Raw genomic sequence first — 109,400 nt, forward strand, 5'->3', positions numbered from 1 at the left:
AAGAGGAGTTCCGGCAGATGGCCGCGGCCTGCCAGGAGGCCTATGCGGCCTTCTTGCAGGCCCGCGGGGTAGCCCGAATCCACCCCTGATACGACATCTTTTCGAGGCCTAACTCCCCGGCCCGGCACACCAAAAGGCCCCCACCGCCGAAGCGGTGGGGGCAAGCTTAGGGCGCCGGCAGGACGACTGGCGGAGGCGCTTCGGGTTCGGGCTGGGGATCGAGCACGCCCAGTTCCACGAGCGTCTCCGTATCGGCCGCGAGCATGTCGACGATCGGCTGCACGCGACGCTCGGTCGGTGGTTCGGTCATAGCAATCCAGTTCACACGTCGTGGTGGATGAACTCGCGGGCCCGCTCAGGGACGGGCGGGGCGGCCGGCGGTTCCAGTCCGATGGACCGTGCCCACGCGGTGAGGCTGCGGACCCGGTCGATGAGGTGGCTGATGGCAACACCTGCACCCTCGAGTCGCTGGTCCTGCCGGTCAGAAGTCTGCTCCAACTCACCGATCCGCTTGCCTTGCCGATCGATCTCCTTCTCCATGCGGTCGGTGACGACGCTGAAGTCGTCGCGCCGGTGGTCCCGTGCGGTTCGGCGAGCTGCCCGGCCGCTCCATACGGCCGCGCCTGCCGAGGCCACCCCCACCACGCCGCTGGACACCGCGGTCCACATCTCGACGCTCATGGGCTCACTCCAGTTCCTTGGGGCGCGGGGGTTCTCTCCACCCGGCCACCACGATCACCGGCACTGTGGCTACCGCCCAGATCAGCGCCGTTACCCACCCCCTAGTTGTGTCTCCGAGAGGCCACCACGACACGAAGTACGCGAGCATCCAAGGGACGACGATGGCCAGCAGAGCGGGAAAGCCGATCCAGTCCCGCCCTTCCGGCAGCACAGACGACGCCACAGCGAGCAGACCGGACACGATCCAGCAGCAGGCCCAGGCGTCGAGAGGCATCAAGTTGAGCAGCAGCCGGATGCCGCGGGTGTCCGGCAGAGGCTCGACGAGCTGCCCGAATCCGTACAGCGCCCACAGGCCGCCGAAGGAGGCCAGGAACGCGCCGCGGCGGCCGAGGATCCGGGACAGCCGCCGAGCTACGCGGCGCGGCACCTACACCCCAGACAGCGGACGGCTGTTGGCCACGGCCGGGCTGACCTGGCCGCGCGTTACGAGCGCCAGCACGGCCAGGACGACCGCGTTCAGGGCGCCGACCGTCTCCGGGGCCACGTTGAAGCCGTAGGCGGCGAGCAGGGCAACCCCTGCTGCGACGAGGCCGGTGAATGCCGAGGGCGCGATCGGCCGGGTCATGGCTGCGGTCACGGCGGCCAGCACGCCGGAGATGACGGCGACGATCGCGCCGGCCTGCTCCCCCGAGAGGCCGACGTTGAAGGTGACGAGGAGGGACAGGCTGGCCGAGAGGGCGGCGATGATGAGCGCAGGCTCGCGTCCGAAGATTCTCATAATGGATCCGTTCAGTCGGTGAGGCGGGCGGCGAGCTTGTCGGCGACGAGCTCGGCGATGCGTTCCGCGAGAGCAGGGTGGGCGGCGACCTTGTCGGCGATCATTGCGACCTGGGCATCGGTGAGAGCAGCGGTCTTGAGGCCGTCGACCTTGGAGCCGACCGCGCTGATCGCCTTGACCGCAGCCGTCGACTGGTTCGCCGCGATGCCCACCTGGGCCCAGGCGTCGACCTTGCCATTGCCCTTGTACTGCCAGCCCATGTAGGGCACGAGTGCCTTGTGCAGCTCGGCGAGCTGCTTGGCCTGTGTGGCGTCCAAGTCGGGAGCCTCCTCGGTAGCGAACCCAGGCCAGCTGCCCGGGTCTTGGTGGTGGTTCTCGGGGACGTGGGCGTGCGCGTACCAGCCGGCCTCTTCCTCCCAGATCTCCTCGTTCCGCCGGGACGTGAAATCGGTGGGCCGTCCCATCGGCCAGCGGTCTGGGACGCCCCAGGAGCGGATCCACGCCAGCAGCGCCGGCCAGCCCTTGCAGGGGGTGTCGACGAGCCGCGCGTACACCACGCCGTTAACCCGGCAGTAGGGGAAGAAGAGGGCCTCGACCTGGATCACGACGGCGCCAGCACGGTTGGTGCGGGTGCCGCCGGCCTTGTCGGCGAGCGACTTCGAGCGCGACGAGGCGGGCAGGAACTGGGTGAAGCGGCCGGTAAACGGGTCCCACAAAATGTGCGGCGCGGACGGAATTCCGCTGGGGTTCCGGCCGAACCAGGACTGCAGGTTCTCGTAGGGGACCAGGTCGAGCGGCCGGGCAGGCGTGGTGTTCTCGTCCCACGTGATGTGCCCGATGGCCTTGGGTGGCCCACCGTCGGTCGGGGCGTGGCCGCCGACATCGAGCCGGGTCGCACCCGGCATCCACTCTGCTGGCACGGCGCCTCCAGGGATGACGAAAGCCCCGGCCGTCGGCTCGGGGCGGTGGTGGGCGGGCAACGTCACGTGACGGCGATGTTGGCCCATCGGGTCTTGGTGTCGCGGACGCCAAGGCTGGGGTACATGCCGCCCCGGTAGGTGTTGTTGGTGACCGTCACGCTGTTCGGGGCCGTGATGTTCGTGCGGGTCACGATGATCTGCGTCGAGGTCACCTGCACCCGCAGATGCTGCGTGGTGCCCGCCACGATCGCGGCCGTCGCCACGGTGCCGATGTTGGTCGGCGTGCCGCCGGTGACCCGGTACACGTCGATCGTCCCGTTCGAGCGGACCAGGATGTTGTAGCCGTTCGGGTTCGCCGCGCCGCCAGCCTGGTCGTCGAACGGCAGGTCACCGATGCCGAGGGTCACATGCAGGGAAGCGGTGGCGTAGTCGGAGACGTCGATGACGTAGTCGAAGTCCAGCGTGAATGCGGACGCGAGAGGCCCGAGGTATCCGTGCAGGAGGCCACCGAACCCGGAGTTGGTGTTGATCTCGGGGATGACGGTGCCGGAGGCGTCGAGGCCCCACCAGTTCGGCGAGCCGAGCGTGAAGAAGCCCCTGTAGTCCGCGAGGTCAGGGATGGCGGCCATGCCGTGGTAGTGGGTGCCCGCGCCGAAGATGTCGCTGGCCCGTAGCGCCGAGGTGCCACGGACGTACCAGGGGTCGTCGGAGATAACGGCCCAGACCGAGCCATCGGTCGGCAGCGCCGCATAGGTGGTGCGCCGGTTCACGGTGTAGACCATGACGCGCAGGCCGGCGGCATGCGCGGCCTGAATGGTGGCGTTGCTGGCCTGGGAAGAGTCGACGCCGAGGTAAGCCGTGCCGGCGGCGAGGAGCCCAGCGTAGGTCTGTCCGGAGAGGACGCCGTCGGCGTCGAGGAGGACTGTGGGGATTCCGGCCGTGCGGGCGGCGGCGAGTTCGGCCTCGGTCCAGGCCATGATGCAGACGGACTGTTCCAGCTCCTGGCGGAGGATCTCCGCGACTGCGGCGGCGCCGCTGCCGGAGTTGTTGCAGTGGACGATGATCGGGATCGTGTTCCCGATGTCGGCAAGTGCGTCGGCGAAGAGGGGGATCCGTAGATCGCTGGGCCAGGTGTTGGCGAACCAGGCGCCCGCGTCGATCCGTCCCCGGAGCGCGGCCGGGGTGGTGAGCTGCGCGGTCGTGCCGGAAATGTTCGAGGTGCGGTCGACGGTGGTGTCGTGCATGACGAACAGGCCGCCATCGGCGACCTTGTACACGTCGAGCTCAATCGCGTCGGCGTTGAGCTCAGACGACATACGGAAGGCTTCGCGGGTGTTCTCCGGGGCCAGCATGGCGCCGCCTCGGTGCGCGACCCAGCGCGGGCCGGTCAAGTCTTCCAGACCATCCCAGGGGGCGATCGTGCCTGCGGTCAGCCGGCCCCAGGAGACGCTGCTGCCCGAGCCGCGGATGAGGGTGTCGCCGGCCTGCCCGCCTGCCGGGTAGGGCACGTAGGACGCCGAGAGGTCCGGCAGCTGGGCGGACGGGACTTGGCCGCTTCCGTCGAGCTCGGCAACGCCACCCGGCTCACCCACCGTGGAGGCGAGGACGCCGTAAGTCTCGACCTGCAGGCGGGCGATGCGGTCCGTCTCGGTCGGCAGGACAGCCCACCGGGTGCCGCCACCGGAGTCCCACCACATGGTGGCGGTGACGCCGTCCGGGCCCTGGAAGGCGAGGCGGCCGAGGCTGTCGGTGACGACGTTGCCGCCGGTGGGGGTGCCGGCCAGGGTGAGGATGTCGGTGATCTGGCTGCCGCCGGCCTTCGCCGTCCACACCGTGCCGGAGCGGCCGGTCTGGATGTCACCGTCGGCGTCGGTGACCACGCTGCCGCCGTCGGAGCCGTACTGGTAGCGCATGCAGGAGCTCCTTAGGCGAGGGGGATGCGGACGCCGTTGAGGCTGACCCAGCCGGTGTTCTGGCCGACGTAGGAGATCTCACGGTTCGGCGCGACGTACAGGCGGCCGGTGGCGATGTCCCCGAGCCACTGGGCGGCGATCGGATAGTCGCCGGACAGTGGCGATCCGAGCGAGGAGGGGATCGTGCCGAGGACCGAGCTGCCCGCGATCTGTGTCGCCGGGGTGGAGCGCTGTACACCGCCTCGCAGGACGATGAAGTTGCCTCCGTCGAGGGCGGCCTGGGGGGTGGTGCCGTAGGTGGTGTAGGCGCTCTCGAGGGTGATGTCGGTCCAGGAGAGAGCGGACCACAGAGTGCGCCAGGCCGATGCGGTCCGGACCGTCACCGAGCCGGGGGTGTCGAGCCAGGCGACCATCCCGGCGGCGGGCGAAGTAATGGCGGCGTCCCGGGCGGCGGCGTCAGCGAAGCGCATCGTGGTGCGGGTCGACGCCCAGACGGCGAGGGCTTGCACGTCGGCGGGGACGTTGTCGGCGTCGGATCCGGCCGGGTAGGGGGCGCTGCCGATCGGGGTGGTGGGCACGAGGCCTCCTCCTAGGCGGTGGTGAAGCGGTTGATGACGACGTAGCCGCCGCGGACGGGGACGACGAAAACGACGTCGCCGACGGCGCGGTCGGTGTAGCCCTCCAGGCAGGAGGCGGTCACGGCCGCCCCGGCGACGGTGATGTCGACGGTGCCGTCGCCGTTGACCGCGGCCACGACGGCGCTGCCCGCTGTCGGGTTCGATGCGAGTGGCATGATGGCGTCGATCAGGGACATCACGAGCTCCCGTCGTCAGCTCTCGTGGAGCGGGTGTCGCAAGACATGGGGCCGCTCGAGGAGAGGGTGATCCTGTCGATGATATGCAGGGACGACGCCTCGTCCTCGGGGTCAACGAGGACGACGTCGCCGGGCTCCAGGGCAGGATTCGGCACAGCGGAGAATGCGAAGCCCTGCGTCAGGCCCAGGGAGTTGGCGAGCAGGGAGCGGGCAGCCGCATCCGCTTGGCCCGCAGTGCGGAGCAGGGGGCTGGAGTAGTGCCGCACCCGGCGTCCGAATGGTCCGCCGACCCGGGTCGGGGACGTGGCCCCTAGGTCCTGCACGACCACCGGCCCTACCGGCACTGTGCCGTTGGAGGCATCTCCGACGGCCACGACGACGTTGTAGGCGCCAGCTGTGGATGTGGAGCTTCTGGCGGTGACAAGCACGCCGCCCGAGCCGGAATTGACGGTCCACACGGGGGCATCGGAAAGCGTTGGTACGTCGGAGATCACGAACCGGCCCCGGCCGTCCGCCCACACCTCCACGCCCAGGGCGCGCGCGATGGATGCGTCGTCGCCGTCGATGGCGCCCCAGCGGTCCGTCTCCCACGTGGTGCGACCTACTGGGGCGTCGCGGGAAGCGCGGCGCACAACGACCGCGTCCGGGACCGATTCGAGGAGGAGCTGCTCGATGAGGTCCTGGCCCGAGCTGTTCGAGTCCGTGCGGGGGCGCAGGAAGTGATCGTCGGCGACGACCTTCTCCCGGCCGTAACCCTGCAGAGAGATGCCCCCTCCGGGGCGCTCGGTGTCCTCGGTATCCAGTCGGAAAAGCCCCTGCGGGATGAGTTCCTGGGTGCCGTCGAGGTAGTCGAGGCCTACGTCAAGCTGCAGGTAGCCGCCCTGCACGGTCACGCCGGTCAGCCCGCGCAAGGTATCCGGAGCGAGCGTCACAGCGCAGGCGCGGCGTACCTGCGCGGTCCGGTCGGCCGTGACCGACCAGGAGATCAGTCGCGCGGAAAACGGGTCCCCCTGCGGCGGGTAGACCGTCGCGCGGGCGGCCGGCCGGGCGGCGCCGCGCAGCGCAGGGTCCCAGCGGGGAGATACTGGCCACACAGGCTCACCCCCCTGTGGTCACATCGTGGTAGCTCTGACCGGTCGCGGTCCGGTCCGCGTAGGTCGGCCACATGGCAGCCGAGTCGTCGTAGGAGCGGCCCGGAATCCGCAGCCGGGAGTCCACAGTGCTCGGCCTGTCTACAGCCGTCACCGGCACCTCCCACGTGCGGTGCGGGTCGTAGGACGGCCCCGACATCGACTCGCTGATCTTCCCGGGCACCCAGTAGGCGTCCGGTCGGCCGTAGTCGAGCCGGGTCTGGGCCAGCAGGGTCGTGCCCGACTGGAGGAGCGCCAGGAGCTGTTCGCGCTCCTCCAGGGTCGCCGTCTCGATGGTTACCGTCGACGTCGCCAGCGACCAGGCATCCACGCGCATCACCGGCGACGGCGCACCGAGCACGTCCATGCGGTCTTGCCGCTCGCCGTACTCCAGCGTTGGCCACGCCATGACGATCACCCGCATCGACAGGGCAGGGTTCGTCAGGCTCTTCAGCCATACGTCCTGCGGGGTCGTCGGCTCCGGCGGTGTGACCGCAGCACCGTCCGACCGGGCGCCCACCGTCCCGTCCCAGTAGATCGGGTAGGCGTACCAGGTCGACGACACCCCGAGCGGGGCTTCGTGATCGTAGGCGACGGCCACGCCCCCTGGAGCCCATGCCGCATTCCCGCCGCGGACCGGCTCCTCATCGCCGTTCTCGCTGACCCGGACGAAGCGGACCTGGGCCACGTCCGGGTCTGAGGAGTAGTCGGCGATCAGATAGACCCCGGCCCAGGTGTCGTCCCGCCGGACGGTGAGGATGCCGTCCAGCGAGACCGACTCCACCGGCGGGTCGGGCGGGATGTCGTCCGGATCGATGATGATCGGCACTACGACCTCCTTCCTGCTGTCGCCTGCATGACGAGGGTCTGGTCGTGCTGGGCGACGACTGCTCCGGCCTCGGTCTGGACATAGGCGCGGAGGGTCGGGCCGTCCTGGACGACGAGCGTGAGCGCGTCTCCGGCCCGCAGGCCCCCCATCGGCGGCTGGGCCGCCATGCGGCCCAGGGCGTTGGCCTGGGAGGTCGTAAAGACCGGCTCCGGCCGACCGGTGCCGTTGTAGGCCAGATTGAGGCCGGGCTGGAGATAGCCGGCGGGCGCCCTTCCCGATGACTACACCATCGCCTCCGCGGCTTTCGACGTTGACGCCGTTGATGGTTCCTGCCGTGTGTCCCACCCCGGCGTTGGTGATGCCGATGCGATAGGGACTGCGGCCGTTGAGGACCCATCCGGGCGGCGCCGTCTTGCCGGAGAACGCGCCAGTGGCCCACCGGCGGTGGGGGCTTTCGCCACGGATGACGGACTCGATCGCCGATACGAGACCGGAGCAGTCCCAGCTGGGGTTGCCGTTGCCGCCCCACTGGTAGGGCAGGCCTGCTTGAGTGCGGGCCCAGGACAGAGCGCGCGCATACCCGCCTCCGCCTATGCCAGCCTCGCCGAGCCGTTTGTCAGCCTCCCCAGAGAATCCCAGGATGGTCTTGACGATCTTCTGGGGAATGCCGGTGACCATGTCCCGGTACAGCGATGCCGAACCCGAGATCTTGTCCAGCAGGGGATCCACGACGCTGTTCAGTCCTGCGGTCGCGGATGCCTTCACGCCGTCCTTCAGCCAGGACACCCCAGTCGACGCCAGGTCGACTGTCTTGGAAGCGGCCTTGCCGACCCAGTCGAAGATGCCGCCCTTGGCGAACCCCTGGTACTGGTCGAGTGGCTTGCCGGCCATGGCCGCGCGGTTCACGGCATGCAGCCGGGCCCGCTCGTAGGGGTCCCGCATCGCTTCCGACACGTAGACGCCTTCGCCGCGGCGCATCGGGACGAGCTGGTCGTCGCCCTGCCGGAACGAGGACTGGCCCGGCAGGATGCCGCCGCGGGCCCAGCCCTCGGTCTTCATCGGCTGGATCTCGGGAGCACCGAACACTTTCGCGATCATGTTCCAGGTCGGCACGATGCCCGCGTTGTAGACCTTGTCGATGATGAAGCGGACCGGCTTCTTCGCGATGTCCGCGATCTTGCTCCATGCCTTGTCGATGAAGCCTGTCGCGGAGTCGAAGCTGTCGGCTACGGACTTGATACCGGTCTTGATGTTGCTGAAGGCCGGCTTGATGGCCTTTTCCCAAAGCCAGCCGGCCTTGTCGCCGATCCAGCCGAAGACAGGGCGCAGCACGTTCTCCCATGCCCACATGGCTGCTGCGCCGAGGTCCTGGAACCCCCGCTTGAACTCGGCGACCATGGGTTTGATCGCGTTCTGCCACAGCCACTTCGCCTTGTCCGCGATGAACGTGAACACAGGCGACAGGACGTTCTGCCACAGCCACGTGGCATCCGCCGCGATGCCCTCAAATGCAGGCTTCAGGACGTTCTGCCAGAGCCATTCGCCCACCTTGGCGAGGGCCTTGAAGCCCAGGACCAGCGGCGTGATGAGGACCGTGAGGATGATCGTTGCAAGCAGACTGGCTGCCTCGCCGATAGCAGTGAAGACTGGCGACAGGACGTTCTGCCACAGCCATACGGCGACCTCGCCGATGAACTTGAATGCGGCTACGAGGGCGTCAAAGACGGGCTTGAGGACGTTGTCCCACGCCCATTTGGCGGCGATCTGGATCGCCTTCCACACCGCCTGGACCGTGTCCCGGAACCAGCCGAAGTTCTTGTAGGCGTAGACGACCGCAGCAACCAGGGCCAGGATCCCAAGGATGATCAGCGTGATCGGGTTCGCCGCCATGACAAGGTTGAACGCGATCATCGCCAGAGTCCACAGCTTCGTCACGACCCACGCCGCGTACATGAGCTGGATCAGCCACGGCAGCGTCTCGGCGATGCTCGCGAGAGCCGAGGCCACAGCGCCCAAAGCCTTCAGGATCGGACCGGAGAGCGGAGACGCCGCACGCGCGACCTCGAACAGGGCGCTGCCGATGTCACCGAAAGCACTCGCGATGACCGGGGCCTGCTCTGCCGAGTAGGCCAGGAAGCGCTCGAACTTCCCGCTGCCCTTCAGGCTCGTGCCCCAGGCCGCAAAGCGTCCCGTGATGGCCTGCATGCGAGCGGAGATGGAGTCCATGTGCGGAAGGAAGGCCTGGACGATGCTGGCCATGCCCTTGAAGATCCGCCCGAACGAGACGCCCATGCCCTCGATGGCAGGGCCGACGGAAGTAGCGAAGTCGGCCTTGAACTCCTTCCACCAGGGCGACTTGAACCCGCGCGACACCCGATCCTGCAGAGCACCGACTGCCTCAGCCGCGGCCAGGACGATCGGGGTCAGGCCGGGCAGACTGTTCCTGATGCCTTCCAGCGCGCGCGTGAAGATCGGCATGACGGCCGGCTGGAGGGACTCCGACCAGGCCTTGAATGCCGAACGCAGCGCGATGAACGCGTTGAACGTTGCTCGCGCAGTGGGCGTCAACTTAGCGAGTGCCGCCTGGTACTTGGCCTGAGCGACGGCAGCCTGATCCATGCCCCCGGCCGCAGCTGACGCTGCCGACTGCTGGGCGGAGGCGATCTGACGCTGGGCGGAGGAGATGGAGTCGGCCGCGGACTGCTGGGCGGCAGCCAGACTCTCCTGCGCACGAGCGACCGACCGCGCACCGTCCTCCTGTACGCGGGTGACGTTGCGCTGCGACGCGGCGACCTTCTCCTGCGCCTCGGCGATGTCACGCTGCGACTGGACCTGCTGGCGCGCGGCCTCGACTCGGGCCTTCCCCAGCGCCTTCTGCTGCTCGGCTACAGACTTCTCCGCGTCCGCGAGCTGCTCCTGGGCTTCCTTGACCGTCTCCGAGCCTTCGACGCCGGCCTTGTCGGCCGCTGCCTTCTCGGCCGCCAGCCGCTGCGTCTCTTCCTTCTGCTCCTTGAGTCGCTGTACTGCCTGGTCGTAGGCGAGCTGGGCACGCTGCTGCTCGAGAAGAGTCGCCTTGGAGCCCTTCGCCTGCGATGCACGCAGCCGCTCCTGGGCCTCCGCAACGGACAGCGTGGCGTCCTTCTCGGACAGCTGTGCGTTCGTAAGGCGGTCGCCGAGCTCAGCCAGCTCCAGCGCCGCATCCCTGCGGGCTTGCGTAAGGTCCTGCTGCGCCTGGCGGGCGCTGCGCTGCGCATCTGCCAGAGACTGCTCTGCTCCTTCCACCCGCTCCGCAGCGTTCAGCTGCCGTTCGGCAGCCTGCTGGATTGTGTCCGCGAGCCCCTGCCGGGCTGCCTTCACTTCCTGCGCGGCCCGAGTGTTGGCCTCGGCCGCAGACCGGACCGCATCAGCAATGGACTGCTCTGCCTGCTGGATCTGGCGGGCTGCATTGCGGTGTGCCGTAGCCAGGGCCTGCTGCGCGCCAGCCATCTGCAAGGCGGACGACGCCCCCCTCGACACCGCCTGCGTACCGCGCAGAGCAGACGTCGCGGCGGCATCCTGCGCCGCCTTCTGGGCCTGCAGCGCGCCGGTGATGTTGATGAACGCGGGCACAGCCACCGCTGCAAGCGCACCCACACCGACAGACGCAGCTACAGCCGCGGAGCCGATCGCCCCGATGCCCGCGGCCAGGACCGGAATCGCGGGCAGCGCAGCGAGGCCGCCAATGGCCACAGCAAGATGAAGCACCGCGCCCACGGCGCCGGCAGTGTCGACATCGATCCGTGCGCGCTTGCCGTCCACAGCGTCGATGGCCGCATGCACAGCACCGAGCTCGGCCAGAGCCCGGGCGGTGTCCGCACGGACCTGCACGTTCGGGTGACTGGCGCCGAGCCGCGTCAGCTCCGCCTCGATGAGGCGGATCTCCGCACGGGCATCAGTCGCCTCGAGGTCGATGCCAATGCGCTGCCCCGCCAGCGTCTCCATGCGGAACCGCAGAGCCTGCAGGTCAGAGTCCGCTTCCGAAGTGTCGGCGTCGATGGTCAGGCGAGGCAGCGCACGGAACGCCGCCTCCAGGCGAGTCCGCAAGGCCCGAGAGAAGGCGCCTGCGGTGTCATCCCCCTGGCGGGCGGCGGCCGGGCGAGCGGCACGACCCGCCTGGTTCACACCGTCACGTACCGAATCCCTCAGGGATGCGGTGAGCCGGGTCGCGATCTGCTGCCCGATCTCCTCGCCGATCCGCAGGCCCACACCGTCGACCTGACGCTGCATGGCCGGCCCGAAACTGCGCCCTGCAGCGTTCCCTGCGTCCTCGCCCGCCCGGGTCGCCGCGGGCACAAGACCGGCCCGCAGCTGGGCGTAGATGCCGCGGGTGTTCGGAATGACATCGACCTCGACGGAACCGACCTGGATCGCCATCGGAAGGACTCCCCTCCGCGCGTCAGGCCGCGCCTCCGTTGATGAGCGAGAACAAGCGGACGGCGCCGGACTCTGTGAGAGTTGGCCTCTTGGCCTTCTTCGGAGCGGCCCCGGGACGCCGCATCGGCTCCGGGCGGGCCGGCCACGCCGCCTTCTTCTCTGTGTTCACGCAGATCAGAACGTGCTCGATCCGGCGCAGAACGTCGTGGCAGGCGGCCAGCAGCTGCTGATCCTGGGACCAGCGGCCCTTCTCCGGTTCGCCCTCGTCCGCCTGCGCGGCCAGCTCCTCATCCGAGAGGCTGTTTCGCAGGGCCGTCATCGTGGACGACTCCGGCGGGAGGTTCTGGATCAGCACCCGCAGGCGGCGAGACGTCATCTCCCCCCGCCACCACGCGTCGATCTGGTCGGCGTCGCGCGGGTAGTAGCGGGCCAGATCGGCCTCTACTTCCTCCGCGTGCGCCTCGACGACGCCGACGGTCCACTGGACTTTCCCATCTGCTCGCCGGACGCCTCACCGGCCGCGTTGGCGAACTCGCCGATCTCGTCGTTGGTGGGGTCGAGCTCGAGGTAGACCTCGTAGGAGTCGGGGCTGAGCACGTCTTCCATGAAGCCGTCGATGTCGCCCGCGCGCAGCTTGCGCATCGTGGACTGGCGCCAGGCGCCGCCCGGGACGACCTCGACGTCCTTGCTGGCGAGTCCGGCGGTAATGAAGTGGCCCGTGGCTTCGACTTCCTGGGCCTCGGCGGGAGTGGTCTTCTCTTCGGTCATGGCGCGGACCTCCTAGGTCGATGGCGCGGGCAGAAATGCAGGTGGGCGGGCCGGGCCCGCGCCGACGGTTGACGACCCGCCCACCCGATCAGGACCCCGTGTAGGCGGGGGTCGCCGGGACGCGGTCAGCGTGGTAAACGGTGTTGCCGGACTCGTCCGGGTAGGACGTGATCGTCCACTGGAAGCCGGCCACCTCGTCCTGCTTGTGCGTGACGTCCGACCGCTCGGTGATCTCGCCCTGGGGGACGTAGAAGCCCCGCTGCAGTTCGCCGTCCAGGACGACGAACCAGAACGCCCGCCGGTCCGGAACCGGCGACGCGGTCTCCGCGAACGTCGTCAGCCCCGACGCGGGCTCCAGGTCGTCGACCGGAATGCGGTACTGCAGGGACTGCACCGTAGTCCGGCCTGTCTCCCACGCGGTGACGGAGAACGTCCGCAGCGAGCTGGTGATCGTGGTTCGGATCGGTGCCGTGTAGCCCCACGGCGTGAACGACTGGGAGTCCTCCTCGAAGCCCTGGACGAGGCCGTCGTCGGACAGGGCGCCGAGCGGGAGCCACGGGGCGAGCGGCTGTACCGCCGGGTCGCCGGGCGAGGCGGTGCCGAGCGGCGCGACCCAGCCGCCGCCGTTTGCGCCGACCTCGAGCAGATCCGCGGCGCGGGTGATGTTGACCATGACGTCTCCAGACGTGAAGAAGCCCGCGCACGGGCGGGAGCTGACGGGTCCGGCGCGGGCCCAAGCCGGTCAGGAGACCGGGTGACTGTAGATCTGGTAGGTGGCACCGACTCGACGGAGAGCGGTGTTCTCGTAGGGTCGTGCAACTGGGCGCGACACCGTGCCCACCAGGCCGAAGACGGCGTTGGTGGTCCGGGAGCCGCGAAGTTCGGTCTGGAACAGCCCGTGGATCTGAGCCGCCAGGGCGACAGCTTCAGCCCGAGTGGCTGCGTAGACGTTGACGTCTACCAGGGCCCGGTCGAGCCGAATGCCATCGTCGTCTCCACCCACAACCTCGATCTGCACCGTGGGCAGTTCGTCGGCGAGTTTGTTGTCGAGTTCGTCCCGGACGATGACTTCGGTCCCGAGCCTGCTCTGTGTCCAGCCGATGAGTTCGGGCTCAATGTCGACAGAGCCGACGGCGGCCATCAGTTGCCGCCCCCCGCTTGAGCGGCGCGCAGAAGGATGTGATGGGCTGGAACACGCTCTGTTCCGTACTCGACCCAGCGCGCATAGTGCGACGAGTTTCCCACCACGGCGACGAGGCGCTTCTTCTGCGACCTGCCGATCGGCTTGCGCTCCAGTCTCGCGTACCAGGACAACTTGTATCGTCCCGGGTGAGGGTCGCCTCGTCCGCCTACCGGCGAGGCGGCCTCAGCGATGGCTTTGATGGCTTGTGCCCGCCGAAGAACCTCGCCGGAGACCTCCGGCGAGTTCAGCAGCTGACCGACGCCTCGCTTGGACATCTTGAACTTCGCGGGCATCATGACCACCTCTACTCACTAGGGGGCGACATGGACGTCAAGGGCGTGCAAGGCGACGTCAGGTTCGACGGGGAATGGGTCACGATCACCAAAAGGGCGATCGGGCAGCCTGCACGGGAGTTCCGCATCCGGGCCGCCGATGTCACCGGGACGCGACTCAAGGAAGCCACCAGGCTCTTCCATGGGTACGTGCAGTTCCTCGTCCCGGGCTCCGCGCCCGCTGAGGAGAGCAAGAGCCTGCTCAGCGGAGGCCGGCCCCCGCAGGACGACCCTCACTCGCTGTCGATCCCGCGCAAGAGCAACGACGCGGCACAGAAGCTCCTCGCCGCCGTAGAGCAAGCCCGCAGCTAGCCCGTCACCCGGTCCGCCGCGAACTGCACGGGGCCGGGGGTGCCGGTGAACACCGAGCGGCCCCAGTCGCCTGGCTCGCCCGTGATCTCACACACCTCGCCGCGTATACGGACCTGGTCCGTGGTGAGCCATTGCGATCCCGGCGGCGCGTACACCGTCCAGCCGACGATCACCGTGTCCCGGGCCTGCTGCTCGTCCCCTCCGACCTGAGGCGTTGACTGCCGTGGGGTGACCACACATCCAGGGAACGTGGTCTCGATCAGCGGGCCTGGAATGGGCTGCCCGCGGGGGTCGCGGCCGGGCGAGGCGCCGCGCCGTAGGCGCACCACATCCTCGCCGAACGGGTAGGGGCCGGGCATCAGTATCCCCACCCGGGCTCGTAGGGGGCACCTGGGTAGAAGTCATCGGCCATGGGCCAGGTCGGCGAAGGATCGGCCTCTGCAGGCGTCGGGTCGACCGTGAACGCCCCACCACGCCCCGCCAGAGACTTCAGGGCCGCCTTGTCCGCCTTCGTCAGGTACAAGCCGCCTGACCCGGCCGGGCGCTGCACAGACTGCGGGCCGATCGTCTCGTAGGTGACCTGCTGAGGGTTGACGTAGGCGCGGCCAGCCACGGACAGCACCACTGCGGTGGCCTGGTCAGGTAGCGGCTTTACCGCCGACTCGGCCAGGGCGACAGCCTGGCGGATCAGCAGGTCCGCCCGCTCGCCGTCGATCTCACCCAGACCCAGATAGAGGCCGAGCTGCTCAGCCGTAGGAGGTTCGAAGGTCACCGCCGCCTCCTATCAGGCCAGGGCCTCTACGGCATCGCACCAGGCAGCCAGATCGGGTGTCGGATCGAGCTCGGCCGACCGGGCCTTCGCCCGCTTTGCCACCAGCCGGTACTCGGCCGGGGTGGACAGGAGCTTGCGCAGGACTGCCTCGTATCCGTCGACGTCGTGCAGGTCGACGAACACGCCGGCCTCGCCCAGCGACTCGCACAGCCCCGGCGTGGGGTGCGCGACGACTGGGATGCCCGAGGCCAAAGCCTCAACTCCAGCCCGGCCCCACGACTCATACGAGGAAGGCATCAGCAGCACCTTCGTGCGGCTGTACACCTGCTCCCGCATGTCATGGCCGCACATGTGGCTCAGCACCTCGACGTTCGGCAGATCAGGAACGATCTGCTCGCCGTAGGCGCCAGTCACCGCAAGGAACTCGACGTCCGGCATGCGGCGGGCGAGCTTCTCGAAGAGCCGGCCGCCCTTCTCCACGTTGAGGTTGATCAGCGTCACCTTGGAGCCCGGCTTCGTCCGGTACTCCTCGGCGAACACCGGCGGACGGACGATGATCTCGCTGGACGGGCGGATGCCCTTGGGGTACTCGGAGAAGAACAGCTCGGCCTCACGCGCCATCCACTGGGAGTTGTAGACCGCGAGGGCTGTGTCGCCGCCAGCCATCTGACGGAAGCTCGGCAGGTGCGTGTTGTGCACGACGACAGCAAGCGGCTTGCCGTATCCCCGGGCCAGCGCCCCGGCGGACGGAACGTTCTCCAGGTGGGAGACGACCACGTCCGCCCTTCGGATTGCCGTGCCGGCGTCGAGGCGCGTCTCCAGGGGAACGACATGTACGCCGTTGAGGTCGTAAGCCTCGCGGTCGCTGGTGTAGCGAGACAGCCACACGGACACATCGTGGCCGCGCTCCACCAGCGCCCGCAGCATGGAATGCGCCATCCACTCGGCTCCGGCATTGTGCCGCGGCGGGTAGCCGTGCAGCCGGGCCACGATCTGCATCGGCGCCCGGCCGCCGGACCCGCCGGAGGTCACGAAGCTCCGCCCGCTGCCAGGTACTTGACGAAGGCCTCTTCGTCGCCGAGGACGAACCCGTAGTACGCCTCGGCGAGGAGGAGCACCAGGTTCTCCTGGAACGCGGAGTGGACGCCGCCGTCCTCGTCGATGTACGTCGCCTCGCGGGAGATCTTGACGGTGATGTCCATGCCGACGCCGTAGGCGGTCTGAGACCAGTCGCCGCCGATGCCACGCAGGCCGGTGTCGATGGTGCCGGACTGGCGGCGGAGCTTGCCAGACACGCTGCGAGAGTAGGCGACCGGCTCGCCGATCAGAGTGCCAGCGAGGGCGGCGCCCGTGCCCGGGACGGTCGTGTCGACGAAGATGGGCCGTCCGGTGGTGTCCGTACCGCCGAGAAGCGTGGGCTTCATGCGGTTGTCCAGAACGGTTCCGGTGTAGTCCCAGTCGTCGTCGATGACCTCCTTCATGCCCTTGACCAGGTCACCGTAGATGCCGCCGTTGCCCTGCGTAGTGCCGCCGAGGGTGACCGACTTGGTCGTCATCGCCAGGTAGTCAGCGAAGGGGCCGGTGGCGCCCTTCATGGTCTTGCCGTGGATCGTGGCACGGTCGAAGGCGCGGGCGAAGGCGGTCGGCAGGTCGCGCTGCAGCTGGGTCCACAGGCCCGCCGCGTTGCTGTCCGCGACCTCCATGGCGACCGGGATGAGGACCGCGATCTTCTTGCCGGTCATCTGCTTGATGTCGACGCCGCCGGTGCTGATCGGCTTGCGGCCGGCCTGCTCGACCCAGTCCGCGGTGGGGACGTCCAGCGGGACCGGAACTGCCGTGTTCGCGGTCATCGCCAGCGGGACGCGCTTGGCGAGCGACATGACCGCCGACTGCTCGACGGACTTCTCGAAGATGGGCCCGACGAGGGTCTCGGGCAGGAACGTGCTGTCGATGTCCGACAGCTTGATGGGCGGCGTAGCAGCCATGGTCTACCTCTCTCAGCGGCCCCCGTTGAGGGCCCTCTTCATGAAGCCCGCGAACTCGTCCGCCGGGCTGTTGGGGGTTCGGTTGCCGTTGCCTGAGGAGCCCTGCGTGCGGTCCGGGGCCGGGCGGCGAGGGCCGTCTGGGGCCTTGGCCCAGTGCGGCTTGCGCTTGAGGAGATCCGCCAGGTCCGCCTTGATAGCGTCCACGTCGATGACGCCGTCGTCGTCGACGTAGCCGGACAGATCCAGCGCGCCGGCGGCATCTTCCGGGTCGGCGAACTCCTTCGCAGCGAGCGCCTCAACCTTCGAAGTCACCGCTGCACGGATGGCCTTGGCCGCCTTCTCCTGCTGGGCAGCGAGCTGCTCGGTGAGCCGCTCCTGCTCGGACTTCTGGGCGTCCTCGAGCTCCTGGGCCTTCTTAGCCAGAGGCTCGAGTTCCTTCAGCCGCTTGCGCAGGTTCTCCGCCTCGGAGTTCTTCTTCTTCAGAGCAGCCTCGGCACGCTTCCGGTCGAAGGGCTCCTCGTCGGCGCCCTCCGCCTCCAGGGCGGTCGCGGACTCCTGCGGCTCTTCGACGGACTGGCCAGTCTCCGTAGTCTCTTCAGGCATGGTGAATCGGCCCTCCAGGGGCTGAGAAAGGCCACCTCCAGGGCAGCCGGGGTTACCGAGCGGGCAGGTGCCCGTGTTCGGCGAGAGCCAGGCGGAAGCGCCTCAGCTGATCGCCCGAGTGGGGCGCCGCGAACTCGCGGTACAGCCGCTCCCACTCACGTGCGTGGTCGGACAGCTCGAACCGCTGCCCTTTGAACACCGGCACGACGCCGCAGTGGCAGCCGTCGTGGGCCTGGAAGTCGGCCGTGTCCTGCTTGTAGACGGCTCCACGGGTCGCCAGAAGCTTGCAGAAGCTGCACGCCCCCAGCGCCGCCGAGCGCGCCCAGGCGGTCGCCTGACGATCGCGCCGCACCGCCTCCTGGACGGTGTCACGCCCCTGGTCGACGACCAGCTTCTGGGCGACCGCCTCAGCCTTCTTCTCCGCCTGCTCGAGACGGACGCCCATCGGCTGACGCTGGGCCTCGGTCGTAGCCGGGTCCTCTGGGTCCCGCGGCCACAGATCCTTCGTCGCCCACCGGAGACTGTTCTCGACCTTCTCGTCCGGTGGCGGTTCGGCCACAGGAACGCTGAAGGCGCCGGGGGCCTGTGCAGCAATTCGCTCGGCTTCGTAGTAGTCCGCAGACAGAGCGGACGAAGCGCCCCCGTACTGCTCGACCAATGCGTGGACAGCGTCGATCCAGACAGGCACCGTCGCTTCAAGCCGGGACGGAATGATGACGCGCCGGAGGCCCCGCATATCCCGTATCAGGAGACGCGTCAGGCCGCGCTGCGCTTGACGCTGCCGGACGGCCGCAGGGTTGGCGTCAGAGGTCCTCGTCGCCATCCGCAGCCTCCGGATCCTCGCCGCCGCGCGTAGTCAGCGATGCCAGAAGCTTGCGTCCTTGCGCGCGTCGACGGTCAGCGGCCACCCGCTGCCGCTGGTCTTCGGTGAGACCGGCCATCTCCAGCAGCACGTCCGAATCTGGCGGGATGATGCCAGCCTGCGACAGCTTTACCGCAGCGTCCGTCTGCGCTGCGATGGTCGGCGTTGCGGGGTTCCGCCACACCGTCTCCAGCCGACGGGACTTCTCCGGCGGCTCGCCGTCACGCACCCACAGCGCCAGGCGCATCGCCTCGCGGTGCGTGGCGCCAAAGCGGCGAATCCTCCGCTCGGCCTTCTTCACCAGCATCGCCTCGGAGGACCGGATCGCGTCCGCTGAGGCAGGGTTGTCGCTGGTGTAGCCGAGCATGTGCGGCGGCAGCCCAAGCTGCGTGGCCATGATCCGCGCGTACAGATCGATGATCTTCGTCTGGCCGGACGGATCGTGCGCGGTGAAGGCCCCCACAGTCGGGACGTTGCCGTCCTCGTCCCGCTCCAGAGCCAGCACCCGGCCGATGTACGTTTCCCAAGCCGACTTGGCGTTACCCTCCGCGTCCTGGAAGGCCGACTCCGAGGCGCCCAAGATGTAACGCTGCGGAGCGCCGAAGAACTCCGCCGCTACCTCGATGCCCATGAGCCGCCGGCACGCGGCGTCCGTGATGGACATGACTTCAGGCGTGATCTCCGACTTCCCAACCCGGTCGGCCGTTCGCTGGCGGTTCGCCATCCGCAAGACCGGCACCATGCCCAGCTGGTGCTCGTCTCGGTCCAGCACCACCCACTCGCCGTTCGCCTGCACGACGTAGACCGTCTGGTCCGGCAGGTACAGCGTGATCAGGCGCTCCTCGGGGGCCAGACCGTAGTCGTACTGATCGCCCTGGCATTCCCGCAGAGCGGCAGTGCCGATCCTCAGACGGGCATCCCACGCGAGCGTCATGTCCAGCGGTGACTCGAACGTCACCAGCGGCATGTCGTCCTCGCCGGAGCCGGCCGCCACGTACTCGCGGCCGTAGGTCAGCGCGTCCAGGTGAGCCAGAGACGCCTCATCGAACCAGTCGTTCGCCTCGGCGATCTCCTCGAGCTCCGATGAATCCGAACCGTCAGCCCAGCGGAAAGCTTCCAGGTCGAGTCGCTGCTCGAGGGCTTCCACGCCGATCCTCGGCCAGCCGATGACCGTGTGCAGGGTCCGCAGCTGGGGCGGGATGCTGATGCCGAGGTCGCGGATTACCTGCTCGCCGTTGAAGTAGGCATCAAGGACGCCCAACTTTGTTCGCTGGGCCAGCAGATCGGTGCGCAGCAGCATCAAGACCTGCTGCTCAGGCTCGGAGAGCCCCAGCAGGGGAAGGGTCGGGATCGTCATCGGAGCACCACCACCCTTCCCTTGCCGCGCGCGGTCGAACGCTTCTGGTTCTTCGGACTGTTCAGGACCATGCGGCGCAGCATCCGGGCTCCGACGACACAGACAGCCAGGTCGATCTTCTTGGCGCTTTCCCGGTGCTCCTTGCCGATCGTGATGCCCCACTCGTTCGTCCGTCGTCGGGCGTTGATGACGTGCGTGCGCATCACCTTGTGGCCGTTGTGCAGCAGCGTTCGCTGCAGAACGTCCTCGTGAGTGCGCTTCACCGCGTCCGTGAAGGTCTCCTGGTTGCGGCGATTACGCATGTCCCATCGGACGGCGTGCGCCTTCGGCCCAGCCGTGACCGCGCGCAGCAGGAGCTTCTTTCCATGAGCCTGACCCCACCGGTCGAGGTAGGTGTCCCAGTACATCTCGCCGTCGTCGTCCTTGCCCGAACCAGGGTCGGCGAAGAAGGCGAGCACCCGGAAGCGGCGGAAGGTGTTGGCCACAACGCCGTCCACCTCCCCGCGGGGAACCTGGTACGGGACGTACCCAGGGCTGCTAGGCGACGGCCAGTTCGCTGGCTTCTGCCACACGCCCAAGGCCGCCACCAGACCATCGGACAGGCGGCAGGCCGCCAGGGCAGTCGCGTCGTCCGTCTTGGAGCCGTCGAAGAAGATGACGATCTCGTCGCCGTCCGCCAGTTGCAGCTCTTCGTGCTTACACGCGTCCCATTCGTACCGGGCGAGCCAGGCGTCCTCTGCGGCGTCGATCTGGTTGTACCAAAATCGGCGGGAGCGGCTGGGCGGGTTACGGATGTCGAGGATGGACGCCTTGAGCCGCGGGATATCCAGCCATGTCGAGTCTCCCCGGACCGCCTGAAGAGTCGGTTCGATCCACGCCTCGGTCAGCTGTGCCTCGGGAGGAGCCTCCAGCGAGTCGTAGAAGAGGCCCGTGTCGGCGGCGCGGCCGGCCTCGGACGCTTCATAGGCGTCCCTGGTGCGCTCGGCTACTGAGTCCTCGCCCGGCTCGAACGCGTTCGTGATCGCCATCGTCCGCGACTGGCCATCAGCCGACTTCGTGGCGTTGCGCTCGATCACGGCAGCCATCTCGTGGCCCGAGTTCGCCTCCAGCCAGTGGTGCGTCTCGTTGGGGTAGGTAGCCGTCGGCCGCCCGCCCTCCAGCGCTCTCGGCGAGGAGGTGACCGCCTCGATGCGAGCCCTGCCCTTGTCGGCGTAGATGATCTCCTTGCCGAGGTCGATCCGGAACTCCTCGAGCGCGCGCTTCGTGAAGATGCTCGGGAAGATGGTCATGGTGTTGCGGGTCTGGTCCTGCGAGACCGCCGCCATCTGCACCCACGCGGCCGGGTGCTGCTTGCCCAGCGGCTGACCGGGCTGCAGACCCCACTCGTTGCCCTCGTCGGCGACCATGTCGAACCGGCAGGGGCCGACGAACTCGAAGGCCCCCCACGACGCCACGACCGGGTCCTTGCCCCAGCCCTTCAGCCTCTGGATGACGCCGTCGCGCCACAGGAACCGATTCGTCTCCGGATCCATCGCGTACCACCACAGCGTCAGACGGGCCTGCTCCGGGGTGTACTGCCATGGCTTGCCGGCGTAGTGCTGGAGGTACGTCTTGGTCCACGCCAGGCACTGCCAGCCCAGCGTGTACTCGGGCAAGACGAACCGGCCATCCGGACCGCGCTTCCACGTCGGGCCGAGAGTGAAGGGCGTGACGACGTCGGGGACCTGCTCATCAGCCGCCAGCGATGTCACGGTAGGAGTCCAGCGGGCTCACCACAGCGAGCTTCGGTCCGGTCGGCTGCCGCTCGAGTTCGATGCGGGCCCGGCGCCGGTCGCCCTCAGTCGTGAGCAGGCTGCCCATCACGCTATTGAGTGCGGCCACGAGCTGTCCGTTGGGGGAACGGTCGGTGCTCAGGAGCCGGGACATGAGTTCGGCCGCGTACCGGGCCGTCGCCCAGTCTGACGCCTGGTAAAACGCGGCCTGTCCGGACTCCTGCAGCGACATGTACCAGTCCTTGGCGATGTCGTGCCAGCTGGGATCGGGCTCCGGCAGGTCCGGCACCTCGACCGGGCCGGAGGCGGCCTGCACGATGGCCGGCCCGTCGTCCTTGTTGCGGCGGCGGCGCTCTGCGCTGCGCTTGGGGATGGGTCCGCGATCACCCATGTCGACCTCCAGGGTCAGCAGGCACGCCACCAGGGCGCGCGGGCGGGCTTGCGGCCGGCGGGACCGCCTCCAGGGCGGCCATAACGGCGTGTAGTCGGCCGGGCCCCCGGCCTAGGGAACCCGTACAGAGGGTCAGGTGCTATACGGCCCCGATAGGAACAGGGGCCGGGGAGGGGGTATCCCCCCACCCCTGGCGGCTGCCGAGCCGGCCAGCCGGCCGCTGTCGATCACGAGTAGTCATGGGTCCAGCTGTGGGCCCAGAGGTCGGTGTAGTCGGGCTCGACGACGAGCTGGAGCACGTTGCCCTGGCTGGTCGTGCCCTTGGCGTGCAGGGCCATCGGGACTGGCGTGCCGCAGTCCGGGCAGTGGACGTGCACTGTGCCTACCTCCGCCACCGTTCCCCCTCACGCTGCCTCGCCAGCCGGCCCTGCTCTCCAAGCCGTGCCGTCCTTCTCTCCTTGCGCTTCGGGCTGCTCGCTTGCGTCGATGTCCACGCGTTGGATCTGAGCTCCCTGGCCGGCTGGGATGGCGAGGCTACGCCTCGGTCGTCCGTGAAGACGGCCCATCCGCCGGCGAACGTGACGGTGAGAGTGTCGTCCTCGATGAGGATGTCCTCGCGCCGCTGCTCTGCTGGGTGCTGGATGAGGTATGCAGGCATCACTTCATCCCTGGGTGTGGTTCAGGTGGCCGGGTTCGTCCTGGTCGAGGGTTGGCCTTCTGGGCAGCGTTTCCTTCGGCGCTGCTCTTCTGGTCGTGACATGGACCGCAGACGCCTTGGAGTCCAGTGTCTGTGTGGTCGTCGACCTTGGCCTCGATGTGGTCGCAGAACTGGCTGGTCCGTACACCGCAGATCTTGCAGATCGGGTCGCGGGCCAGGATTCGGGCGCGGATGCGTGTCCAGTTCGGCGGGAGGCGCCGGACGCGGTTCGAATCCTTCCACCCGCCGCTCATGCCGCGAGGGCCCGCGCGATGCCCTCTTCGAGGGTGACGCGGGGCAGGTGGAAGTCGAGCATGCGGCTGGGATCGCACACCCGGTGGTGGACGCCCTGTGGTGCGGCTGGCAGGTGCTTCAGCTCGGGCTGGTATCCGGCGGCTTCGGTGACGAGGCTGGCGAGCCGGTCGAAGCTGGTGGCTCGTCCGGTGCCGAGGTTGACCGGCCCCAGGACACCTTCGTCGACGGCCTTGAGGGTGGCGTCCACGATGTCGTCGATGTGGATCCAGTCGCGGGTGCTGCTGCCGTCGCCCCAGATCTCGAACGGGTCTTGCCGCTCCTTGGCCCGCCGGATGAACGCGGGGAAGGGGTAGCAGTCGTCCTGGTCTTCGCCGTAGCCGGAGAAGGGCCGCAGGATCGCCATGCGGGTACCGCTAGCTTCGGCGTACTGGCAGAGCTGTTCGCCAGTGAGCTTGGCGAGGCCGTAGGTGGCATCGGGCCGGCCCGGCTGCTGGTAGTCGATGTCGGTCTCGACGAGGCGCCGGACTGGTCCAGGCTGCTGGAGCGCGACTGGGTAGGCCGCGGATGAGCTGAAGTAGACGGCCCGCGGGGTCTTGGTGCGGGCCAGCCATCGCATGAACCAGGCGTCGAGGCCCAGGTTCGTGGCGACGCCGAGGGGGCTGCCGTCGATGCTGGCGCGACCGCCCACGATGGCAGCGCAATGGATTGCCAGGTCGAAGCGCTCCTCGTCGCGGCGGAAGAAGTCGAGAGCGTCGATGCTGTGGACGAGCGGGGTGGCGTTGAGGTCGATGCCGAGTACCTGGTCTCCGCGGTCCAGGAGCGCTTGGTGAAGGTGTCGGCCGACGAACCCGGCGGCGCCTGTGAGGAGTACGCGCATCAGCCGCCTGCCTTCACGGCCCGGAAGACGCCCCAGGGCAGCTCGCTGTCGAGGCGCTTGAGGCCGACTCGCTTGCAGATGGCGTCCTGCTGTTCGCGGGACCAGGTGGTGACGCTGATCCAGCTGCTGCCTTCGGCCGGTTCTTCGGAGACGGGCCAGTCGAGGACGAGGAGGCCGTTGACGCGGACTGCGGCCCGGAGCCCTTCGACGATGGCCTCGCCGGCCTCGTAGCTGTGGTGGATCAGGACGGCGAGGGAAACGACTGCGTCAGTCTTCTTGCTGATGACCGCGGCCAGGTCGAGCCCATCGCTGAGGACCCACGGCATACCGGGGTCTCGTTCGGCGAGCCGATCGAGCATGGCCTGGGAGCCGTCGGCGCCGGTGACGTCGTAGCCGGCCTGCCGCAGCGGGATGGCAACGCGCCCGTCGCCGCAGCCGAAGTCGATAACCCGGCAACCTGCGGGGAGAACCTTGGCGAGGAGTTCCGCCTGCACCTCGCCGGAGATCTGGTAGGCCTCCTCAGACACCACGCGGGTGGGGTGAATGGCGGCCGGGTCGGCCTCGTCCCACGCCTCGATGACGTCGTTGATGCTGCTCATGCCGCCTCCTCCACGAGTGCCCGTAGCTTCTGCAGGTCGGCTTCGAGGCCGCCCTCGTCGCGGTAGGCGTAGTAGGCGGTCGCGTCGGCGGTGGCCTGCTCAGAGCTGTTGCACTCCTGGTAGCCCGCATCCAGGGCGGCCTTCCCGTTGGCGGGATGCATGTGCTCCAGGACAACGTCGCCGAGGTAGGTGATGCGCTCCATGCCACGGCCCCAGTCAAGCCAGACGAGGTCGAGACACAGGTGGACGAGTGAGGGCGGGGCCATGTAGCCGAGCGTCTGCACGATGTCGCTGGTCATGGCGACTGCGGTCGGCATCCGTTCGCCCATGAGGAGGTCGTTGCCGTAGACGACACCGGGGCCGCCTGACAGGCAGATGCGGAAGCGTTCGTCCCAGCCGACGGTCCGGGGCCGGTGGTCGTCGCCCATGAATGCGAGGAAGCGGTAGCGGCCCGCCATGTCGACGGCCGCCTTGTTGAGAGTGCCGCAAAGCCGGAGCCGCGGCCCCGTCACCCAGTGGATCCGCGGGTCGTTGATGTTCTCCATGTGCTCGCGGTATCCGGCGAGCATGGGGTCGTCGTCGTCGACGGCAAACAGTAGGTCGGCGGTGGCGCCAGTCTGCCGCCAGCAGTCGAGGATGGCCGGGACACTGTCCGGCCGGCCGCGGGTCGGCACGATCATGAGGAGGTCATCCACGTGCACCTCCTAGGTGATCTGGAAGCGTGGGGAGGCAACGACCGGCTTCTCGGGTGGGGCGGTGATCTCGATCCATGTGCGGTAGACGCCTGGGCCGAGCTGTACGGCGCCGCCTGGGCCGATGAGGAGGCTGGCGTGCGGGGTGCCGTCGATGGTGCGCCACTCGGCGGTATGCCAGTCGCTGGCCTCTGGGCGTTCACCGTCGAGCAGGACGGCGACGCGGACGCTGTACGACGTGGGGTCGTCGGCGGAGGTGATGGGCGTGAGGAGCTCTTCGAGACTGCTGCGGTCCACCGGGCCCCCTTACATCCGTGGCGTGCCTGCCGTCCAGGCGGGTGCGCGCGAGCGGCCAGCTGCCCACAGGCTGTGGGGTGTTCCGGCCGCGACCGTGTCGATGCCGTCACCGCCTGCTGTGGTGAGTGGCCGCGCGGTGCTGGTCTCGACCGCGACGCCGAGCGTGGCAGTCTTGGTGCCAGCCAGCGGCTGGGCTGTCTCGCTGGTCGCGGCTACCGAGAGGCCGCGGCTCGTCGAGGCGGTGAGAGCCTGCGCGGTCTCGACGGCGGTAACGGTCGGCAGGGCCGCCGCCTTGGCGCCGACGAGGGGCTGTGCGGCCCCGGCTTCCAGTGAGGCGCCGAGCACGGCCGCCTTGCTGCTGGCAAGAGACTGGGGTGCGCCGACCTCTGCCGCGACGCCGAGGGCCACACCCGCGGTCACGTCTCCGGCGGCAAAGTCGTCGAACCGAATTGCCGCGGACGAGGTCGACCGGAGCCCGACGCTAGTGCCCGATACAACCGCCGAGTTGACGACTGAGACGCGCTCGACGCCGTTGACGAAGCCCTTGATGGTCGAGCCGACGGCCTGGACCTTGGCGACGTCGCCGGGGGCTGCTGCTGCCGCGTAGCTGCCGATGGAGGTGAACGTGCCGCTAACGACGCTGAAGAGCGTCCACTCGGACCCGTCGTTCCGCCACAGGTACCCGGAGCTGATGTTCGAGTTCCCGCGGCACCACACGCCGTGACTCGCGGCCGTAGTGGCGGCGATCGTGACCTGCGCCGAGTGGTCGCTGCTGTCCATGGGGCCGGCCGCACGCAGGATGATCGTGCCGCCGTCCGAGCCCGGGGACAGCTGGTTGGAGGCGATCGACCAGAAGCCGGAGACCTGCACCCATCCGGCGCCGAGGTCGGTGGAGTCGGGGCGGTTGAAGTCGTCAGTGAAGCTGGCCACGGCGACCTCCCGCCCCCATCGGTAAGCCGGCCGTCACGCGGTGGAAGACGCGCGGTAGAAGTCGGCGACGCTCAGGGTGAAGGAGTTGCCGTCTGGGGTCAGGGCCACGTCGTGCTTCGTCAGCGGGATCAGGTCCGCGTCGGTGCCGGTGGTTGTGTCGGGGTCGTAGCAGATGACGACGGCAGCGATGGCGTTCCCGGTGGCGGCAGTCCAGGTGATGTCCGCGCAGTCAACGGCGACCCTGTCGTTCGTGTCGTCGACGGTCACGGTGACCGAGGCGAGGGTCTTGCGGCCCATCGTCATCTGCTCGTTGGACGCGCCAGCGAGGAGGGCTCCGAGGTCGTCGTAGTCGCGCATGGTGGCGTCGGAGACGAGGCCGGTCGCCTCCAGCGGTACGGCGATCAGCGCGTCGCTGGCGGCCGGGAGGGCAGCGAGCGACGCTACCCGTCCCAGCGAAGTGTTGAAGACGAGATTGGCCACCGTCGGCTCCTCTCAGGAGAGTCAGGCGGCTTGTGCGCCTGTGGGCATCGGCGGCGTCTCGCCGGGGCTGATGAGCTCGCGGGTCCATTCGTCACGCTCGGCCTTGGGGAGCTCGTGCACGTTGTACCGGACCTTCCCGCGGCCCTTTCCGTATCGCTGGATACGGCCTTCATGGGCCCAGCGGCGAATCGTGACGCCGGGTCGGCCTGCCCAATAGGCGGCGGCTTCTTCGTCGACGAGAGCGAGGGAGGGCATGGCCACCTCCAGGTACGCGAAAGGCCACCCGTTGTGGGGTGGCCTCAGCAGGCGCAAAGCACCGATTGAGAAGACCTTAGGTTCGCCCAGGTCATTGAGTCAAGCTATTGATGAATTGGGGCCCATAGCCTGTGGCGACTCAGGCGCCTCTCGCAGGGGTCGGGCGCGTCGTCGGTGCCGTGCGGCGCGGTAGTGCTTGTTGACGATCCGCGGCAGCGGCAGGAGAGCGAGGGGATTCTCTCGGCAGCAGCGGCAGGGGGTTTCGTCGATGCAGTCAGGTTCATAGGCGATGTAGCCGCCGCCGTCGCAGTGTGGGCAGCGTGGGTTGGGCCGCTGGTGGATGGCGAGGGCGGGTCGGACGCGTCCGAGCGTATGGCGGGCTGGCCAGTAGGTGAGGGTGATGCGCGGGTTCACTGCTGGTTCCTTTCTGTGATGGCTTCGCGGATGAGGTGGAGTGCGTCCGTGAGGGTGCGTTCGGGCCGGTCGTTCCACCGGTGGTAGGGCTCGTCGATCCCCCGCCCCCTGAGCACGTTCTGCATGGCCTTCCCGGCGGCGATGGCGGTGCTCTCGTCCCCGTACCCGAGGCGGTACAGCACGGCCTGCGCGCCAAGGATGCAGCGGGCTCCTCCGCGGGATCGGAGTCCGCCGCGGTGGTGGCCGTACTGCTGCAGGACGAGGGCGGTGAGCTCGAGGTGCTGGGTGACGGTGATGGTGCGGCCGGCGCCGTGGAGGTGACGGGCGGGCGTGAGGGCGAGGGCCCAGTCGGGGATGATGCGCCACCAGCGCGCGGGGGCGGCAAGGGTGGGCGCCGTGGTCTCGACGGCGGGCGTCTGTAGGGCTTCGGCGACGAGTTCGGCGGTGGTCTTGGTGACGAGCGGGTGGGCGGTCCGCGGGGCCTGTTGGGCGAGGTAGGCCTCGATGTCGGCGATGAGCGCGGCCGCGTCGATGGCCAGCGTGTCGGGCGCGGTTGCTGCGAGGGTGGCGGTCGCGGTCATCTCAGGTCCTTTCTGCTGGTCGGTGTGTGGTCCGGGTCTGTTCCCGGTCCGTGGTGGCTACGGGGGTGGACAGGCAGCCGTCAGGCTCAGCGGCGTCCGGCGAGGGACCATTCGCGGGACATTGCGAGGGCGGCTTCTTGTGCGTGGAGGTCGGCGACGAGGGTGGCGGTGCGCTGGGCGTCCTCGGTGTAGGCGGAGTGGTTGTCGCGGGCGCCGAGGTTGGGTAGGGCGGGGCGCTGGGTGTAGATCTCGCGCTCCCTGCTGAGCAGCGACTCCAGGCTGGACTTGCCGCGGGTGACCGGGGACTGGACGACGGGCGTCCGAGTGAACGGCATCTTCTCGGTGGTGACGATGTACTCGGAGTAGGTCTTGGACGGTCCGGAGTTGCCGACGTGCTCGTTGATGACGAAGAGGCTCATACCGGGCTTGATGTCGTTGAGGAGGGCCTTCTTGTCGCCTCGGGTGGCGCGGTAGACGGTCTTCATGGCGGTGGTCCTTTCGGTGGTGTGGGTCAGGCCTGGGTGGGGGGCTGGGTGAAGATGCCGCCGCAGCGGGCGAGGAGTTGAGTGAGGGTGATGGATCCGGGACCGGGTGCGGCGTCGGCGGGGCGGACCATGCGGCTGCCGAATGCGGGACTGGTGTCGTCGGTGACGATGAACTCGCCGCCGAGGGTGTAGAGCAGGTCGCCGGGCTGTACGTCGTGAGCGAGGTCTGCGGCGTCGGCTCGGGTGGGCTGGTAGTGGGGCTTGAGGGGCATGTCCGGGTCTCCTTCCAGATCGGGATCTTCTTCGCATATAGGGCGTGACAGGGATGGTGACAGCCCATGACAGTGCAGGTCAGAGAACTGTGGGGGGCGTTGACGGGCCAGTGACATGTCACGGGCTAGAGGTCGGTGTCAGCGGCTTGTCACGGGGTCTGTCAACGCCGTGACCTGCGGTGTCACTGGCCTGTCAGGGGCGAATCAGGCGTCTTCGTCCGTAAGTTGGAGCAGCGTGGCCAGCAGGTAGCCCTTGTGTCGGTCGGAGCCGTCCCGCCACTGCTTAGTCTTCATGTCGACCGCGGGGTCGATCTGTGCGGCCTGCTTGCGGAGGGCCTCTTGGAAGCGGGCCATGGCCTTCGCCTGGTCCTCGTCCTCGCGCGGCGCCCACGTCTCGGACGCGGAGGAGACGTAGTCGTAGATCTCCTCGCTGGTCATGCGCTCGGGATCGTCGTTGGCGGTGAATGCGAGCCGGGCGAGCTCGAGGACCTCGGGGAGGGCGGTACGGGGCTTGACGGTGTGGAGGTCGTCGAAGGTGACTCCGGCAGCCTTGAGGGAGTCCTCGTCGATCCAGGGGCGGCCGGCCGCAGCGCGGGCGGCAGCCCGCACCTTGGCCTCGTCGATGTCGAGAGCGATGAACTTGTGGATGAGCGGGTCGCGCTGGCCGCCGCCCATGATGTAGGCCTTGCCTGCGTCGGCGGGGTCCTCGCCCTGCGCCGGGTGGAGCTTGTCGGGCCGGTAGCCGTTGGCGCTGGCTCCGGTGCCGAAGACGAGCTGGACGTCCTGCTGGCGTGCCGGGCCCATGATCTTGAGGGCGACACTGTTTGCGATGGCTGCACCGATGGCGTCCTTCGTGGCCTCCTGGGCGGCGAGGCCGATGTGGACACGGCCGGCGCGGCCGACCCGCAGGATTGCGATGACGAGGGCCTTGGCCTTCTGGGACAGCTGCGGATACTCATCGGCCAGGACGAAGATCGCGGGATGCGTCTTGCTGGGGATCCAGTTCTCGCCCATGCCGAGCCGGACGGTGAGGAGTTTGCGGGCCTTGGCGACGGCCAGCACTTTCTCCAGGACGGCTTCGATGACGTGCATCTGGTCGGCGCCCACGACCCTGACTCCGACGGCTTCGGCGAGGGCTTCGAGCCCGTTGCCGCCAGCGTCGAGGTCGATGACGACGACGTCCTCGCAGGCGGTGAGGATGTCTGCGATCGAGCGCAGCGTGACCGACTTGCCGCCGCCAGACTCGGCGATGACGACGAAGTGCAGGCCGAGGAAGGACATTTCCGTGTGCTGGCCGTCCATGCGGAGGGCCACCAGGGCTTTGTCGCGGAGCCGGAGGCTGTTGGGGGCCCGGTCGGGCAGGGCGGGCATCTTGATGAACGGGTCGCCTTCGACGAGGCGGAGGGTGGCGCGGGCTCGGCTGGTGCGCAGCGGTTGGCAGAGGAGGCCGTCGACGGGCAGGTCGAGGGGGGTCTCCAGGTCGCCGGCCTTGGCGATGAGGTCGGCGGGGGTGCCTTTCTGGAGGCGGACGTTGATCTCCCAGCCCCAGTCGTAGCGGCGGCCGGCTTCGACTTCGGCGACGGCGATGCCTTCGGAGACGAGGGCGCGGCGGACGCATTCGGCGGCTTCGGTGCGGTTGGTGGCGTCGGCGATCGGGAACGGCGCGCCTTCTTCGGCGAGGATTTCGATGCGACCGGGGTCGTCTTCGGCGGCGATGACTGCGGGCTGGCCTCGCCATGCGCCGTAGCCGATGGTGGCGATGCCGAGGAGGAGGCTGGTCCAGACGCCTCCGGTGGCGACGGCGACGCCGCCCGCGGTTCCGGTGGTGGCCATCCAGGCGCCGGTCTTGGCGCTGTAGACGAGCCGGTGGTGCTTGTAGGCCTCGCGGAGTCGCTGTACGTCGCGCTTGGCGCCCTGCTCGGCGGCGGCATCGCCTTTGGAGGTTTTGATGCCGGCGCGGGCGGTGCGGATCATCTGCGGGTAGTCGTCGCGGTAGCCGTCGAGGAAGCGGCCGGCCAGTCGCCCGTAGCCGCGGGCGGCCCAGCCGAGGTACAGCCAGTTAGTGGCGGCGTGCTTTCCGGCGCGTCGGGCGCGCTCGCCAGCGGACAGGACCCACTCGGGCCGGGTGGCGACCTCGTCGCCCTGATGCTCGACGACCGTGCCCTTGACGGCGGCGGGGGCGTTGTCCTTGACGAGGGTGAGAGTGGGCCGGGGGTCGGCCTGCTGCGGGGCGGTGGTCATGGCTGTGGACCTCAGCTCTGCTCGGACTGGACGGCGTCGCGGACGCGCTGGGCGTAGACCTTGGAGCGGCCGATGAGCTTGGCGACGGCGGGAGTGGAGAACTGCGCGGGGGCTGCTGCGCGGAGCGCACGCGCGGCCTCAAGGTGCTCTGCTGCAAGGGGCTCAGTGGCATCCTTGCGAGCGGGGGCGGGATCGGCCCCCTTCCCAATCCCCCCATGGGTTGCGGAGCCCTGTACGGGGCCGCCAGACGGCTTCTTGGGGGCACCCTTTGCGGCGCTTCCGCCGCCTTCTCCGCGGCCTCCGAAGATGTCGGCGATGAGCCCCTCGACGGCGAGGTGTCCGGCGGTGTCGAGGTGCTCTGCGACGACCTGGTCGACGTACTCGCGGGCGGCCAGCTCGGTGGCGAGAGTCTCGATTGTCTGCCCCAGCGGGAGGCCCTTCACGGACTTCCACGCCGCGGCCCACAGGTCGGCCGCCTTCACGTTCGACGGCCCGTTGAGGACGAGCAGCTGGTACCGGCTGTACACGTCCGGGTGGGCGGCTGCGCGCTGGGCTTCGTCCCAGGCCCGGTCCCGGCTGATGGTGCCGAGCGGGTGGGCGGCGAGGATCCGCTCGTACTGCTCCCATGCCGCCGGGTAGAAGGTGCGGCGCTGCTCGTCCTGAGTAGCGAGGGCGGCGTCGGCGGCAGCCTTGTCCGCAGCGGCTTTCGCTTCGTGGGCGGCTCGCCTTGCCTCTTCGGTCGCGCGTTTGTCGTCTGCCTGTCGGGTCTTCTCGGCTGCTTCGGCGTCGAGTTCGGCGCGACGCTGGGCCAGTTCGGCTTCCGACTTCCGGGCGGCCGCCTCGGCGATCTTCCGCTCGCTGCGGGTGGCCTTCGCGCCAGCGGCTCGGGCCCCGAACTCGTGGATGACCTTCAGCGCGGGGCCGGCGATCGAAGCGAACCCGCCGACGATGCCGAACGCGGGGCCGATCTCCGCGTGGGAGAACCCGTCGTAGACGTTGACCCCCGCGGCGAACGCGGCACACAGCCCGACGCCCGCCAGGTAGTGCCACACCATCCGCCGGCCGGAGATCGCGGCCTCCGCCTGGCGGATGAACACCCAGGCGAGCCCCTCCAGGAACAGGGGGATGGCGACCTCCCACCACCGCTCGGGAGACCAGAACGCCCTCAGCTGCAGCGGGAGGGCGACGACCAGGGCGGCGACCACTCCGATGTTGACGGCCTTGGCGGCCCGCTTGTCCCGCTTTACGGACTCGCGCATCCGGGCGGCTTCGTCCCGGGCGGCCTTGTCCTTCTCGGCTCGGGCGGCCCGGTCGGCTTCGGCCTGGGCGGCGCTGTCGCGTTCGGCCTGCTCCGCCTCGGCGGCGGCCTGGCGGGCGATGCGGTCGGCTTCGGCCTGCGCGGCGGCGAGCTTGGGGGCGTCGAGGGCCTCGCGGCGGCGCCGGTTCGCGTCGGCGTCGGCGGCCTTGGCCGCGGCCTCGGTCCGGATCTTGTCCGCGTTCGCGGACTGCTCGGTGAACGACGTGCCGCTCACGGTGATCAATCCCTTCGGGGGTTAGGCGGAGGTGCGCTGCGGCGGGATGGTGGCGGTCTTGGGGGTGCGGGAGATGCGCTGCTCGTCGAGGAGGCCGTCTCCGGCTACCGCGACGGCGGCGAGCAGAACGAGCGCGAGGCGGACGAGGGCGGGTGCCTGGAGTCCGAAGACCCAGGCGAGGCCGGCGAACAGGAAGAAGACGCGGGCCCGGGTGAGGCCGATCAGCCAGCCGATGCTCACCGGACGACTCCGTCCAGGGCGGGCCAGAGGCGGTCGTCGCGGCCCCAGACCATGTCGATGATGTGGACCATGGCGCCGTGTTCCCGCAGCTCGCGGATGGCCTGGCGTCCGACGCCTCGCCACAGGTAGTGGACGAAGTCGCGCCGCATCCGCCAGCCACCGATCGTGGTGAACGGCTGGCCGTCGTCCTCGGTGACTGCGATCTGCCGCTTCGGCCAGCCGCGGACCACGGTGAGCCCCTGCTCCTGGAGGGCTACGAGCTGGCCGAGGAGCGGGTTGCGGTTGTGGACGAAGCCCGTGACGTTGGCGCGCTGGCGGTAGCCGCCGTCGACCCTGGCGGGCTGGGAGTCGACGGTGACGAACCCGGCCTGGTTCAGGGCGATGAGGGTGGGGACGAGGTGGCGGGCGCCGTTCTCCTCTTCCTGGCCGAACGGGCCGTCGTAGTTCGGCCAGGACGGGATCCGGCCTTCCAGCCAGCCGGCCATGTTCTGGCCGAGGTCGGCGATGCTGCGGGCGTCACGCCAGACGGTGCCCATCAGGACCACTTCCACGTCTCGTTGGCCTGCGCGGCACGGAGGGCGGACTGGCCGATCTGCCGGGCCATGTCGGCCCACTCGGAGGGGAGGTAGCCGGAGGCAAGGAGGAGCAGGCCGCCGACTTCCTTGGCTTGCTTCGGCTTCACCTTGAACGGGTCGCCGGAGCTGGGGTGCAGGGTCTTCTGGAGGCGGCTCCAGTCCTGGCGGGTGAGGATGCCGCTGCAGCGGTGCACGAGCTCCTCGACGCCGCTGTACGAGTAGCCGTGGCGGGTGCCGCCGTGCGAGATGTACCAGCCCATGGGTGGGCTCCTTCCGGTGGTCAGTCCTGGTGGGTGGGGGTCGACTCGGGGTGGGGGAGCATCGCGGCAACCTGGAACGTGGCCCAGGTGATGACGGCGCCGGCAATCAGGCCGGCCGCGGAGTCGGTGATGTCGGCGGCGTGGGCGAGGACCGGGGCCAGGCGCACGCCGATCAGCGACAGGCCAAGGGCGGTGAGGATGGGGACGGCAAGGCGCACGGCGGACTCCTAGCGGGGATCGGTGACGTCGCGGGCGATGAGCGCGGCCGCGTCGAAGACGGCTTCGAGCTGCTCGCGGGTCTCCGGGCTGTCGTTGGCCTGCTGCTCGGCGGAAAGGACGACGAGCCCGTGGGCGGCGGCGGCGAGGGCCTGGTCGGCGGTGACCATCAGGCGGCGAGGTTGCGGAGGGCGTCGAGCTCGTCGGTGAGCCGCGGCCCGTCGGGGGTGGAGTCGTCGATCTGGGAGGCCAGGAACTCGGCGGCCAGCTGGCCGAGCAGGTTGCCCTTCTGCTGGGCGGCGAGGAAGTCGGTGACGACGCTGGCGCGGACCGAGGCCTCGATCTGGGCGAGCTGCTCGGACGGGCCGTCGGACGGGACAAGGGCGAGCTTGGGCATGGCGAATCTCCTCGTGGCGGAGGTGCGGGATGGGGTGGGTAGCCGGGGCCGACAGCAGGGGGATGGACTGCCGGCCCCGGCAGCTAGGGGGTGTTAGCGCTGGGCTTCGGCGGCGAGCCGGGCCAGGCGGGCGGCCTCAGCGTCGGCGGCAGCCTGCTTCGCGGCTTCCATGCGCCGGTTCGTCTCGTCGGCGAGCGCCTGGGCGGCGAGGCCCTGCGCGGCAACCGTGGAGTCCACGGCGATCACCGGTTCTGGCGGACGTGCGTCGCGGCGGCGTGCGCGGCCTTGTCGGCGGCGGACATCTGCGGGTACTCGACCTGGAAGCCGGTGGAGCCACGCCTGATGCCGGCCGCGATCAGGCGGCGGGCGGGAACCGGAACGGTGGCGGTCTCGACCGCGGGGGCGGGGGCGGTCACTTCGTGCCGCCGTAGGTGCGGACGTCCAGCGACGGCGGGACCGGGCGCATCGGGGCGCCGACCAGCTTGCCGACGAGGATGCGGACGATCGTGTCCCGCTCGAAGGCGGACCGGCCCCTCGGCATGCACAGCAGCGCGGTGCCGGTTCGGGGCTTCACGACCTCGCCGAGGTACGTCTCGTCGGTGACCGACGTGTCGACGATCTGGGCATCGACCTCGGCCAGCAGCTCCGGCAGCGGGGCCGAGAGCAGGCGGTCGACGGTGAGGGGGGTGGCGGGCACACGGGTGCCGTTAAGCTGGTACACATCCATGAGGGGACCCTTCAGAGAGCCTCGTGGTAGGCCCTGGCCTGGGAGTGGAGTCCCGGCGCTGGGGCCGTCTTGTTTTCCGTTGTGGTGTGCCGGTGGAGCGGCACTGTGAAGCTGCCCGGGGGTGGAGCCCCGTTCGCTTCAACCCCATATTGAAGCCCGGGATGACGGGCTGTCAAGCGTTTCCGTCGACTCGCCGCTACCGATCTCAACCAGGCATTGAAACCGGACATCTGCCCCCTTAGTCTGGGTCCATGACCGAAGCCACCGCCGCCGCGATCGAGGACGCCACTGCCACAGTCGCCGCCATCGAAGACCCCATCGCCCGCTTCGAAGCGGCGCGCCTTGAGCGTGCTGTGCTCGCCGCCGGGGACCAGGGCTACCTGGCGATCCAGCGGCAGGTGGTACGCGATCTCCACGAAGGGCGGAGCTGGGCGCAGGTGGGCACCCTGCTCGGCTTCAGTGGCAGTCGGGCGGAAGCCATCGCCCGCGAGCGGTGAAGTCATGCCTTGAGTCAAGCAACCTGGCGCCGTCCGGGCCATGAATGCCCGGTGCAGCGGTGACGCAGAATGCGCGCAGCAGCAGTGCACGTCGAGCGAGGGGCGGACGGTGGATGTCGTAGATCAGTGGAGCGGCCGGCACGCGGCAGCTCTACAGGAAGCCATGCGGGCTACCAATGAGGAGTTCGCGCGCCGGTTAGGCGTCGCAGTCCGGACAGTCGCTTCATGGCATGCCTCACCGTCCACAGTCCCGCGTCGCGAGATGCAGCGAGCCCTGGACACCCTGCATGAGCAGGTCACCCAGTCCGAACGCCATCGGTTCACCGCGCTTCTGCGAGCCGAGGTCAGCACCCAGGCGCAGGCCCTGAAAGTGGCCATAGCGATCGTCGCCCGCGGCGCCGAGGTTCTTCTCGTCTGCCGACGCGGTGAAGAGCCTCTGTCGTGGGGATTCCCGGCTGGCGTGGTCAAGCCCGGCGGCAGTTCCGGTGCAGTCGCAGTGCAAGAGACTCTCGCCGAGACGGCAGTTCACTGCACGGTGCGCAAGCATTTGGGGTCAAGAGTCCATCCCACGACCGGCGTTCTGGCCAGCTACGAGTTCTGCGAGTACCTCGCCGGCGAGGTACGGAATGCCGACCCTCTCGAGAACCTCGATGCCACCTGGGTTCCGATCAGCAGCCTGACGAAGTTCATCCCGACCGAGCGGATCTATCCACCCGTACTCGCAGCCCTGGAGGCACTGGCGTGACCGAGCAGACGACTGAGCAGGGCATCTCCACCGCGATCATCACGAGGGGCGACCGCGTCTTGATGATCCGGCGGCGGGAGCGGGAGGGGAAGCTCCTGTGGGCGTTCCCGGGCGGCGGCATCGAGGATGGCGAGTCCCCGGAGCAGGCCGCGGTCCGGGAGACGGCCGAGGAGGTCGACATGGAGGTGAAGGCGGTCCGGTCCCTCGGTGAGCGCGTCCACCCGCAGACCGGCCGGCACATGTCCTATGTCGCCTGCGAGGTCGTCGGCGGCGAAGCTCGCGTCGCGGACGAGGAGGAGCTGGCCGAGGTCGCCTGGATCCGGCTGGACGAGATCCCGGACTTTGTACCGTGGGGGCTGTTCGGGCCGGTACAGGCGTACCTGGACGAGACGCTCAGCGCCTGACCCCGCATGCAAAGGAGCCCGCCACCTCAGGGTGGCGGGCTTCGTCGTGTGGCGACCCGGGGATGCCTACAGGCCCGCGGTGTTGAGCTCGCCCTTGTACTTGTACAGGAACCGGTGGGTCTCCTCGTCGGTGGCGAGGCGTTCATCGTCGTCGTAGCGGCTGTCTGCCCATGAGGTCTTGCCGCTGACACGGATGTAGAGCTGCCCTCCAGTGATCCGGTACCGCCGGTACTCGGTAAAGTTCTTCTGCTCGTCGCGGGTCTTCTTCTCGAAGCCTTCGTTCTGGTCGAGCAGCTGCTGGCGTACTGCAGCGGTCAAGCGCATGGTGCCCCCACGGGTTGTCTCGGTGCAGGGAGGATGCCATGCGTGACGGGCAGGCGTGTCCGGTTCCAGTCACAGGCGAGCCTCGCCTCGCTGGCCGGCCTGGACGTGACTGTGCCCCCGCGGGTCACACGGGGGCACGGCGGGCTGTGCTCCAACGACCAGTCGGCTCACTTCCCGGGTTCACCGTAGCGGCGAGGCTGCTTCCGGTGTGGGGTTCGGTGGCCCAATAACCTGCACGAGCTACGGGCAGGCTCCCGCGTTGACGGCTGCCGGCGGCATGGCGCCGGCCACGGCGTCGATGAGGTGCTCGTATTCCTCGTCCTTGAGCAGGATCTCGAGGCCGTAATTGATGGCCCAGGCGACGTCTAGGGTGTCGGCCCGGGTGAGGTGGTTGCCGGTCGGGGTGAGGAGTTGACCGAGCCGTTCGCGTCGGTCGAGTGTGCGGCGGTAGCTGGCCCGACTCTGGTGTTCGTCCGCTGCTTGACGGGCGGACCGGATGTACGTGGCGAAGTCGTCGCCCATGAGCTGCTGCATGGTGGCGAGCTGTGCGCTGGCGGCCTGAATTTTGAGTGACCAGTCGGAGGCGGGGCCGAAGCGTTCTTCGAGGGCTTGGGTGAGGTCGGTCATGGGTCTGGGGTAGCGCTGATGAGGCCCGGGTGGGCGCAGGCGCCACGTGGAGTCCACCGATCGGGTGGCGGGCCTCGCCGTGTCCTGTCGGCCGCTGCGTGGGTTGTCCTGCTGTGGAGATCAGCGAGCCCGTAACCGGCACCTACCCGCCTGCCCCTCGCCTGCCGCTGCTGACCGCGGCGGAGGCCCGTGAGGCCGTCCGTCACCTGTTCCTGCTGGAGCAGCTGGACCTGTCCCCGCGGGGTGCGGCGGCCGGCCAGCTCGCGTCGGAGCTGGCGCGGCGGCTGCCTGCGGACTAGCCCGGTGGGGTTAGCGGGCGTTTCGTCTGGCCGCTCTGGGCGTTGTGCCAGGCATGGCCGCTTATGACGATCACCTGCCCGGTCTTGACGATCTCCCCGAGTGCGACCTCGAAGCTCACGTCTGGGCCCTGCTCGATGGCCCCCGTGGCCACGACGTATTGGTTCCTGAGAACGTGCTGCGGGCCGGCATTGACTGCTTGCGGCTGCTCGCGTCGGGCGGGGCCGCTTGCTCGGAGGCGGCGATGCAGGTGGCGAACACGGTGAACCGGCTGCTGCCCGTCATTGGCGAGCAGTCCGATTCTCCGTGGTTCACTGCGGCACCTCGTCCGGCGGAGGCGAAGAAGTCCACGGTCTAGCCCGGCGCCCCGCAGCCGGGTCAAACGCGGGCCGCGGTGGCGGCTAGCTGAAGTCGGGCAGTTCCTGGTGCGGGTCACTTGCTGGGTGCTTCACGAGTTGCCGCCTGGGCTGGCTCTCGCCGTTCTTAGGCAGCTCCTGCTTCGCATAGTGGGCAAGACCTGCGGCGAACTCGCCGATCTCTTCCCAGAGTGGCATCCACTCGTCGTCGTACTGCGTCATGAGCCACTTCTCGAGGACGCGGTCGCAGCGGCCGCGGTGGGCGGCGTAGACGGGCGACGTCTCGCGGACGTCCGATTTGATGTGTGGAACTTTGACTGCCCAGACGACGTTGCCCGGTCCCACGATCAGCTCACGACAGGTGTCGCAGACGAACGCCGGGTAGTTGTGGGTCCCCCGAGGGACGAACTCGATCACTGCGACTCCGTTGACTTGTGCGAGATCTGGAGTGTGCGAGCGGGGCGCCTCCCCCGCACGTTGACGGAGGAGGCGCGCCGGCTATGCGGCCGGGTTCCTTCGCTCCCACATGTCGGAGATCAGGTCGAGGCCCTTGGCGGTCACGTATGCGGTCGGGAAGTTCCAGCCGTTGGCAGTCTCGATGCGGACGTCGAAGCAGCCGGAGTCCTGGTGCGGCTTGCGCGGCAGGTTGCGCGCCCGGTTCTGCTGTGACACCTGGCGTCGGAAGATGTTGATCTCCACGAGCCAGTTGGTCAGCACCTTCACGTCGACGCCGAACAGGTCTGCGGTCTCGCGCATCCCGATTAGGCCCTCGGCGTTGAGGAACTGGTCCCACTTGCCGGCCTTCGGTGCGAGCACCTTGTTCTCGGCTTCGAGGGCCTTGGTCTGGCGGACCTGGCCGAGGAGGGCGACGAGGGCTTCCTCGTAGTCCTGTGGGAGGGCCGGCGCGGCAATGGCCGCGGTCTCGGCCTTCCGGGTCTGGATGGCGAAGTACGTCTGCGCCGCAGCGACCTCCGCCTTCCGGGGGTCGCCGTTCATGGCGACCATGTAAGCGCCGTACCGCGTGAGCTTGTAGTTCAGGCGGAGCTGGTTGGTCGGTCCGGAAGCTTCGGGGCGCTCCGAAGCATGCAGGTCAGCGGTCTGCCCACTGTTGTTGATGGCGACCTTCGCGCGCTCGATGGAGTTCCGGAAGTCCTCCCAGCGGAGGTAGCCGAGAAGGGGCTGGAGGTCGCGGGCAGACCACCATTCGCCGGTGTCGTCCGTTCGGCGGATCTGGTCGAATGGGCTGCGGCCCTGGTTGTTGACCGCGGGCTGGGGCAGGTTACTCTGGGGTTGATTCACAGGAGCTGTCCCTCCTTGATCCTTAGCCCTCGGCGGATTGCACTCCGCGCGGGGGCTGATCACTGTTCTGCAGGTTGCGGCATATGCGTGCTGCAACGCGGAAGTCTACGCGCAGAACCGACAACGCTGGTGATTCCTACCGCTAGTTCGCGCGTCATTGAAGCCCCTTCGTTGTTGACGAGGGGGCTTCGCCGTTCACGCCGCGGCCCGCCTGTCCGCCAACGGCAGCCGCAGCACCTCGCTGTGCCCGTACTCGGTCCGGCAGGCGGGGCAGGTGATGCCGCGGGTGTCGAGGGTGATGCGGAGGGTCTGCTCGCAGGGGCAGGTGACGGCGATGCGGCGAGGGGCGCTCTCACCGGTGACGGTGCGGCTGAGCATGCGCCAGATCGCGGCGATCTCGTCGGCTGCTTCGTCGATCGCCGGGTGCTGGCGGGCGGCGCGGGAGAGGTTGAACCGGAGCGTCCGGCAGGCGTGGGTGACCCTGTCGGTGGCCGTGCCTGCCTCGTTGACCTCGGCGTATCCGGCTTCCTCCCAATCACGGACCCACGTCTCCAGCGGGCCGAGGACGGGACCGCGCTCGGTCTGCATGTCGAGGATGCCGATGCGGAGCGGGGCGGGTGCGGTCTTGCTGCCGGAGACGGCGGGGCCGCTGCTGCTGCCGCGGGCGAGGTGGTCGTCGAGCCGCTCGAACAGGCCGGGGATGGCGCCGAGGTGGACGGCGATGCGGTCTTCGCACAGGGTGCAGGCGTACCGGCCGGTCTCGTGGTCGCGGAGCTCGCGGCGGCAGCAGGTGCAGGTGGGCAGGTCGTTCACGGCGGCTCTCCTTGCAGCGGTGCGGTTGGGCGGGTGCGGGTCAGCTGGTCCAGCGGTTGTCTGCGGGCCGGAAGGTGGCGGGTGCGTGCCGGGCGGGGGTGGCGTTGAGGAGTCGCTGGAGGATGTCGGCGCGTCGCTCGGCTGCAGGGTCGGCTGGCGGGCGGGGCGGCGGCTGGGGCTGGTCGAGGCCGGCGAGGATCGTGTCGGCGATGCCGTGGGCGTGGGCAAGGTCGAGGAGTTCGGGGCAGTCGTTGAGGTTGTCGATGTTCGCGAGTTCGGTGTCGCCGTAGGTGCCGCAGCCGTAGCAGGCCGGTTCGTAGGTGCAGTTGGGGTCGAGGGTGTGGCGGGCGAGGATGCGGCGGTCGGCTTCGCAGCGGCGGACTGCGGCTGGGTCGACCGCCGTGGCCTCGGCTTGGGCGACCTGGTCGGTGAGCCATTCGTGGAGGGTGGTCACGGCTGGTCCTCTCGTGCGATGAAGGCGTGCTTGGCGAGGAGCCCTTGGCCGTCGCGGGTGCAGCCTGCGCAGTCGGTGCCGCTGTGGAGGTCCCGGGGGTGGTCGCAGCGGCAGCGGGTCCTGGGGTGGACTGCGGGTCGCGGGTCAGCCGCCTGTCCGCCGAGGGCGACCACCGCTTCGACGACGGCTTTCTTGCCGTCGATGGGGAGCCAGTAGCCGGCTGCGTTGAGGGCGGTGGAGATGGCGTCGAGGAGGGCGGCGCGGGGGTCAGGGTCCCGTGTGGCCGCCTGCGGGCCGTTCGTCGCTTCGACGTCCAGATCCCTCGATTCGACGCCACAGGCGCTCTCACGGGCACCCAGGCCCTCTGGTGGGGTCGAGTTGAGGTTCACGCTGCCTCCCGGTTCTGCTTGCTGGTCTTCTTCATGGCTTGCCGGTGGGCTCGTTCGCCGAGTCGGCAGGGTTCGCAGAGCTTGGGGTCTTCGCCGCGCTTGCGATGGGCTTCGTATCCGGCGTGGTCGCCGTGGCGCCGGGGCCGGCCGTCGAGGATCCCGGCCTGGCAGGCGAGGAGAACGGCGTTGGTGATGTTCCGGGCGCCGAGCTTGCGGGCCAGACGGAACGCGATCTTGTTGACGGACTTGCCGTGGAGGCCGAGGCGGGCTGCGATGACGGCGTAGGTGTCGCCGCGGGCGGCGCCCCTGAGGACGGCGTGCTCGGTGTCGGTGAGTTCAGGCATCACAGGCTCCGGATGACGTTGACGACTCGGCGGCTGGGTATCTGGGGGCGGGTACAGGGCCGGCCATGGTCGGCGGGTACGAGGGCGCGCCAGCGGCGGGTTGTGCGGTGGGTGCCGGCTTTGGCGTCGGCTTCCTGTTCCCAGTTGTCGGGCCAGAGGGGTGGCTGCTCGACGATCACGGCGGTCCTTCCTGGTCTGGGCGGGGCACGCTGCGGGTAGCGCGCCCCGGGGGTTTGGCGGGGGTTGCTGAGCGTCAGGTGGGCTGGTCGGTGGGGTTGGTGTGGGCGTCGAGAGCCCGGATGGTGGCGCAGGGGTGGGGTTCAGCTCCGTTGTCGCAGCTGCCGCCGCCGTAACCGGAGCAGTGGCCGCAGATAGTCCACTTGCCGTACTGGACGGAGGCGTGGAGGGCGCGGACGGCGTCGAGGGCGGCCTCGGCCCGGTCGGCGCGCTGGCCGTTCTCGATGGCGCGGTCGGAGGCTCGGACGGCGAGGGCGGTCAGCCGGTCGAGTTCGGCGTGCAGCTGCTGGATGCCGTCGCGGAGCCGTGCGGCTTCGTCGGCGGTCAACCCGCCGTGGTGTTCGGCGCGGTCGACGAGGTTGCGGAGGGGGTCCGTCGTTGGCTGGGGCTGGGCGAGACGTCGGCCGCTGCGCAGTTCCTCGGTGTCGGACGGCGGGACCGGCTCGGCTGCGGTGAGGAGCGTGGCGGGCGGCAACTCACCGCGCAGGGCGGTCCAGGTGCGGTTGATGGCCTCGCGGCATTCAGTGGTGCAGTCGCGGGCGCAGGCGTTCAGCAGGCAGGCCGTGTTCCGGGTCTGGGCGGGCTCGGGCTGGGTCATGGGGTGTCTCCGGTGATGGCTCGGGCGACCGCGAGGGCGTTGTGGACGTTCAGGTCGAGGGCGCCGTCCTGGAACTCGTCGCCGAGGTAGTCCTGAACTTCGCGGGCGATGCGGGCCTGGTGGTCGAGAAGCTGGGCGACGGGTTCGGCCATGCCCTGGAGGTAGCCGGGGAGGTCTTCCGTGTAGTCGCGCAGCTTCTCGGCGGCGGTCCGGAGTTCGTCGGCGGGGCTGGGCCGGGTCATCGGCTGGTCTCCCCGTCAGCGGCAGCGGCCGTCTCGGCGTCCTGCTCTTCGGGGGTGACCCACGTGCAGTCCTGGCCGGGCTCGTGGGTGTCGGTGAGGTGCTCGATGACGGCCCGCATCTCGGTGGCCCATTCGGTGGGGACGTGGATGGGGACGTTGTCGCTGCGGCAGGCGGTGTCGGCGAGGTGGCCGTGGTCGTTGCCGCGCCAGCACCACCAGCCGACGTGGGCAAGCTGCTCGCGGTCGACGGTCGGCTGGGTGTCGGACAACCCGGCGGCGGGGGCGGGCGGGTCGGCGAGGTCGTCGCGGAGCGCTGCGGCCCGTTCGGCGTCGAGCTCCAGCCAGTACGGCTCCCGGTCCGGCCCGGACATGCAGACGATGACGGTGTCGTCGTCGCTGTGGAGGACGTCGCCGAGGCCCCAACGGAGCTGTACGGGGTCGTCGGCGGTGGTCGGGTCCGGCAGGCTGGCCATGTCGTGGATGAACGCGTCCACGACAGCCGGGTCTGGCAGTCCGGCGGCGCTCGTGTCCGGCTGTTGTCCGCTGGCCTGACGGGCGGCGTCCCGGATCCCGGCGACGAGCACCTTCTCGGCGTCGCCGGGCTCGGCCGGGATCATGGCGTAGGTGGGCAGGTCGTCCTCGACGGGCACGCGGCCGAGAACGAGGCCCCGGCTGGCGAGCCAGAGTTCGAGGTGCGGCCAGACGACGGGGTGGACGAGGACCTGACGGATGTCGGGGGCGGTGGTCATGCTGCTGCTCCTGGTGTTGGGGCCGGGCCGCCACGGGGACGACCCGGCAGCGGCTGGGGTCAGGCGGTGCGGGCGTCGCCGACGTAGCGGTAGCCGGTGCTGGTCGGGCGGAAGCGGTCCAGGCGAATGCGGGTTCGGCGGCCGGGCTTGGCGCTGCTGACCGGGTGGCGGGGTTGGTGCAGCTCGACGAGGGCGTGGGTGTCGGTGATCTCGACGATGCGGACCTTCCGGCCGTAGCTGCGAGGGTCGTTGTCCTGCCAGATCTGGCCGACGGACGGACGAGGGGTCTCGGGCTTGGTCACGGGGTGCTCCTGTCGTGGGTAGTGTCGGGTCGGGTCGCCCTGCTTGCTTCCGACATGCAGGGCGGCCTGCGGCGTGTTCAGGTGCCGGTGATGACGGCACTGGCGATGAGGGCCACGAAGTCGCGGCGGTCGACCTCACTCATGTCGGGGGCGAACGCGAAGTGGATGCGGACCCGGCTGTCGCCGATGTGGAGCTGCTGGTCGCTAGGCTCCAGGCCGTCGGCGCCGAGGTTCACGGCCCATTCGGACACGTCGGCCGCGCCGTTGATCAGGTCGTGGACTGCGCGCTGCGCCTCGTCGAACTGGTCCTCGTCGAGGGCGTCGTCCCAGCACGGCCCCTGCGCGCCATCCGCTTCGGCGGGCGGGAGGAGGCTGTCGATCTCGGTGTCGGCCATCTGCTCGCCGACGCCCACGAAGTCGGGGTCCTCGATGAGCGCGGCATGCTGGCGGGCGGCTTCGGCGCGGAGGTCGTCGTCGGTGTACGGGCGGGCGGCCTGTTCGGTCATGGCGTGTCCTTCTGGGTGTGTGGTGGCGGGACGGGTCAGGCGGTGACGGCGCGGAGGAGTGCCGTGGCGAGCTGGACGGGTGCGGCGTTGCCGATTTGCTGGCTGATGTCGCGGCCGGACCACGGGTAGTCGGCGGGGAAGCCTTGGAGCTGGCCGGCCTCGGCGTGGGTGAAGCGGCGAAGTTCGTTGCCGTCGGGGTCGATGAGCCGGAAGCGGGAGATCTTCCCGGTGACGGTGAACGCCGGCTCGTTGCTGCTGCGTCGGCCGCGCGCCTTGGGGTCGCCGCCGGTGCCATAGTTGGAGATCACGGTGAACGGGCCGCGGTGCGGAAGGGCGTCGGCCATCGACACCCAGGGCAACAGCCACGGGTTACCGGCGGACTGCGGGGTGTTCCGCAGGTACGGGCGGTGTGTCGGCGCGGGCAGGGCCACGGGGCCGTCCAGGCGGGCCACCAGGGCTGCGCGCTTGCGGGTCTGGGGTACGCCGTACTCCTCGGCGCACAGAACCCCGCAGGCGACGCTGTAGCCACGCGCCTCCAGCACCTCGGCGTAGGCCTGCCAGATCGGGAGGACCGCGGGGACCTGCTCCAGGACGATCGCCCGGTACGGGTAGCGGGAGTTGCCTGCCTCCAAGATCCAGCGGAGGGGTTCGAGGACGAGGCTGGTCCGGTCGTCGAGCCCGGCGGGGGTGGTGACGAACCCGCGGGCCCCGGCCGTCTTCACCGCGGCGAGGAGGATGTCGAGGACGGCGCGGCCGTTGCCGTTGCCGCCGATGCTGAACGTCTGGCAGGGCGGCCCGCCGGCGAGGACGTCCTCGTCGAAGTCGACGGGGCGGAAGTCGCGGACGTCGCCACGGACGGTGTCGAGGAGGGCCGAGCGCCGTGTCGCCACAGCGTTGGCGTCCCGCTCGATGCCGGTGAGGTGGATGCCGAGTTGGCGGGCGGCTACATCGATGCCGCCGGGGCCGGCGAACAGGTCGGGCATCAGGTCTCCTGGGTGTGTGGTGGCGGGGCGGGTCAGGCGGGGATGCGGGCGAGGTGCCGGTGCTCGTCGGGCAGGTCGGCGTCGCAGTAGAAGCCGATGGTGAGGTGCATGCCGTGGTCCTCGACGACCTTCCAGACGGGGGTGTCGTTGCAGGCGGACCGGCCGTCCTGCTCGCGCTGGGAGTTGGTGGTGCAGTCCGCGGGACCGGAGTAGTCGGGCAGCGGCCATCCGTCGGCGCGGTGAACGACGCGGACCTTGAGGGCGGGGCGCTTGCGGCGGGGAGTCGTGGTCACGTTGCTTCCCTTCAGGGGGCGGGGGTGTCGTTGTCGGGTGCGGCAATGCCGGTGATGCGGTGAAAGCGGATCTGCTGATTGCCGGACTCGAGCCCTTCGGCGCCGATGAGCCGGCGCTTGCAGGCGCGGCAGTGCGGAGAGTCGAACCAGGTGGCGTGGTGGCAGTCGGCGCAGTAGGCAAGCCATGCGGCGCGGCCACGTGTTGAGGTCCAGCGAGGGTGGCCGCCGTGGTTCCGCGCCGTGATTGCCTTCGCCCAGTTCGAGCGGTGGTCGTCTTCGTCGTAGTCGGGCATCCAGGAGCGTGGCGGGTGGCCGATGAGGACGAGTTCGCCGCCGATCCAGCGGCACGTGCAGGCGAACTTGGGGCAGTCGCAGGCGAGGGACTGTCCGTACTCGATGGCCTTCTCGACGCGCGGGACGCCGTTTCCCTTGACCTCCAGCCAGACGCCTATCTGCGGCAGGTGGAAGTCGGGGATGTAGCGGACGCCAGACGGGAGGGTGACGGTGGTGGGCTCGTACTCCCAGGCGAGGCCGAGACTGTCGAGGGTGGCGGCCCAGGACGCTTCGAGTGCGGAGCGGAATACGGTGCCGCGGTAGACGGTCGGGAGGGCTTCGACGGCAAGGCCGCTGGTCGCCTGGTGCTGCTGGCGGAGCCGCGCGGTCTCGATGTCGTCGGTGATCGACTCGACGAGGCAGCGGGAGTCGATGTCGTCCTGGAGCATGCCGGTCACCTCGGGCCCATGGAGCGGAGCCGGGCGTAGTGGCCTTGGAAGATCAGCGGGACGATGCGGCCAGTGGCGCCGTTGCGGTTCTTCGCGACGATGACGTCGATCTCGCCGGCTCGTTCGTCGTCGGGGGTGCCGTCGTCGTTGGTCGGCTTGTGCATCAGGAGGATCACGTTGGAGTCCTGCTCGATGGCTGAGGAGTCCTTGAAGTCGGTGACGACGGGCTGGCGACCGGCGGCGCCGCGGTTGAACTGGGCGAGGGCGACGACGGGGATCTCGAACTCCATGGCGAGGAGCTTCAGTCCGCGGGAAAGGTCTGCGACTTCGTTGGCCCGGTTGGCGTTGGGCTTGGCCTTCTCGGGGGTCATGAGCTGGAGGTAGTCGGCGACGACGATGGCGGGTGCGGTGCCGCGGGAGGCCATCCATCGCATGCGGGCCCGGATCTTGCCGAGGGTGAGGTTCGGTGAGTCGTCGAGGATGAAGTTCTCGGCGTGCTGGAGTCGCGGCCCGGCTTTGAAGATCTTGGCCCAGTCGTCGTCGGAGATCCGGCGGCGGATGAGGTGGTCGAGGCTGACGCCGGCTTCTGCTGCGGTGAGGCGGGCCATGAGTTCGCTGCCGCCCATTTCCATGGAGGCGACGAGGGCGGGCTTGCCGCGGGTGAGGGCGACGTGTGCGGCGAGGTTCATGCCGAACAGGGATTTGCCGCCTCCGGTCGCGGCGCCGACGGTGACGAGCTGGCCGGGCTTGAGCTCGATGACCTCGTTGAGGTCCATCCATGGGGTGTCGAGTGCTCGGGGGTCGGCGCCGGCTTCGAGTTCGAGCATGAAGCCGAGCCAGCGTTCGCCGACGGACAGCTTGACGTCGGCGGATGCGGTGCCGGCTGCGGCGGCCTGGAGGTCGGCCATGGCGGCGTCGAGGATCTCGGCGGCGGATGAGGCGGCGGTGAGGGCGCGTTGGGTGGCGCGGCGGGTGGCTTCGAGGACGGCGCGGAGCTGGGCGTGTTCGCGGACGATGTCGGCGTAGTAGGTGGCGCTGGAGGCGGAGGGGACGGTGTGGGCGAGCTGGTGGATGAAGGGGGCGCCGCCGACTTTGGCGAGTTCGCCGTTGGCGAGGAGAGCGGCGGCGACGGTGATGGGGTCGATCTTGGGGTCGCGGCTGGCGGAGTACAGGTCGGTGATGGTGCGGTAGATGGTCTGGTGGCGGAGGACCCAGAAGTCGGCAGGCCCGGCGAGGGCCGCGGCGACGGGTTCGATCATGCTCCGGTCGAGGAGCATGGCACCGAGGATGGCCTTCTCGGCGTCGGCGTTGTGCGGGGGCGCGTCCTGGATGGGGGCCTCCTCCTCGAGGAGGTCGGGCTCCCAGGCGGGCTCGGTCATGCGGCTTGTCCTTTGCTGGCGGGGTGGCAGTCGGGGCAGTGCTGAAGGGTTCTGAGGCCGTTGTCGTGTTCGATCTCCCGGGTGCGGGAGACGGGGTCGCAGTCGGGGTGTCCGCAGTGGGGCGGCTTGCTGCTGGAGGGCTGCTTTCTGGCAGGGGTGCCGGGGTGCCAGGGCGATCCGGGGGGAGGTGCCGGGTACTCGTGCCAGATGTCGAGGAGCAGGGTTCCGAAGCGGATCGGGTTCTTCGGGTTCCAGCGGGAGGCTGCGATGTGGACCAGGTACGGGGTGCCGTGGCTCTTGATCAGTTGCTGTACGGCGATCCACTGGAGGGTGCTGAGCCGGCCCCAGCCGACGGTGATGCCCTTCATGTGGAGGGCATCGAGGAGAGGCTGTGCCCAGTCCGGGATTCGTGTCGCCTGCTGCTGCTTGCTTACGTAGTTAGAAAGCTTTGGTGGAAGTGGGCTTCCACCCGTTCCTTCCTGACCTGCGGTTTTGTCTATCCGGAACTCGTCGTTACGGGTGGAAGTGGGCTTCCGGTCGGTCCGGGTGGAAGTGGACTTCCGGTCGTTCTTCTCTGACCTGGGGTTTTGGTCGTTCTCGGGGGTGTTACCGAGGGTTGACCGGGTGGAAGTGGGCTTCCGCCCGGACCGGCCGGAAGTGGGCTTCCAGTCGGTGGCCGTCAGGACCCGCCGTCGCTCGAGTGCGAGATCCCATACAAGAGGACGTCGATCGGACGGGATGTAGTCGACGATCTGCGGGTCGCCGGGACGGATCAGGCCGGCCTTGTTCATGCTCGAAAGGTCGTTCCGGACGGCCCGATCGCTCTTCCGCGCGTACTCGGCGAGCAGTTCCTGGGACGGGTGGGCGCCGCGGCCAAGTTCGTCTGCGTGCCGCGCCAGCCCCATGAGGACGGGAAGCCAGTGAGTCGACACGTCGGGCGCCGCTTCCACCACCCATTCCATGGCCTCTTTGCTCACTGGTCTCTCTTTCCGGCTGAGGTGATCGGCGGTCTAAGCGGCGTCGTACTGGGGCGTGCTGGGCTGGTGGTCCCGGCACCGCCACCCCGCGGCGTACAGTCGGGCGGGCTGCTGGCACATGGGCTGTCCGGTCTCGCAGAACCCGGGTGTCGTCTTCGGGTGTGGCGGCGGCACGATCTCCAGCCGGCGGGGCTCGCCGGTGCTCATGCGGCCACCTGCTTGCTGGCCGATCGGCGCGTCTCGTCGTAGTGGCGGCAGCACAGGCCGTGGGCTCGGTGCTTCTCATCGCAGCCAGCGACGCTGCAGGTGCGCTCGACCGGCTCGATCACGAGAGGCTTGCCGTCGTGCCTCCATCGCTCGATCTGGCGCTGGAAGATGCAGAGGCGCGTGGAGATCTCTCGCGGCGAGTAGCCGGCGTGGAGCATGAGCAGGGACGCCGCTCGCCTCTCCGCGAGGTTCAGCTCGATGCGGCAGTCAGGGCTGTTGATGGCGCGCTCGACGGCAACCCAGTCGATGTCGTGGGTGGTGGTCTCGGTGCCGGGGGCTTGGATGTAGCCGCCCCGGATGGGCCGGAGGTGGGTGGCGCCGATTGCTCCGTAGTGCCTCACTGTCCTGTCTCCTTCCAGTCGGGCTGTCGTGCGGGGAGGTCGTAGAGGGCCTGGCAGATGCGGGTGCTGTCGGTGCGGCGCCACCGTCTGAGGTCGGTGAGGATGTCGATCTCGGCCCTGAAGCGGTTGGCGCGGTAGCTGGCTCGGCGGCCGAAGAACCTCATGCCGCCCGCCTCGCCTGCTGGGCTCCGGCGCGGCGCTTTTCGGCTATGACCCGGCCCTTGACACTCAGTCGCCAGACGGAGATCCGGTGTCCGTGGGTGGAGCCGAGGGTGGAGGGCACGACCCGGCCGGTGTGCTCGATGATCCCGGCGGTCCGCAGGCTGTTGATGGCGGCGCCGAGGAAGCCGTGGGACAGCTCGGGCAGCACGTCGCGGAGGTCGTTGGCGGAGAAATCGTCGTGGCGGGTGCCGTAGTGGAAGACGGCCTGCTCGACGAGGAACCGGTCCCAGCTCGACTGGTCGGCGATGTCCTCGAGCAGCAGGTCCTTCTCGGCGGAGGCGAGACGTTCGGCCGGGGAGAGGCGGCGGGTCATAGCGGTGTCCTTCCGGTCGGGGCTGGGCTACTGGGCGGGGTTGCTGCGGAGCCAGTCGAGGACGGGCTTGGCGATGTCGCGGGCGCCGTCGGGGCGTTCGAGGATCTGCTGGTGCAGGGCCGGGCATCGGGACTTGAGGAAGCGGAGCCGGTTGGTGATGTCCATCTCGGCGGCGATGTCGAACTCGTACTCGATGCCCTTGCGCTGCTCGGCGCGCATGCCGACCATCACGGGCTCGCGCCGGCCGCGGGCGTTCTCCTGGAGGACCCACTCGGTCTGGGACCGCATGGTGGCGACGACGTGCCCGGGGTAGGTGAGCAGCGCCTGCACCATGTCGTTCTGGAGCGGCGTGCCGTCCTTCCAGCCGGCGAAGCTGTTGCCGCCGTACCGGGTGGCCGCCTTCTCGACCTGGTCGAGGGTGCCGTCGGCGCCCTTCCAGAAGTGGCTGAGGGAGTCGACCTTGATGACCGGGTAGCCGACCTTCGCTGCCGTCTCCAGCGCCTTGATGAGGTCCCGGGGGTCGTAGCGGTCCATGCAGAGGGTGTCGAAGTGGATGCCGTTCTCGCCGACGTACAGGGAGGAGGCCCCGTGCTCGGTGTCGATGACGCCGAACCGTTCGCCTTCGGCGAGTCCGTGGGCGACGGACAGCCCGGTCTTGGTCTTGCCGCATCCGGACACTCCCTGGATGGAGATCCGTACCTTGCGGCCGTCCTTGGTGGCGGGCCGGAAGTCGAGTTCGGCGCTGGTGTCGGGAGTCTCCTGCCGGGGCTGTGCTCGGCGGACGGGCGGGGGCAGCTGGCTCACGAGTTCTCCTCGATGTACTTGCGCTCGAACCAGGGCGGGAGCGAGACGTGCAGGGTGGTGAGGCTGTAGCCCGGCCACTCGCCTGTGGCCTGGCAGTTGCGGTAGATGTCGATGGCTTCGCGGTTCATCTCGTCGCCGATGACACGGGCCGGGAAGTCGATCTCGACGACCTGCACTAGGTACGGCGGGTCCTTCTCCTGCATCACGAACTTGAAGGCGCCGTGCGGCGGGATGAGGCCGAGTTCGATGGCCACGCGCCGGTAGTGCGGGTCTTGCTGGAAGTAGCCGTGCTGGTAGATGGCCTTCTGGATGGCGTCGGGGTGGACGGAACGGGCGGACTTGTAGTCGACGATCTCGGTGTCGCGGAGCCAGTCGAAGCGGGTCCGGAGCCAGGTGCCGTGCTTGTCGGGCCAGAACGCGGACTGCTCGGCGATGCCGCTACCGGGGGTGAAGAGTTCTGACGCTTCGGGGTAGGAGGCGAGGACTTCGGCCATGTCGTCGATGCGCTGCTTGGCCTCGCGCTTGAGGGGCACGTTGCCGGCGGCGCGGATCTCGGCGACCTGGGCCTTGATCTCCTTGGTGTCCCAGCGGTCGGCGTCGACGACGATCAGCTCGGGCCCGTCGCCGAGGATGACGGTGTGGGCGGCGGTACCGAACTCGTAGGCGGGCTTGTAGGGCTCGGGGTGGTCGAGGAAGTGCTTGAAGCGGGCGGGGCAGTCGGTGAGGCGCCGGATGCCGGTGGAGGAGAGGCTGCCGCCGGGGATGGGGTCGGAGTGGTACAGCTCGGCGGGGATGTCGTACAGGCCGGGCTCGACCTCGCCCCCGGCGGCGGTCACTGGGTGTCTGCCTGAGCGTCGAGTGCGGCGACCAAGTGGTGCAGGCGGATGTAGAGCGCGACGGCGGCCGCGATCGTCTCGTGGTGGTCGTGGATGTCTGCGGTGGCGTGCTCTGTGAGGGAAGCGCGGGCTTCCTGGAGAGCGACGTCGAACGTCGGGGCCGTCTCGAGGGCGTAGTGCGCGATGTCGTGCAGCGGGGTCACGGCGTCGGTCACTGGGCACCGTCCTGGGCGTCGAGGCAGTCTTCGCAGACGGGGCCTTCGGGCTGGCGAATGAACGGGCCGCAGGTGTCGGTGCAGCGGGCACAGGTGATCACGCGGCACCGTCCAGCTGCTCGGCGCCGATGAGTCGGGTGCCGCCCTGTCCACCGCGGTTGCCGATGCGGTAGAGCGCGGTGACGTCGAACGGGTGCTGGGAGGTCCGGTCAGCGATGAGGTAGCGGATGTGGCCTTCGAAACTGTCCCCCTCGGCGACGCGCTGGCGGATGTCGTCGAGCAGGTCGAGCAGCTCCTGGCGGCTCATGTTCTGCATCTGGGGCTCCTGAGGGTGTGAGGAACCAGGGCCCGCCCCGTTTCGGGGGGGGCGGGCCCTGGCTGGCGCGGAGCCGGGGGAGGCTCGACGCGCCGGTCTGGGGGTGGGTCAGGCGGCGGCGACCGGCGCGGGCTCGGGCTGGTCCTCGCGAAGGCCGGTCACGTGGTACCGGCGGAGCACCTTGCCGAGGGCCTCGCGGGAGGCTTCGTTGAACGAGTCCGAGGTAGCCGTCATCCAGTCGATGTAGGGAAGGACTCGGGCGATGGCGTCGGCTGCGCGGGCGGCGTCGTCGCGCGACCACCAGCCGGAGAAGAGCCTCCAGCCGCTTCCAGTGACGATGGCCCACTCGGCTCCGAAGAAGCCGTTGTCGGTGGCCCGGAGGAAGAGGCCGTCGACATCGGTCTTGTAGGCGAGCTGCCAGTGCTGACGGGGCTCGGGGTCGTCCTGGGCGTGGCTCATCATGAGGATGGGGACGGCGCCCTGGGAGTCGGCGTCGAGGGTGGTGCGGATGAGGCAGCCGATGGCCGCGAAGGTGACCTGGTCCTGCTCGGCCTGGGTGAGCTCGTCGAACGGCTTGCGGAACATGGCGTAGGAGAGCGGGGCCTGGAGTGGCTCGGTGGGCAGCAGCCGGTCGGTGGTGGCGTTCGGGGAGTGCAGGTAGGGCCGGTAGCCGGCGGGGAGGTCGGCGTCGTCCTTGGGTGTCTGCGAGGCCTGGAAGGCGTGGTAGGCGTCGAGGAGTTCGCGGTGCTCGGCGGGGTCGAGGATGACGGCGAGGGTGTTGTCGCCCTTGGCGTCGAGGATGGTGCGGCTCATGCGGCGCCCGTTGTGCTCGCGGTCGCCGTCATTGAGGAACCGGTCGAGGGCCTCGACTGCGTCCTTGAGGGGGAAGCTGATCTGGGTCACTGCTGCTCCTTCTGGGATGCTTGGGGTGCGCCCCGTCGAATTCGCCTCGACGGGGCGTCCTGCTGGGGGTTGTGCCGCCGGGCCGGCAGGTCGGGTCACTGCTGGGCCCGGCGCGATCAGGCGGCCTGCGGGCAGCGGACTTCGGTGGCATCGCCGTACTCGACGAGGCGGTAGCGGAGGGCCGTTGCGGAGCACTCGCGGCATGTCCAGCGGTCCACGGCCGTGATTGCGGCGGGCGGGTCCCAGTCGAGCGAGTGGCCGTTCTCGACGGCCTGGGCGGGCGGCTCGTAGGTCATCGGGGACTCCGGTTGAGGTGGCGGCCGAGGGCCAGCAGGGCGACGGATGCGGCGGTGACGCCGGCGAGCTGGCACCAGGCGCGGGTCACTGGCCGGCCTCCTGTCCGAGGACTCGTCGGGTCCAGTCGTCGAGGGATTCGGTGTGCCCGTCGCGGATCGACGCCGTGAAGTCCGGGTCGGGGGCGGTGAGGGCGAGGGGGCGGGTGGGCTTCGCGGCCGGGTCACAGAGGAGTGCGGACACGATCGCCGTCTGCGGGGTCATGAGGCGGCCTGCTTGGCGGCGGTGCTCTGTGCATCCCGCTTGCTGCGGGCCAGGCGGCGGTGGTACGCGCGAACGCAAGCTCGACAGGCTCGACGCCCGCTGTATCGGGAGGTGTTCTCCTCGTCGTAGGGGTGCCCCTGGGGGCAGTGCGTCTTTCTGGCGTTGTGATCCGTGCCGTGGCGCTGCTTGTCTTGGGCGTTCTCCGAGCGTGTGCCATACGCCAGATTCGAGACCGCGTTGTTGAGCGGGTCGCCGTCCAGATGCCGCACTTCCTGGCCGGCCGGACGCGGGCCAAGGAAGGCGACTGCGACAACCTGGTGTACGAGCCAGGTCCGCTGTACTCCATTGGCGCAGAGCGAGACCCTGGGGTAGCCCACCCTGCCAACCTTGGCCTTGAGAATGCCGCCCCTGGTCGTCGGCCGAGGTCGTGATCGGACTTGGCCTTGGCTACTCACCTCGTAGCTGTTCTCGTACCCGGGGACCGCCAGCCAGATCGGTATGACGGGGGTGCCTTCATTCGGGTGGCTCACTTGATTCCTCCGGGAACCCAACCTGGGTAGTCGGCATCGCTCGAGCAGAGTTCGGGGTGGCGGAGCATGTAGATGGCGTCTCCGTCCGCGACGACCTCGTCCTCGTTGCCGAGGGCGGCGTGGCGAGTCTGGGAGGCGCGGAGCACGGCGATCTGCAGCTCCACGTCAGCGAGCGGCACGTCCAGCTGCTCGATCGGGTTGGGGGTCATGACGCCTCACCCCTCTGCTGCGGGACGGAGGGGAGGGGCGCGTCCACGGGGGTCTCGGCGCAGTTGCACTTGCCGACGCCGGCGACGTAGGCGCAGTACCGGTCGTGGCCGCCCCACGGCTTCCACGCGCCGTCCGACGGGGTGCTGCCTTCGTTGGCCTTGCGGCGGAACCTGCTCGCCAGCTGACGGCAGACTCCCAGGAAGCTTCCGGCGGCGTTCGGGTGGAAGTCGATGGCTTCGATCTCGTCGGCGACCTCGCGCAGGATCTCGGCGCGATAGGCGTCGGCGACGGTCTCGAACCGGTCCCGGCTGTCGCTCAGGAAGCAGTCGCGGAGGTCTTCCCGGGCGCTCATGCCGCGCTCCCGGGGGTGACGACGAGCTTCGGGTTGTAGGCGGCGAGCGTCTTGTTCGCCCGGGCCAGCTGACCGAGGTTGTACTCGCGGGCCTGGACGGTCTCCGGCTTCCGGCAGAGACTGATGCGGTAGGCGAGGGTCACGGCCTCGATCTCGGCGTCCAGCACGTGCTTCGGGATCTGCTGGCCGATCAGCAGGGCCACCGCGTCGGGCACGGGAACCTGGGTGGAGGGGAGGGTGATCATCAGGCGGCCTCCGTCCAGACGGTGGAGCCGAGGCGGCGCTCGTACACGACGGCGCTCGGGTCCTCGGCGGCCGCGGCCTTCGCGATGGCCTTCCGGCTCGCTCCGGTACGGACGATCAGGGCGTTCGGGCCGTCGACGTCGTCGAAGGGGATGGCGACGCCGTACTCGCGGCGGGCGGGGGCGACGGTAACGTTGTTGGACACGGGGTCCTCATCTCTCTCGCAGGTGATTGCGTGTAGAGGGGTGGATCTCGGAGGGCCGGTCGTCGGGTGTAGGAGCCCGGCGTCGGCCCGCATAGCCGGCTAGGCGGCGAGGGCGGCCTGCGGCTTCGATGCCGGCTGGCGCTTGGCGCGGCGAGGGCGCCGGATCGGCGTGGGGTGGACCCGGCCGGCCTGGTAGTAGTAGTCGAGGTCCTCGCGGCTGACCCGGATCGTGCCGGAGTCGCCGTTGGAGCGGCTGTGGGGGTAGCCGTCCTCGTTGATCCGTCGCCGGACCGTCTTCACGCTGACCTTGAGGAGGAACGCCACCTCCTGGAGGCTGAAGTACGGGGCGTTCAGGTCCTTGGGCTCACTGGGCAGGGTGTAAGCCTTGCTGGCCACTTCATTTCCTTTCTGTGGGGTCCTCTGTGGGGGCGAGGAGGTCTTCGTCGGTCGCCTGGAGAGCGGCACGGAGACGGCTGTACTTGCTCGGGCCCATGCGGCTGCGAGTGCCTCGTTCGAGCTTTCGCAGGTAGTTCGCGGTGATGCCCACTTGCTCGGCGAGCTGTTGGACCTCTAGCCCCGCTTGCATGCGCTTGGTGCATATGGCCGCCCCGTCCACCTCGAAGGTGGTTGGGGGTTGATGCATGCCTAGAAGTTACCCACAGATGCCCACGTCGTCTACCCATACCTGCCCATGAAGTACCCAGGGCTGGACACTACTGAACGGTAGATACCCGCTGACCTGGGGCAACGCTGGGTTAAAATTCCGGCCGTTTCCCTAGCTAGTCCTAGCTGGTCCCGGCGAGTCCTGCGAAGATGACCCCATGGCACCCAGTGACCTTGACCGCCTCGCCGAGACGGCGCGCAAGCGCCGCCTCCAGCTCGGGCTAGCGCTCAACGACAAGAACGCCCAGGCCGGCGGCACATCCAAAGGCACCTGGCAGCGTGTCGAAAAGGGCATGCCAATCCGCGTCACCAACTACGTGAAGATCGACGGCTTGCTCCATTGGGCGCCTGGGAGCTGCGCCGCCATCCTGGAAGGCCGCGGGCCGGTGTCCGTCGAGCCCATGGAGGGCAACCCCGATGTCGTGGTTTCAGACATCCCTCCCGAGATGATCGACGCCGAAGCCAGGGATGTCATCCGGCTGGTAGCGGTCGCCACGACTAAGGGTCTGACGGCAGATGAGATCCGCGAGCTGAGCGACCGGGTGGTCCGTGAACTGCGCGATCAGGGGCTGCTCGGCGGCTGAAACTACTCCGAAAGTCGTACAACCTTTTTGGCTCCTGCAGATAGTGATAAAAACGCCTGGCCGTTTGTGACTCAGGTGGTTCCATCTTGCACAGAACGTGGCAGAGTCAAGGCACACCCTCGGAGGCTCCCGCACCATCCCGACAGGGGGAGCCATGCTGCAAACCGGCGTTCTCATAGTCGACTACGGGCCCACGTTCCAGGGGACCGTAGTGAAGACCGACAACGAAATCGTCTGTGTCGTACCTCGCCAGCTGCTCCCCCGCAGTGAAGCCAGCAACAACATGCGGGAGTTGGTCGAGTCTCATGGTGGGACCTGTGGCAATTGTTCCGGCTGCCCCCTCGGTAGCTGGAGCTGAGATCATGGGAACGCGGAAGCCTTGGCGGTAGGGGTACCTGCCAGGCATCCGCGTCCTCCACCCGCACAGAGGGGGTAGCCGCATGGCTGGCTTCGATCAGCACGTTCACGTCGAATGGCGAGGAAGCACCTGCCGCGTGAAGTGGTGGGCAGGCGACCACCTGCCGAACGGGCGTAAGCGCTACGAGTCCAAGGGCGGGTTCACCGACGAGGACAGCGCCTACAGGCACGGCCAGGACAAGCTGTACGAGATTCGGCACGGCACACATGTCAGCAACCGCGACGGCGCGACACCAGTGTCGGATTGGGCGGACAGCTGGTTTGAATCTCTGGACCTCCGCCACCTGTCCATCCGGAACTACAAGTGGCGCGTCGCGCATATCAAGGCATTCTTCAAGCAGCGGCCCGTCAGCGAGCTCACGATCATGGACCACCGGTCGTTCAAGAAGTACCTGGCGGCCGTTCCTTTGGGCGCGAAGAGCCAGACCCAGATCCTGAGTACCTTCGCCACGATCATGGACGACGCCGTGAAGGCCGGCCTGATCAAGCAGGCCCCCATTGAGCGCCAGGGCCGCCGGGGCAAGTTCGAGCGGAAGCCGCGCGAGCGCAAGCACGACATGGCGGTTGAGTCCGTTGCAAGGCTGGCGCACAACGCCGACATCCGATGGGGCCTTGCCGGCTTCGTCTATGTGTGGACGATGGCAATGACCGGCATGCGACCAGCAGAGCTGTACGGGCTCACACGGGAGTACTGCTACCCGCACTGGCCCAAGACGGACCTGCGTCAGGACGAGAGCGAAGTGGATCGCTACGCCGACGACCTGCTGAGGTACGGCGCAGACGGTGAGCTGCTGCCTGCCATCCGTGTCGAGCGCCAAGTGCAGTACGAGAACGGCATCCTCAGCCTCCACCCTCCCAAGTACGACAGCTTCCGCACGCTGGTTGTGCCGCCATTCCTGGCGGGGCTCCTTGAGGCGCTGCTGGCCTCCCATGAGTCTCCCTGGGTGTTCCCGGCGATCGAGGGGGGCAGCCTCGGTGCGGCCTCGTTCAACAAGGAGTACTGGCGCCCCGTGGCCGACGGTGCCCCTGCCTCCGGCGGGCCGAAGCTGTGGCGGGAGGAGATGCCTCCTGTGCAGCGATTCGTCGGCAAGCGCCAGTACCTCGTCCGACACGGGCACAAGGAATGGCTCGACGAGGATGGGCACCCGCGGTTCGCCGTCGAAGCTCGCATGGGGCACGAGTTGGCAGGCGTCGAAGGGACCTACAGCAACCTCACGGTCGCCATGGAGCAGGGGATCATGCGCTCTCTGCAGGCCCGATGGGAGGCCCTGCCGGCGGCCCTGAGGGATCGGCCTGTTCGCGACAAGCAGGTGGTCCAGCAGAACGCCGTCGGTTCCATTACTGCGCTGGTGCGGCAGATGCTCGCGGAAGGTGTGACCGAACCTGACGCGATCGTTGCTGGCGTGGAGGCGGCTCGGCCTGGCTCGCAAAGGAACTCGGTGCTTCAGGCGCGGCGTCGGTTGCTGGCTGACGCGTAGCTCGGTTTCCCAGTCGTTTCCCACTGGTGGGTGACGGGAAGAATGTTTTGCAGGTCAGGCCGGTGCTGAGGGACCAGAACTACGGATTCCTAGGCCATCATGTGCATGTTGAGGGGTACGTCCGTGCCGCCGGATGCCTTCTTGATGTCGGCCTTGAACTGCCGCATCGCGGGGGTGTCCGACTCGAAGGGCTGGAACTGAAGCAGTACGTGGACCCCGTCGAGGGCCTGCTTCGTCGCGTCCTTCGCGAGCAGCCCGGGGTCGTAGTCCGTCGGGTCGGAGATGACGCCCTTGTAGCCGGACCGCTTGAGCGCGGTGAAAAGGCCGATGTTGTACGGCGTCTGCATCACGGAGACGACGGCGTCCGGTGCGCCGCCGCCGGGACCCGAGCGGAGGATCTCCTTGGTGTAGGCCGACCAGTCGCTGGGCATCGAGGTCGCCGGCACCACGGCCTTGGCGTACGCGACCTGGAAGCCGGCGGCCTTGAAGCCCTGGGTGAAGGTGCGGATGCCGAACTTGCCGGCGTCGTTGTCGCCGGCGATCAGCGCGACCGACTTGCCGCGCGAGCCGCCCAGGACGGCCGCGAGACCCTCGGGCCAGGTCTGGTTGAGCGTGCCGCCCGGCGTCGGGACGAGGCAGCCGTTGAAGCCGTAGAGGTGCGCCGGGCCGCAGAACGAGGGGAGAGTGCCCCAGCCCACCGTCGGGACCTTCTGGGCGTCGAGGAAGTCGGCCCCGGCGAAGGTGACCGAGCTCATGGGCGAGACGGCGAAGACCTTGTCCTGCTGGACGAGCTTGCGCGCCGCGGCCAGGTTCCTCGCGGGGTCCTGGCCGTCGTCCTCGGCCCCCAGGTACTCGATCCGCCGGCCGTTGATCCCGCCCTCGGCGTTGGCCCGGTCGTAGCGGGCCCGGGCGCCGAGGTCGGTGTCCTTCTTGGAGTAGCCGCTGGCGGTCGTCATGGAGACGATGCCTCCGACCTTGATCGTGTCGGCGGTGACTCCGCGTACGGAGGAGGGGGTGCCCCCGCCGCTGGACGCGGAGTTGCAGGCGGTGACGAGGAGCAGGGCGAAGCTGGCGGCGATGAGGCGCAACGGTCGAGGCACGGGCGATCCCTCCGTCGGGTGACCGCATTCTGTAACCGACCTGACGAACCGTCAATGACTGATACAGCGTCAATTGACGAACCGTCAGGTGGCAGGTCTGCCTCCTAGTGCGGTGCCGCGGGGATGCTGCGGGGCCCCGTGCAGCGGGCGCCCGCCTCCTCCACCCGCCGGCGCAGTTCGCGGTCGGCCGTGACGACCAGGCACGGCCGGCCGCCCGCGCTCCGGGCCAGTTCGGCGATCAGGTCGTCGCCGCTGCCGGGCGCCTCCTCGACCCGCACGCCGGGTACGGAGGCGACGCCCCGGGCGCGGCCCTCCACGACCAGCACGATCTCGTACGGGCCCGCGAACGGGCCGTCGGCCGGTCCGCCCGTCATGGCGAGCCGGTCGCGCAGCCGCTCCGCGGCCCCGCGCCGGTCCCGCCACCAGCCGTCCGGCACCGATCCCACGACGTTGGCGCCGTCGACCACGAGCAGGGGACGGAGCTGCGAGTCATCAGGGCTCATCGCCCCAGGATGTCAGCAAGCCCTACGGGCAGGCGGTGACGGTGTCGCCGGGGTCCCGGACGTACCGGCTCGACGGCGGTTCCCCGGGGGAGCCTCACCGGCCTGGGACGCTCGTACGACAGCCTTGCCTCGGGGCCCCCACCGCGCTTGCCGGGTTCGGCCGAGTGACACCGTTCACCCGCCTCCCGGCCGACGCCGGCCCCCGCACCCCGGACCCCGGCGTGCCTGGGACCCCGGCGGGTTCGACGGGGACCTCAGGTGGCGGCTTTCACCTCGACGGAAGAGGGTAGGCGGGGGCGACGACGAAAGGCAGAAGATCCATGACCGAGAGCCGACCCGCGACGACGACCGACTCCGGCGCCCCGGTGGAAAGCGACGAGCACTCGCTCACCGTGGGTCCCGGGGGGCCGATCCTCCTCCAGGACGCCTATCTGATCGAGCAGATGGCGCAGTTCAACCGCGAGCGCATCCCGGAACGCCAGCCGCACGCCAAGGGCAGCGGCGCGTTCGGCCACTTCGAGGTCACCCACGACGTCAGCCGCTACACCAAGGCCGCGCTGTTCCAGCCGGGCACCCGCACCGACCTGGTCGCCCGCTTCTCCACGGTGGCCGGCGAGCGCGGCAGCCCGGACACCTGGCGGGACCCGCGCGGTTTCGCGGTGAAGTTCTACACGTCCGAGGGCAACTACGACATGGTCGGCAACAACACGCCCGTGTTCTTCGTCAAGGACCCGATGAAGTTCCAGCACTTCATCCGGTCCCAGAAGCGCCGTGCCGACAGCAACCTGCGCGACCACGACATGCAGTGGGATTTCTGGACCCTCTCCCCCGAGTCCGCGCACCAGGTCACCTGGCTGATGGGTGACCGCGGTATCCCCCGCAGCTGGCGCCATATGAACGGGTACACCTCCCACACGTACATGTGGATCAACGCGTCCGGTGAGCGGTTCTGGGTGAAGTACCACTTCAAGACCGACCAGGGCATCGACTTCCTCACCCAGGCGGACGCCGACCGGCTGGCGGGCGAGGACTCCGACTTCCACATGCGGGATCTGTTCGAGCACATCCGGGACGGGGACTTCCCGTCGTGGACGCTGCACGTGCAGGTGATGCCGTACGAGGACGCGGCCGGGTACCGGTTCAACCCGTTCGACCTCACCAAGGTCTGGCCGCACGGCGACTATCCGCTCATCCCGGTGGGCCGCATGACGCTGGACCGCAATCCCACCGACAACCACGCCGAGATCGAGCAGGCCGCGTTCCAGCCGAACAACCTGGTCCCCGGCATCGGACCGAGCCCCGACCGGATGCTCCTCGCCCGGCTCTTCTCCTACGCGGACGCCCACCGGGCCCGCCTCGGCACCAACTATCAACAGCTGCCGGTGAACGCCCCGGTCGTCGACGTCCACACCTACTCGAAGGACGGGGCGATGGCGTACCGGAAGACGTCCGATCCGGTCTACGCTCCGAACTCCAAGGGCGGACCCGCGGCCGACACCGAGCGGTACGGCAGTCCGCCGAGCTGGACCGCCGACGGCGAGATCACCCGGGCGGCCTACGTCTCACATCCGGAGGACGACGACTGGGGCCAGCCCGGAACCCTCGTGCGCGAGGTACTGGACGACGCCGCCCGCGACCGGCTCGTGGACAACGTGGTCGGCCACCTCCTCGACGGCGTGAGCGAGCCGGTCCTGGAGCGTGCCTTCACGTACTGGACGAACATCGACGCAGCCCTCGGCAAGCGCATCTCCGAGGGCGTCCGCGCCAAGCAGGCCTCCTAGGGACGGCCGTAGGGCCGTGCTCGGTCGCGCTCAGCACTCCACCGTGAAGAAGCCGTCCGGGCCGCCTGCGCCGACGCGTGGACGGCGTAGCCGAACCGGTCCGTGAGGTCGGGCACGTCCCGGTTCGCGGACCGGTTCGCGGTAGTTGAAGAACAGGTCCTTCGTCGCTCCCCCGTTCTTCAGGATCCGGGCGATCGCGATGTCGTCGGGGTGGCCGTGGACCTTTCCGTACGTGGAGATCAGATTGCGGCCGCAGTCGAGGAGGCCGAGGAGGTTGTTCGAGAGGTTCTTGGCGCTGCCGTGGTGGGCGACCTCAAGGGCGCCGATCCGCAGCCGGCGTTCTCCGCCTCGGTACGCGGGCGGAGCGCGGCCACCAGGCGCGGGGCGTCAGCGTCACCGGTGAGGACGACTTCCCGCGCCGTCGAAGCGTCGCGGCAGCGCGTCGGTGAACAGGCTGACGCGGCCGGCGCGGGCGAAGGACTCCTGGCTGTGCAGTGTCGCGAAGTAGACGCGTGTTTCCGTGGCACGAGACCCTCGGGCAGGGGCTGCCGCTGAGCGGAACCCACCCGAGGTTGTCCGTGTCGCCCCGTTCCTTCCCCTCGGTGACGGCGGCGACGCCGTTGTCGATGGTCGCCTCTTCCACGACCTGCTCCGCCCCCGTCGCCGGGTGGACGAAGGGCGCGGGCGCGGCCCCGCTCCACAGGAGCGCGAGGGTCCCCAGGGGTCCGCTCGTGTCGTGGTACCCGCCGATCATCCAGGTCGCGAACTCGCGTGCCGAGACGGGCGGCGAGGAGAGCTGCCGCATGGCCACTGCGCCCGGATGGTCCGTCGGCGACCACCCTGCAGATGCGCGTACGCCCCGACCCCGATGACGAGTGCGTGGGTCGCCGCGACGCCCACGTCCTCGACGTGGACGGTGAATCCGGCCATGGAACCTCCACGTGGCGCATGGGCGGGCCGGTGGGAGGCTTTGCTTCTAGCATAGGAGGAGGAGTGGCTTATGTCCCTCGGAGGCCGTGATGGGAAAGAACATCGTGGTGTGCCTGGACGGGACGGGCAACCAGCTCAAGGCCCGCGGCAACACCAATGTCGTCACCCTCTACGAGATGCTCGACCTCGGCGACCCGACGGCGCAGATCGCCTACTACGACCCCGGCGTCGGTACGTTCGCCGCCGCCGGCGCCTGGACCCTCCCGGCCCGGAAGCTCTCCCGGCTCCTCGGCCTCGCCTTCGGCGCCGGGCTCAAGGAGAACCTGGCCGAGGCGTACACCTACCTGATGCACCATTACGAACCCGGCGACCGGATCTACCTCTTCGGCTTCAGCCGCGGCGCGTACACCGCACGCGCCCTGGCCGGGCTGCTCAAGGCAGTCGGCCTGCTACGGCCCGGATCGGAGAACCTCGTGCCGTACGCGATCTCCGTGTACGCCAAGAACCGGACCTGGACCGACGACGACTGGAGGCAACTGCACCAATTCGCCCACGCGTTCAGTCGCAGGGTGGACGAACACACCGGAATCCCCGTTCATTTCATGGGAATCTGGGACTCGGTCAAGGCGGCCGGACTGCTGCGCTGGAACCTGCGCTGGCTCTTCACGCGACGGATCCCCAACGTGGGGCGTGTCCGACACGCCGTCTCGATCGACGAGAAGCGCCGACCGTACGAGGAATACCTCGTCCTGCCGCCGGAGAAGCCGGGAGCACCGGGGCCGCTCATCGAGGAGGCCTGGTTCGCCGGAGTCCACTCCGACGTGGGCGGCACCTTCGACGACGACCCGAAGCTGCCCACCGTCGCACTCAAGTGGATCGTGGACGGCGCCCTCGACGCGGACCTGCTGCTCCGGAAGAACGGCTACGGCAAGCACCTCACGCTCGACGCCGGTCACGCGCTGGGCACGGTGCACCGCATGGGCGCCGTGTGGGCCCTGCTCACCTACCGACCGCGCCGGGTCCCTGCCGGTGCCCACGTGCACGAGAGCGTACGGCTGCGGATCGCGGCGGACACCGGGTACGCGAAGCGGATCCCGGACGGGGTGATCTGGACGGACAAGGAGTGGTTGACGCCGCATCCCCGCGCCGGAGCCGGGGCGCGGGCGTCTCGGCAGACGGCGGGGGTCAGGGGCGACGGGCCTTCGCCAGGGCGGTGAGGACCCGGCGGGTCTTGCTGTCGGGGAGCTCGGAGAGTGTCACCCCGCGCTCCCGCACCGCCTCCTCCAGCTTCCGCTGCCTGCGCTCGGCCCGCGCCGCCAACTCCTCGACGTCGTCCCCGTCCTTGGGCTTCACCCGGGTCGACGCCTCAAGAAACTGCAGTCCGGCGACCCGCCACGCCTCCAGATCGACCTCCAGATCACCGAGCGCGACGTCGGCTGCCTTCGTGGAGAGGACCGGCCCCAGCGCGACCAGCCCGTCGAGCCGGACGGCGGGTACGCAGACGTCCAGGAACTGGTCCTGCAGCGCGCCGATCGACGCGGCGGAATCCGCCCCGGGCTGCACCGCGCCCAGCAACGCGCCCGGAGGGTGACCGTGGGTCAGGGAGGCGGCGACCATCCGGCGGTCCGCCGACCAGTCCTCCTCGATCCGGTACGTGAACGGCGTGGCGTCGAACGGGTCCGTGAACCGGCCTACCAGCTTCTCCCGGTCGCACGGCCGCAACTTCACGGTCAGTTCGTCCAGGCCGCCACCGATCCTGAACCGTACGATCACGCCCTCGTCCAGCAAGCGCACCCGGCCGTCGGCGACGCCGTCCCGGTCCTCCGCGAACCAGATCCGGCGCGTGGTCTGCGCGACGCCCTCCCCGCCCAGCGCCGACAGGGCCGCTGCGGCCTCACCCTCGATGTTGACCTTGATCTCGATCGGCAGCAGGTTCATGGCTTCGCTCCCGCACGATGTCCGGGAAAATCCGGCTGTTCCATGGTATTCACACCGCCTTGCGGGCCGCAGCGCGACCGGGGACGCGTGCACGTTCAACCACCCACAGGACCCCCTGGGTTGCCACGCTGAGCCGCCGCCGACCGGCGGGGATGCTCGCCGGGAGGCGTCCGAGCGGTCAGCCGGACGACGGACAACCCGAAGGGCCGAAACCGCGGTCGCGGATTCGGCCCTTCGCCGCAGAGTCGGAGAGTGCCCCACGAGGCGGGTTCCCCCAGGTTTCGACCACGGAACCGGCATGGCGAGATGCGGTCCCGGTGCTGCTGAGGTAGGCACGGAACATGACCCTGCAGCACCCTTCCGAACGGGGAGGCCATGGGCGAGGCCCGTTCGAACGCCTCGCGGAGCGAGCGTCGAATCTGACGAGCTCCCCTCTGTTCTTCACGTTCTGCCTGCTGCTCGTCGGAGCCTTCGTCTGGGTCCATGCGGCGGGTCTGCCGGCGAGCTGGCAGCTCCTTGTCGGGGACACCATGGTCTCGGTGACCCTGCTGCTGCTCGCCCTGCTCAAGAACGCCGAGCGGCGGGCGGACCGTGCGATCCAGCGCAAGCTCGACGCGGTCGCGCTGGCGCTCCTTCAGGAACGCCGACGTGCGACCGGCGAGGCATTCGACTCGCTGGAGGAGGCCATCGGCTCGGAGGAGGACTCCTGAGACGACCGGCCACTGCGGCTGGATTCCGGCCGCCGGTGTCCTCGGCCTCGTCCGGCGGCCGGCCCGCCGTCAGCGCGCTAGGTGGCGGACCGCGTGACGTACGCGTCGATGTGGGTCTGGGTGAGGGCGTTGCCCTGCGCGTCCGTCAGCTCCGCGCGCAGCGACACCGCCTTGCCGGGCCCCGGCGTCGTCACCGTGGTCCGTCCGCCGGTCACGGCCGCCCGCGTCCAGGTGGCGCCCCGGTCCGTCGACACGGACACGGTCAGCGACCGCACTCCCGCCCGCCTGGCCGCGCCCTCCACCGTCACCGCCACCCCGCTCGTGGTGTGCGGCGGGGCGGTGCCGTCGAGCGCGACGTCGGGGCCGAAGCGTACGGCGCTCAGCGGGAGGTCGGTGGCGCTGACCGTCGTGGCCGAGGTGAACGTCCACGCCGCCGTGACGCTTCCGCGCGACCGCGTCGCGCTCGCCGTCAGCCGGTAGGCGGCCCGCCCCGCCGGCACCGTGAACGAGGCGTGGCCCGGCTTCTCGCCGCGGCGGGTCGCGACCGGGGTGCCGTTGCGGTGCAGCGTGACCGTCGACGCGGTGAACAGGGGCGAGGACGGTGTGTGGCCGTCACCGTCGGCGAGCAGCGGCACCGTCAGGTCCAGGGTGTCACCGGTGCGCCGCGCGACGGGCCGGGCGTCGGGCGAGGAGTCCAGGGCCGGGCCGAAGACCGGGGTGTCGAAGGTGTGCACCGTGGTGGAGCCGGGCGTGAACGAGCGCCCGAGGACGAAGTAGTTGTTGGCGGGTCCCTCCTCCTGTTCCGGCTGCGCGCTGTACACGAGGTCCCAGGTGCCGCGCTCGGGCGTGAGGAGGAACGTCCCGGTGCCCCCCGAACGCACCGGCAGCGCCAGCGCGGGGGAGGGGCCTGCCGACGGCGAGAAGTCGACGAGGGCCGTCCCCCCGCCGGACGCGGGCACCCCCGCGCGTACCACCAGCGTGGCCAGGTCGCCGGGCGCCGGGTGCCGGACCAGACCGGTCAGCGCCCGCTCGCCGTGGAAGGCGTAGCCGAGGGCGCAGACACCGCCCGGCCGGCTCCAGTACGAGTCCACCCAGGTCCGCACGGCCCCTTGCTCGGCGGCCGGCCCGAGGTGCGCCATCCGGAGGTCCAGCGACATCGTCATCAGGTTCGCCACCCCGGTGACCCCCTCGTACGTCACCTCGGCGAACGCCCCGGTCTGCTCGAACACCGCGTCGGCGACCGGCGGCCGGATGTCCACCGGGCGCGCGATCCGGGCGTCGAGCACCAGGGTCGTGTCGCGGTCGATGTCCAGCCGGGGCCGCACCAGCCAGTCGTTCCCCGCGTTCCCCTCCCCCACCGGCCTGGTCGCGAGGGTGGAGTCGAGCATGTACCGCCCGGCGGGCACCTGGACGGTGACGGTGCTGGGCATGTCCTTCAGCTGCCTGCCGCTGCCGGCGTCGGGCCCGGACAGCGCGGTCAGCAGGGTGCGGTAATCGGTGGTCGGCGCGCCGTCGCGGCCCAGGTGAACGAGGGTCAGCGCGTACGTGTCGGAGGCGCCGCCCGTCCGCCGCCCGGCGGGTGCGGCGTGGGCCGTGGCGGCCGGCAGGCAGACCGCGGCGGCGCCCGCCGCCGTCGCGACGCCGAGCCCGCGCAGCACGGACCGGCGCGTCGCTGCCCGGGCGGAGGCGGACGGGAGGGACGGAAGGGGCGAGGGAGAGTGCTTCGAGTAGACGTTCATGATCTGCACTGGGCCCGCCCGCCCCCTCGTTCCCGTGAGCCGCATCACAGCCCCCTCGCGTCGCCGAGGAGGCGACCGCCGGCCCGCCCGTCCCGCCGCCCGGGGGCACGCGCGGACAGGGAATGGCGAACGGCGTGCCCCGTCCGTGGCCGGGCCGGGCCCCGCCCGCTCGCGGAAGGGGCCCGCGGTCGGCTTGCGGGGCGGCAGGGACCGTCGCATAGTCCGAGGTATGGACGCGCGCGAGGCGGCGCTCCGACAGGCGTACGACCATGCTGTCCGGTGGCTGTCGAGCCTGCCCGACCGCCGGATTCCCGCCCGCGCCTCGGTCGACGAGATCGTGAGCGCGCTCGGTGCCGAACTGCCTGCCGGTCCCAGCCCGCCCGCCGACGTCGTCGACCTGCTGGCCACGGCCTGCGAGCCGGGGCTCACCGCGTTCCCGAGCGGCCGCTTCTACGGGTTCGTGGTGGGCGGCACCGAGCCGGCCGCGCTGGCCGCTGACTGGCTGGTCAGCGCCTGGGACCAGAATTGCGTGATGCGCACCGTCTCGCCCGCGTACGCGGCGGCGGAGGAGATCGCCGGCGCATGGTTGCTCGATCTGCTCGGTCTCCCGGGCGACAGCTCCGTGGGCTTCACCACGGGTGCGACGATGGCGAACTTCACGTGCCTCGCCGCCGGGCGGGACACGGTCCTGCGGCGCGTCGGCTGGAACGTCACCCGCGACGGCCTCACGGGTGGCCCGCCCGTGCGTGTCGTCGCCGGCGAGTCCCGGCACATGGCCATCGACCTGGCCTTGCGCTACCTCGGGCTCGGTCGGCCCGAGCTGGTGGCGGCGGACGATCAAGGACGCATCGAGCCCGAGGCCCTGCGGAAGGCGCTGGCGGCCGGCGGACGACGCGCCACGATCGTGATCCTGCAGGCCGGCGACATCCATTCCGGCGCCTTCGATCCTTTCGCCGCGAGCATCCGTGCGGCGCGGGAGGCAGACGCCTGGGTCCATGTCGACGGCGCGTTCGGCCTGTGGGCGGCCGCATCGCCGCACCGCGCGCACCTGACGGCGGGCTGCGCGAACGCGGACTCCTGGGCGACGGACGCCCACAAGACGCTGAACGTCCCCTACGACTGCGGACTCGCGATCGTGCGCGACGCGTCCGCGGTCCGGGCGGCGATGGGCCAGCGTGGCGACTACCTCATCCAGCACGAGCAAGGCGACCCCATCGACAAGGTGCCCGAACTCTCGCGGCGCGGCAGGGCGTTCACCGTGTGGGCCGTCCTCAGGTCCCTGGGCCGATCAGGCGTGTCCGACCTCGTCGACCGCCTCTGTCGTCACGCCTCCGCGTTCGCCGCCGCCATCGCCGAGATCGACGGCGCGACCGTTCTCAACGAGGTCGCGTTCACACAGGTCTGCGCCGAGTTCGGCAGCGACGCACGCACCGAGCGGGTACTCGCCCGGCTGCTCGACGACGGCACGGCGTGGATCAGCGGCTCCACCTGGCACGGCAGGCGTGTCATGCGGATCTCGGTGAGCAACTGGTCGACCACCGACGACGATGTGGCGCGCACGCTCGACGCGATCCGGCGCGCGGCCGCGGGCGCCTGAAGACCCGAGGATGCCACGGGACGCCACGTACGGGCGGACAGCGCTTCCGCCCCCGTGTGGGAGATCGCGGCCGGCCGGCCCGAGCAACGCCTACGACGTCAGGCGTCGGTAGGCGGCCCGGGCGTGGGCGATGCGGGCCGTCACGGTTCCCGCTCCCGCAGCGGCCAGAAGGCAGACGAGGCGGCCGACCTCGTACGGCATCTCCCACGTCAGCACACCGATGGGGGCGGTGGCGAAGGCATTGAGGACGAGCCAGCACAGGAGGGCGGTCCCCGGTGCGGCGGCGAAACGCGCTCCCGTGCTGACCAGGGCGACGACAAGACAGAGGGCCACCAGGTCGAGGGTGGGGTCGCCCTGTTCCTTGAGGAGGTTGAAGGCCGTGACCAGGACGAAGGCCGTGACGGCCGTGATGGTCCAGATGATCGAGGTGGCGGCCGGGACGGGTACGGGGCGGACGCCGGAGCTGATCGGTTTCCACTCGAGCACGCAGTGCCTCCCTCGCACGGTCGCCGCCTCCTTGCGGTCGAACCGACTGATGCCGTGGTCACTGTAACCGGGACTCGAACCCGCAGCTCACACGGTGAATGGGGGGCATTCGCCCGCCAGTGGGGTCCTCATCACGCTGACTCTGGATGAGCAGCCCCCGGTGGTATGTCCCGGGGCCGAGGACCGGCCGCCCCCCGGTCCGGACATGCTCGCCTTCTACCGTTCCCACGCGACCTTCAGCGAGGGCTCTTGCCGCTGAGTCGGTGATCCTCCTCAAGCCCGTGCAGGGGCAACGGCGCGCAGTACTCCGTCCCGGTGTCCTCCGTGCTGACCGTGTACCCGCCGCCCTCCCCCTCGCGCGTGCCGACGCCGTGCTCCGGCCCGGTGCCGCTCTCCCGGATCGCCTCCGCGATCAGGGAGCCGTGATCGCCCTCAAGGCTCGTGTAGTGCTGCTTGCCGTCCAGGTCCAGGTGCGGTCGTCATGCCGCAACCGTAGCCGCGCCGGCGGCGCGCCCTCCTGGTGCTCGGCGTCTGGCCGGGTACCCCTGAGGTCCCTCTCAGCGGAAGTCCGCCGCGTGGTCCACCGCCCACTCCCGGAAGGACCGGGCCGGAGTACCCGTGATGCGCTCGACCTCGTCGTTGACCGGCTCCGGACTGTCGAGCAGCGCCGCCTGGGCCGGCAGCACGGCCTCCACCAGTTCTGCCGGGTAGCCCGCGGCCTTCATCTGCTCGACGGCCTCGTCCAGTGCGATCTCCTCGAACCGGACAGGCCGCCCGATCGCCTCACCGATCAGTGCCACCTGCCGTTCCTGCGTGCACAGTTCGAGGCCGGTGATCAGGGGGCGGGCGCCGAGCAGGGCGTCGGTCGTCAGTGCGTGAACGGCGACCGCGGCGATGTCCTCCTCGTGGATCAGCGGGCGGGCCAGCCGTGCCAGTGGCGCTCGTACGGCACCGGTGGTGCGGATCTCCTCCGCCCAGCCCAGCGTGTTGCTCGCGAACCCGGTGGGCCGCAGTGCCGTCCACTCCAGGCCCGACGCCTCGATGAGACGCTCCAGCTCGGTGTGGAACATGGTGATCGCCTCGCCCGGCTTCTCCTCGCCCCCGACCCCGGCGGACGACAGGTACACCACCCGCCGGGCGCGCTTCCCGATCGCGTCGACCACGTCCGACGCGCCCTCGGCGCTCAGGAACGGCCACACCAGGAAGACGGAGTCGACGCCTTCCAGAGCCGCGTCCAGTGACGCGGGATCAGCGAGGTCGCCGCGTACCGCCTGCACACCCTCCGGGAGGTCCGCCTCCCCTCTCACCAGCGCCCGCACGGGCACGCCCGCCGCGTGCAGTCGGGCCACCACCGCGCCGCCGACCTTTCCGGTCGCGCCGGTCACCAGGATCCTGGGCTGTGTCATCGGAACCTCCACGTCTCGCCGTTCGATGACACGACTCTCGTACATCAACCAAGGTTCAGGTCAAGCGCCGGCCGACGGAGCGCTGACCGCCGGGCCGCCGGAGGCACGTAGAGGGCGCCTACCGTCCCGTTCCAGGACCTCACGGAGCGACTCCTCAAGGCCGGAATATCCACGTGAGCGGGCCCTTTGTGCATGGTCCGCCCTCTCCGGGCGGCCAAGACCGTGGGCACATCGCGTCCCCCGCCCGGCACTCTCCCCGGAGGCCCACGTGGACCACCCGAACCCGGCAGTGCCTGCCCCCCCACACCTCACGGAGAACGGTCGTGGCCGGCCTGGCCGCCGTTCCCCTGGCCATCGGCGTGGGGGCCGGTACCGCCGCAGCCGACCCCTCCGCCGCGGCCGGCACCGAGGTCGACACCGAACTCACGCTGGTGTCACGCGATGTGAAGGTCACCGTGGGTACCCCGTTCCCTCGCGTCGTGCGGTACACGCACCGGAGCACGGGCCCGGCTGTCGCCGGGCGAATCCGACCGGAGGACAGCCGCTCGACTCGGTGTCTCCTTGCGGACAGTGGAGCGCCGGATCCAGGCCCTGATGGAGCCGGCGGGCGGTCGGTCCAGGTTTCAGCTGGGCTGCTACGCAGCCCAGAACGGCTGGCTCCCCGTCGACCACGGCACCGGCGTGGCGGACGGGTCCTGACTGCGGGGTGGCGGCCTTCCGTCACGTCGGTGGATCGCCGCCCGTAGCCCTTCGCGACAGACAGGCGCAACACACGGGCGCTCCCCGGCAGTCGACGGCCGGGGAGTCTCCTCCGCACGCGCCACGGGGGGGGACCCTCGCGTCAGCCGTCCACCCCGACCGCACGGGTGACGAGCTGCAACACCGCTTCCACCAGGTGTTCGTCCGGCAGCTGTTGCTCTCCGATCACACGGAACAGCAATGATCCCGCGACCAGCGTGGCGACGGCCTCCACATCCGTGCCGGGGCGGACATCCCCCCGGGCGATACCCCGCTCGAGGATGCGCCTGGTCTCGCCCGTCGCCCGGGCGATGTAGTCCGCGTACGCGCTCCGAACCGACCCCGTCTCGGCTGCCGAGCCGATCACACCGGCGAGCAGGCGGTCCGCTCCCGGCACCCGGTACGCCTCCATGCGAATCATCAGGATTTCTCGCAGTTCAGCACGGAAGTCCCCCCTGTCGGGGACGGACAGCGGACCGATGCGCGACTCGGCGGCCGCGAGGATCAGGTCCTGCTTGGTGGGCCACCGCCGGTACATGGCCGGCTTGCTCACCTCGGCGCGGGCGGCGACGGCGTCCATCGTGACCGCGCCCATCCCCTGCTCCGCGATCAGCTCCACGACGGCGTCGAGCACCGCACGCGTGACCCGCTCTTCCCGCGGACGGCCCGGCCCCCGCACCACGTCTCCATCCTGTTTCTCCACCATGTTCCGACCCTATGGGCTGCACCGCCCTCCACGCAGGCAGGGCCGTCCCACACCTCCGGGCATCGACGCGCCGACACAGCGGGACGAGAGTTCCCGCCGGTATCGAAATTGACGCGCGCAGACCCTTGCGGCGACCTCACGCCATATCAATACTGCCGGTAACGAATTCACGGTCACCGCGGAGGAACTCCATGACCATCAGCGTCCCCAGGCCCAAGCCCGCCCTCGACAAGCCCTTGATGCACTACGGGCGCCGAGTCCTGCACCGTACGGAGCCGGACACCCCGCAAGCCGAGTACAAGCTCGTGGGCGTCGCCGCGCTCACCCCCCACATCGGTGCGGAGATCACCGGTGTCGACCTCTCGCACCCGATCGATGCCGAACTCGCCGACGAACTGCGGCGGGCCCTGCTGGAGTGGAAGGTGATCTTCTTCCGCGGTCAGCACCGCTTCACGTCCGAACACCACCTCGCGCTCGCCGGCGTCTGGGGCCCGCCCGAGGTGAACCCCTTCTTCCCCGAGGGCGACACCGTCGGGGTCTCCCGGCTGGCCAAGGACGCCAAGGCCATCGGCAACGAGAATATCTGGCACAGCGATCACTCCTTCATGGCCGCACCCGCCCTCGGGTCGGTGCTGCGCGCCGTGGAAGTGCCGTCAGCCGGCGGCGACACCATGTGGGCGGACATGGCCGTCGCCTACGACAACCTCTCGCAGGCCATGAAGGTCAGGATCGACGGACTCACCGCGATCCACGACTGGGTACCCAGCTGGGGCGCCACCATGACCGAGGACCAGATCGCCGCACACCGGAGCACGCTCCCGCCGGTGGAACATCCCGTCGTCGTCCGCCACCCCCAGTCGGGCCGCAAGGTGCTGTACGTCAACGAGCCCTTCACCACGCGGATCGTCGGCCTCTCCGAGGCGGAGAGCCGCGAACTGCTCGACGAGCTCGTCCTGCAGGCCAGGGTGCCGGAATTCCAGGTGCGCTTCCGCTGGCAGCCGGACTCGGTCGCGATCTGGGACAACATCGCGGTCCAGCACTACGCGATCAACGACTACTACCCGCGGCGCCGCGTCATGGAGCGCATCGCGATCGCGGGAGCCCCCCTCTCCTGAATCACGCGGCCACCTCTTGTCCACCACTCCCGGAGGAACCCTGTGAACCCATCCGCCACCGTGCGTGGAGTACACGCCGAGGCTCCGTCAGCAGATCGGAAGCCCGGCGCCCGCGCCTGGATCGTGACCGGCCTGCTCGTGGCCTTCATGATGGTCAACTTCGCGGACAAGTCCGTGCTCGGCCTCGCCGCCGAGGAGATCCGCTCCGACATGGGCCTGTCCGCGACCGAGTTCGGGCTCGCCAACAGCGCGTTCTTCCTGCTGTTCTCGGTGGCCGCCGCGGCGGTGGGGGTGCTCGCCGATCGCGTACCGCCGAAATGGCTGCTGCTGACGATGGCCCTCCTCTGGTCGGTGGCCCAGACCCCGGCCGCGCTCGGCGGCGGCCTGGCGGTGCTGATCGGATCACGTGTCCTGCTCGGCGCCGCGGAAGGCCCCGCCTTCCCCGTCGCCCAACAAGCCGCGCTGTCCTGGTTCCCCAACCACCGGCGCAACCTGCCCGGGGCACTGGTCACCCTGGGCGTCACCCTGGGCGTCATCACCGCGGCTCCCGGTCTGACCTGGGTCATCCACCATCACGGCTGGCGGGCCGCCCTCTGGGTGGTAGCCGCCGTGGGAGCGGTGTGGGCGCTGCTGTGGGCCGTGCTGGGTGCCGACGGGCCGTACCGGACCGACGCCGCAGAGGCACCCCGCGCCGGCTCCCGGCCGGCAACCGACGCCGGAGCGGCGGCCAGACCCCCCTACCGACGCGTCTTCGCCACCCGTACCTGGGTCGGCACCACCACGGCGTACTTCACCAGTTACTGGGCCGTGGCACTGATGCTCATCTGGCTGCCCTCCCACCTGCGCGACGGCCTCGGGCATTCCGCCTCCGCCTCCGGCGTGCTCGTCGCCGTCCCCTGGGCGATCGGCGCCCTCGCGCTGCTCGGCCAGGCAGCTGTCACCGGATGGCTCATGCGCCGGGGGGTCGGCAGCCGCTGGGCTCGCGGCCGGGTCGGCGCGGTGCTCCTTCTCCTCGCCGCCTCCGCCTGCCTGACCGTGCCGCTCTTCGACGGTGTCGGGGCCAAGACGGCACTCCTGGTCGCGGGGTTCGGCCTCGGCGGTTCCTTCGCGACCGTCGCGGTGACCACGGTCGCCGAACTCGCCCCGCCCGTACGTCGCGGCGGCGCCCTCGGTGCGATGAACGCCGCCGTCACCACCGCCGGGCTCATCGCCCCGGCGGTGGTGGGGCACATGGTCGACACTCAGGGTGCCGCGGGCTACCAGAGCGCGGTGGTGATCTCCGGCGCGCTGCTGCTCGCGGGCGGCGTCGCGGCCTGGACCCTGATCGACCCGGCCCGTGACGCCGACGCCCTTCGCCTGAGCACCCGGGCACCTGAGCACCTGAGCACCTGAGCACCTGAGCACCTGAGCACCTGAGCGTCGGTTCCCCCCTTACACCCCAGCTGACCGAGGAGTACACCTGTGGCCGTCCCTGCCACCGACACCGCTTTGCTGGATCAATCCCTCGCCACGCTGCGCGAGAGCGCGGATTCATGGACCACGACCCCGGTCGCCGAACGGATCACGCTGCTGGAGAACATGCTGCCGCGGGTGGTCGACAGTGCCGCGGCCATGGCCGCCGCCTGCGCCCGCGCCAAGGGGTACGGGCCCGACTCCCCCTGGGCGGCCGAGGACTGGATCGGAGCGCCGTGGGCGCTCGCCCAGAACGTGAGCGCCACCCTTCATGTGCTGCGCCGGATCGCCGAAGGCAAGGACCCGGTCGACACCGGGGCCGTACAGGATTCGGCCGGCCGCACGTTCGTCGATGTCTTCCCCGCGACCGGCTGGGACCGCCTGCTGCTCAACGGGTTCACCGCCCGGGTGTGGATACGCCCGGGAACCGACGCCCAGCAGGTGCGGGACCGGGCGGCAGGCGAATACCGCGGGCGGCCCGGACGCCCGGCCGTCGCGCTGGTGCTCGGCGCCGGCAACGTCGCCTCCATCACCGCACTCGACATCCTGCACAAGCTGTACGCCGAAGGCCAGGTCGTCGTGGCCAAGATGAACCCGGTCAACGCCTACTTGCGTCCGCACTTCGAACGGATCTTCGCCGACTTCACCGACCGCGGCTGGGTGCGGTTCGTCGAAGGCGGTACGGCCGAGGGAGGCTACCTGGCCTCCCACTCCGACGTCGACGCGATCCACGTCACCGGCAGCAGCAGCACCCACGACGCGATTCTCTGGGGCACCGGCGAACGCGCCGCGCAGCGTCGCCGCGACGACACCCCACTCGTCACCAAGCCGTTCACCAGCGAGCTCGGCGGCATCAGCCCGTGCATCGTGGCACCGGGGCCCTGGAGCGAGGCGGACTTCCGCTTCCAGGCCGAACACATCGTCACCAGCAAGATGAACAACTCCGGTCACAACTGCATCGCCACCCAGATCCTGGTGCTCCCCCGCTCGTGGGACGGCACCGAGCGCCTCCTGGACGAGATCCGGAGGGTGCTGCGTGAACTTCCGCCGCGCAGCGACTACTACCCCGGCGCCGAGCGGCGTCTCGGAGCCGTCCGCGAGGCGCACCCGCAGGCCGAGTCGCACGGCGAGGCGGACTCCCGCATCCTGGTCCCCGACATCACCGACCACGATGACCTGATGATCACCGACGAGGTCTTCGGCAGCGCCCTGGGCGTGGTCCGCCTCCCGGACGCCTCCCCCGCCGAATTCCTGCGCGCCGCGGTGGAATTCGCCAATGACACCCTGCCGGGCACTCTCGGTGCGACTCTCGTGGTCCACCCCACGACCGAGAGGAAGCACCGCGCTGCGGTGGAGGCCGCCATCACGGACCTCCGCTACGGAACCCTCGGCGTCAACTGCTGGTCCGGCATGGGATTCCTGCTGGGCTACACCCCCTGGGGTGCCTATCCCGGACACTCCCCGCAGGACATCGGCAGCGGCGTCGGCTTCGTACACAACGCCTTCATGCTCGAGGACGTCGAGAAGACCGTGTTGCGCGCCCCCTTCGCGCCCGCACCGCGCGGACTGTTCACCGGCTCCCCCTCGCTGTCCCCGCGCCCGCCCCATTTCGTCACCAACCGCACGGGACTCACCACCATCGAGCGGCTCACCCACTTCACCGCTGCCCCGGGTGTGACCAAACTGCCCGCGCTCTTCGCTTCCGCGCTGCGCGGTTGAACCCCCGCCCCTACGTCTCCGAGAACGAGAGGCCCCCAGGTGAACCTCGCCGACCTCCTCAGCCGCACCGCCGGCGCCCACGGCCCCCGCGTCGCCGTCGAACTCGGCGATCGGACGCTGACCTACAGCGAACTGGACACCCTCGCCGGCCGCGTGGCCACGATGCTCGCCGCACGCGGCGTCACGCCGCGCGACCGTGTCGCCGTGATGATGCCCAACGTCCTGGAGTTTCCCGTCCTGTACTACGGCGCTCTTCGCGCGGGCACGGTCGTCGTCCCGATGAACCCGCTCCTCAAGGAGCGGGAGATCGCCCACTACCTGCGCGACTCCGGCGCTGTGCTGGTGTTCGCCCACGAGTCCGCCGCCAAGGAAATGATCGCCGGGGCCGAGGGCACCGACGCCGTGGTGCAGGTCGTGCCAGGCTCGCTCACCGAGCTGCTCTCCGACCACACGCAACCGGCGGCCACGGCGGTCGGGCGAGGAGAGGACACGGCGGTCATCCTCTACACCTCCGGAACCACCGGGGTACCCAAGGGTGCGGAACTCACCCACGCCGGCCTTCTGCGCAACGCCGAGATCACCGCACGTTCGCTGCTCCGACTCGGTCCGGAGGACACCGTGCTGGGCTGCCTGCCCCTCTTCCACGCGTTCGGTCAGTCCTGCGCGATGAACACCGCCCTCAGTGTGGGAGCCCGCCTCACGCTGCTGCCCCGCTTCGATCCCGCCCTCGCCCTGGAGACCGTCCGACAGCGGCGGATCACCGTCTTCGAGGGTGTGCCCACGATGTACGCGGCCCTCCTCGCCGCCCACGTCCAGGACCCGGACGCGTACGACACGACGTCCCTGCGACTGGGCGTGTCGGGTGGAGCGTCCCTGCCCGTGGAGGTGCTGCACGGCTTCGAGGCCGCCTTCGAATGCCCCGTTCTTGAAGGCTTCGGCATGTCGGAGACCTCCCCCGTGGCCTCCTTCAACCACCCGGACCGTCCCCGCAAGGCGGGATCGATCGGCACCCCGATCGAGGGCGTCGCGATGCGCCTGATCGATGTGGAGGACGGCGTCGGCGAGCTCTGCGTCCGCGGGCACAACGTCATGAAGGGCTACTGGGGCCGCCCGGAGGCCACCGCTGAGACCGTCCAGGACGGCTGGCTGCGCACCGGCGACCTCGCTCGCGTCGACGAGGAGGGCTACTACTACATCGTCGACCGCAAGAAGGACCTGATCATCCGCGGCGGCTACAACGTGTATCCGCGCGAAGTGGAGGAGGTCCTGTACGAGCACCCCGCCGTCGCAGAGGCGGCGGTGATCGGCCTGCCTCACCCCGCCCTCGGCGAGGAGGTGGCCGCCGCGGTGGCCCTGCGCCCCGGGGCCTCGGCGACGGCCGAGGAGCTGCGGGAGTTCGTCCGGGTGCGGATCGCCCCGTACAAGTACCCCCGCGAGGTCTGGCTGGTCGAGACGCTCCCCAAGGGGGCCACGGGCAAGATCCTCAAGCGCGAGATCGCGGCATCGCGTCCCTGAGGGCGCGCGCAGGGAACGTCCCTGGCACCGGAAGAGGCTGTCCGCCCCGGTACAGGTCGCCGGCGGTCAGGCCCCACGGACCGGCGGGGCAACGCCGAGGCGGGCCGGAAGCTCACCGTCGGTCTGGGCGCGAGACCCGGCACTGGTTCGCCGGGGAGCGGTTCAAGGACCGGACGGCGACGCTGTCGGTCTCGTACGACGACGGTGGCACCTGGCGGCAGGTGCCTCCGGCGAAGACGGCGGACGGTCGCTGGACGGCGAGGTTCACCACCCGGACCGCCCGGGTGCGTTCGTCTCGCCGCGCGCGTCGACGACGGGCACCGACGGCCTCGCCGTCGACCAGGAGATCATCCGGGCCTTCGGGCGAAGCAGTTCCGCCCCGTCCGGTGCCGAGCGGCCCCTGCTCCTTCGCGACGGGGGCCGTTCCCGGTTCCTCGACACCCGCCGGAGACCCGGCCTCGTGGCGGGTGGCCCCACCGTCATGTCTCGGCGGCGGGGTCGGGGGCGGGGGCCGCGAGGGTTTGTTCGGCCCAGAGCGTCTTGCCTCGTCCGGAGGGTCTCACGCCCCAGCGCTGGGTGAGGTGGGCGGTGATGAACAGGCCCCGGCCGTTCTCGTCCGTGTCCAGGGCGCGGCGCAGGTGCGGACTGGCGCTGCTGTCGTCGGTGACCTCGCACGCGAGCGTGCCGTCGTGGATGAGGCGCAGCTGGATCGGCCCCTTCGCGTAGCGCACGGAGTTGGTGACCAGCTCACTCACGACGAGGGCGGTGTCGTCGATGGTGTCCTGGGCCAGTCCCCATTCCGCGAGTTGGGTCACGGCCTTCCTGCGAGCCTGCCCGGCGCTCTCCGGGGTGTTGGGAAAGGTCCACGCCTTCGTCTTGGAGCCGTCGAGCGTGCGGGTGCGGGCCAGCAAGAGGTAGGCGTCGCGGAGCGGCTGCTCGGGCGCGAGAGCGTCTGCACACGTGTCGCACGCGGCCTGAAGAGAGGGCTGCGGTTCGGCGAACAGGTCGGTCAACCGGCTCAGCAGCGACTCCCGGCCACCGGCCGCGGTCAGCAGAGCGGCGTTGCAGATCAGCAGGGTGCTCCCTTCGGGCAGTACGCGTTCCGTGAGCGTGTACTCCGCGAGACCTTGCCCGAGCGGTGGCCCTGCCGCGACATCGAGCGGCTCGACGGCTCCGCCCGGATGTACCAGGACCGGTGACGGGTGTCCCGCACTCGCCACGGTGCACAGGCGGGAGACCGGATCGTAGACGAGGCAGAGGCAGGTGGCGGCCGTACCGTCGCCGACGCCGGGTGCGGCCGTGTCCGGCGGGGTGCTCGGGCGGCTGGCGAGGTCGTGAAGGCGCTGGAGGATGTCGTCCGGCGGCAGGTCGAGGTCGGCCAGCGCCTCGATCGCCGCGCGAAGCTCGCTCATCGCCGCTGGTCGTGATGTGCCGGACGTGGTGTCCCCGGCCACGAGGGCGACTCTGCATCCGGACAGGGAGATGGCATCGGACCAGCCGCCGCCGGTGCCGGCCGGCAGGTGGGTGCGGGCCAGTTCGACGGCCGTGACCACGGATGCCTGCGCCTGGGCGAAACCACCGGACAGGATGCGAGCGGCCGAGCGCTCACGGCCGTAGAGGCGAGCGTTGTCGAGGCATTGGCCCGCGTGCGTGGTGAGCTGCTGCGCGAGCCTCAGGTGCCGGTGGTCGAAGGGGGACGGTTCGCGCCAGCGGTAGAAGCAGGCCAGGCCGAGCACCACCCCTCGCGCGCGGATCGGAACCAGCAGCATGGAATGGGTGCGGGCGTCCAGGATCCTGGCATCGCGCCGACGCCGGGGGTCGAGCCATGGGGCGTCCGGGCGCAGTCGTCGGATCAGCTTGGGGGCCAGGGTGTCCAGGACGGTTCGGTAGGGCGTGCCGGGCGGGTACACGTCCACCTCGCCGACGGCGGGGACGCCCTGCTGGTCCGGTCCGGCGACCGAGCGGTATCCCACGCGTCGAATGCTCTGGTCCCGGTCGAGAGCGTCCGCGATGGGAGCCCGGCCGCCCAGGACCACGTCGTAGACGTCGACGGTCACGGTGTCGGCCAGAGCCGGGGAGACGACCTCGCAGAACTCGGCCGCCGTACGGAAGATGTCGAGCGTCGTTCCGATCCGCGCGGCCGCCTCGTTCTGCAGGCGCACCTCCGCTTCGGCGCGCACCCGGGCGGTGATGTCGGTGAGTGCGGCGGCCAGCCCCAGCACCGTGCCGTCCGCCCGCCGCAGACGGAACGCGGACACCAGAGAGACCACTTCGTCCGAGGTGGCACGACGTTCACGGAAACGGATCCGCATGTCGAGCTCGGGCTCCCCGGTCTCCAGCACCCGGTGGGCTGCCCGTTCCACCGCCGCGGGGTCGGTGATGTCGAAGGACCGAAGGATCTCCGGCAGCGTACGGCCGAGCAACTGTTCGACCGGGAACGCCCGCATCAGCCGAGTCGCCCTGCCCACCCGCACAAGCCGCAGCTCCCGGTCGTACACGTGCAGACCCACGGGTGACTGGGAGAACAACGCGTCCAGCACGGCGTCCCCCAGCCCCTCGGGAGCGAACCAGCTGTCCGGATGATCTTCACCGATCACTGTGTGAACGTCCCTTCGACGAGACGGTGGACCGCACTGCCTTCCATGCAACGCGCAGCACGCCCACCCGGCCACCGCGGTGAAGCGGCCGGGTGATGTCACCGGCCGGGCCCGGCGAGCCCGGAGGATCGAGTGACGAGCGGTCCCCGCCGCAGGACGGGCCTCTGCGACGCGGATGGCCCGATTGCTGCGTACGCTGGTGACAGGGGCTGTGCTCGGGATGAGGATCGGAAGGTCCGTGACGCCGGACATCGACCACAGCGCGTTGTTCGCCGCGACGCCGAGCCCGTATCTGGTGCTGACACCGGATCTGGTCATCGTCGATGTCAACGAGGCGTACCTGCGGGCGACCGGCCGTACCCGGGCGGATCTGATCGGACAGCAGGTGTTCGACGCGTTCCCCGACAATCCCGCCGACCCGGGCGCGGACGGGGTGAAGAACCTCAGGGCATCGCTGGGGCGGGTGCTGGCCACCGGCGAGGCGGACACGATGGCGGTGCAGAAGTACGACATCCCCGTGGTCGCGCAGCCCGGTGTGTTCGAGGAACGCTGGTGGTCGCCGGTGAACACTCCGGTCAAGAACGCGGACGGGCGGGTCGCGTGGATCATCCACCGCGTGGAGGACGTGACCGCGTTCATGCAGTCCCGCCGGTTCCGGAGCCGGGGCGATGGGCGGCGGATGACCGAGCGTGAGGAGGGGATGGAGGCCGAGCTGTACGCCCGCGCGCGGGAGCTGCAGCGGCTGAACGAGGAGCTGCGGGCCGCGCACGCCCGGGAGCGGGAGGTCGCCGTCACCTTGCAGGAGGCGATGCTGCACTCTCCCGATCTGGCCCGGCACAGCGACGTGGCGGTGCGCTACCTGCCGGCGATCGGTTCGCTGAACGTGTGCGGCGACTGGTACGACACCGTCGATCTGACCGAGGGGCGATTCACCGTCGCCGTGGGCGACGTCGTCGGGCACGGGCTGGAAGCGGCGACCGTCATGGGCATGCTCCGAAGCGCCCTGTCCGCGGCGAGTCGCGCGATGGCCGGGCCGGCCGGGGCCCTGGAAGTGCTGGGCATGTACGCCCGCTCCGTCGACGGCGCGCTCGCCGCGACCGCGGTCAGCGTGCTCGTGGACACCCGTTCCAGACTGCTCGTGTACTCCAGCGCCGGGCACCCGCCGCCGGTGCTGCTGCACAGGGACGGCACGTGCGAGCTGTTGGACCAGGCAACGGACCCGCCGCTGGGGGCCAGACCCGAGCACGTTCCCCGACCGCAGGCCGGCGCCGCCTACCGGCCGGGCGACACCCTCGTCCTCTACACCGACGGACTGATCGAACGCCGCGACGAGGACATCGACACGGGCCTGGCCCGGCTCACCACCGCCCTGAGCGACCTCGCCGGCCTCGGCCCGGCGCGGCTGGCCGACGCGCTGCTCGCCCGGCTCGGCGTCGCCGGCGGAGCCAGCGACGACATCGCCCTGGTCGTCGTCCGCGTCTGACCCCGTACAGGGCGGTCCCCGAGCGCCGGACAACGACCCGCTCCGCCCGCCCACAGCGCACGAACGGCCGCACACGGGTCGAGGCGCTGTGCCGGCCATGGCGCCTCACGGCTCCCGGGCGCACTTGTCTCCGAGCCCGGCCCGCCGGCGGTGGCAGGATCGTGCACGGTGCGGAGGCAGGAGCATGCCAACGGGGAGTCCTGTGGAGGAGGGGGTTCGCTGCGATGCTTCTGACGTGGTCGGGGATCTCGTCCCGGACACCTCTGAGGACACGGCGCCGGGGCGCCGGGAGGGGAAGAACCATGATGCGTACCGCCACCAGCAGAGCCGCCCGAGGGATCGCGGCGGCGATGCTGACCGCGCTGGCGACGGCAGGGGCGTTCACCGCCGTCGCGGGAAGCGTCACTCCGGCGAGCGGTGACGCTGTCGCCGCGGCGGGCGACTGTCTCGACCCCCAGAACGTGTGCTGGGTCAACGGCTGGCAGGAGAAGCCCGGCACCTGATCCTGTGCGGCGAGCCCGCCACGGGGGGGTGGGTCAAGCGGTCCGGGCGCCGAGCACGGCGCGCGGCCCCACCGCCATTCCAGTACCTCGTCACCGACGACCGTGGAGCACCGCCGATGCACCGCATGCAGATCCTGGGGATCACCCCTGCCGAGGAGCAGACGTACCGCCACCTGTTGAGGCATCCCGGCAGCTGCGCCGCCGAGATCGTCGCCGCGCCGTGGCACCCGCCCGGGGCCGGTACGGCCGCCGTGGGGCGCCTGAAGGCTCTGGGCGCCGTGGTCGAGAGAGACGGAGCGCTGTGGCCGGAGGAGCCGAAGGCGGTCGTGGGCCTACTGGCGGAGCGGCTGCTGGCCGAGCTGCACACCATCACCCGCAGCCTTTCGCAGGTCTACACGGTGGTGCGCTCCCTGGAGGACGAGGTGGCGGCCGCCGGCCGGCCCGAGGAGGGTGACCCGCCTCCGCCGGGCAGCCGACTGGTGGAGCGGATCACCGATCCCGCCGCGTTGCGGGCGAGGGTGGAGGCCCTCGCCCTGAGTACCTGCTCCGAGGTGCTGGTGGGTGGGCTCCGCGAGGAGGTCGACGGCCGGGTCCTACGGCTGACCTTGCCGCTGGGCCTGCGGATGCTGCGTCGCGGCGTCACCGTGCGGCTCCTGGTGTGGCAGTCGATGCTCGTGGACCCGGTGGTCGTCGCCCACCTGCGCCTGCTGGCCGACGCGGGCGCCCGAGTGCGGGTGCTGCCTTCCTCGGACAGCCCGATGGCGGTGTGCGACGGCGGGACCGCGCTGGTGCCGGTCGAGCCTTCGGACATCGCCAAGGGCGCGTTCGTCACGGCCGAACCCGGCATGGTCAGCACGGTCGTCAACCACTTCGAGCGGCTGTGGGCGGACGCCCGGGACTTCGGGGACGGCTGACGGCCGGGTCACGCCCGGCTGTCAGCCCCGCTGTCGGACCCGCTGTCAGACCCACCCTCGTTCTCGGGCCAGTAACGCCGCATGGGCGCGGTTCTCCGCACCGAGGAGCCGCATCAGCTCCGAGATGTGGCGTCGGTAGGTCCGCAGTGCGGTGCCCACCTGGCGTGCGCCGGTCTCGTCCTTGCCGACCGTGCACATCGCCCGCAGCACCTGTACTTGCAGAGGGGTCAGTTCGGGATCGCCCGACGAGTCGTCCCCCTGCCCGACCAGGTCGGTGAAGTCCTCGGCCCCCGCCCACAGACGCTCGAAGTTGTTGACGACGGTGGTGACGATCCCCTCCTCGCTCGAACAGAGGGCGCCCTTGGAGGTGTTCTTCGGGTCCACCGGCACCAGCGTGGTGTGGTGGTCGTACACGATCATCAGCTCGCTCAGGTCGTCGACCACCCGGATCCGGGCCCCGGCGGCGGTCAGTTCCTGCAGGTAGGCCCGTGTGATGTCGTCCGCCACCGCGGAGGCGCGGACCAGGTTGCGCAAGACGACGCCACGGCGCAGGCAGCGCAGGTCGAGCGGGCGGGAGTGCGTGATGTTCTCCGGGGTGAGCGCGTCGTAGGGCTCGGAGGCCAGGACCTCCGTACGGGCGAAGAACGCCAGTTCGTCCAGGCGCTCACGGATGGCCGACAGACCCATCAGCCTCTCCACCGGCGCGTGTTCGGAGTTCGGGCCCTGGTCGCGCGCGTCACGCGTCAGGGAGTCCACGATGGGTTTGAGGTCGGACAGCGTGCGGATGGTGCTGTAGAACTCCTCCAGACGCTGCTGGGCCAGCCGGTTGACCACGAGGTCCGGCTTGTGCGGCCATGCCTTGCCGTCGTCCTCGCGGATGACGTGCAGTTCCCGCAGCCGACGCACCGCGGCATTCAGAACGAAGGGTTCCTGCCGCAACAGGACGTGCACTTCTTCGAGTTCGACGCCGGGGTTGCGCAGCAGGTGCCGGTAGAGCTCCTCTTCCGCCGCAGTGAGACCAAGGACCGCCATGTGGTGCACGAGCAAGAGGCACTCCCGTGGGAGAGGACATCGGGAAGGATCCGGCCGGCGTGTGCTGCGGGAATTGTAGAAGGGCGGTGCCCGAAGGGTAAAGGTTTCCCCACGAGCCCCTGGTGACTCAGCAGTAGGATCTTCGGCGCCGGAGCGATCAGGCCGGATCCTGCACCGGGTTGGCCGTATCTGGCCAAGAGGCCTTGTTCCTCCCCGCCTTGGGCGCTGCCATATTCGGTCGGGAGGGAGGTGTGGTGCTGACCACACGACGCGAGGGGGACACGCTGCCGCCGACGGCGGCCCCTGCGGCCCGGGGCCGGTACCTGCCTCAGCACTTCACACGAGAGGTGGCAGAGCCAGATGCTTTTCCGACTGCTGGGGCCTGTGAGGATCGCGGGCGGTGCCGAGACGCAGTCGGCAGCCCGCCGCGCGCTGCTCACCGCGCTGCTCCTGCGCCGGGGACAGTTCGTCGGCATGGGCGAGCTGACCGAGCTGTTGTGGGACGACCCGCCGAGCTCGGCGGTGGCCAACATCAGGAGCCACCTCACCGGGCTCCGCCGCGGCCTGGACTCCGCGAAGCCGGGACTGAGCAAACGGCTGACCACCAGCCGCGGCGCGGAGACCGGATACGCCCTCAGCGTCGACGCGGACGAACTCGATCTGTCCTGCTTCCTGAAGCTCGCCCGGCAGGGCAGGGAACTGCTCGCCGCGGGCGACCACCGGGCCGCGGTGGGCCACCTGGACGAGGCCCTCGCCCTCTGGCGCGGCCCGTTCGGCCAACGGCTCCCGGCCACCCGGTGGTTCCACGCGCACACCGTGGGCCTCAGCAACACTCGCTTCGAGGCCTGCCAGGACTTCTTCACCGCGTGCCTGCTGACGCATCGGACCGAGATGTTGTCGTACCGCATCGAGACCGTGCTGGCCGAGGCCCCCTACCGGCAGCGGCTGTGGCAGTTACTCGCCGCCACCTACTGCGCGCAGGGCGACGTGGCCGGCGCGCTGGGCGTGATCGAGCGATGTCGGACCGTCTTCGCCGACGAACTGGGCCTGGACGTCCCTCCCGGCGTCGAAGCCATCCGGGCCGCCGCGCTCACCTGGGACACGGAGCGGGCGCACCGTCTGGTGGCCGAGATGGCACGCCAGTGACGGCGGGCACCCGGTCGGCCGGGGCTCGGGTCCGCCGGCGACTCCGGTCGCTCGCGGTGGGGGAACTGGTCAACGTCCCCTTGCAGACGGCCATCTGGTTCGGCGTGGTCGGCGTGCCGACGACGGCCGCCAACCTCCTCGGATTCGCACTGGTCGTGCTGCTCCTCCTGGAGGGCGCCGCGTACTGGACGGTCAAGCTCCGTGCCCTGTCCGCCGACACCGGCGCACCGCTGCCCGGAGCGGCCGTGTTCTCCGCCGCTCGGGTGGTCAACCTGGTGCTGCTCGGGCTCGGCGTGCCGCTCACCGTTCTCGCGGTGGTCGACGCCCCCGGGACCGGAAGCATCCCCGGCCTGCTCTTCACGCTCTTCGCCGTCACGGAGCACGTCAACTATTTCCACACCCAGCTGATGTACGACACTCCCGAGGACCGGCGCAGCCGCCGCAGGAACGGGCGACGCCGGGCCCATCTGGCCCGTGACCTGGAGCGGGCTCGGAAGCTCGGGACCGGGCGGCCTCCCGCCGATGAGGTCGGTCGCTGCTGACGTCCCGGGCCGCACCGTGACCGGCCCGGTCACGGTGCGGCCTTCAGGATCTCGAAGAGGTCGGACGCGGCGGCCCGTGGTCCGTGCACCGCGCCGACCCCGGTGACGTTGAGGACCACCTCGTCCACGCCGAGCGCCCGGTAGGCGTCCAGCCGCTGGTGGATCTCCTCGGCCGTCCCGTAGAGGAAGATCCCGTGGTCCACCAGGGCCCGGACGTCGTCGGGCCCGCCGTCACCGGTGACCCGGATCCCGGCCCGCCGCAGGACGGCCTGGTAGTGGGGGAACTGGATGTGCCCCCCGCATGTCGCCCGCAGCAGTTTCGCCATGTCCCGGTCGGGGCCGGCCAGTGCCACCGGAACATAGGCGGTGACCTTGACCGGCTGCTCCGGACGCCGCTCCTTCGCGCTCCGCAGAGCCGGGATCAGGAACTCCTCGAGGTACGCGGCCGAGGCCATCCAGGTGATGGCCACATCGGCGAGTTCCCCCGCGAGTTCGGCCATCCGCTCCCGCAGGACGCCGAGGCCCAGCGACACCTCCGGTTTGTGGAACGGCATGAGCTGCGCCTTGGCGGAGAAGATCTCCCCCTCGCGGTCGCTGATCCCGCCGTCCAGCAGGTCCCGGACGATGGTGACGTACTCCCGGCAGGCGGTGAGCTGACTGGGGTAGGGCCGGCCCATGGCGCAGGTCTGCGCGGCGAGGGAGCCCGGACCGTAGCCGGCCACCACCTCGTGCCCGGTGGCCAGCGCCGTGGACCGGGCCTCGATCGCCGCGTTGTACGGCGAGCGGTAGGGCATCAGCGACACCCCGAACCCGGCGGGCACCCTGATTCCGGAGCCGGCCAGCCAGCCCACGATCTGATGGCTGTCCAGAACGAGACCCTGGCCCTGCCACAGCCGGGCCGCGCCACCCCATTTGACGAGATTGGCGAAGGGGATCACCTGCTCGGGGCGGGTGGCATTGACGGGGAGGAGGATCGAGTGCCGCATCCCGGCAGCCCTTTCGACGAGTGGTGGAGCGGATGACAGGGGGCGGTCAGCTCGGGGAAGGCGCGGACAGTTCCAGCGGGAGGCGCACACCGGCCGGGTCCGCGCCGCCGAGCAGGGCGCCGAGCATCAGGTCGGTGTCGCCCACGCCGGACCAGCCGAGCATGTAGCCGATCAGTGAGGTCCGGCCGGCCGCGCCCGTGAAGTAGCCGTCCTCGCGGATCCGGCCGAGGACCTCGGTCTGATGGGCGGAGGCCCGCTCGAACAGGTCCGCGCGTCCCAGGGTGCGGCCCGCGCCGATCAGGCACTGGACGACGCCGCTGCTGCCGTGGCAGACGGAGAGGTCCACCGCGCGGCCGGGCGCCAGGGCGGTGGCCCGCCCGACCAGATCGGCCAGCCGGGACTCGGTCAGCCAGTCCTCCCGGCCCGCCGCTGCGAGGATCTCCGAGCCGGCCAGCAGGAGGCCGGCAGCGCCCTTGCACCAGCCGTGCTCCGCCGGGACGCCGTCCCGCTCCCATCGGCCGATCAGCCAGTCCGCCGCCTCCTTGGCGGTGCGCTCCAGACCCAGAACGGATCCGGTCCGGGCGGCCGCCCAGCGCAGTCCCAGTTCCCCGTGGGCCAGGTCCGACCAGTGGGTGTCCCGCTCCCTGCCCAGGTGGGACAGGGTCAGGTCGGTGAGCCGCTCGACCGTCGTGGCGTCGGCGGGGAAGGAGGATCCGTCGCGGCGGAGACGGTCGAGCAGGACCATCAGCAGCCCGGCCGGGCCGTTGGAGAGGTCGGTCTCCAGCACGCCTTCCGCCGCACGGTCCTGGAGAGCCTGGAGCAGCCCGGCCAGCCGGGCGGACGCGGTCTCCGGGTCCTCGGGGCGGACCAGCAGCAGCGAGGCGGCCCCCGTGAACACCGACTCGGGGCGCTGCAGCAGCGCCTCGCCGTACTCGGCGAGCAGGGAGGTGAGCCCCCGGTCGGCACTGGCGGCGGGACCGGCCAGGCTCTCGTCACGGGCGGCGGCGCGGTTGAGGAAGGAGACCACGCCGGCCGAGTCGTGGAAGGAGACGAAGTTGCCCGGGGTGATGGTGGAGGCGTCGCGGTCCGGGCCGATGCCACCGACCCATCCGCACTCCTCCTGCCCGCCGGGAGCGGTGACCGGCACCCGCACCTCGGCGATCCGGCCGGCGATCGCCCGCCACCAGGCGCCGGGGCGGGCCCCGGCCAGCAGGTGCCCCCCGAAGACCCCGGAGGCCGAGAGCCCGCCGGGCGTGTCCTCGCCGCACAGCTCGCCGAAGCACTCCTCCAGCAGGAAGTGGTGGTAGGCGTCGGTGCGGGCCGCGTTGTGGGCGACGCCGCGCCGGGCGAAGTCCAGGGCGGTCGCCGAATACACCCCGGGTGTCGACCCGTCGACCGTGCCGAGCGCGTCGGAGTCGCCCCGGGTGACGAAGTACGGCACGTTGCCGCCGTGCAGCGAGGCGCGCTCCGCGTCCGCCGCGAAGCGCTCCGCCTCCGGGGACAGGTAGTCCTGGTGCATCTTCAGGAGTCCGAACAGCCGCTCGGCCTCCTCGGGGTCCACCAGGTACCTCGGGTGGGTGGAGGCGTCGATGAAGCGACCGTAGATCATGGTGGAGCGCAGCAGCAGCCGCACCGGCACCCCGGGGTGGGCCTCCAGGACGCGGGTGACGGCGCCGGCACGCAGGGCCGTCAGGGCCGCGCGGCAGCCGGCCAGGATGGCGTCGAACCACTCGGTGGCGATCAGGTGCGTCTCGCCCAGCCGGGGCACGTTGTCGCCCTGCCGGTAGTTGAAGGGCTCCCGTGACACCGCGATGGCGTCCGTTCCCGGGTCGCGGATCACGGCGCTGGTCATGGACGACGGCTGGTCGCCCGCCACCCCGACGCCCGCCATGATGAAGTCGACCGGCGAGGTCGGGTTCACCATCGGCACCAGCATCGTGGAGGCGACGGACAGCTTGGTGTGGTTCATCAGCGCGTCGGGGAGCGACTCGTCTCCCACCCCGGCGTCCGGCCGGAGCATGGTCTCGGTGTCGATGACGCACGGGTACTCGCCGCAGGCCAGCAGGTTCTCGTCGTGCAGGTCGGTGGCACCGATGGAGCCGAACAGCACCGCCAGCGCGCCGATCCGGTAGAAGTAGCGGCCGGGCTGGTCCGCCTCCTCCATGGGGGTCGGCACGGTGAACTCCTGCCAGCCGTGCGTGCCCACGGTGAGTGACCGGGGGACGCAGCGGGACAGCGGGTGCTCCAGGTGCGGGTCGACCGCCCGGTACAGGTCGCGGACGAAGTCGTCCGCGGTGAGCGGCCGCGGCTTGAACACCAGCCGGGTTCCGTTGGCCAGGTGCAGGATGTGGACCTGGCGGTTGTCGTTGTGCAGGTCGGAGCCGCTGGGCGAGATCGCGGACAGCAGGCGGCCTTCGTCGTCCGGCTCGCCGAGCAGTCCGGCCTCCGCAAGCAGCGGGCGGTCGTCGGCGAAGGCGGTGAGGAACTCACTGTAGGCGTCCAGGGAGTGCGACAGCATCGTGGCCAGCCGCCCCCGGAGCACCGGGTACTTCTCCAGCAGGGAGTCCGGGAAGCCGGGCTCCTCCAGACGGGCCGTGAAGCGGCGCAGAGCGGTGCCGGCCCCGGATTCCATCGGCAGGCCGAGGTGCTCCCGGAAGGTGTGGAACTCGCCGATGAGCATCCGGTAGGACTGGGTCTCCACCGTTTTCAGCATGGCCTCGTGGGCCTGGTCCAGCACGCTGTCGCGCCGGTCCGGGGCGGCAGCCCGCAGCAACGGCTCGCGCAGCTCCTGCTCCACCGCGGACCGGGGGACCACATGGGAGTAGAAGGGAAGGAAGGCCTCGATGGCCACCGTGCTCTCGCTCATGCCCCGGCACCTTCCACCAGCAGTTCGGCCGTCGGGCCGGCCCCATCGGCTGTCGCCGCGTACAGGTCCCGGTACACGCTGCCTCCGTCCATGAGTTCTGAATGTGTTCCTTGCTCGACGATCCGTCCCTGGTCGAACACGTAGATGAGGTCGGCGGTCTCGATCGTCGACAGTCGGTGCGCGATGACGATCTGGGTGGCGCCGATTCCCTCGATCAGCCGGGTCACCCGGCGTTCGTTGACCGTGTCCAGGGAGGCGGTGGCCTCGTCCATGACGAGGATGGACGGCCGTTGCAGGAGGGTGCGCACGATCGCCAGCCGCTGCCGCTGCCCCCCGGAGAAGTTGGAGCCCATCTCGGCGACCAGGGTCTGCAGCCCCATCGGCAGGTCGTCGAGGAAGTCCAGGATGCCGGCCTCGCGGCAGAACTCCCGGACGGTCTCCTCGGGGATGTCCTGGCCCAGGGTGAGGTTCTCCAGGATCGACCGGTTGTGCAGGTGGACCTCCTGCGGGATGTAGCCGATCACTCGGCGCAGGGAGTCCCGGTCGTACTCGGCGGCGTCCCGGTCGCCGAAACGGACCGAGCCGGAGGTGGGTTCGTGCAGGCCGCAGACGATCCGGGCCAGGGTGCTCTTGCCCGACCCGGAGGCGCCCACCAGGGCGACCCGGGCGCCGGCCGGGATGTTCATGGTGACGTCGCGGACGACCGCCTCGCTGTGCCGGGTGTAGCGGAAGGACACCTGGTCCAGTCGGACGGAAGCGGACGTCAGCTGCTTGCGCTCGCCGCCGGGGCCCTCGGGCTCGGTGCGGGTGATGTCGCTCAGGCGGGACATGTAGCGGCTGGTCTCGGTGAACTCCGCGTACGCCTGGAACACCGAGGTGGAGATGGCGAAGTAGGTGGCGGCGACGGTCTGTACCGCGATCGCCCCGCCGATGCTGATGGTCCCCCGGCCGACGAAGTAGAGGCTGGCGAGCAGCAGGAGCAGCGGCCCGAACATCTGGACGGTGGCCGCCACACCGGTCACCTGGCCCTGCTGCAGCCGCATCCGCGCCTTCATCGCGTCGAGGGAGGCGGCGTAGGTTTCGCGCCAGGTGTCCAGGTACTGGTCGGCGTAGCCCCCCATCTTGATGGTCGGGATGGAGACGATGGCGTCCAGCTGCAGTGACTGGCTCCTGCCCAGGTGGGTGATCTCCATGTCGACCGCCTCCAGCACCCGCAGTCGGGTGGCGGCCAGATAGCCGGCGTTGGCCAGCACCAGGGCGAGCGCCATCAGCCCGAGCCGCCATTCCACGTACAGCAGGTAGCCGCTGACGCAGACCATGGTGCCGACGTCCAGCACGCCCTGGGCGACCCGGGAGGAGAGCATGTCGCGGACGGCGTTGACGCTGCCGAGCCGGAAGAGCAGCTCGCCGGGCTGACGGGTGGTGAAGAACCGGTACGGCAGCGACAGCAGCCGGGTGAAGGCGTGGTCCATCAGATGCCGCCCGAGCACCGACACCAGCGAGGACAGCAGCAGGATCCTCAGAAGATGCAGCAGGTAGTAGCCGACGGCGGCGCCGGCCACCATGCCGATGACCCACAGATGGTCGCCGAGTTCCGTCCAGCCCGAGAACCGGTCCACGGACCATTCGGTGAGCAACGGGATCCCCAGCACCGCGGCGTAGGCGCCCATCGACAGCGCGCCGACACCGGCCATCCGGCGCCCCGCGCCGGCGGGCAGCAGGGGCATCGTCCGCCAGTCGGCGAAAGGCCGGCGACGCACCCGGCGGAACGCGGGCCCGGGCTCGGCGGTGAGGACCACGCCGCTGAAGTGCTGGGAGAGTTCGTCCGAGGTCATCCGGCGGCGCCCGACGGCCGGGTCCATGACGACGGCCTGTTCGCCGTCGAAGCTCTCCAGGACCACGAAGTGGTGGTCGTCCCAGAAGAGGATCACGGGCGCGTCGAACCGGGTGAGCGCGGCGACGCCCCGGGCGCTCAGCAGCCGGCTCCGCATGCCGCGGGACTCCAGGAACCGCGCGAGCTGCCGGGCGCTCAGGCCGTCCCGTCCCGCGTCCATGTCCTCGCGGACCTCTGAGAGGCCTTCGTCCCGCCCGTAGTAACGGAGCAGGGACACGCAGCAGCACAGACCGCACTCGGTCTGGGCGACCTGGGTGACGGCCGGCACGCGTCGCGCGGTCCGACGTGATTCCGGGCGAGCGCCCATGGCTACCGCACCTCCGGGTTGTGGGACGTCGGGCAGGGAGAGGGGCTTGCGTTGACGGGGCGTCGGACGGGGCGGGAGACCGGGAAGCCCGGCGCGGGCGTCGGACCTCGGTCCGGCCCACCCCACCCCGTCCGTCGTGACCGGCGCGGCGGTCCGGTTCAGCGGGCCGCGCGTATCAGAGCCGTCAAGGGCTTCAGCACTGGCTGGTGCACTTGGTGGTCGGGCAGGCGGAGGCGGACACCAGGGTCGCCACGGCGGTGACGATGGCGCAGCTCCAGGTGGTACCGCCGTACACGTCCGCCTCGCCCATCTCGACGAGCTCGAACTCGTCGTAGCCGCCGAGGACGTCGGCCTGCATCTTCTCCATGGTCTTCTCCTTCTCGTTTTTCTCCCGATACGCGCCCGGAAATCGTCCGGCGAAATACAGAACGCGTATCCTCCGCCTTCGGAGGACGACTCCCAGTCTGTCCGCATCCCATTCGTCGAACGCATAGACCTGACGCCCTCGTACGCACACGCTGAAATGCACCGTGAAATTCGACGGGCCCCCACACATTCGTGTGGGGGCCCGTCGACGCGATGTGAGGTGCGGAGAGCCCTCAGACGTCCCGCCGCACCGTCATCCAGTGTCCGAGTGCCACCGACCCCACCGTCCACGCGGCGAGCACGCCCAGCCCGGACCACGCTCCGAGCACCTCGTCGGCGCCCGGGCCGCGCAGCACCGTCCCCCCCGCCACATCCGGCAGGAACCGGGCCACCTCCCCGACCCCCGGTATGTTGCTCAGGATCGTGGAGACCATGAAGAACAGCGGAAGCAGAACGGACAGCGCCGCCGCGCCCGACCGCAGCAGCGTCGCCACTCCCATGGAGAACGCCACCAGCAGCGCCGTGTAGAGCACCGCCCCCGCCACATGCCCCGCCGTGGCGAGTCCCGTCGACACCCGGTGCTCCCCGATACCGCTCTGCACGATCAGGAAGGCCGGCACCACCCCCACCACCGCCAGCCCTCCGCTGACCAGGCTGACCAGACCCACCTTGGCGTAGTAGAACCGGACCCGGTCGGGGACCGCCAGCAGACTGCTCCTGATCGACCCCGACGCGTACTCGCCCGTCACCGCGAGAATCCCCATGATCACCAGAACGATCATCCCGAGCGGTACGACCGAGAGGCCGAGCCCGACCGGGTCGAACCCCGGCGCCGTCAGCTGCCTTTCGCCGGGAACCGTCCCGTAGACGAAGGCAAGTCCGATCATCAGGACGAGATAGACCGCCTGGGACCATTTCGGAGACCGCAGCGTCGTCAATTTGACCCATTCCGCGGCCACGGCGTGCTTCATCAGAACCCTCCCGTCGAAGCCCGGTATTCGGCGTATTCCTGGGTCAGTTTCATAAACGCCTCCTCCAGGGAACCCGAAGAAGCGGTCAGCTCGAAGACGGCGATGTTCTCCGCGCTCGCGACAAGCCCGACCTTCTCCACGGACACCCCGCTCACCGCCAGCGTCGCGTCGTCCTCCCGCACGCAATCGATGCCCTGCTCCCGCAGTGCCCGCCGCATCCCCTCCGGATCGGACACCCGGGCCACCACGGTCCTGTCCGCGTGCGCGGCGACGAACGCGTCCACGGGTGTGTCCGCGAGCAGCCGGCCCCGGGCGACGACCACCAGATGGTCGGCGGTCACCGCCATCTCGTTCATCAGGTGGGAGGAGACCAGCACCGTCCGCCCCTCCGCGGCCAGCCCCCGCATCAGCTCCCGGATCCACCGCACACCCTCGGGGTCGAGCCCGTTGACCGGCTCGTCGAACAGCAGCACCTCGGGGTCGCCGAGCAACGCCGCCGCGACGCCGAGCCGCTGCCCCATGCCGAGGGAGAATCCGCGCACCCTCTGCCGGGCCACCGCAAGCAGGCCGACCCGGTCCAGGACCTCCTCGGCCCGGGTGGCGGGCAGGCCGTGGGAGGCGGCCAGCACCCTCAGGTGGTCCCTGGCACTGCGGCCCGGGTGCACGGTCCTGGTGTCGAGCAGCGCTCCCACCCGGGTCAGCGGGCGCGTCAGGCTCCGGTAGGGGACGCCGAACACGGTGGCCCGGCCCGCGGTGGGCTCGTCCAGGCCGAGAATCATGCGCAGGGTGGTGGACTTGCCGGCGCCGTTGGGGCCGAGGAATCCGGTGACCTTCCCCGGGGTCACGGAGAACGACAGACCGTCGACGGCGACCTTCGCGCCGTACCGTTTGGTGAGGTTCTCGACCTCGATCATCACAGCACCTCTCGTCCATGGACGGTCATGACCGGACGGCCATGCCCACCGGCCCTCATACGGCTCCCGCCACCGGCTCCGCGTACAGCCCCGCGTACACGCCGCCCAGGGTCAGCAACTCCTCGTGCGTCCCTCGCTCCACGATCCGGCCGCGGTCCAGGACGTGGATCAGGTCCGCGTCCTGGATCGTCGCCAGCCGGTGCGCGATGACGATCTGCGTGGCACCGGTCTCCGCGATGATCCGGGAGACCCGCCGCTCGTTGGCGGTGTCCAGGGAGGCGGTCGCCTCGTCCAGGACGATGACCCGCGGCCGCTGCAGCAGTGTCCGCACGATGGCCAGCCGCTGCCGCTGCCCGCCGGAGAAGTTCGAGCCCATCTCGGACACCAGGGTCCGCAGCCCCATCGGCAGCTCCTCGACGAAGTCGAGGATCCCCACGGCCGCGCAGTACTCCCTGACCGTGGCCTCGTCGATGTCCTGGCCCAGGGTCAGGTTCTCGAGGATGGTCCGGTTGTGCAGGTGCACCTCCTGCGGGACGTACCCGATCTGCCCGCGCAGGAAGTCGGTCCGGTAGGCGCTCATGGGGCGGCCGCAGAACTCCACCGCCCCTCCGGTCGGCTGGTGGAGCCCGCAGACGACGCGCCCGACGGTGGACTTGCCCGAACCCGACGCGCCGACGAACGCCACCTTCGCGCCGGCCGGGATCTCCAGCGACACGCCCTCCAGCACCGGTCTGCTGTGCCGGGTGTAGCGGAACGACACCTCCCTCAGCCGTATCGAGGTGTCGGGGAGTTCCGTGAGGGACCCGCCCTCCGGCTCGCTCTCGTGCTCCGTGATGTCGCTCAGCCGGCTCACGTAGCGGGAGGTCTCGGTGATCTCCGTCAGCATCTGGAAGACGGACGTGCTCAGGGCGAAGAAGGTGCCCGCCACGGCCTGCACCGCGATGGCCGAGCCGATGGTCACCGTCCCCCGCGACACGAAGTGCAGGCCGGCCAGCAGCAGGGCCAGCGGGCCGAACATCTGCGTGGTGGCGGCGATTCCGGAGATCCAGCCCTGCTGGATCCGCATCCGGGTGCGCATCGCATCCAGCGAGGCGCTGTAGGTCGCCTCCCATTCGTCGGCGAACCGGCCGGCGTAGCCGCCCATCTTGATGGTGGGGACGGACACGATGGCATCGAGCTGCGTGGACTGGGAACGGGAGAGCAGCGCGAGCTCGGTGTCCGTCACCTCTTTCACCCGGTGCCGGCTCAGCCACAGGAAGCCGCCGTTCAGCAGGAACAGCGCGAGCGCCAGCAGGCCGATGCGCCACTCGGTGACGAACAGGTAGACGCCGATGCAGGCAAGGGTCCCCACGTCCAGGACGCCCTGGGCGATCCGGGAGGAGAGCAGGTCCCGGACGCTGTTGACGGTGTTCAGGCGGAACAGCAGCTCGCCGGGCTGCCGGGTGGCGAAGAACTTGAAGGGCAGGGAGAGCAGTCTCCTGAAGACATGGCTCATCAGGTGATGGCCCGTCACGGCGATCAGGCCGGCCAGCGCGGCGGTGCGCAGCATCCACAGCAGCAGGTAGCCGATCGCGGCGGCCGCCACCGCCCCCGCGATCAGCCCCGTCTGGGACAGGTCACTCCAGGCGTCGTCCCGGTCGACGGCCCATTTGGTCAGCGCCGGTATGCCCAGCACCGCCGCGTAGGAGCCCAGCGACAGCAGGGCGACCAGCGCGATCCGGCGCCCTGCCCGGGCCGGGACCAGCGGCAGCGACCTCCAGTGCCGGAAGGCGGGGAGGGACTGCCGGGTGAAGTCCGGGCCGGGGGAGGCCGCGATCACCACCTGGGAGAAGCCGGCCTCCAGCTCCTCGCGGGTGAGGCGCTTGCGGCCCACGGCCGGGTCCATCACCCAGGCCGTCGTGCCGTCGAAGCGCTCCAGGACCAGGAAGTGGTAGTCCTCCCAGAAGAGGATCACCGGCTCGGTGAAACCCCGCAGGGCCTCCACGCTCCGGGCCCGGAACGCCTTGACCTCCATGCCCCTCGATCGCAGGAACTCCGCGAGCTGCTTGGCGCCGAGACCGTCCCGGCCGGCTTCGAGGTCCTCCCGCACGGTCCGGAAGTCCTCGGTGCGCCCGTGATACTCCATCACCGCGACGCAGCAGCAGAGCCCGCACTCCGTCTGGGTGACCTGGGTGACGGAGGGAACCCGGCCCATCAGAGGGCTCCGTGCCAGATCGGCGACACCCGGGGGCGCGCGTCGTCGAGGCGGCCGAGCAGGTGCAGCAGCACGCCCGAGGAGCCCACCATGGCGCTGTCGGTGTGCGCGTAGCGGGAGCCTGTGTCGGCGAGTTTCTCCGCGACCACGTCGGGACCCAGCCTGCGCGCCTCGACGGCGGCGGCCCGCTCCAGCAGCTCCTGGTCGTCGCCGGCGATCCGGCGGACCACGTCGATGTTTCCGAGGTCGCCGTGGCACCAGGTGAGGTTGCGTCCGAAGCCCTGCCGGAAGGTGTTGTCGAGAGCCCCCTCCAGGCGCTCGGCGGCCCGTTCGTCCGCTGTCCGGGCGGTCACGGCGGACAGTGCCATGGCGATGCCGGCGGCGCCGTGGCACCAGCCGGTCGAGAACCGGCCCGGGAAGGCGGAGTTGGTGGACCAGTTCCGCTCCTGCGGCACGTGGAAGAACTCCAGGCGGTCCATCAGGACGCCGATGGCGGCGTCGACGCCTCCGGTGTGGCCGGGCAGCGTGGCGAGGGCGTGCAGGACGCCCGCGACGCCGTGCGCGAAGCCCGACTGCTCCCACCAGGAGCCCGACGGCTCCTCCACATGGCGCAGCAGCCGGCCGGTGAGCCCGTCGAGGGCCTTGAGGCTGTGGTCGCCGCCGATCGAGGCGATCATCGTGGCGATCCCGGAGATCCCGGAGATCACCTCCGGGGTGTTCTCGGGGCCGAGCTGTTCCACGACCAGCGGCACGGCGTCCTGTGCCGCCTTGACCCAGCCCGGCTCCCGCAGGATTCGCCCGGCCTCGCACAGGGCGAACAGCAGGCCGGTGGTACCGGTGTAGGCGCCGGCGCCGCTCTGCCGGATGCTGCGCAGCTCGTAGACGCCGTCGGTGAGGATGCCGGCGCTGCGCTCGAAGACCTGGCGTGCCACCCGCTCGTAGCGTTCGTCTCCGAAGTGGGCCGCGGCCGCGGCAAGGGCCAGCGCGGGGCCGGTGCGTCCGGTGTACAGGTCGTACCCCAGCACGCCGGAGGGCCAGGGCCGGGCGGCCTGCGCGGAGGCGAGCGGGCCGATCCAGGTGGCGGGAAGATGACCGTACTGGTCGGGGAGGCTGCCTGCGGTCAGGGCGTCGGCCAGCGACCGGGCGAGCCGCTCCAGGCCGGTGCGCTCCCCGGTGGCGGCTCGGCCGTTCCAGGCGGCCCCGCCGGAGAGGTGGTTGTCGGGGAAGCGGGAGCAGAAGGCCGAGTGGAGCAGCCGTAGCTGCCGCCTCACCGCCTGCTCGTCGAGCGCCCCGGCCTTGGCGAGCGCCCGGGAGAGCGGGGTGCGCTCGAGCCGGACCCCGGTGTCCTCGCCGTCGCAGTCGTGGACGGTGGTGCCGGTGGCGGGCACGGTGAAGTAGGGGACGTCGCGTTCGGCCATCTGCCGCAGCTCCGAGCCGACCAGCCTGCGGTCGGAGAACCGGGAGGGGATGGCGATCCTGTGGAGCAGGGCCTGGGCGAGCGCCGGGTCGGCCATCGCGGCGGCGGAGGCTGCCATCCGCAGGATCTGTGCGTACTGCGACGTCGGGTTGTGGATGTAGCGCAGGCGCATGGCCGGGGCGAGCCGCTCCAGCAGGGTGGTCCACCAGGAGGGCCGGCGCATCACCGCCTCGCAGACCTGCCGGAACCCGTCGGCCATCTGTCCGGCGAGCCCGTGGATCTCCTGTTCGGTGCTCTCCCGGACCACGGTGGAGCGCTGCCCGGACGGGCGCGCCTGGAGGTGTACCCGGATCCGGTCGGTGAAGGGGTGCTCGAAGACCATGGTCTTGAAGGGGGAGACGCCCTGGTTGTCGCCGCCGAGGAATCCGAGGTCGACGTAGCCGGAGTCCTCGCTCTTGCCGGCCAGGACCAACGGGAGGATCCCGATGCCGTAGACGCTGCGGCCGATCTCGTCGTACGCGTTGCCCTCGGCCTCCGGGGTGGGGCCGGTGTGCACCCGGGAGGGGTGCAGCAGCGTCTCGAGATCGATGGCCACCGGGCCCAGGCGGGTGGGCAGGATGTTCTCGAAGTGCATGTCGCGCGCGTCCAGCAGGTAGAACACGGCGGCCAGTTGTCCGCAGGCCCGCATGAACGGGACGCTGAATCCGCCGATGTCCTCCTGTTCGACGTACTCGACGTACCCGTACCCGTCGCGCACCAGGGTGCGGGCGGCCGGCAGTGCGCAGTCGGCCTCCGCGTTGACGCGCTCGACGACCGTCTCGAAGGCCGCCTCGCAGGAGACGTCCCGCGGCTTGTAGACCAGGCGGGCCCCGGAGGCGAACGTCAGGATGCTCACCGCCCTGCCATGGGCGTGCGCGTCGCCGTCGGCCCCGCCGATGGACAGCAGCGGGTCGCCGGGGGCGATGCCGGAGAACCGGAAGACCTCGTCCCGGTCGGCGTGGAGGCGCCGGACCAGTTCGCGCGCGGCCTCGCGGGTGTTGCGCACCAGATGGCCGGCCGCGGAGCGGAGCACCGGGAACGGTTCCAGGGCGTCGCTCCACGCCCGGGTGACGAAGTCCTGGTAGCGCTCATGCGGGGTCGCTCCCCGCAGCAGCCCGTCGGTGGAGGCCTTGTTGACCGCGGCGACCAGGGTGCGGGTCGCCACGTCGCGGAGCCGGGCCTCGGCCCGGCCGAGTACCTGGAGCGCGAAGGCGTCCAGGTCGGCGACGGCCTCCGTGAGGTCCTCGGGGAGGAGCCTGCCGGCCGCCGGCAGCGCCAGGCGTCGGATCACGCGCTGGAACGGATACTCCTCCGGCTCCTGCGACCAGGCGAGCGCGGCCGGCGAGGGGGCCTCTGGAGCGACGTCGGACAGCGCCGAGAGCTTGACGTGGACGGCGGGCGCGAAAACGCCGAGGGGCTCGATGGTTTCGCGGATTTCGACGCTGTCGAGTTCTGGGTAGAGATTCGCGGGCGAGATCAATGCTCCGGCTCCCTGCGCGGAAGATGATAGATTTCCACGTTGCGCCGGGGGCGGGGAGCATGAGCCGCTCCCCGCCCCCGGTCCGTGCCAAGCCCTTGGGGCTCAGTTGCAGTTGGGCTGGCACTCCTTGGTCAGCGTGCACCAGCCGCCCTGGTTGCCGAGGAAGTCGGAAAGCGAGAACGTGTTGGTCGAGCACGCGCCGTAGGCGACGCCGTCGAAGTCCTGCTCCGCGATCTCCTCGATGAGCGAGATGTCACCGTCGTAGTTGTTCATGTGAATTCACATCCAATCCGGCCGCATATATCCGATGGGCCATTCTGCGGAAGACTTCGACCCATCCCTCGTCGCCCGGCTGAGCGACGAGGGAAAGCTATGCGTGCCGATAGTCCGTCCACAACCCATCGGTTGCCCACGGGATCACTGAAATGCGTTTTCCGCGATGCCGATGGAGCGCGCACCGATGCCACTGACCTGCGACTTCGATGCCATATGGCCGAATCCTGCCAGGGTGCTGGCAACTTGGTGCAGTTCATTTCCCAGGGGATTCGCGCGCGGTCGTATGCGCGACCGGATGCAATGGATATGCGCGGCGAATAGGGGGTCGAATGCGATCGGCCAATTTCTGCTCGGCGATACTTTCACGGTCGTGGATCGTCCCCGCTTCGCCCTCGCCGTCCCGAGGTCAGTCGGGCGGTGGTGCCAGATCGCCGCGCAGCCGCCGGGCGCGGAGCGCCAGCTCCAGTTCGAAGCGGCGGTCCGGGTCGTCCAGGTCGTCGCCCCACAACTCACGGAGCTGCCTCAGGCGGTAGCGCACGGTCTGCGGGTGGACTCCCAGCCGGGCGGCCACCTCGGGCGCACCACCCCGCGTCTCCAGCCAGGCCAGCAGCGTCTCGGCGAGTCGATGGGCGTGCGCCGGGCCGCCGGCCTCGTCCAGCTGCGCCAGCCGGCGCCGCGCCAGATCATCGATCAGCTCACCCGCGGGCAGCAGCACCAGGGCTTCGACGTGCTCGCCGCAGTGCAGGAGCCGCCCCCGCGGCAGCAGCCCCTGCTCGATCATCCCGACAGCGGCCTCCGCCCAGCGCAGTGACGTGACGGCCTCCGCCAGGGGGACCGACGGGCCGATCGCCCCGGACCAGCCGGTCACCGCCCGGTCCAGCAGCTCCGCGCGCCCGGGGGCGTCCGGGTCCGGTACCACCAGACGCGGCTGCGCGCCTTCCATGTCGAGCAGCATCTCGTCGCCCACGGCAGGGGCGACGGCCTCCTGTGCGGGGCGGAGCAGCACCGCCACCGCGACCTTCCCGGGCAGCTGCCAGCCCAGGCCGGCCGCGCGGTCGGCGAGCAGGGCGGTCGGATCCGTGCGGTGTTCGGTGAGCAGGAGATCGACGAGAAGCCGTTGCAGGCGCAGGCGCTCCCCGGCCCGGCGGGCGACGGCTTCGGCGTAGCCGCGTACCGACTGGGCCACCATGACGTCGAGGTACTCGAAGGCCGACTCGGCCAGTTCGTACATGGCCGAAGGCGGGATGTCGACCTGCTGGCCGACCTCCGCCATGCGCCGCCAGGAGAGGCGGACGCCCAGCCGGTAGATCCCCTGCAGGGAGTCCAGGCTGCGCCCTTGGGAGACCTCGCCGCGGCCGAAGTCCCGGAACAGCTCCGGGAGGGCACGCGGCCGGTCCGACCCCGTGGTCATCTGTTCCACGAAGAGCTCGAGGGCGTGCCGGATGGCCACCAGGGCCTTCGGTTCGCCGGACTCGTCGGGGAGGAGCACCAGGCCCGGATACTCCCGCCGGATCTCGGCGAGGATGTCCTGGGCCAGTTCGGGGACCTGCTCCAGGGCGCGGTCGGCGAACTGCTGAATCCGTTCTCGTGGCACGTCGTGCCACGCTGACGACGTTTCCACCACACCGCTCCTGGGCGTCCGGTCCGTACGCGCTCGGTCTGCGGGCCGCATGTTCCACGCTAGCCCGCGCCGGAGCCGGCCGTGCGGGATGTGTCGCCCGTGGGCGGTTCGGGGAACGTGACGAGCGGCACATTGCGCTGCTCGGGTGTGGCGTCGAGTGCGGCGACGATTCCGAAGGCGGCGCCCGCGGCCAGGAGGACGGCGGCGACGCAGGTCAGGAAGGCGGCAAGCAGTCTGGGCATGGGGATGATCGGCCTCTCGGTCATCGAGGTCTGTCACCCAGCGCGCCGGCCCGGTCCGGCGCCGCCAGTATGAGAGGCGCATTGACAGGTGGTCAAGAGCCGCCTAATTTCGCCGCCACAGGACTGTTACTCCCGGGTACGCATTCTCGCCCCGGTCAGGCTGCACCCCTTGTGTGCGCCTCCTTCCCCCACGGCCCACGAGCCCCCTCGCACGTCGCGCCCGTATTGGAGTACCTGCATGCGCCGTTCAATATCACCTTTGTCCCTGATTCTGCTGGGTGCCGGAGTCTTCCTGCTGGTGCTCACCCAGCTGCTGGTCCGGTACGTGGAGCCGCGCGCCAAGCGCACACCGACCGATGTGGACTCCACGACGGTCTTCAGCGGTCAGGGCAGCTACTTCGACACCGGGTCCGTCGCCGAGGTGGACGGCCAGACGCTCACGATCACCCGTCATGTCCTGGGGGACGTCGCCGCCGGTGAAGACAGTGGGCACGCGATCTGGGACGTGTCGACCCAGATCGACTCGCCGAAGACGCTCGCGCTGGGCGACCCGCGCAAGTCCTTGCAGTGGACCACCGAACGCTGGGTGACCGACCGCCGGACGAACCTGCCGGTGCGCTGCTGCGAGGAGAGGCCCGAGTTCGAGGGCGAGGCCTATCTGAAGTTCCCGTTCGACGTCGAGAAGCGCACTTACTCCTGGTGGGACAGCACCCTGGGCGCCACCGTGCCGCTGGAGTTCGAGAAGGTCGCGAAGGTCGACGGGCACGAGGGCTACCGCTTCGTCGGCAGGGTCGAAGCCACCCCGACCGGCACCCGTCTGGTGCCCGGCGTGCTGGTGGGCAGCTCGAAGGGGGGTCAGGTCCTGGCGGAGGAGTGGTACTCCAACGCGAGGATCGAGCTGACCGTGGACCAGCGCACAGGCCGGATCATGAACGCGCTGATCGCGCCGAAGAAGACGCTGCGGGCCCCGGGTTCGACGACGGACGCGGTCACCCTGCTGGCCAGTGAGGGGTTGGAGTTCACGGACGCGACCCGGCGCGAGCAGGTCGCGCTGGCCTCCGACGACGGCGGCCGGCTGGAGCTGCTCGGCGAGACCGCGCCGCTCGGGGGCGGCGTGGCGGGCGGTCTGCTGGCGGTCGTCGGCGCCGTGCTGCTGATCCGCGGTCCCCGACGGGGCCAGCACTCAACAGAGTGAGCGAAACGGGCCCGTCCAAAGTCCCGAAATTGTCATCTGCGTGAGTAGCCGGAACGAATGCTTGAACGAACACTGATGTTACCCCGCGGTAGGGCCACCGTGTCCGCTTGAACCGGCCGCCACCCTCGGCCGCCTGCCACCGCGGTGCCCGCAGTACCCGTACCCACAGCTCCTGTACCTGCAGCTCCTGTACCCACAGCACGCCGTACGAGCCAGCCCAGCGCTTCATCCCCGGAAGCCCGGCACACCCTCATGCGTATCCCCCTGCGCATCCCACCCACAGCCGCCGAGTTGGAGCACCCCTATGCCCCAGCGCTCGTCCGCACTGGCCCCCGGCCAGGAGGACTCCCCTCCCGTCCCCGCTCACGCACGCACCGGCAGCGTCACCGACCCGCTCGCCCCCGCCCCGCACACCGCGTCCTCCGGGGCGCCCGTGCCGCGTCGGATCACCTTCCTCGCCCGCCGCGACCTGGCCAACCGGGCCGCCGGCGGATCGGAACTGCTCATCGACCGGATAGCCGACGGTCTGACCGCCGACGGCCACGATGTCACGCTCGTGTGCGGAGGCCCGGCCGCCGCACGCGACTACCGGGTGGTCTCCGCGGGAGGCGACGCGAGTCACTTCCTGCACGCCAGGTCGACCGTCGCCCGCGAGGTCGGCACGTGCGACCTGCTGGTCGAAGTCTGCAACGGCATGCCGTACCTGGCACCGCTGTGGCACCGCGGACCCACGTTGTGCCTGGTCAACCACGTACACACCGATCTCTGGCAGATGCGTTACCCGGGCCCGGCGGCACGGCTCGGACGCAGACTGGAGCACTGGGCACTGGCCGGCACCCATCGCGACAACCTGATGGTGGCCGTCTCCGAGTCGACCGCCGCCGAGCTGCGCGCCATCGGCGTGGCACCGGACCGCATCCGGATCGTCAACAACGGCGTCGAAGAACCCGCCCCCCTGCTGCCCGAGGCGAAGGAACCGCTGTTCCTGGCCGTCGGCCGACTCGTGGAGTACAAGCGAGTCGACCTGCTCCTACGGCTCTGGGAGCGGGTGCGCCCCATCACCGGCGGCAGGCTCGTCATCGTGGGGGACGGCCCCGAACGGGAGCGCCTCGAAGCCATGGCCGGCCCCTCCGTGACGTTCGCCGGCCGGGTGTCGGAAGCCGAGAAACACCGGCTGATGTGCGAGGCGTGGCTGCTGCTGCACCCCTCCCTCGTCGAGGGCTGGGGCCTGGTCGTCACCGAGGCGGCCGCGCGGGGCACCCCCGCGATCGGATTCGACATACCCGGCCTGCGCGACTCCATCGAGGACGGGGAGACCGGGGTGCTCGCCCGCGGCGAGAGTTCGTTCGCCGCCGCGTGGTGTGCCCTGTCCCTCAGTGCCGAGCGGCGCGCGGCCATGGGGCGTGCCACGGTGCTGCGTGCCAAGCGCTTCCGATGGAGCGCGACGGTCCGTCAGTTCCGGGCGGTCGCGGCCGAGGCCGTGGCCCGCACCGCGTCCCCCGGACACGGCAGGAGCGTCCATGGCTGAGACCACCGAACGCGAGCCCGGAGCTCCACCGGCCGACGAGACCGCGCACGGCCGAAAGGACCCGTCGGCGGGCACCCCCGAACAAGGCTTCAAAGACCCGTCGTTGAGGCGGTCGGCCGCGCTCTTCCGAGCGTTCATGCGCGAACCCAGCGACCCCGAGCGGTGCTACACCCTGCTCGCACGTGACTCGGTCGCCCAGGTGGCACGCCATGTCGACCTGGCCGGCAAGATCGTCGTCGACGTCGGCGGCGGCAGCGGCCACTTCACCGAGGAGTTCCGCCGCCGGGGCGCACAGAGCTACCTCTTCGAGCCCGACCCGCGGGAGCTGAACGCCCGCGGCCGTACGACCGAGGACGCGGTCCTCGCCGACGGATACCTGCTGCCGCTCGCCGACGGCGTCGCGGACGTGTGCTTCTCGTCCAACGTGCTCGAGCACGTGTCGGATCCGCAGACGTTCATCAGCGAGATGGCGCGGGTCACCCGACCCGGCGGACTGATCTACCTGTCGTTCACCAACTGGCTCTCGCCCTGGGGAGGTCACGAGACCGCGCCGTGGCACTACCTCGGAGCGGAGCGGGCCCGCGCGCGCTACGAACGCCGCACCGGCCGCGCGGCCAAGCACACGCTCGGGGAGAACCTCTTCCCCGTCCACATCGGCTCCACCCTGCGGCACGTCCGCGGTCGCGACGACGTGCGGGTCGTGACAGCGCGGTCACGCTACTGGCCGTTCCTCGCGAGCACGATCACCCGGGTGCCGGGACTCCGCGAGATCGCCACCTGGAATCTGCTGCTGATTCTCAGGCGAAGCCCATGAGCATGCGAAGCGAGGAACGGTCATGACCACTACGGTCCAGGCGCCCACCCGGGTGCCGCAGCCCGGCCCCACGCCGACGGAGGCGTCCGGCGAACCACGCGGACGCCGCCTGCTGTTCGGCTTCTGGGCCCTCGTCCTGGTGGCGTTCCTCTCGGTGTCACCGGGGAAGACGACGTTCGAGACCAAACTCGGCGTCGCCCTCGACCCCTGGCGCTTCCTCGGCGACCTCGGGTCGCTGTGGAACGGGAACGTCGGCCTCGGCGGCATAGCGAACCAGTACGTCGGCTACGCCTTCCCCGCACTCCCCTACTACGGCCTCATGGACCTGCTGCAGGTGCCGGTCTGGCTGGCCCAACGGCTCTGGCTCTCGGTCATCGTGACCGCCGCCTTCTGGGGCGCGCTCCGGCTCGCCGAGCGGCTGCGCGTGGGGACGCCCTCGTCCCGGGTCCTCGGCGCCGTCGCCTACGCGCTGTGGCCCACCTTCACGATCGTCATCGGCTCCACCTCCGCCGCCGCGCTGCCGGGTGCCCTGCTGCCCTGGGTGCTGCTGCCGCTGACCTCCGCGGCGTACAGCCCCCGGAAGGCCGCCGCACGGTCGGCCCTTCTGATCCCCTTCATGGGCGGCGTGAACGCCGCCTCGACTCTGGCCGCGCTGCTGCCCGTGGGCCTGTACCTCCTCAGCCGCCCGCCCGGCCGGCGCCGGCGCGCGCTGCTCGGATGGTGGATTCCGGGCGTCGCGCTCGCCACCGTGTGGTGGGTGGTGCCGCTGCTCCTGCTCGGCGCGTACGGCGAGAACTTCATGCCGTACGTCGAGCAGGCCGACACCACCACCGCCACCATGTCCGCGACCGAGCTGCTCCGCGGCGCCGGCAACTGGGTCGCCTATCTGAACTTCGGTGAGGCGTGGCTGCCCGCCGGCTGGACCGTCGCGACCTCCGTCGTCACCGTCCTCGGCTCGGCGTTCGCCGCGGCACTCGGCCTCGCCGGCCTGGCGCGGCGGGACCTCCCGGAGCGCCGCTGGCTGGTCCTGACCGTCCTGGCCGTCGCCCTCATCACGCTCGCCGGGTACGGCGGATCCTTCGGCGGTCCCTTCCACGGCGCCGTCCAGGACTGGCTGAACGGGCCGCTGAAGCCGTTCCGCAACATCTACAAGTTCCAGCCGGGACTGGCCCTGGCGCTCGTCCTCGGCCTCGCTCATCTGGCAGCCGTGCTGCCCGAGAGCAGAGGCTCTCACGCACTCCGCGGCCGCCGCTGGGTGACCGCCACCGCGGCCGTGCTCGTACTGCCCGGTCTGGTGCTCCCGTACGTCAACGGCTCGATCCTCCAGCCCGGGGCGTTCACCAAGCTGCCCACCCACTGGGAGAAGGCCGCCGGCTGGCTCAAGGACAACGCCCGGGACAGCAGGGCCCTGGTCGTCCCCGCGACGGCGCACGGCATCTACACCTGGGGCTCCCCCATCGACCAGCCGTTCGACGTGCTGGCCGAGACCCCCTGGGCACAGCGTGACTTCGTCCCCTTCGGCACCCCCGGAGCACGCCGTATGACGGACGCCGTCGAGCAGGCGCTGCTGTCCGGCGCCGAGGTCCCGGGCCTCCGGGCGTACCTTGCCCGGGCCGGCATGCACGAGGTGGTCGTCCGCAACGACCTCGACCCCGACCAGATCGGCTACGTCCCCCCGCAGACGGTGAAGCGGACCCTGGAGTCGTCCGGCTACCGCAAGGTCACCGGATTCGGCCCGCTGGTGACCGGCGGACGCATCGCCGCCGGCACCCCGCTGCAGGTGCAGGGGCTCTACCCCCGGCTCCAGGCCGTGGAGATCTACCAGCCGCGGGACGCCGGGCGGCCCGGCAGAGTCGGTGTCTCGGCCGTGGCCGACACGGCCGTGGTCAGTGGCGGACCCGAGGCGCTGCTCCAGCTGTCCGCCGATCCCTCGATGACCGGCCGTCCGGCCGTACTGGCCGGGGACACGCTTCCCAAGGGCGTCGTCGCACCGGTGAAGGCGGTCGCGGACGGGCTGCGCCGGGCCGACACCCGGTTCGGCCTGGTCAACAACAACACCTCGTACACCTACACCGCGGACGAGCGCAATCACTCCGGCAGCCTGCAGAACCCGGGCGAGAGCCCGAAGCAGATCCTGCCGTCGGAGGGCGCCGGTCACCAGACGACGGCGGTGCTGCGCGGCGCACGGGCCGTGACGGCCTCCAGCAGCGGCAACTGGCTGTTCCACCTGCCGCAGTACGACCCGGTGAACGCCTTCGACGGGAACCCGGACACCGCGTGGGCCGAGGGCAGCCCGGGCGAGCCGGTCGGACAGTGGCTCCGGGTGGACTTCTCCCGGCCGACCGACCTCCCGGCCTCCCTCCGGCTGACGCCCCTGCCGGGCGACGCGATGCGCGCGGCGCCCACCCAGGTGCGGATCGAGACCGACCGCGGTTCGGCCGACAGCCCCCTGCGGACGGACGGCCTGCCGCAGACCGTCAGGGCTCCCGCCGGCGAGGCCTCCTGGATGAAGATCACCGTCCTCGCCGCGCAGCAGGCGCGCCCGGGGCTCTCCGGCGTCGGATTCTCCGAGGTGTCGATCCCGGACGTGCAGGTGACGCGTCTGCTGGAGCTGCCCGCCGACGCGGAGAACACCGACGCGGAGGCGACCGTGTACTCCCTGCACCGCGGTACCGACGCGGGCGGCCTGTCGCCCGCCTCCGCCGAGGTGGGACTGCACCGGCGGTTCAGCACCGAGGAGCCGGGCGAGTACCGGGTGTCCGCGCGAGCCGTCGCCGTGCCCGGCGGCGCGCTGGACGAACTGCTCGACCGTGCGGCCCCCGGATCGAAGAACCGGCTGACGGCCGCCGTGGACTCCACCGGCCGCAACGGCACGTCATTCGGTGCCCGCAACCTGGTCGACGGCGATCTGACGACCGCCTGGATCGCCGGCGACCGGCCGGTCGTCCATCTGAGCTGGCCCGCGATGAAGAGGATCGACGAGATCGTCCTCGCGCCGGCGGGCGGGGTGTCCACCCGGCCCGAGCAGGTGATGATCAGCTCCCCGCACGGCGCCGCGGTGGCCGACGTGGACGAGAACGGGCGGGTCCGCTTCCCGGCGATCGAGACGAACCGGCTCGACATCTCCCTCACCAGGGTCGCGCCGCTCACCGTTCACAACCCGGTGGCGAACGCGCAGTTGCAACTGCCCGTCGGGCTGAGCGAGGTGCACGTTCCCGCGCTGGCCGATCTGCGGGTGCCGCGGCCGAAGCCGTCCGCCCGCTTCTCACTGCCGTGCGGTGAGGGCCCGGACCTCGCCGTGGGCGGTGTCCTGCACAAGACGAAGGCCTCCGGGCTCGTCCGGGACCTCACCGAGCGACGCCCCGTCACCGTGACCCTCTGCGCGGGCGAGGAGAGGGACGGCACCCTGGAGCTTCCGTCCGGCGATCACGAGGTGGAGGCGGATGACGCGGGCCCGCTGGCGATCACCGACGTCACACTGACCCGCGGCACCCCGCGGGCCATGGACGGAGCGGCGGGCCGTGAGGCCACCGTCACCAGGTGGTCCGACGACAGCCGGACCGTCTCGCTGTCGGCGGGTACGGGCGAGGCCGTCTACCTGCGGACCCACGAGAACGCCAACGACGGCTGGAAGGCCACCCTGGACGGCACGGCCCTCGAGCCGGTGCGCCTCGACGGCTGGCAGCAGGCCTGGGTGATCCCGGCCGGTGCCTCCGGCACGGTGACCATGGAGTTCGAGCCCTCCGGTTCGTACCGGACAGCCCTGGTCGGCGGTGCGCTCGCGCTCGTCGCCCTGGCCGCCCTGGCCTTCGTGGGTCGTCGGCGCGACGACGGTGGCACCGACGACAAGCTGCCCGAACCGGCGGCCTCGGGGATGCTCCTCGGAACGCTGGTGCTGACCGCGGTCGTCGCGGTGGCGGCGGGGCCCCTTGCCCTGGTCGTGCCCGTGCTCGCCGTGGCGGCGCGGTTCCGGCCGGATGTGCTGGTGCGGACCGCGGCGGTGGCGATGGGCGGCGCCGGCGTCGTCGCGGCCCTGAGCGCCGGGGATCCGGTCGCCGACGGGACCGGCGCGTTCAGCGGCCTGGCGCAGGTGCTCACGCTGGTGGCCCTGTCTGCCGCGCTGGTGACGGCCGTACGGCCGACGGCAGCCGCCGGGCACGGGGACGACGACGGGCACGGAGGCGACGACGGAGGGGCAGACGGCCACGGGCATGAGGACGACGGCGGGTCCGCCGCGCCGGAGGCCGGACCGGTGGTCACGGCCAGGCCGCGAAGCACCGGCCACGGGCACCGGCCGGAGCAGCCCCTCCGGCGGCCGGAGGGCGGTGGCCCCTCGTGACCGATCCGTGCACCGCGGCCGGGCGGGGGACCGCCGCCGAGAAGGCGACCGCCGCCGGGAGAGGGGCCGCCCCTGAGAAGGCGACCGCCGCCGGGAGAGGGGCCGCCGCCCCTCCCGGCAGGGTCCGGATTCCCTTTCCGACCGTCGACGAGGTGTCGCGGCACTGCCTCAGCGACGACGAACCGGAGAGCGTGCACATCGAGGTCCACCTGCCCGGCAGACTGGACCCGGTACGGCTGCGGGCCGCGTTCCAGCAGGCCCTCCTCACCCACCCCCGGGTGCTGGCACGCGAAGTGCCCGGACGTGGGCACCGGCGGTCCTTCGCGTGGGAGCTGACCGGTCGACCGGACGGCGATCCGGTGGGTTTCGCGGGGCCGGGACCCGACGCCTTGGCGCGGGCACGGGTCCGCGCCCTGACGGAATGCCCACCGCTCACCCTGGTGCCGCCGATGCGCCTGGAAGTCGTCC

The 109,400-nt window shown here is 70.2% G+C and carries 127 protein-coding genes and 1 pseudogene (2 of these 128 cut by a window edge); 27 read left to right on the plus strand and 101 right to left on the minus strand.

Annotated elements, in window-relative coordinates; translation table 11 throughout:
- Positions 1-89, plus strand: the end of a protein-coding gene (locus tag IF00_RS0118980; protein WP_158710486.1) for a hypothetical protein. Its footprint begins 373 nt before the window's first position; 89 of the gene's 462 nt are visible here — the last part of the coding sequence; its start codon lies off the left edge, out of view; its stop codon occupies positions 87-89.
- 77 nt (positions 90-166) lie between these two features.
- On the opposite strand, the gene IF00_RS45675 is transcribed toward IF00_RS0118980, so the two are convergent.
- The 15 genes from IF00_RS45675 to IF00_RS43850 all read right to left on the minus strand — a co-directional run bounded on the left by IF00_RS45675 (position 167) and on the right by IF00_RS43850 (position 13,722).
- Complete coding sequence (locus IF00_RS45675; RefSeq protein WP_158710487.1) at positions 167-310, minus strand: hypothetical protein; 144 nt, start codon at positions 308-310, stop codon at positions 167-169.
- Between the two features lie 11 nt (positions 311-321).
- Positions 322-681, minus strand: a complete 360-nt coding sequence (locus IF00_RS0118990) for a hypothetical protein (RefSeq protein ID WP_030319571.1) — start codon at positions 679-681, stop codon at positions 322-324.
- 4 nt (positions 682-685) lie between these two features.
- Positions 686-1,108: a hypothetical protein gene (locus IF00_RS0118995; protein WP_051820430.1), complete on the minus strand. Its 423-nt coding sequence runs from the start codon at positions 1,106-1,108 to the stop codon at positions 686-688.
- Positions 1,109-1,459, minus strand: a complete 351-nt coding sequence (locus tag IF00_RS0119000; protein ID WP_030319574.1) for a hypothetical protein — start codon at positions 1,457-1,459, stop codon at positions 1,109-1,111.
- An 11-nt stretch (positions 1,460-1,470) separates the two neighbouring features.
- Positions 1,471-2,379 carry a hypothetical protein gene (locus IF00_RS0119005; RefSeq protein WP_030319576.1) on the minus strand — a complete coding sequence of 303 codons (909 nt, stop codon included), beginning with the start codon at positions 2,377-2,379 and terminating at the stop codon, positions 1,471-1,473.
- Positions 2,380-2,441: 62 nt separating this feature from the next.
- Positions 2,442-4,292: a glycerophosphodiester phosphodiesterase gene (locus tag IF00_RS0119010; protein WP_030319578.1), complete on the minus strand. Its 1,851-nt coding sequence runs from the start codon at positions 4,290-4,292 to the stop codon at positions 2,442-2,444.
- An 11-nt stretch (positions 4,293-4,303) separates the two neighbouring features.
- Positions 4,304-4,870 (minus strand): hypothetical protein, encoded by a 567-nt coding sequence (locus IF00_RS42730; protein ID WP_051820432.1) that lies wholly within the window; start codon positions 4,868-4,870, stop codon positions 4,304-4,306.
- A gap of 11 nt (positions 4,871-4,881) precedes the next feature.
- A complete protein-coding gene (locus IF00_RS0119020) occupies positions 4,882-5,106 on the minus strand; it encodes a hypothetical protein (RefSeq protein WP_030319581.1) in 225 nt (74 codons plus the stop codon).
- Positions 5,106-6,200, minus strand: a complete 1,095-nt coding sequence (locus tag IF00_RS0119025) for a DUF5047 domain-containing protein (protein ID WP_106975837.1) — start codon at positions 6,198-6,200, stop codon at positions 5,106-5,108. The genes IF00_RS0119020 and IF00_RS0119025 overlap by 1 nt, the downstream gene beginning before the upstream one ends.
- Positions 6,201-6,204: 4 nt before the next feature.
- Positions 6,205-11,478: a hypothetical protein gene (locus IF00_RS41395; RefSeq protein WP_245234572.1), complete on the minus strand. Its 5,274-nt coding sequence runs from the start codon at positions 11,476-11,478 to the stop codon at positions 6,205-6,207.
- 22 nt (positions 11,479-11,500) lie between these two features.
- The gene (locus tag IF00_RS0119040; protein ID WP_030319585.1) at positions 11,501-11,854 is read right to left on the minus strand and encodes a hypothetical protein; all 354 of its coding nucleotides are present in this window, start codon (positions 11,852-11,854) and stop codon (positions 11,501-11,503) included.
- A gap of 65 nt (positions 11,855-11,919) precedes the next feature.
- Positions 11,920-12,246 (minus strand): hypothetical protein, encoded by a 327-nt coding sequence (locus tag IF00_RS0119045; RefSeq protein ID WP_030319587.1) that lies wholly within the window; start codon positions 12,244-12,246, stop codon positions 11,920-11,922.
- Between the two features lie 88 nt (positions 12,247-12,334).
- Entirely contained in the window at positions 12,335-12,919 is a 585-nt protein-coding gene (locus IF00_RS0119050; RefSeq protein WP_030319589.1) for a phage tail tube protein, read from the minus strand.
- A gap of 69 nt (positions 12,920-12,988) precedes the next feature.
- On the minus strand, positions 12,989-13,387 hold the full coding sequence (locus IF00_RS0119055) for a hypothetical protein (protein WP_030319590.1): 399 nt from the start codon (positions 13,385-13,387) through the stop codon (positions 12,989-12,991).
- Positions 13,387-13,722 carry a hypothetical protein gene (locus IF00_RS43850; RefSeq protein ID WP_078944776.1) on the minus strand — a complete coding sequence of 112 codons (336 nt, stop codon included), beginning with the start codon at positions 13,720-13,722 and terminating at the stop codon, positions 13,387-13,389. The genes IF00_RS0119055 and IF00_RS43850 overlap by 1 nt, the downstream gene beginning before the upstream one ends.
- A 30-nt stretch (positions 13,723-13,752) precedes the next feature.
- Here IF00_RS43850 and IF00_RS43855 point away from each other — a divergent pair, with 30 nt between their 5' ends.
- Positions 13,753-14,073, plus strand: coding sequence for a DUF4429 domain-containing protein (locus IF00_RS43855; RefSeq protein ID WP_078944761.1), 321 nt, complete (start codon positions 13,753-13,755; stop codon positions 14,071-14,073).
- On the opposite strand, the gene IF00_RS0119065 is transcribed toward IF00_RS43855, so the two are convergent.
- The 30 genes from IF00_RS0119065 to IF00_RS0119225 all read right to left on the minus strand — a co-directional run bounded on the left by IF00_RS0119065 (position 14,070) and on the right by IF00_RS0119225 (position 34,807).
- On the minus strand, positions 14,070-14,309 hold the full coding sequence (locus IF00_RS0119065; RefSeq protein ID WP_245234573.1) for a hypothetical protein: 240 nt from the start codon (positions 14,307-14,309) through the stop codon (positions 14,070-14,072). The genes IF00_RS43855 and IF00_RS0119065 overlap by 4 nt on opposite strands.
- A 122-nt stretch (positions 14,310-14,431) precedes the next feature.
- Positions 14,432-14,845 carry a hypothetical protein gene (locus IF00_RS0119070; protein ID WP_030319594.1) on the minus strand — a complete coding sequence of 138 codons (414 nt, stop codon included), beginning with the start codon at positions 14,843-14,845 and terminating at the stop codon, positions 14,432-14,434.
- 12 nt (positions 14,846-14,857) lie between these two features.
- Positions 14,858-15,877, minus strand: a complete 1,020-nt coding sequence (locus IF00_RS0119075) for a glycosyltransferase family 4 protein (protein ID WP_342451045.1) — start codon at positions 15,875-15,877, stop codon at positions 14,858-14,860.
- The gene (locus tag IF00_RS0119080; protein WP_030319597.1) at positions 15,874-16,830 is read right to left on the minus strand and encodes a phage major capsid protein; all 957 of its coding nucleotides are present in this window, start codon (positions 16,828-16,830) and stop codon (positions 15,874-15,876) included. Before IF00_RS0119080 ends, IF00_RS0119075 begins: the two co-directional genes overlap by 4 nt.
- A gap of 12 nt (positions 16,831-16,842) precedes the next feature.
- On the minus strand, positions 16,843-17,433 hold the full coding sequence (locus tag IF00_RS0119085) for a hypothetical protein (RefSeq protein ID WP_037638543.1): 591 nt from the start codon (positions 17,431-17,433) through the stop codon (positions 16,843-16,845).
- 52 nt (positions 17,434-17,485) lie between these two features.
- Complete coding sequence (locus tag IF00_RS0119090; RefSeq protein ID WP_030319599.1) at positions 17,486-18,256, minus strand: VG15 protein; 771 nt, start codon at positions 18,254-18,256, stop codon at positions 17,486-17,488.
- Positions 18,237-19,652, minus strand: coding sequence for a phage portal protein (locus IF00_RS0119095; protein WP_030319600.1), 1,416 nt, complete (start codon positions 19,650-19,652; stop codon positions 18,237-18,239). The genes IF00_RS0119090 and IF00_RS0119095 overlap by 20 nt, the downstream gene beginning before the upstream one ends.
- The gene (locus IF00_RS0119100; RefSeq protein WP_245234574.1) at positions 19,649-21,307 is read right to left on the minus strand and encodes a terminase; all 1,659 of its coding nucleotides are present in this window, start codon (positions 21,305-21,307) and stop codon (positions 19,649-19,651) included. The genes IF00_RS0119095 and IF00_RS0119100 overlap by 4 nt, the downstream gene beginning before the upstream one ends.
- Before the next feature lie 76 nt (positions 21,308-21,383).
- Positions 21,384-21,815: a phage terminase small subunit gene (locus tag IF00_RS0119105; protein WP_030319603.1), complete on the minus strand. Its 432-nt coding sequence runs from the start codon at positions 21,813-21,815 to the stop codon at positions 21,384-21,386.
- 947 nt (positions 21,816-22,762) lie between these two features.
- Positions 22,763-23,644 (minus strand): NAD-dependent epimerase/dehydratase family protein, encoded by an 882-nt coding sequence (locus IF00_RS0119125; protein WP_030319611.1) that lies wholly within the window; start codon positions 23,642-23,644, stop codon positions 22,763-22,765.
- Positions 23,644-24,243, minus strand: a complete 600-nt coding sequence (locus IF00_RS42735; protein ID WP_030319612.1) for a class I SAM-dependent methyltransferase — start codon at positions 24,241-24,243, stop codon at positions 23,644-23,646. The genes IF00_RS0119125 and IF00_RS42735 overlap by 1 nt, the downstream gene beginning before the upstream one ends.
- Complete coding sequence (locus IF00_RS0119135) at positions 24,240-24,938, minus strand: glycosyltransferase family 2 protein (RefSeq protein ID WP_030319613.1); 699 nt, start codon at positions 24,936-24,938, stop codon at positions 24,240-24,242. The genes IF00_RS42735 and IF00_RS0119135 overlap by 4 nt, the downstream gene beginning before the upstream one ends.
- 9 nt (positions 24,939-24,947) lie before the next feature.
- Positions 24,948-25,232, minus strand: coding sequence for a hypothetical protein (locus IF00_RS0119140; RefSeq protein WP_030319614.1), 285 nt, complete (start codon positions 25,230-25,232; stop codon positions 24,948-24,950).
- Positions 25,233-25,241: 9 nt separating this feature from the next.
- Complete coding sequence (locus IF00_RS0119145; protein WP_030319615.1) at positions 25,242-26,162, minus strand: hypothetical protein; 921 nt, start codon at positions 26,160-26,162, stop codon at positions 25,242-25,244.
- Between the two features lie 33 nt (positions 26,163-26,195).
- Positions 26,196-26,642 (minus strand): hypothetical protein, encoded by a 447-nt coding sequence (locus IF00_RS0119150; protein WP_030319616.1) that lies wholly within the window; start codon positions 26,640-26,642, stop codon positions 26,196-26,198.
- A gap of 21 nt (positions 26,643-26,663) precedes the next feature.
- Positions 26,664-26,897, minus strand: coding sequence for a hypothetical protein (locus IF00_RS0119155; RefSeq protein ID WP_030319618.1), 234 nt, complete (start codon positions 26,895-26,897; stop codon positions 26,664-26,666).
- 410 nt (positions 26,898-27,307) lie between these two features.
- A complete protein-coding gene (locus IF00_RS0119160) occupies positions 27,308-27,892 on the minus strand; it encodes a DUF6197 family protein (protein ID WP_030319620.1) in 585 nt (194 codons plus the stop codon).
- Positions 27,893-27,978: 86 nt separating this feature from the next.
- The gene (locus IF00_RS0119165) at positions 27,979-28,377 is read right to left on the minus strand and encodes a hypothetical protein (protein ID WP_030319622.1); all 399 of its coding nucleotides are present in this window, start codon (positions 28,375-28,377) and stop codon (positions 27,979-27,981) included.
- Between the two features lie 26 nt (positions 28,378-28,403).
- Positions 28,404-28,649, minus strand: a complete 246-nt coding sequence (locus IF00_RS0119170; RefSeq protein ID WP_030319626.1) for a hypothetical protein — start codon at positions 28,647-28,649, stop codon at positions 28,404-28,406.
- Between the two features lie 204 nt (positions 28,650-28,853).
- Positions 28,854-30,890 (minus strand): P-loop NTPase family protein, encoded by a 2,037-nt coding sequence (locus IF00_RS0119175; RefSeq protein WP_030319627.1) that lies wholly within the window; start codon positions 30,888-30,890, stop codon positions 28,854-28,856.
- Positions 30,891-30,901: 11 nt separating this feature from the next.
- Entirely contained in the window at positions 30,902-32,422 is a 1,521-nt protein-coding gene (locus tag IF00_RS0119180) for a hypothetical protein (RefSeq protein ID WP_158710488.1), read from the minus strand.
- A 21-nt stretch (positions 32,423-32,443) separates the two neighbouring features.
- Complete coding sequence (locus tag IF00_RS0119185) at positions 32,444-32,662, minus strand: hypothetical protein (protein WP_030319630.1); 219 nt, start codon at positions 32,660-32,662, stop codon at positions 32,444-32,446.
- The gene (locus tag IF00_RS0119190) at positions 32,659-33,198 is read right to left on the minus strand and encodes a DUF6919 domain-containing protein (protein WP_209439778.1); all 540 of its coding nucleotides are present in this window, start codon (positions 33,196-33,198) and stop codon (positions 32,659-32,661) included. The genes IF00_RS0119185 and IF00_RS0119190 overlap by 4 nt, the downstream gene beginning before the upstream one ends.
- Positions 33,198-33,497, minus strand: coding sequence for a DUF7739 domain-containing protein (locus IF00_RS41405; RefSeq protein ID WP_037638544.1), 300 nt, complete (start codon positions 33,495-33,497; stop codon positions 33,198-33,200). Before IF00_RS41405 ends, IF00_RS0119190 begins: the two co-directional genes overlap by 1 nt.
- Positions 33,498-33,517: 20 nt before the next feature.
- Positions 33,518-33,715, minus strand: coding sequence for a hypothetical protein (locus tag IF00_RS0119200; protein ID WP_030319633.1), 198 nt, complete (start codon positions 33,713-33,715; stop codon positions 33,518-33,520).
- Between the two features lie 9 nt (positions 33,716-33,724).
- The gene (locus tag IF00_RS45680) at positions 33,725-33,883 is read right to left on the minus strand and encodes a hypothetical protein (protein WP_158710490.1); all 159 of its coding nucleotides are present in this window, start codon (positions 33,881-33,883) and stop codon (positions 33,725-33,727) included.
- Entirely contained in the window at positions 33,883-34,110 is a 228-nt protein-coding gene (locus IF00_RS0119210) for a hypothetical protein (protein WP_030319635.1), read from the minus strand. The genes IF00_RS45680 and IF00_RS0119210 overlap by 1 nt, the downstream gene beginning before the upstream one ends.
- A gap of 93 nt (positions 34,111-34,203) precedes the next feature.
- Positions 34,204-34,347, minus strand: a complete 144-nt coding sequence (locus tag IF00_RS45685) for a hypothetical protein (protein WP_158710491.1) — start codon at positions 34,345-34,347, stop codon at positions 34,204-34,206.
- A 5-nt stretch (positions 34,348-34,352) separates the two neighbouring features.
- Positions 34,353-34,526, minus strand: coding sequence for a hypothetical protein (locus IF00_RS45690; protein WP_158710492.1), 174 nt, complete (start codon positions 34,524-34,526; stop codon positions 34,353-34,355).
- The gene (locus tag IF00_RS0119225; protein ID WP_051820436.1) at positions 34,523-34,807 is read right to left on the minus strand and encodes a hypothetical protein; all 285 of its coding nucleotides are present in this window, start codon (positions 34,805-34,807) and stop codon (positions 34,523-34,525) included. The genes IF00_RS45690 and IF00_RS0119225 overlap by 4 nt, the downstream gene beginning before the upstream one ends.
- Positions 34,808-35,088: 281 nt before the next feature.
- Here IF00_RS0119225 and IF00_RS0119230 point away from each other — a divergent pair, with 281 nt between their 5' ends.
- The 3 genes from IF00_RS0119230 to IF00_RS0119240 all read left to right on the plus strand — a co-directional run bounded on the left by IF00_RS0119230 (position 35,089) and on the right by IF00_RS0119240 (position 36,483).
- Positions 35,089-35,334: a hypothetical protein gene (locus IF00_RS0119230; protein WP_030319637.1), complete on the plus strand. Its 246-nt coding sequence runs from the start codon at positions 35,089-35,091 to the stop codon at positions 35,332-35,334.
- A gap of 262 nt (positions 35,335-35,596) precedes the next feature.
- Positions 35,597-36,079 carry an NUDIX hydrolase gene (locus IF00_RS0119235; protein WP_342451046.1) on the plus strand — a complete coding sequence of 161 codons (483 nt, stop codon included), beginning with the start codon at positions 35,597-35,599 and terminating at the stop codon, positions 36,077-36,079.
- Positions 36,076-36,483, plus strand: coding sequence for an NUDIX hydrolase (locus IF00_RS0119240; RefSeq protein ID WP_030319639.1), 408 nt, complete (start codon positions 36,076-36,078; stop codon positions 36,481-36,483). The genes IF00_RS0119235 and IF00_RS0119240 overlap by 4 nt, the downstream gene beginning before the upstream one ends.
- Positions 36,484-36,549: 66 nt before the next feature.
- Here IF00_RS0119240 and IF00_RS0119245 read toward each other — a convergent pair whose 3' ends face one another.
- Complete coding sequence (locus IF00_RS0119245; RefSeq protein ID WP_158710493.1) at positions 36,550-36,801, minus strand: hypothetical protein; 252 nt, start codon at positions 36,799-36,801, stop codon at positions 36,550-36,552.
- 246 nt (positions 36,802-37,047) lie between these two features.
- Positions 37,048-37,434, minus strand: coding sequence for a hypothetical protein (locus tag IF00_RS0119250; RefSeq protein WP_030319641.1), 387 nt, complete (start codon positions 37,432-37,434; stop codon positions 37,048-37,050).
- Between the two features lie 113 nt (positions 37,435-37,547).
- Between IF00_RS0119250 and IF00_RS0119255 the strand changes: the two genes are divergently transcribed.
- Both IF00_RS0119255 and IF00_RS45695 read left to right on the plus strand, forming a co-directional pair.
- Positions 37,548-37,733, plus strand: coding sequence for a hypothetical protein (locus tag IF00_RS0119255; RefSeq protein ID WP_030319642.1), 186 nt, complete (start codon positions 37,548-37,550; stop codon positions 37,731-37,733).
- 53 nt (positions 37,734-37,786) lie between these two features.
- Positions 37,787-38,089 (plus strand): hypothetical protein, encoded by a 303-nt coding sequence (locus IF00_RS45695; RefSeq protein WP_158710494.1) that lies wholly within the window; start codon positions 37,787-37,789, stop codon positions 38,087-38,089.
- Between the two features lie 43 nt (positions 38,090-38,132).
- On the opposite strand, the gene IF00_RS0119270 is transcribed toward IF00_RS45695, so the two are convergent.
- The 34 genes from IF00_RS0119270 to IF00_RS0119445 form a co-directional block, all read right to left on the minus strand.
- Positions 38,133-38,504: a hypothetical protein gene (locus IF00_RS0119270; protein ID WP_030319645.1), complete on the minus strand. Its 372-nt coding sequence runs from the start codon at positions 38,502-38,504 to the stop codon at positions 38,133-38,135.
- A gap of 81 nt (positions 38,505-38,585) precedes the next feature.
- Positions 38,586-39,386: a phage antirepressor KilAC domain-containing protein gene (locus tag IF00_RS42740; protein WP_051820438.1), complete on the minus strand. Its 801-nt coding sequence runs from the start codon at positions 39,384-39,386 to the stop codon at positions 38,586-38,588.
- 195 nt (positions 39,387-39,581) lie between these two features.
- Positions 39,582-40,199 (minus strand): hypothetical protein, encoded by a 618-nt coding sequence (locus tag IF00_RS0119280; protein WP_030319648.1) that lies wholly within the window; start codon positions 40,197-40,199, stop codon positions 39,582-39,584.
- 40 nt (positions 40,200-40,239) lie between these two features.
- Positions 40,240-40,653, minus strand: coding sequence for a hypothetical protein (locus tag IF00_RS0119285; protein WP_030319649.1), 414 nt, complete (start codon positions 40,651-40,653; stop codon positions 40,240-40,242).
- Positions 40,650-41,042 carry a hypothetical protein gene (locus IF00_RS0119290; protein WP_030319650.1) on the minus strand — a complete coding sequence of 131 codons (393 nt, stop codon included), beginning with the start codon at positions 41,040-41,042 and terminating at the stop codon, positions 40,650-40,652. Before IF00_RS0119290 ends, IF00_RS0119285 begins: the two co-directional genes overlap by 4 nt.
- Positions 41,039-41,386, minus strand: coding sequence for a helix-turn-helix domain-containing protein (locus tag IF00_RS0119295; protein ID WP_030319652.1), 348 nt, complete (start codon positions 41,384-41,386; stop codon positions 41,039-41,041). The genes IF00_RS0119290 and IF00_RS0119295 overlap by 4 nt, the downstream gene beginning before the upstream one ends.
- Positions 41,387-41,639: 253 nt before the next feature.
- Positions 41,640-42,221 carry a hypothetical protein gene (locus tag IF00_RS45090; RefSeq protein ID WP_030319655.1) on the minus strand — a complete coding sequence of 194 codons (582 nt, stop codon included), beginning with the start codon at positions 42,219-42,221 and terminating at the stop codon, positions 41,640-41,642.
- Positions 42,218-42,463 (minus strand): hypothetical protein, encoded by a 246-nt coding sequence (locus IF00_RS0119310; RefSeq protein ID WP_030319657.1) that lies wholly within the window; start codon positions 42,461-42,463, stop codon positions 42,218-42,220. Before IF00_RS0119310 ends, IF00_RS45090 begins: the two co-directional genes overlap by 4 nt.
- Entirely contained in the window at positions 42,460-43,212 is a 753-nt protein-coding gene (locus IF00_RS0119315; RefSeq protein WP_030319658.1) for a hypothetical protein, read from the minus strand. Before IF00_RS0119315 ends, IF00_RS0119310 begins: the two co-directional genes overlap by 4 nt.
- Before the next feature lie 59 nt (positions 43,213-43,271).
- Positions 43,272-43,514, minus strand: a complete 243-nt coding sequence (locus tag IF00_RS0119320; protein WP_030319660.1) for a DUF6354 family protein — start codon at positions 43,512-43,514, stop codon at positions 43,272-43,274.
- 77 nt (positions 43,515-43,591) lie between these two features.
- A complete protein-coding gene (locus IF00_RS0119325; RefSeq protein WP_030319662.1) occupies positions 43,592-44,020 on the minus strand; it encodes a hypothetical protein in 429 nt (142 codons plus the stop codon).
- A gap of 35 nt (positions 44,021-44,055) precedes the next feature.
- Positions 44,056-45,003, minus strand: coding sequence for a DNA cytosine methyltransferase (locus tag IF00_RS0119330; RefSeq protein WP_051820440.1), 948 nt, complete (start codon positions 45,001-45,003; stop codon positions 44,056-44,058).
- A 32-nt stretch (positions 45,004-45,035) separates the two neighbouring features.
- Positions 45,036-45,296, minus strand: coding sequence for a hypothetical protein (locus IF00_RS42745; protein ID WP_051820442.1), 261 nt, complete (start codon positions 45,294-45,296; stop codon positions 45,036-45,038).
- Between the two features lie 11 nt (positions 45,297-45,307).
- The gene (locus tag IF00_RS41415) at positions 45,308-46,018 is read right to left on the minus strand and encodes a PDDEXK family nuclease (protein WP_037638547.1); all 711 of its coding nucleotides are present in this window, start codon (positions 46,016-46,018) and stop codon (positions 45,308-45,310) included.
- A 5-nt stretch (positions 46,019-46,023) separates the two neighbouring features.
- Complete coding sequence (locus IF00_RS0119340) at positions 46,024-47,397, minus strand: replicative DNA helicase (protein ID WP_030319666.1); 1,374 nt, start codon at positions 47,395-47,397, stop codon at positions 46,024-46,026.
- Positions 47,394-48,374, minus strand: a complete 981-nt coding sequence (locus IF00_RS45700) for a hypothetical protein (protein ID WP_158710495.1) — start codon at positions 48,372-48,374, stop codon at positions 47,394-47,396. The genes IF00_RS0119340 and IF00_RS45700 overlap by 4 nt, the downstream gene beginning before the upstream one ends.
- 33 nt (positions 48,375-48,407) lie before the next feature.
- Positions 48,408-48,581, minus strand: a complete 174-nt coding sequence (locus tag IF00_RS45705) for a hypothetical protein (protein WP_158710496.1) — start codon at positions 48,579-48,581, stop codon at positions 48,408-48,410.
- Positions 48,578-48,982, minus strand: coding sequence for a helix-turn-helix domain-containing protein (locus tag IF00_RS0119355; protein ID WP_030319669.1), 405 nt, complete (start codon positions 48,980-48,982; stop codon positions 48,578-48,580). The genes IF00_RS45705 and IF00_RS0119355 overlap by 4 nt, the downstream gene beginning before the upstream one ends.
- The gene (locus tag IF00_RS45710; RefSeq protein ID WP_158710497.1) at positions 48,979-49,146 is read right to left on the minus strand and encodes a hypothetical protein; all 168 of its coding nucleotides are present in this window, start codon (positions 49,144-49,146) and stop codon (positions 48,979-48,981) included. Before IF00_RS45710 ends, IF00_RS0119355 begins: the two co-directional genes overlap by 4 nt.
- Positions 49,143-49,517 carry a hypothetical protein gene (locus IF00_RS0119365; RefSeq protein WP_030319671.1) on the minus strand — a complete coding sequence of 125 codons (375 nt, stop codon included), beginning with the start codon at positions 49,515-49,517 and terminating at the stop codon, positions 49,143-49,145. Before IF00_RS0119365 ends, IF00_RS45710 begins: the two co-directional genes overlap by 4 nt.
- Before the next feature lie 27 nt (positions 49,518-49,544).
- On the minus strand, positions 49,545-50,321 hold the full coding sequence (locus IF00_RS0119370) for an ATP-binding protein (protein WP_051820444.1): 777 nt from the start codon (positions 50,319-50,321) through the stop codon (positions 49,545-49,547).
- Positions 50,318-51,157, minus strand: a complete 840-nt coding sequence (locus IF00_RS0119375) for a PD-(D/E)XK nuclease-like domain-containing protein (RefSeq protein WP_030319674.1) — start codon at positions 51,155-51,157, stop codon at positions 50,318-50,320. Before IF00_RS0119375 ends, IF00_RS0119370 begins: the two co-directional genes overlap by 4 nt.
- Positions 51,154-51,372, minus strand: coding sequence for a hypothetical protein (locus IF00_RS0119380; RefSeq protein WP_030319676.1), 219 nt, complete (start codon positions 51,370-51,372; stop codon positions 51,154-51,156). The genes IF00_RS0119375 and IF00_RS0119380 overlap by 4 nt, the downstream gene beginning before the upstream one ends.
- A 97-nt stretch (positions 51,373-51,469) precedes the next feature.
- Positions 51,470-51,688 (minus strand): hypothetical protein, encoded by a 219-nt coding sequence (locus IF00_RS0119390; RefSeq protein WP_030319677.1) that lies wholly within the window; start codon positions 51,686-51,688, stop codon positions 51,470-51,472.
- Positions 51,689-51,796: 108 nt separating this feature from the next.
- Positions 51,797-52,591, minus strand: a complete 795-nt coding sequence (locus IF00_RS0119395) for a hypothetical protein (protein WP_030319679.1) — start codon at positions 52,589-52,591, stop codon at positions 51,797-51,799.
- A 116-nt stretch (positions 52,592-52,707) separates the two neighbouring features.
- Positions 52,708-52,887 (minus strand): hypothetical protein, encoded by a 180-nt coding sequence (locus IF00_RS41420; protein WP_037638550.1) that lies wholly within the window; start codon positions 52,885-52,887, stop codon positions 52,708-52,710.
- An 85-nt stretch (positions 52,888-52,972) separates the two neighbouring features.
- Positions 52,973-53,149, minus strand: a complete 177-nt coding sequence (locus IF00_RS45715; RefSeq protein ID WP_158710498.1) for a hypothetical protein — start codon at positions 53,147-53,149, stop codon at positions 52,973-52,975.
- Entirely contained in the window at positions 53,146-53,679 is a 534-nt protein-coding gene (locus IF00_RS48065; protein ID WP_158710499.1) for an NUMOD4 motif-containing HNH endonuclease, read from the minus strand. Before IF00_RS48065 ends, IF00_RS45715 begins: the two co-directional genes overlap by 4 nt.
- Entirely contained in the window at positions 53,676-53,888 is a 213-nt protein-coding gene (locus IF00_RS0119420; protein ID WP_030319683.1) for a hypothetical protein, read from the minus strand. The genes IF00_RS48065 and IF00_RS0119420 overlap by 4 nt, the downstream gene beginning before the upstream one ends.
- The gene (locus tag IF00_RS0119425) at positions 53,885-54,241 is read right to left on the minus strand and encodes a hypothetical protein (protein WP_030319685.1); all 357 of its coding nucleotides are present in this window, start codon (positions 54,239-54,241) and stop codon (positions 53,885-53,887) included. Before IF00_RS0119425 ends, IF00_RS0119420 begins: the two co-directional genes overlap by 4 nt.
- The gene (locus IF00_RS0119430) at positions 54,238-54,486 is read right to left on the minus strand and encodes a hypothetical protein (RefSeq protein WP_030319687.1); all 249 of its coding nucleotides are present in this window, start codon (positions 54,484-54,486) and stop codon (positions 54,238-54,240) included. The genes IF00_RS0119425 and IF00_RS0119430 overlap by 4 nt, the downstream gene beginning before the upstream one ends.
- Positions 54,486-54,689: a hypothetical protein gene (locus IF00_RS0119435; protein WP_030319688.1), complete on the minus strand. Its 204-nt coding sequence runs from the start codon at positions 54,687-54,689 to the stop codon at positions 54,486-54,488. Before IF00_RS0119435 ends, IF00_RS0119430 begins: the two co-directional genes overlap by 1 nt.
- Before the next feature lie 99 nt (positions 54,690-54,788).
- Positions 54,789-55,085 (minus strand): helix-turn-helix domain-containing protein, encoded by a 297-nt coding sequence (locus tag IF00_RS0119440; RefSeq protein WP_030319690.1) that lies wholly within the window; start codon positions 55,083-55,085, stop codon positions 54,789-54,791.
- A gap of 1 nt (position 55,086) precedes the next feature.
- A complete protein-coding gene (locus IF00_RS0119445) occupies positions 55,087-55,332 on the minus strand; it encodes a helix-turn-helix domain-containing protein (protein ID WP_030319692.1) in 246 nt (81 codons plus the stop codon).
- Between the two features lie 178 nt (positions 55,333-55,510).
- Here IF00_RS0119445 and IF00_RS0119450 point away from each other — a divergent pair, with 178 nt between their 5' ends.
- Positions 55,511-55,936 (plus strand): hypothetical protein, encoded by a 426-nt coding sequence (locus IF00_RS0119450; protein ID WP_030319693.1) that lies wholly within the window; start codon positions 55,511-55,513, stop codon positions 55,934-55,936.
- A 440-nt stretch (positions 55,937-56,376) separates the two neighbouring features.
- Complete coding sequence (locus IF00_RS0119455) at positions 56,377-57,831, plus strand: phage integrase SAM-like domain-containing protein (RefSeq protein WP_158710500.1); 1,455 nt, start codon at positions 56,377-56,379, stop codon at positions 57,829-57,831.
- Between the two features lie 95 nt (positions 57,832-57,926).
- Here the strand turns inward: IF00_RS0119455 and IF00_RS0119460 are convergent.
- Both IF00_RS0119460 and IF00_RS0119465 read right to left on the minus strand, forming a co-directional pair.
- Positions 57,927-58,931, minus strand: a pseudogene (locus tag IF00_RS0119460) (ABC transporter substrate-binding protein); the annotation flags it as partial.
- A gap of 104 nt (positions 58,932-59,035) precedes the next feature.
- Positions 59,036-59,434 (minus strand): PIN domain-containing protein, encoded by a 399-nt coding sequence (locus tag IF00_RS0119465; RefSeq protein ID WP_030319698.1) that lies wholly within the window; start codon positions 59,432-59,434, stop codon positions 59,036-59,038.
- 320 nt (positions 59,435-59,754) lie between these two features.
- Here IF00_RS0119465 and IF00_RS0119470 point away from each other — a divergent pair, with 320 nt between their 5' ends.
- Both IF00_RS0119470 and IF00_RS0119480 read left to right on the plus strand, forming a co-directional pair.
- A complete protein-coding gene (locus tag IF00_RS0119470; protein WP_030319700.1) occupies positions 59,755-61,215 on the plus strand; it encodes a catalase in 1,461 nt (486 codons plus the stop codon).
- A gap of 1,019 nt (positions 61,216-62,234) precedes the next feature.
- On the plus strand, positions 62,235-63,362 hold the full coding sequence (locus tag IF00_RS0119480) for a DUF2235 domain-containing protein (protein WP_078944763.1): 1,128 nt from the start codon (positions 62,235-62,237) through the stop codon (positions 63,360-63,362).
- Here IF00_RS0119480 and IF00_RS0119485 read toward each other — a convergent pair.
- Positions 63,331-64,083, minus strand: coding sequence for a hypothetical protein (locus IF00_RS0119485; RefSeq protein WP_030319704.1), 753 nt, complete (start codon positions 64,081-64,083; stop codon positions 63,331-63,333). The two genes, IF00_RS0119480 and IF00_RS0119485, sit on opposite strands and share 32 nt — an antisense overlap.
- Positions 64,084-64,424: 341 nt before the next feature.
- Here IF00_RS0119485 and IF00_RS0119490 point away from each other — a divergent pair, with 341 nt between their 5' ends.
- The gene (locus IF00_RS0119490; protein ID WP_030319705.1) at positions 64,425-64,793 is read left to right on the plus strand and encodes a low affinity iron permease family protein; all 369 of its coding nucleotides are present in this window, start codon (positions 64,425-64,427) and stop codon (positions 64,791-64,793) included.
- A 77-nt stretch (positions 64,794-64,870) separates the two neighbouring features.
- Here IF00_RS0119490 and IF00_RS0119495 read toward each other — a convergent pair whose 3' ends face one another.
- The gene (locus tag IF00_RS0119495) at positions 64,871-66,532 is read right to left on the minus strand and encodes a serine protease (RefSeq protein WP_158710501.1); all 1,662 of its coding nucleotides are present in this window, start codon (positions 66,530-66,532) and stop codon (positions 64,871-64,873) included.
- Positions 66,533-66,761: 229 nt separating this feature from the next.
- Here IF00_RS0119495 and IF00_RS0119500 point away from each other — a divergent pair, with 229 nt between their 5' ends.
- The gene (locus tag IF00_RS0119500; RefSeq protein ID WP_030319709.1) at positions 66,762-68,129 is read left to right on the plus strand and encodes a pyridoxal phosphate-dependent decarboxylase family protein; all 1,368 of its coding nucleotides are present in this window, start codon (positions 66,762-66,764) and stop codon (positions 68,127-68,129) included.
- A 90-nt stretch (positions 68,130-68,219) separates the two neighbouring features.
- Here IF00_RS0119500 and IF00_RS0119505 read toward each other — a convergent pair whose 3' ends face one another.
- From IF00_RS0119505 to IF00_RS0119520, 3 genes are all read right to left on the minus strand, one after another.
- Entirely contained in the window at positions 68,220-68,615 is a 396-nt protein-coding gene (locus IF00_RS0119505; protein WP_030319711.1) for a hypothetical protein, read from the minus strand.
- A 557-nt stretch (positions 68,616-69,172) separates the two neighbouring features.
- Positions 69,173-70,021: an NAD(P)H-binding protein gene (locus IF00_RS0119510; protein WP_030319712.1), complete on the minus strand. Its 849-nt coding sequence runs from the start codon at positions 70,019-70,021 to the stop codon at positions 69,173-69,175.
- A gap of 841 nt (positions 70,022-70,862) precedes the next feature.
- Positions 70,863-71,393 carry a TetR/AcrR family transcriptional regulator gene (locus IF00_RS0119520; protein ID WP_245234576.1) on the minus strand — a complete coding sequence of 177 codons (531 nt, stop codon included), beginning with the start codon at positions 71,391-71,393 and terminating at the stop codon, positions 70,863-70,865.
- A gap of 263 nt (positions 71,394-71,656) precedes the next feature.
- Between IF00_RS0119520 and IF00_RS0119525 the strand changes: the two genes are divergently transcribed.
- The 4 genes from IF00_RS0119525 (at position 71,657) to IF00_RS0119540 (ending at position 77,266) form a co-directional block, all read left to right on the plus strand.
- On the plus strand, positions 71,657-72,580 hold the full coding sequence (locus tag IF00_RS0119525; protein WP_030319716.1) for a TauD/TfdA dioxygenase family protein: 924 nt from the start codon (positions 71,657-71,659) through the stop codon (positions 72,578-72,580).
- A 42-nt stretch (positions 72,581-72,622) separates the two neighbouring features.
- Positions 72,623-73,972, plus strand: a complete 1,350-nt coding sequence (locus IF00_RS0119530) for an MFS transporter (RefSeq protein WP_051820450.1) — start codon at positions 72,623-72,625, stop codon at positions 73,970-73,972.
- Between the two features lie 69 nt (positions 73,973-74,041).
- Positions 74,042-75,751, plus strand: a complete 1,710-nt coding sequence (locus IF00_RS0119535) for an aldehyde dehydrogenase family protein (protein ID WP_030319720.1) — start codon at positions 74,042-74,044, stop codon at positions 75,749-75,751.
- Positions 75,752-75,790: 39 nt separating this feature from the next.
- A complete protein-coding gene (locus IF00_RS0119540; RefSeq protein WP_030319721.1) occupies positions 75,791-77,266 on the plus strand; it encodes a long-chain-fatty-acid--CoA ligase in 1,476 nt (491 codons plus the stop codon).
- A 479-nt stretch (positions 77,267-77,745) separates the two neighbouring features.
- Here the strand turns inward: IF00_RS0119540 and IF00_RS45720 are convergent, their stop codons facing one another.
- A complete protein-coding gene (locus IF00_RS45720; protein ID WP_051820451.1) occupies positions 77,746-79,863 on the minus strand; it encodes a SpoIIE family protein phosphatase in 2,118 nt (705 codons plus the stop codon).
- Positions 79,864-80,083: 220 nt separating this feature from the next.
- Here IF00_RS45720 and IF00_RS0119550 point away from each other — a divergent pair, with 220 nt between their 5' ends.
- The 3 genes from IF00_RS0119550 to IF00_RS0119560 all read left to right on the plus strand — a co-directional run bounded on the left by IF00_RS0119550 (position 80,084) and on the right by IF00_RS0119560 (position 82,763).
- A complete protein-coding gene (locus tag IF00_RS0119550) occupies positions 80,084-81,346 on the plus strand; it encodes a PP2C family protein-serine/threonine phosphatase (RefSeq protein ID WP_030319728.1) in 1,263 nt (420 codons plus the stop codon).
- Positions 81,347-81,648: 302 nt separating this feature from the next.
- Complete coding sequence (locus IF00_RS0119555; protein ID WP_030319730.1) at positions 81,649-81,849, plus strand: hypothetical protein; 201 nt, start codon at positions 81,649-81,651, stop codon at positions 81,847-81,849.
- Positions 81,850-81,965: 116 nt separating this feature from the next.
- The gene (locus tag IF00_RS0119560; protein ID WP_051820453.1) at positions 81,966-82,763 is read left to right on the plus strand and encodes a hypothetical protein; all 798 of its coding nucleotides are present in this window, start codon (positions 81,966-81,968) and stop codon (positions 82,761-82,763) included.
- A 45-nt stretch (positions 82,764-82,808) separates the two neighbouring features.
- Here the strand turns inward: IF00_RS0119560 and IF00_RS0119565 are convergent, their stop codons facing one another.
- Positions 82,809-83,804 carry a helix-turn-helix domain-containing protein gene (locus IF00_RS0119565; protein ID WP_245234582.1) on the minus strand — a complete coding sequence of 332 codons (996 nt, stop codon included), beginning with the start codon at positions 83,802-83,804 and terminating at the stop codon, positions 82,809-82,811.
- A 351-nt stretch (positions 83,805-84,155) separates the two neighbouring features.
- On the opposite strand from IF00_RS0119565, the gene IF00_RS0119570 reads away from it, so the two are divergent.
- Positions 84,156-84,941 (plus strand): AfsR/SARP family transcriptional regulator, encoded by a 786-nt coding sequence (locus IF00_RS0119570; RefSeq protein ID WP_030319736.1) that lies wholly within the window; start codon positions 84,156-84,158, stop codon positions 84,939-84,941.
- Positions 84,942-84,997: 56 nt separating this feature from the next.
- Complete coding sequence (locus IF00_RS41430; protein ID WP_037638630.1) at positions 84,998-85,483, plus strand: hypothetical protein; 486 nt, start codon at positions 84,998-85,000, stop codon at positions 85,481-85,483.
- Between the two features lie 29 nt (positions 85,484-85,512).
- Here IF00_RS41430 and IF00_RS0119580 read toward each other — a convergent pair whose 3' ends face one another.
- From IF00_RS0119580 to IF00_RS0119630, 11 genes are all read right to left on the minus strand, one after another.
- Positions 85,513-86,469 carry an LLM class flavin-dependent oxidoreductase gene (locus IF00_RS0119580; protein WP_030319743.1) on the minus strand — a complete coding sequence of 319 codons (957 nt, stop codon included), beginning with the start codon at positions 86,467-86,469 and terminating at the stop codon, positions 85,513-85,515.
- A gap of 46 nt (positions 86,470-86,515) precedes the next feature.
- Positions 86,516-89,335 (minus strand): type 2 lanthipeptide synthetase LanM, encoded by a 2,820-nt coding sequence (gene lanM / locus IF00_RS0119585; RefSeq protein ID WP_030319744.1) that lies wholly within the window; start codon positions 89,333-89,335, stop codon positions 86,516-86,518.
- Complete coding sequence (locus tag IF00_RS0119590) at positions 89,332-91,497, minus strand: peptidase domain-containing ABC transporter (protein ID WP_030319746.1); 2,166 nt, start codon at positions 91,495-91,497, stop codon at positions 89,332-89,334. Before IF00_RS0119590 ends, lanM begins: the two co-directional genes overlap by 4 nt.
- Positions 91,498-91,729: 232 nt before the next feature.
- Positions 91,730-91,903: a class II lanthipeptide, LchA2/BrtA2 family gene (locus tag IF00_RS46165; protein WP_167346869.1), complete on the minus strand. Its 174-nt coding sequence runs from the start codon at positions 91,901-91,903 to the stop codon at positions 91,730-91,732.
- A gap of 232 nt (positions 91,904-92,135) precedes the next feature.
- A complete protein-coding gene (locus IF00_RS0119600; RefSeq protein WP_030319748.1) occupies positions 92,136-92,873 on the minus strand; it encodes an ABC transporter permease in 738 nt (245 codons plus the stop codon).
- Positions 92,873-93,787: an ABC transporter ATP-binding protein gene (locus IF00_RS0119605; protein ID WP_030319749.1), complete on the minus strand. Its 915-nt coding sequence runs from the start codon at positions 93,785-93,787 to the stop codon at positions 92,873-92,875. Before IF00_RS0119605 ends, IF00_RS0119600 begins: the two co-directional genes overlap by 1 nt.
- Positions 93,788-93,842: 55 nt before the next feature.
- Positions 93,843-95,981 (minus strand): peptidase domain-containing ABC transporter, encoded by a 2,139-nt coding sequence (locus tag IF00_RS0119610; protein WP_030319751.1) that lies wholly within the window; start codon positions 95,979-95,981, stop codon positions 93,843-93,845.
- Positions 95,981-98,917: a type 2 lanthipeptide synthetase LanM family protein gene (locus IF00_RS0119615; RefSeq protein ID WP_030319752.1), complete on the minus strand. Its 2,937-nt coding sequence runs from the start codon at positions 98,915-98,917 to the stop codon at positions 95,981-95,983. Before IF00_RS0119615 ends, IF00_RS0119610 begins: the two co-directional genes overlap by 1 nt.
- Before the next feature lie 102 nt (positions 98,918-99,019).
- Entirely contained in the window at positions 99,020-99,190 is a 171-nt protein-coding gene (locus IF00_RS0119620) for a plantaricin C family lantibiotic (RefSeq protein ID WP_030319753.1), read from the minus strand.
- Between the two features lie 409 nt (positions 99,191-99,599).
- Complete coding sequence (locus IF00_RS0119625; RefSeq protein ID WP_466412881.1) at positions 99,600-100,865, minus strand: PucR family transcriptional regulator; 1,266 nt, start codon at positions 100,863-100,865, stop codon at positions 99,600-99,602.
- Between the two features lie 8 nt (positions 100,866-100,873).
- Entirely contained in the window at positions 100,874-101,056 is a 183-nt protein-coding gene (locus IF00_RS0119630) for a hypothetical protein (RefSeq protein WP_030319755.1), read from the minus strand.
- A gap of 238 nt (positions 101,057-101,294) precedes the next feature.
- On the opposite strand from IF00_RS0119630, the gene pgfA reads away from it, so the two are divergent.
- The 5 genes from pgfA to IF00_RS0119655 form a co-directional block, all read left to right on the plus strand.
- On the plus strand, positions 101,295-102,251 hold the full coding sequence (pgfA, locus tag IF00_RS0119635) for a cell envelope lipid trafficking protein PgfA (RefSeq protein ID WP_030319758.1): 957 nt from the start codon (positions 101,295-101,297) through the stop codon (positions 102,249-102,251).
- Between the two features lie 304 nt (positions 102,252-102,555).
- Complete coding sequence (locus tag IF00_RS0119640) at positions 102,556-103,779, plus strand: glycosyltransferase family 4 protein (protein ID WP_030319760.1); 1,224 nt, start codon at positions 102,556-102,558, stop codon at positions 103,777-103,779.
- 136 nt (positions 103,780-103,915) lie between these two features.
- Positions 103,916-104,593: a class I SAM-dependent methyltransferase gene (locus IF00_RS0119645; RefSeq protein WP_051820492.1), complete on the plus strand. Its 678-nt coding sequence runs from the start codon at positions 103,916-103,918 to the stop codon at positions 104,591-104,593.
- Between the two features lie 22 nt (positions 104,594-104,615).
- A complete protein-coding gene (locus IF00_RS0119650; RefSeq protein WP_030319764.1) occupies positions 104,616-108,932 on the plus strand; it encodes an alpha-(1->3)-arabinofuranosyltransferase domain-containing protein in 4,317 nt (1,438 codons plus the stop codon).
- A 152-nt stretch (positions 108,933-109,084) separates the two neighbouring features.
- Positions 109,085-109,400: the start of a condensation protein gene (locus IF00_RS0119655; RefSeq protein ID WP_245234583.1), read on the plus strand. Its footprint extends 1,052 nt past the window's final position; 316 of the gene's 1,368 nt are visible here — the first part of the coding sequence; its start codon is at positions 109,085-109,087; its stop codon lies off the right edge, out of view.

Origin of the sequence: Streptomyces flavochromogenes (genome assembly GCF_000717595.1) — a bacterium.
GTDB lineage: Bacteria > Actinomycetota > Actinomycetes > Streptomycetales > Streptomycetaceae > Streptomyces > Streptomyces flavochromogenes.

Bases quoted from the DNA above. Each gene is read 5' to 3' on its own strand.
- IF00_RS0119580 (WP_030319743.1), bottom strand. From the start codon at position 86,469: ATGCGGCACTCGATCCTCCTCCCCGTCAATGCCACCCGCCCCGAGCAG.
- IF00_RS0119080 (WP_030319597.1), bottom strand. From the start codon at position 16,830: ATGGCTGCTACGCCGCCCATCAAGCTGTCGGACATCGACAGCACGTTC.
- IF00_RS0119210 (WP_030319635.1), bottom strand. From the start codon at position 34,110: ATGCCCAAGCTCGCCCTTGTCCCGTCCGACGGCCCGTCCGAGCAGCTC.
- IF00_RS0119510 (WP_030319712.1), bottom strand. From the start codon at position 70,021: ATGACACAGCCCAGGATCCTGGTGACCGGCGCGACCGGAAAGGTCGGC.
- IF00_RS46165 (WP_167346869.1), bottom strand. From the start codon at position 91,903: ATGGAGAAGATGCAGGCCGACGTCCTCGGCGGCTACGACGAGTTCGAG.
- IF00_RS0119650 (WP_030319764.1), top strand. From the start codon at position 104,616: ATGACCACTACGGTCCAGGCGCCCACCCGGGTGCCGCAGCCCGGCCCC.
- pgfA (WP_030319758.1), top strand. From the start codon at position 101,295: ATGCGCCGTTCAATATCACCTTTGTCCCTGATTCTGCTGGGTGCCGGA.
- IF00_RS41415 (WP_037638547.1), bottom strand. From the start codon at position 46,018: ATGCTCCAGGACGACATCGACTCCCGCTGCCTCGTCGAGTCGATCACC.
- IF00_RS0119500 (WP_030319709.1), top strand. From the start codon at position 66,762: ATGGACGCGCGCGAGGCGGCGCTCCGACAGGCGTACGACCATGCTGTC.
- IF00_RS0119445 (WP_030319692.1), bottom strand. From the start codon at position 55,332: ATGCATCAACCCCCAACCACCTTCGAGGTGGACGGGGCGGCCATATGC.
- IF00_RS0119045 (WP_030319587.1), bottom strand. From the start codon at position 12,246: ATGACCGAAGAGAAGACCACTCCCGCCGAGGCCCAGGAAGTCGAAGCC.
- IF00_RS45090 (WP_030319655.1), bottom strand. From the start codon at position 42,221: ATGACCCAGCCCGAGCCCGCCCAGACCCGGAACACGGCCTGCCTGCTG.
- IF00_RS45715 (WP_158710498.1), bottom strand. From the start codon at position 53,149: ATGACCCCGCAGACGGCGATCGTGTCCGCACTCCTCTGTGACCCGGCC.
- IF00_RS0119630 (WP_030319755.1), bottom strand. From the start codon at position 101,056: ATGCCCAGACTGCTTGCCGCCTTCCTGACCTGCGTCGCCGCCGTCCTC.
- IF00_RS45695 (WP_158710494.1), top strand. From the start codon at position 37,787: ATGGCCGCTTATGACGATCACCTGCCCGGTCTTGACGATCTCCCCGAG.
- IF00_RS0119175 (WP_030319627.1), bottom strand. From the start codon at position 30,890: ATGACCACCGCCCCGCAGCAGGCCGACCCCCGGCCCACTCTCACCCTC.
- IF00_RS0119040 (WP_030319585.1), bottom strand. From the start codon at position 11,854: ATGACGTCTCGCCGCCTGCGGGTGCTGATCCAGAACCTCCCGCCGGAG.
- IF00_RS0119470 (WP_030319700.1), top strand. From the start codon at position 59,755: ATGACCGAGAGCCGACCCGCGACGACGACCGACTCCGGCGCCCCGGTG.
- IF00_RS0119310 (WP_030319657.1), bottom strand. From the start codon at position 42,463: ATGACCCGGCCCAGCCCCGCCGACGAACTCCGGACCGCCGCCGAGAAG.
- lanM (WP_030319744.1), bottom strand. From the start codon at position 89,335: ATGAGCGAGAGCACGGTGGCCATCGAGGCCTTCCTTCCCTTCTACTCC.
- IF00_RS0119390 (WP_030319677.1), bottom strand. From the start codon at position 51,688: ATGCAGAACATGAGCCGCCAGGAGCTGCTCGACCTGCTCGACGACATC.
- IF00_RS0119620 (WP_030319753.1), bottom strand. From the start codon at position 99,190: ATGAACAACTACGACGGTGACATCTCGCTCATCGAGGAGATCGCGGAG.
- IF00_RS0119125 (WP_030319611.1), bottom strand. From the start codon at position 23,644: ATGCGCGTACTCCTCACAGGCGCCGCCGGGTTCGTCGGCCGACACCTT.
- IF00_RS0119170 (WP_030319626.1), bottom strand. From the start codon at position 28,649: ATGCCCCTCAAGCCCCACTACCAGCCCACCCGAGCCGACGCCGCAGAC.
- IF00_RS0119190 (WP_209439778.1), bottom strand. From the start codon at position 33,198: ATGGGCACCGTCTGGCGTGACGCCCGCAGCATCGCCGACCTCGGCCAG.
- IF00_RS0119095 (WP_030319600.1), bottom strand. From the start codon at position 19,652: ATGACGATCCCGACCCTTCCCCTGCTGGGGCTCTCCGAGCCTGAGCAG.
- IF00_RS0119605 (WP_030319749.1), bottom strand. From the start codon at position 93,787: ATGATCGAGGTCGAGAACCTCACCAAACGGTACGGCGCGAAGGTCGCC.
- IF00_RS0119090 (WP_030319599.1), bottom strand. From the start codon at position 18,256: ATGGCGACGAGGACCTCTGACGCCAACCCTGCGGCCGTCCGGCAGCGT.
- IF00_RS0119330 (WP_051820440.1), bottom strand. From the start codon at position 45,003: ATGCCCGACCTGTTCGCCGGCCCCGGCGGCATCGATGTAGCCGCCCGC.
- IF00_RS0119495 (WP_158710501.1), bottom strand. From the start codon at position 66,532: ATGAACGTCTACTCGAAGCACTCTCCCTCGCCCCTTCCGTCCCTCCCG.
- IF00_RS45680 (WP_158710490.1), bottom strand. From the start codon at position 33,883: ATGGTCACCGCCGACCAGGCCCTCGCCGCCGCCGCCCACGGGCTCGTC.
- IF00_RS0119610 (WP_030319751.1), bottom strand. From the start codon at position 95,981: ATGGGCCGGGTTCCCTCCGTCACCCAGGTCACCCAGACGGAGTGCGGG.
- IF00_RS0119340 (WP_030319666.1), bottom strand. From the start codon at position 47,397: ATGACCGAGCCCGCCTGGGAGCCCGACCTCCTCGAGGAGGAGGCCCCC.
- IF00_RS0119160 (WP_030319620.1), bottom strand. From the start codon at position 27,892: ATGACCGCGACCGCCACCCTCGCAGCAACCGCGCCCGACACGCTGGCC.
- IF00_RS45710 (WP_158710497.1), bottom strand. From the start codon at position 49,146: ATGAGGTTCTTCGGCCGCCGAGCCAGCTACCGCGCCAACCGCTTCAGG.
- IF00_RS0119455 (WP_158710500.1), top strand. From the start codon at position 56,377: ATGGCTGGCTTCGATCAGCACGTTCACGTCGAATGGCGAGGAAGCACC.
- IF00_RS0119295 (WP_030319652.1), bottom strand. From the start codon at position 41,386: ATGCCTGAACTCACCGACACCGAGCACGCCGTCCTCAGGGGCGCCGCC.
- IF00_RS0118990 (WP_030319571.1), bottom strand. From the start codon at position 681: ATGAGCGTCGAGATGTGGACCGCGGTGTCCAGCGGCGTGGTGGGGGTG.
- IF00_RS0119640 (WP_030319760.1), top strand. From the start codon at position 102,556: ATGCCCCAGCGCTCGTCCGCACTGGCCCCCGGCCAGGAGGACTCCCCT.
- IF00_RS45705 (WP_158710496.1), bottom strand. From the start codon at position 48,581: ATGAGCACCGGCGAGCCCCGCCGGCTGGAGATCGTGCCGCCGCCACAC.
- IF00_RS0119230 (WP_030319637.1), top strand. From the start codon at position 35,089: ATGACCGAAGCCACCGCCGCCGCGATCGAGGACGCCACTGCCACAGTC.
- IF00_RS43855 (WP_078944761.1), top strand. From the start codon at position 13,753: ATGGACGTCAAGGGCGTGCAAGGCGACGTCAGGTTCGACGGGGAATGG.
- IF00_RS0119325 (WP_030319662.1), bottom strand. From the start codon at position 44,020: ATGACCGAACAGGCCGCCCGCCCGTACACCGACGACGACCTCCGCGCC.
- IF00_RS0119105 (WP_030319603.1), bottom strand. From the start codon at position 21,815: ATGGGTGATCGCGGACCCATCCCCAAGCGCAGCGCAGAGCGCCGCCGC.
- IF00_RS0119430 (WP_030319687.1), bottom strand. From the start codon at position 54,486: ATGATCACCCTCCCCTCCACCCAGGTTCCCGTGCCCGACGCGGTGGCC.
- IF00_RS0119570 (WP_030319736.1), top strand. From the start codon at position 84,156: ATGCTTTTCCGACTGCTGGGGCCTGTGAGGATCGCGGGCGGTGCCGAG.
- IF00_RS0119420 (WP_030319683.1), bottom strand. From the start codon at position 53,888: ATGACCCCCAACCCGATCGAGCAGCTGGACGTGCCGCTCGCTGACGTG.
- IF00_RS0119165 (WP_030319622.1), bottom strand. From the start codon at position 28,377: ATGAAGACCGTCTACCGCGCCACCCGAGGCGACAAGAAGGCCCTCCTC.
- IF00_RS0119465 (WP_030319698.1), bottom strand. From the start codon at position 59,434: ATGAGCCCTGATGACTCGCAGCTCCGTCCCCTGCTCGTGGTCGACGGC.
- IF00_RS0119055 (WP_030319590.1), bottom strand. From the start codon at position 13,387: ATGGCCGCCGTCGGCTCTGTCGACATTGAGCCCGAACTCATCGGCTGG.
- IF00_RS41420 (WP_037638550.1), bottom strand. From the start codon at position 52,887: ATGACCTACGAGCCGCCCGCCCAGGCCGTCGAGAACGGCCACTCGCTC.
- IF00_RS41405 (WP_037638544.1), bottom strand. From the start codon at position 33,497: ATGGGCTGGTACATCTCGCACGGCGGCACCCGCCACGGCTACTCGTAC.
- IF00_RS45675 (WP_158710487.1), bottom strand. From the start codon at position 310: ATGACCGAACCACCGACCGAGCGTCGCGTGCAGCCGATCGTCGACATG.
- IF00_RS0119485 (WP_030319704.1), bottom strand. From the start codon at position 64,083: ATGAACCTGCTGCCGATCGAGATCAAGGTCAACATCGAGGGTGAGGCC.
- IF00_RS0119600 (WP_030319748.1), bottom strand. From the start codon at position 92,873: ATGAAGCACGCCGTGGCCGCGGAATGGGTCAAATTGACGACGCTGCGG.
- IF00_RS41395 (WP_245234572.1), bottom strand. From the start codon at position 11,478: ATGGCGATCCAGGTCGGTTCCGTCGAGGTCGATGTCATTCCGAACACC.
- IF00_RS0119155 (WP_030319618.1), bottom strand. From the start codon at position 26,897: ATGCCCTCCCTCGCTCTCGTCGACGAAGAAGCCGCCGCCTATTGGGCA.
- IF00_RS0119560 (WP_051820453.1), top strand. From the start codon at position 81,966: ATGCACCGCATGCAGATCCTGGGGATCACCCCTGCCGAGGAGCAGACG.
- IF00_RS0119010 (WP_030319578.1), bottom strand. From the start codon at position 4,292: ATGCGCTACCAGTACGGCTCCGACGGCGGCAGCGTGGTCACCGACGCC.
- IF00_RS0119425 (WP_030319685.1), bottom strand. From the start codon at position 54,241: ATGAGCGCCCGGGAAGACCTCCGCGACTGCTTCCTGAGCGACAGCCGG.
- IF00_RS0119525 (WP_030319716.1), top strand. From the start codon at position 71,657: ATGACCATCAGCGTCCCCAGGCCCAAGCCCGCCCTCGACAAGCCCTTG.
- IF00_RS0119315 (WP_030319658.1), bottom strand. From the start codon at position 43,212: ATGACCACCGCCCCCGACATCCGTCAGGTCCTCGTCCACCCCGTCGTC.
- IF00_RS0119550 (WP_030319728.1), top strand. From the start codon at position 80,084: ATGAGGATCGGAAGGTCCGTGACGCCGGACATCGACCACAGCGCGTTG.
- IF00_RS43850 (WP_078944776.1), bottom strand. From the start codon at position 13,722: ATGCCCGCGAAGTTCAAGATGTCCAAGCGAGGCGTCGGTCAGCTGCTG.
- IF00_RS0119050 (WP_030319589.1), bottom strand. From the start codon at position 12,919: ATGGTCAACATCACCCGCGCCGCGGATCTGCTCGAGGTCGGCGCAAAC.
- IF00_RS0119085 (WP_037638543.1), bottom strand. From the start codon at position 17,433: ATGCCTGAAGAGACTACGGAGACTGGCCAGTCCGTCGAAGAGCCGCAG.
- IF00_RS0119250 (WP_030319641.1), bottom strand. From the start codon at position 37,434: ATGACCGACCTCACCCAAGCCCTCGAAGAACGCTTCGGCCCCGCCTCC.
- IF00_RS0119235 (WP_342451046.1), top strand. From the start codon at position 35,597: ATGCAGCGAGCCCTGGACACCCTGCATGAGCAGGTCACCCAGTCCGAA.
- IF00_RS0119480 (WP_078944763.1), top strand. From the start codon at position 62,235: ATGGGAAAGAACATCGTGGTGTGCCTGGACGGGACGGGCAACCAGCTC.
- IF00_RS0119555 (WP_030319730.1), top strand. From the start codon at position 81,649: ATGATGCGTACCGCCACCAGCAGAGCCGCCCGAGGGATCGCGGCGGCG.
- IF00_RS0119000 (WP_030319574.1), bottom strand. From the start codon at position 1,459: ATGAGAATCTTCGGACGCGAGCCTGCGCTCATCATCGCCGCCCTCTCG.
- IF00_RS0119365 (WP_030319671.1), bottom strand. From the start codon at position 49,517: ATGACCCGCCGCCTCTCCCCGGCCGAACGTCTCGCCTCCGCCGAGAAG.
- IF00_RS0119645 (WP_051820492.1), top strand. From the start codon at position 103,916: ATGCGCGAACCCAGCGACCCCGAGCGGTGCTACACCCTGCTCGCACGT.
- IF00_RS42735 (WP_030319612.1), bottom strand. From the start codon at position 24,243: ATGAGCAGCATCAACGACGTCATCGAGGCGTGGGACGAGGCCGACCCG.
- IF00_RS0119020 (WP_030319581.1), bottom strand. From the start codon at position 5,106: ATGTCCCTGATCGACGCCATCATGCCACTCGCATCGAACCCGACAGCG.
- IF00_RS0119490 (WP_030319705.1), top strand. From the start codon at position 64,425: ATGACCCTGCAGCACCCTTCCGAACGGGGAGGCCATGGGCGAGGCCCG.
- IF00_RS0119450 (WP_030319693.1), top strand. From the start codon at position 55,511: ATGGCACCCAGTGACCTTGACCGCCTCGCCGAGACGGCGCGCAAGCGC.
- IF00_RS0119625 (WP_466412881.1), bottom strand. From the start codon at position 100,865: ATGCGGCCCGCAGACCGAGCGCGTACGGACCGGACGCCCAGGAGCGGT.